Annotated in this window: 101 protein-coding genes and 1 tRNA gene (1 of these 102 running past the window's edge); 51 read left to right on the top strand and 51 right to left on the bottom strand. The window is 34.4% G+C overall.

Annotated features, from left to right (window positions below):
- Positions 1-346: the 3' portion of a nucleoside-diphosphate kinase gene (locus WHC90_RS00510; protein WP_188598953.1), read on the top strand. It extends 74 nt beyond the left edge of the window; 346 of the gene's 420 nt are visible here — the last part of the coding sequence; the start codon falls outside the window, past its left edge; its stop codon occupies positions 344-346.
- Between the two features lie 139 nt (positions 347-485).
- On the top strand, positions 486-1,787 hold the full coding sequence (locus WHC90_RS00505; RefSeq protein ID WP_188598954.1) for a hypothetical protein: 1,302 nt from the start codon (positions 486-488) through the stop codon (positions 1,785-1,787).
- A gap of 23 nt (positions 1,788-1,810) precedes the next feature.
- On the opposite strand, the gene WHC90_RS00500 is transcribed toward WHC90_RS00505, so the two are convergent.
- Both WHC90_RS00500 and recF read right to left on the bottom strand, forming a co-directional pair.
- Entirely contained in the window at positions 1,811-2,107 is a 297-nt protein-coding gene (locus tag WHC90_RS00500; protein ID WP_188598955.1) for a DUF721 domain-containing protein, read from the bottom strand.
- Positions 2,107-3,189: a DNA replication/repair protein RecF gene (recF, locus tag WHC90_RS00495; RefSeq protein WP_188598956.1), complete on the bottom strand. Its 1,083-nt coding sequence runs from the start codon at positions 3,187-3,189 to the stop codon at positions 2,107-2,109. The genes WHC90_RS00500 and recF overlap by 1 nt, the downstream gene beginning before the upstream one ends.
- 113 nt (positions 3,190-3,302) lie before the next feature.
- Between recF and WHC90_RS00490 the strand changes: the two genes are divergently transcribed.
- The 7 genes from WHC90_RS00490 (at position 3,303) to WHC90_RS00460 (ending at position 9,377) form a co-directional block, all read left to right on the top strand.
- A complete protein-coding gene (locus WHC90_RS00490; RefSeq protein ID WP_188598957.1) occupies positions 3,303-4,070 on the top strand; it encodes a tetratricopeptide repeat protein in 768 nt (255 codons plus the stop codon).
- A 4-nt stretch (positions 4,071-4,074) separates the two neighbouring features.
- Positions 4,075-4,554: a 6,7-dimethyl-8-ribityllumazine synthase gene (ribH, locus tag WHC90_RS00485; RefSeq protein ID WP_188598958.1), complete on the top strand. Its 480-nt coding sequence runs from the start codon at positions 4,075-4,077 to the stop codon at positions 4,552-4,554.
- A gap of 111 nt (positions 4,555-4,665) precedes the next feature.
- Complete coding sequence (locus WHC90_RS00480; protein ID WP_188598959.1) at positions 4,666-4,947, top strand: riboflavin synthase subunit beta; 282 nt, start codon at positions 4,666-4,668, stop codon at positions 4,945-4,947.
- 1 nt (position 4,948) lies between these two features.
- On the top strand, positions 4,949-6,763 hold the full coding sequence (gene mutL, locus WHC90_RS00475) for a DNA mismatch repair endonuclease MutL (protein ID WP_188598960.1): 1,815 nt from the start codon (positions 4,949-4,951) through the stop codon (positions 6,761-6,763).
- Positions 6,764-6,775: 12 nt separating this feature from the next.
- Complete coding sequence (locus WHC90_RS00470) at positions 6,776-7,504, top strand: rhomboid family intramembrane serine protease (RefSeq protein ID WP_188598961.1); 729 nt, start codon at positions 6,776-6,778, stop codon at positions 7,502-7,504.
- Positions 7,504-8,361: a rhomboid family intramembrane serine protease gene (locus tag WHC90_RS00465; protein ID WP_188598962.1), complete on the top strand. Its 858-nt coding sequence runs from the start codon at positions 7,504-7,506 to the stop codon at positions 8,359-8,361. Before WHC90_RS00470 ends, WHC90_RS00465 begins: the two co-directional genes overlap by 1 nt.
- Positions 8,361-9,377, top strand: coding sequence for an endonuclease/exonuclease/phosphatase family protein (locus WHC90_RS00460; protein WP_188598963.1), 1,017 nt, complete (start codon positions 8,361-8,363; stop codon positions 9,375-9,377). The genes WHC90_RS00465 and WHC90_RS00460 overlap by 1 nt, the downstream gene beginning before the upstream one ends.
- Here the strand turns inward: WHC90_RS00460 and WHC90_RS00455 are convergent.
- On the bottom strand, positions 9,374-9,691 hold the full coding sequence (locus WHC90_RS00455; protein ID WP_188598964.1) for an antibiotic biosynthesis monooxygenase family protein: 318 nt from the start codon (positions 9,689-9,691) through the stop codon (positions 9,374-9,376). The genes WHC90_RS00460 and WHC90_RS00455 overlap by 4 nt on opposite strands.
- An 82-nt stretch (positions 9,692-9,773) precedes the next feature.
- On the opposite strand from WHC90_RS00455, the gene mtaB reads away from it, so the two are divergent.
- Genes mtaB through WHC90_RS00440 form a run of 3 tightly spaced genes read left to right on the top strand, consistent with a single transcriptional unit; the run spans position 9,774 to position 12,713 of the window.
- Entirely contained in the window at positions 9,774-11,108 is a 1,335-nt protein-coding gene (gene mtaB / locus WHC90_RS00450) for a tRNA (N(6)-L-threonylcarbamoyladenosine(37)-C(2))-methylthiotransferase MtaB (protein ID WP_188598965.1), read from the top strand.
- Between the two features lies 1 nt (position 11,109).
- Positions 11,110-11,766, top strand: a complete 657-nt coding sequence (locus WHC90_RS00445) for an alpha/beta hydrolase (protein ID WP_188598966.1) — start codon at positions 11,110-11,112, stop codon at positions 11,764-11,766.
- 44 nt (positions 11,767-11,810) lie between these two features.
- Positions 11,811-12,713: a lytic transglycosylase domain-containing protein gene (locus WHC90_RS00440; RefSeq protein WP_188598967.1), complete on the top strand. Its 903-nt coding sequence runs from the start codon at positions 11,811-11,813 to the stop codon at positions 12,711-12,713.
- 86 nt (positions 12,714-12,799) lie between these two features.
- Here the strand turns inward: WHC90_RS00440 and WHC90_RS00435 are convergent, their stop codons facing one another.
- Genes WHC90_RS00435 through mnmA form a run of 4 tightly spaced genes read right to left on the bottom strand, consistent with a single transcriptional unit; the run spans position 12,800 to position 16,795 of the window.
- Complete coding sequence (locus WHC90_RS00435; protein WP_188598968.1) at positions 12,800-12,991, bottom strand: YwbE family protein; 192 nt, start codon at positions 12,989-12,991, stop codon at positions 12,800-12,802.
- Positions 12,969-13,922: an NAD(P)H-dependent flavin oxidoreductase gene (locus WHC90_RS00430; protein WP_188598969.1), complete on the bottom strand. Its 954-nt coding sequence runs from the start codon at positions 13,920-13,922 to the stop codon at positions 12,969-12,971. Before WHC90_RS00430 ends, WHC90_RS00435 begins: the two co-directional genes overlap by 23 nt.
- On the bottom strand, positions 13,922-15,553 hold the full coding sequence (locus WHC90_RS00425; protein WP_188598970.1) for a S8 family serine peptidase: 1,632 nt from the start codon (positions 15,551-15,553) through the stop codon (positions 13,922-13,924). Before WHC90_RS00425 ends, WHC90_RS00430 begins: the two co-directional genes overlap by 1 nt.
- A 54-nt stretch (positions 15,554-15,607) precedes the next feature.
- Positions 15,608-16,795: a tRNA 2-thiouridine(34) synthase MnmA gene (gene mnmA, locus WHC90_RS00420; protein ID WP_188598971.1), complete on the bottom strand. Its 1,188-nt coding sequence runs from the start codon at positions 16,793-16,795 to the stop codon at positions 15,608-15,610.
- A gap of 154 nt (positions 16,796-16,949) precedes the next feature.
- Here mnmA and WHC90_RS00415 point away from each other — a divergent pair, with 154 nt between their 5' ends.
- The 7 genes from WHC90_RS00415 (at position 16,950) to WHC90_RS00385 (ending at position 25,253) form a co-directional block, all read left to right on the top strand.
- Complete coding sequence (locus tag WHC90_RS00415) at positions 16,950-17,534, top strand: adenylosuccinate lyase (protein WP_188598972.1); 585 nt, start codon at positions 16,950-16,952, stop codon at positions 17,532-17,534.
- Between the two features lie 60 nt (positions 17,535-17,594).
- On the top strand, positions 17,595-18,938 hold the full coding sequence (gene purB, locus WHC90_RS00410) for an adenylosuccinate lyase (protein ID WP_188598973.1): 1,344 nt from the start codon (positions 17,595-17,597) through the stop codon (positions 18,936-18,938).
- Positions 18,939-19,361 (top strand): lipoprotein, encoded by a 423-nt coding sequence (locus tag WHC90_RS00405; RefSeq protein WP_188598974.1) that lies wholly within the window; start codon positions 18,939-18,941, stop codon positions 19,359-19,361.
- A 2-nt stretch (positions 19,362-19,363) separates the two neighbouring features.
- On the top strand, positions 19,364-20,143 hold the full coding sequence (locus WHC90_RS00400) for a TerC family protein (RefSeq protein ID WP_188598975.1): 780 nt from the start codon (positions 19,364-19,366) through the stop codon (positions 20,141-20,143).
- Positions 20,144-20,201: 58 nt separating this feature from the next.
- Positions 20,202-20,471: a hypothetical protein gene (locus tag WHC90_RS00395; RefSeq protein WP_188598976.1), complete on the top strand. Its 270-nt coding sequence runs from the start codon at positions 20,202-20,204 to the stop codon at positions 20,469-20,471.
- A gap of 40 nt (positions 20,472-20,511) precedes the next feature.
- On the top strand, positions 20,512-22,791 hold the full coding sequence (locus WHC90_RS00390) for a TonB-dependent receptor (protein WP_188598977.1): 2,280 nt from the start codon (positions 20,512-20,514) through the stop codon (positions 22,789-22,791).
- 146 nt (positions 22,792-22,937) lie between these two features.
- Positions 22,938-25,253, top strand: a complete 2,316-nt coding sequence (locus WHC90_RS00385; RefSeq protein ID WP_188598978.1) for a GH92 family glycosyl hydrolase — start codon at positions 22,938-22,940, stop codon at positions 25,251-25,253.
- A gap of 28 nt (positions 25,254-25,281) precedes the next feature.
- On the opposite strand, the gene bcp is transcribed toward WHC90_RS00385, so the two are convergent.
- On the bottom strand, positions 25,282-25,734 hold the full coding sequence (gene bcp / locus WHC90_RS00380) for a thioredoxin-dependent thiol peroxidase (protein WP_188598979.1): 453 nt from the start codon (positions 25,732-25,734) through the stop codon (positions 25,282-25,284).
- Between the two features lie 220 nt (positions 25,735-25,954).
- Here bcp and WHC90_RS00375 point away from each other — a divergent pair, with 220 nt between their 5' ends.
- Positions 25,955-26,602, top strand: coding sequence for an endonuclease III domain-containing protein (locus WHC90_RS00375; RefSeq protein WP_188598980.1), 648 nt, complete (start codon positions 25,955-25,957; stop codon positions 26,600-26,602).
- A gap of 242 nt (positions 26,603-26,844) precedes the next feature.
- Here WHC90_RS00375 and WHC90_RS00370 read toward each other — a convergent pair whose 3' ends face one another.
- The gene (locus tag WHC90_RS00370) at positions 26,845-27,432 is read right to left on the bottom strand and encodes an RNA polymerase sigma factor (RefSeq protein WP_188598981.1); all 588 of its coding nucleotides are present in this window, start codon (positions 27,430-27,432) and stop codon (positions 26,845-26,847) included.
- Between the two features lie 210 nt (positions 27,433-27,642).
- On the opposite strand from WHC90_RS00370, the gene uvrA reads away from it, so the two are divergent.
- The 4 genes from uvrA to WHC90_RS00350 all read left to right on the top strand — a co-directional run bounded on the left by uvrA (position 27,643) and on the right by WHC90_RS00350 (position 35,510).
- Positions 27,643-30,432, top strand: a complete 2,790-nt coding sequence (uvrA, locus tag WHC90_RS00365; RefSeq protein ID WP_188598982.1) for an excinuclease ABC subunit UvrA — start codon at positions 27,643-27,645, stop codon at positions 30,430-30,432.
- A 121-nt stretch (positions 30,433-30,553) separates the two neighbouring features.
- Positions 30,554-31,630, top strand: coding sequence for a hypothetical protein (locus WHC90_RS00360; RefSeq protein WP_188598983.1), 1,077 nt, complete (start codon positions 30,554-30,556; stop codon positions 31,628-31,630).
- 175 nt (positions 31,631-31,805) lie between these two features.
- On the top strand, positions 31,806-34,760 hold the full coding sequence (locus WHC90_RS00355) for a two-component regulator propeller domain-containing protein (protein ID WP_188598984.1): 2,955 nt from the start codon (positions 31,806-31,808) through the stop codon (positions 34,758-34,760).
- The gene (locus tag WHC90_RS00350; protein WP_188598985.1) at positions 34,761-35,510 is read left to right on the top strand and encodes a LytR/AlgR family response regulator transcription factor; all 750 of its coding nucleotides are present in this window, start codon (positions 34,761-34,763) and stop codon (positions 35,508-35,510) included.
- A 54-nt stretch (positions 35,511-35,564) separates the two neighbouring features.
- On the opposite strand, the gene WHC90_RS00345 is transcribed toward WHC90_RS00350, so the two are convergent.
- The 4 genes from WHC90_RS00345 to WHC90_RS00330 all read right to left on the bottom strand — a co-directional run bounded on the left by WHC90_RS00345 (position 35,565) and on the right by WHC90_RS00330 (position 39,098).
- Positions 35,565-35,640, bottom strand: a tRNA-His gene (locus WHC90_RS00345).
- Positions 35,641-35,694: 54 nt separating this feature from the next.
- Positions 35,695-36,411, bottom strand: coding sequence for a bacillithiol biosynthesis deacetylase BshB1 (bshB1, locus tag WHC90_RS00340; protein ID WP_188598986.1), 717 nt, complete (start codon positions 36,409-36,411; stop codon positions 35,695-35,697).
- A gap of 93 nt (positions 36,412-36,504) precedes the next feature.
- Entirely contained in the window at positions 36,505-37,650 is a 1,146-nt protein-coding gene (locus WHC90_RS00335) for a trans-sulfuration enzyme family protein (RefSeq protein ID WP_188598987.1), read from the bottom strand.
- 38 nt (positions 37,651-37,688) lie between these two features.
- Positions 37,689-39,098, bottom strand: coding sequence for an MATE family efflux transporter (locus WHC90_RS00330; RefSeq protein WP_188598988.1), 1,410 nt, complete (start codon positions 39,096-39,098; stop codon positions 37,689-37,691).
- A gap of 158 nt (positions 39,099-39,256) precedes the next feature.
- Between WHC90_RS00330 and WHC90_RS00325 the strand changes: the two genes are divergently transcribed.
- The 4 genes from WHC90_RS00325 to WHC90_RS00310 are packed head-to-tail and all read left to right on the top strand — an operon-like array spanning position 39,257 to position 41,239.
- A complete protein-coding gene (locus WHC90_RS00325; RefSeq protein ID WP_188598989.1) occupies positions 39,257-39,952 on the top strand; it encodes a Rossmann-like and DUF2520 domain-containing protein in 696 nt (231 codons plus the stop codon).
- Between the two features lie 2 nt (positions 39,953-39,954).
- On the top strand, positions 39,955-40,482 hold the full coding sequence (locus tag WHC90_RS00320) for a KdsC family phosphatase (RefSeq protein ID WP_188598990.1): 528 nt from the start codon (positions 39,955-39,957) through the stop codon (positions 40,480-40,482).
- 17 nt (positions 40,483-40,499) lie between these two features.
- Complete coding sequence (locus tag WHC90_RS00315; protein WP_188598991.1) at positions 40,500-40,931, top strand: DUF2147 domain-containing protein; 432 nt, start codon at positions 40,500-40,502, stop codon at positions 40,929-40,931.
- Between the two features lie 2 nt (positions 40,932-40,933).
- Positions 40,934-41,239 (top strand): hypothetical protein, encoded by a 306-nt coding sequence (locus WHC90_RS00310; protein ID WP_188598992.1) that lies wholly within the window; start codon positions 40,934-40,936, stop codon positions 41,237-41,239.
- A gap of 2 nt (positions 41,240-41,241) precedes the next feature.
- Here the strand turns inward: WHC90_RS00310 and WHC90_RS00305 are convergent, their stop codons facing one another.
- Positions 41,242-41,883 (bottom strand): protein-L-isoaspartate(D-aspartate) O-methyltransferase, encoded by a 642-nt coding sequence (locus tag WHC90_RS00305; protein ID WP_188598993.1) that lies wholly within the window; start codon positions 41,881-41,883, stop codon positions 41,242-41,244.
- Between the two features lie 198 nt (positions 41,884-42,081).
- Between WHC90_RS00305 and WHC90_RS00300 the strand changes: the two genes are divergently transcribed.
- Genes WHC90_RS00300 through WHC90_RS00290 form a run of 3 tightly spaced genes read left to right on the top strand, consistent with a single transcriptional unit; the run spans position 42,082 to position 44,597 of the window.
- Entirely contained in the window at positions 42,082-43,062 is a 981-nt protein-coding gene (locus tag WHC90_RS00300; RefSeq protein ID WP_188598994.1) for a Gfo/Idh/MocA family protein, read from the top strand.
- Between the two features lie 10 nt (positions 43,063-43,072).
- Positions 43,073-43,963, top strand: a complete 891-nt coding sequence (locus WHC90_RS00295; protein WP_188598995.1) for a 3-hydroxyacyl-CoA dehydrogenase family protein — start codon at positions 43,073-43,075, stop codon at positions 43,961-43,963.
- Between the two features lie 43 nt (positions 43,964-44,006).
- On the top strand, positions 44,007-44,597 hold the full coding sequence (locus WHC90_RS00290; protein ID WP_188598996.1) for an acyloxyacyl hydrolase: 591 nt from the start codon (positions 44,007-44,009) through the stop codon (positions 44,595-44,597).
- Between the two features lie 53 nt (positions 44,598-44,650).
- On the opposite strand, the gene WHC90_RS00285 is transcribed toward WHC90_RS00290, so the two are convergent.
- From WHC90_RS00285 to WHC90_RS00270, 4 genes are read right to left on the bottom strand one after another with little or no spacing between them, the layout of a single operon-like run.
- Positions 44,651-45,760, bottom strand: coding sequence for an efflux RND transporter periplasmic adaptor subunit (locus WHC90_RS00285; protein WP_188598997.1), 1,110 nt, complete (start codon positions 45,758-45,760; stop codon positions 44,651-44,653).
- A 17-nt stretch (positions 45,761-45,777) separates the two neighbouring features.
- Positions 45,778-47,022, bottom strand: a complete 1,245-nt coding sequence (locus WHC90_RS00280; RefSeq protein ID WP_188598998.1) for an ABC transporter permease — start codon at positions 47,020-47,022, stop codon at positions 45,778-45,780.
- 1 nt (position 47,023) lies between these two features.
- Positions 47,024-48,256, bottom strand: coding sequence for an ABC transporter permease (locus tag WHC90_RS00275; protein WP_188598999.1), 1,233 nt, complete (start codon positions 48,254-48,256; stop codon positions 47,024-47,026).
- A gap of 1 nt (position 48,257) precedes the next feature.
- Positions 48,258-48,950: an ABC transporter ATP-binding protein gene (locus WHC90_RS00270; protein WP_188599000.1), complete on the bottom strand. Its 693-nt coding sequence runs from the start codon at positions 48,948-48,950 to the stop codon at positions 48,258-48,260.
- Between the two features lie 301 nt (positions 48,951-49,251).
- On the opposite strand from WHC90_RS00270, the gene WHC90_RS00265 reads away from it, so the two are divergent.
- Positions 49,252-49,899: an HAD family hydrolase gene (locus tag WHC90_RS00265; protein WP_188599001.1), complete on the top strand. Its 648-nt coding sequence runs from the start codon at positions 49,252-49,254 to the stop codon at positions 49,897-49,899.
- Positions 49,900-49,920: 21 nt separating this feature from the next.
- Here WHC90_RS00265 and WHC90_RS00260 read toward each other — a convergent pair whose 3' ends face one another.
- Both WHC90_RS00260 and WHC90_RS00255 read right to left on the bottom strand, forming a co-directional pair.
- Entirely contained in the window at positions 49,921-50,763 is an 843-nt protein-coding gene (locus WHC90_RS00260) for a sulfurtransferase (protein ID WP_188599002.1), read from the bottom strand.
- 40 nt (positions 50,764-50,803) lie between these two features.
- Positions 50,804-52,111: a dicarboxylate/amino acid:cation symporter gene (locus tag WHC90_RS00255; protein ID WP_188599003.1), complete on the bottom strand. Its 1,308-nt coding sequence runs from the start codon at positions 52,109-52,111 to the stop codon at positions 50,804-50,806.
- Between the two features lie 150 nt (positions 52,112-52,261).
- Here WHC90_RS00255 and WHC90_RS00250 point away from each other — a divergent pair, with 150 nt between their 5' ends.
- From WHC90_RS00250 to WHC90_RS00240, 3 genes are all read left to right on the top strand, one after another.
- Positions 52,262-52,567, top strand: coding sequence for a DUF6787 family protein (locus tag WHC90_RS00250; RefSeq protein WP_188599004.1), 306 nt, complete (start codon positions 52,262-52,264; stop codon positions 52,565-52,567).
- A gap of 9 nt (positions 52,568-52,576) precedes the next feature.
- Entirely contained in the window at positions 52,577-53,203 is a 627-nt protein-coding gene (locus tag WHC90_RS00245) for an NUDIX hydrolase (RefSeq protein WP_188599005.1), read from the top strand.
- A 61-nt stretch (positions 53,204-53,264) separates the two neighbouring features.
- Positions 53,265-54,071 carry a lysophospholipid acyltransferase family protein gene (locus WHC90_RS00240; RefSeq protein ID WP_188599006.1) on the top strand — a complete coding sequence of 269 codons (807 nt, stop codon included), beginning with the start codon at positions 53,265-53,267 and terminating at the stop codon, positions 54,069-54,071.
- A gap of 64 nt (positions 54,072-54,135) precedes the next feature.
- Here the strand turns inward: WHC90_RS00240 and WHC90_RS00235 are convergent, their stop codons facing one another.
- A complete protein-coding gene (locus tag WHC90_RS00235) occupies positions 54,136-54,606 on the bottom strand; it encodes a Dps family protein (protein ID WP_188599007.1) in 471 nt (156 codons plus the stop codon).
- Between the two features lie 103 nt (positions 54,607-54,709).
- Between WHC90_RS00235 and WHC90_RS00230 the strand changes: the two genes are divergently transcribed.
- The gene (locus WHC90_RS00230; protein ID WP_188599008.1) at positions 54,710-55,657 is read left to right on the top strand and encodes a hydrogen peroxide-inducible genes activator; all 948 of its coding nucleotides are present in this window, start codon (positions 54,710-54,712) and stop codon (positions 55,655-55,657) included.
- A gap of 12 nt (positions 55,658-55,669) precedes the next feature.
- On the opposite strand, the gene WHC90_RS00225 is transcribed toward WHC90_RS00230, so the two are convergent.
- Positions 55,670-57,289, bottom strand: a complete 1,620-nt coding sequence (locus WHC90_RS00225; protein WP_188599009.1) for an ABC-F family ATP-binding cassette domain-containing protein — start codon at positions 57,287-57,289, stop codon at positions 55,670-55,672.
- A 228-nt stretch (positions 57,290-57,517) separates the two neighbouring features.
- Between WHC90_RS00225 and WHC90_RS00220 the strand changes: the two genes are divergently transcribed.
- A complete protein-coding gene (locus tag WHC90_RS00220) occupies positions 57,518-58,906 on the top strand; it encodes a hypothetical protein (protein WP_188599010.1) in 1,389 nt (462 codons plus the stop codon).
- A gap of 167 nt (positions 58,907-59,073) precedes the next feature.
- Entirely contained in the window at positions 59,074-60,903 is a 1,830-nt protein-coding gene (locus WHC90_RS00215; protein WP_188599011.1) for a DEAD/DEAH box helicase, read from the top strand.
- Positions 60,904-60,987: 84 nt separating this feature from the next.
- Here WHC90_RS00215 and WHC90_RS00210 read toward each other — a convergent pair whose 3' ends face one another.
- Genes WHC90_RS00210 through WHC90_RS00200 form a run of 3 tightly spaced genes read right to left on the bottom strand, consistent with a single transcriptional unit; the run spans position 60,988 to position 64,154 of the window.
- Complete coding sequence (locus WHC90_RS00210) at positions 60,988-61,608, bottom strand: HmuY family protein (protein WP_188599012.1); 621 nt, start codon at positions 61,606-61,608, stop codon at positions 60,988-60,990.
- 21 nt (positions 61,609-61,629) lie between these two features.
- On the bottom strand, positions 61,630-62,088 hold the full coding sequence (locus WHC90_RS00205) for a DoxX family membrane protein (protein WP_188599013.1): 459 nt from the start codon (positions 62,086-62,088) through the stop codon (positions 61,630-61,632).
- Between the two features lie 11 nt (positions 62,089-62,099).
- Entirely contained in the window at positions 62,100-64,154 is a 2,055-nt protein-coding gene (locus WHC90_RS00200; protein WP_188599014.1) for a TonB-dependent receptor plug domain-containing protein, read from the bottom strand.
- Between the two features lie 94 nt (positions 64,155-64,248).
- Between WHC90_RS00200 and WHC90_RS00195 the strand changes: the two genes are divergently transcribed.
- On the top strand, positions 64,249-65,154 hold the full coding sequence (locus tag WHC90_RS00195; protein WP_188599015.1) for a DUF6607 family protein: 906 nt from the start codon (positions 64,249-64,251) through the stop codon (positions 65,152-65,154).
- A gap of 39 nt (positions 65,155-65,193) precedes the next feature.
- Here the strand turns inward: WHC90_RS00195 and WHC90_RS00190 are convergent, their stop codons facing one another.
- The 3 genes from WHC90_RS00190 to rpmH form a co-directional block, all read right to left on the bottom strand.
- Positions 65,194-66,369, bottom strand: coding sequence for a GlmU family protein (locus tag WHC90_RS00190; protein WP_188599016.1), 1,176 nt, complete (start codon positions 66,367-66,369; stop codon positions 65,194-65,196).
- 91 nt (positions 66,370-66,460) lie between these two features.
- Positions 66,461-69,316, bottom strand: coding sequence for a carbamoyl-phosphate synthase large subunit (gene carB / locus WHC90_RS00185; protein WP_188599017.1), 2,856 nt, complete (start codon positions 69,314-69,316; stop codon positions 66,461-66,463).
- Between the two features lie 102 nt (positions 69,317-69,418).
- The gene (rpmH, locus tag WHC90_RS00180) at positions 69,419-69,580 is read right to left on the bottom strand and encodes a 50S ribosomal protein L34 (protein WP_188599018.1); all 162 of its coding nucleotides are present in this window, start codon (positions 69,578-69,580) and stop codon (positions 69,419-69,421) included.
- Positions 69,581-69,805: 225 nt separating this feature from the next.
- Here rpmH and WHC90_RS00175 point away from each other — a divergent pair, with 225 nt between their 5' ends.
- Together WHC90_RS00175 and yidC are read left to right on the top strand one after the other, a co-directional pair.
- Complete coding sequence (locus WHC90_RS00175) at positions 69,806-71,419, top strand: CTP synthase (protein ID WP_188599019.1); 1,614 nt, start codon at positions 69,806-69,808, stop codon at positions 71,417-71,419.
- Positions 71,420-71,602: 183 nt separating this feature from the next.
- Positions 71,603-73,489 carry a membrane protein insertase YidC gene (yidC, locus tag WHC90_RS00170; RefSeq protein WP_188599020.1) on the top strand — a complete coding sequence of 629 codons (1,887 nt, stop codon included), beginning with the start codon at positions 71,603-71,605 and terminating at the stop codon, positions 73,487-73,489.
- A 238-nt stretch (positions 73,490-73,727) separates the two neighbouring features.
- Here yidC and WHC90_RS00165 read toward each other — a convergent pair whose 3' ends face one another.
- Genes WHC90_RS00165 through WHC90_RS00145 form a run of 5 tightly spaced genes read right to left on the bottom strand, consistent with a single transcriptional unit; the run spans position 73,728 to position 82,020 of the window.
- Positions 73,728-74,396: a hypothetical protein gene (locus WHC90_RS00165; RefSeq protein ID WP_188599021.1), complete on the bottom strand. Its 669-nt coding sequence runs from the start codon at positions 74,394-74,396 to the stop codon at positions 73,728-73,730.
- Between the two features lie 29 nt (positions 74,397-74,425).
- A complete protein-coding gene (locus WHC90_RS00160; RefSeq protein WP_188599022.1) occupies positions 74,426-75,745 on the bottom strand; it encodes a sugar MFS transporter in 1,320 nt (439 codons plus the stop codon).
- Entirely contained in the window at positions 75,745-76,746 is a 1,002-nt protein-coding gene (locus WHC90_RS00155; RefSeq protein ID WP_188599023.1) for a N(4)-(beta-N-acetylglucosaminyl)-L-asparaginase, read from the bottom strand. Before WHC90_RS00155 ends, WHC90_RS00160 begins: the two co-directional genes overlap by 1 nt.
- A 10-nt stretch (positions 76,747-76,756) precedes the next feature.
- Positions 76,757-79,066 carry a GH92 family glycosyl hydrolase gene (locus WHC90_RS00150; protein WP_188599024.1) on the bottom strand — a complete coding sequence of 770 codons (2,310 nt, stop codon included), beginning with the start codon at positions 79,064-79,066 and terminating at the stop codon, positions 76,757-76,759.
- 23 nt (positions 79,067-79,089) lie between these two features.
- A complete protein-coding gene (locus tag WHC90_RS00145; protein ID WP_188599025.1) occupies positions 79,090-82,020 on the bottom strand; it encodes a GH92 family glycosyl hydrolase in 2,931 nt (976 codons plus the stop codon).
- 40 nt (positions 82,021-82,060) lie between these two features.
- Here WHC90_RS00145 and WHC90_RS00140 point away from each other — a divergent pair, with 40 nt between their 5' ends.
- Genes WHC90_RS00140 through WHC90_RS00130 form a run of 3 tightly spaced genes read left to right on the top strand, consistent with a single transcriptional unit; the run spans position 82,061 to position 87,596 of the window.
- The gene (locus WHC90_RS00140; protein WP_188599026.1) at positions 82,061-84,343 is read left to right on the top strand and encodes a family 20 glycosylhydrolase; all 2,283 of its coding nucleotides are present in this window, start codon (positions 82,061-82,063) and stop codon (positions 84,341-84,343) included.
- A 54-nt stretch (positions 84,344-84,397) separates the two neighbouring features.
- Positions 84,398-85,126, top strand: a complete 729-nt coding sequence (locus tag WHC90_RS00135) for a copper homeostasis protein CutC (protein ID WP_188599027.1) — start codon at positions 84,398-84,400, stop codon at positions 85,124-85,126.
- Positions 85,116-87,596 carry a beta-mannosidase gene (locus WHC90_RS00130; RefSeq protein ID WP_188599028.1) on the top strand — a complete coding sequence of 827 codons (2,481 nt, stop codon included), beginning with the start codon at positions 85,116-85,118 and terminating at the stop codon, positions 87,594-87,596. The genes WHC90_RS00135 and WHC90_RS00130 overlap by 11 nt, the downstream gene beginning before the upstream one ends.
- A gap of 48 nt (positions 87,597-87,644) precedes the next feature.
- Here the strand turns inward: WHC90_RS00130 and WHC90_RS00125 are convergent, their stop codons facing one another.
- The 9 genes from WHC90_RS00125 to WHC90_RS00085 form a co-directional block, all read right to left on the bottom strand.
- The gene (locus WHC90_RS00125; RefSeq protein ID WP_188599029.1) at positions 87,645-88,607 is read right to left on the bottom strand and encodes a glycosyltransferase; all 963 of its coding nucleotides are present in this window, start codon (positions 88,605-88,607) and stop codon (positions 87,645-87,647) included.
- Positions 88,608-88,708: 101 nt separating this feature from the next.
- On the bottom strand, positions 88,709-89,521 hold the full coding sequence (locus WHC90_RS00120; RefSeq protein WP_188599030.1) for an enoyl-ACP reductase FabI: 813 nt from the start codon (positions 89,519-89,521) through the stop codon (positions 88,709-88,711).
- Between the two features lie 87 nt (positions 89,522-89,608).
- On the bottom strand, positions 89,609-91,261 hold the full coding sequence (gene recN, locus WHC90_RS00115) for a DNA repair protein RecN (RefSeq protein ID WP_188599031.1): 1,653 nt from the start codon (positions 91,259-91,261) through the stop codon (positions 89,609-89,611).
- Between the two features lie 24 nt (positions 91,262-91,285).
- The gene (locus tag WHC90_RS00110) at positions 91,286-92,179 is read right to left on the bottom strand and encodes a DUF4835 family protein (protein ID WP_188599032.1); all 894 of its coding nucleotides are present in this window, start codon (positions 92,177-92,179) and stop codon (positions 91,286-91,288) included.
- Positions 92,172-93,383, bottom strand: a complete 1,212-nt coding sequence (coaBC, locus tag WHC90_RS00105) for a bifunctional phosphopantothenoylcysteine decarboxylase/phosphopantothenate--cysteine ligase CoaBC (RefSeq protein ID WP_188599033.1) — start codon at positions 93,381-93,383, stop codon at positions 92,172-92,174. The genes WHC90_RS00110 and coaBC overlap by 8 nt, the downstream gene beginning before the upstream one ends.
- Positions 93,383-93,703 (bottom strand): DNA-directed RNA polymerase subunit omega, encoded by a 321-nt coding sequence (locus WHC90_RS00100; RefSeq protein ID WP_188599034.1) that lies wholly within the window; start codon positions 93,701-93,703, stop codon positions 93,383-93,385. Before WHC90_RS00100 ends, coaBC begins: the two co-directional genes overlap by 1 nt.
- Before the next feature lie 2 nt (positions 93,704-93,705).
- Complete coding sequence (locus WHC90_RS00095; RefSeq protein WP_188599035.1) at positions 93,706-94,527, bottom strand: outer membrane protein assembly factor BamD; 822 nt, start codon at positions 94,525-94,527, stop codon at positions 93,706-93,708.
- Between the two features lie 195 nt (positions 94,528-94,722).
- Entirely contained in the window at positions 94,723-95,598 is an 876-nt protein-coding gene (dapA, locus tag WHC90_RS00090; RefSeq protein ID WP_188599036.1) for a 4-hydroxy-tetrahydrodipicolinate synthase, read from the bottom strand.
- 152 nt (positions 95,599-95,750) lie between these two features.
- Positions 95,751-96,269 (bottom strand): DUF6913 domain-containing protein, encoded by a 519-nt coding sequence (locus tag WHC90_RS00085; protein ID WP_188599037.1) that lies wholly within the window; start codon positions 96,267-96,269, stop codon positions 95,751-95,753.
- Between the two features lie 54 nt (positions 96,270-96,323).
- On the opposite strand from WHC90_RS00085, the gene WHC90_RS00080 reads away from it, so the two are divergent.
- The 3 genes from WHC90_RS00080 to WHC90_RS00070 are packed head-to-tail and all read left to right on the top strand — an operon-like array spanning position 96,324 to position 98,442.
- Positions 96,324-97,085: a 5'-nucleotidase C-terminal domain-containing protein gene (locus WHC90_RS00080; protein WP_229664935.1), complete on the top strand. Its 762-nt coding sequence runs from the start codon at positions 96,324-96,326 to the stop codon at positions 97,083-97,085.
- Between the two features lies 1 nt (position 97,086).
- Entirely contained in the window at positions 97,087-98,001 is a 915-nt protein-coding gene (locus tag WHC90_RS00075) for a bifunctional metallophosphatase/5'-nucleotidase (protein WP_188599038.1), read from the top strand.
- 42 nt (positions 98,002-98,043) lie between these two features.
- Complete coding sequence (locus tag WHC90_RS00070; protein ID WP_188599039.1) at positions 98,044-98,442, top strand: DoxX family protein; 399 nt, start codon at positions 98,044-98,046, stop codon at positions 98,440-98,442.
- Here WHC90_RS00070 and WHC90_RS00065 read toward each other — a convergent pair.
- Together WHC90_RS00065 and ligA are read right to left on the bottom strand one after the other, a co-directional pair.
- Complete coding sequence (locus WHC90_RS00065) at positions 98,439-99,098, bottom strand: lysoplasmalogenase (protein WP_188599040.1); 660 nt, start codon at positions 99,096-99,098, stop codon at positions 98,439-98,441. The genes WHC90_RS00070 and WHC90_RS00065 overlap by 4 nt on opposite strands.
- 311 nt (positions 99,099-99,409) lie before the next feature.
- Positions 99,410-101,407 carry an NAD-dependent DNA ligase LigA gene (ligA, locus tag WHC90_RS00060; protein ID WP_188599041.1) on the bottom strand — a complete coding sequence of 666 codons (1,998 nt, stop codon included), beginning with the start codon at positions 101,405-101,407 and terminating at the stop codon, positions 99,410-99,412.
- Between the two features lie 78 nt (positions 101,408-101,485).
- Between ligA and WHC90_RS00055 the strand changes: the two genes are divergently transcribed.
- The gene (locus WHC90_RS00055) at positions 101,486-102,151 is read left to right on the top strand and encodes a hypothetical protein (RefSeq protein ID WP_188599042.1); all 666 of its coding nucleotides are present in this window, start codon (positions 101,486-101,488) and stop codon (positions 102,149-102,151) included.
- Positions 102,152-102,162: 11 nt separating this feature from the next.
- Here the strand turns inward: WHC90_RS00055 and WHC90_RS00050 are convergent, their stop codons facing one another.
- The 4 genes from WHC90_RS00050 to WHC90_RS00035 form a co-directional block, all read right to left on the bottom strand.
- Complete coding sequence (locus tag WHC90_RS00050) at positions 102,163-102,735, bottom strand: hypothetical protein (protein ID WP_188599043.1); 573 nt, start codon at positions 102,733-102,735, stop codon at positions 102,163-102,165.
- 124 nt (positions 102,736-102,859) lie between these two features.
- On the bottom strand, positions 102,860-107,047 hold the full coding sequence (locus tag WHC90_RS00045) for an ELWxxDGT repeat protein (RefSeq protein ID WP_340819705.1): 4,188 nt from the start codon (positions 107,045-107,047) through the stop codon (positions 102,860-102,862).
- 270 nt (positions 107,048-107,317) lie between these two features.
- Complete coding sequence (locus tag WHC90_RS00040) at positions 107,318-108,760, bottom strand: glyceraldehyde-3-phosphate dehydrogenase (protein WP_188599046.1); 1,443 nt, start codon at positions 108,758-108,760, stop codon at positions 107,318-107,320.
- Between the two features lie 139 nt (positions 108,761-108,899).
- A complete protein-coding gene (locus WHC90_RS00035) occupies positions 108,900-110,270 on the bottom strand; it encodes a trypsin-like peptidase domain-containing protein (protein ID WP_188599047.1) in 1,371 nt (456 codons plus the stop codon).
- A gap of 134 nt (positions 110,271-110,404) precedes the next feature.
- Between WHC90_RS00035 and dapF the strand changes: the two genes are divergently transcribed.
- From dapF to mltG, 3 genes are read left to right on the top strand one after another with little or no spacing between them, the layout of a single operon-like run.
- On the top strand, positions 110,405-111,181 hold the full coding sequence (gene dapF, locus WHC90_RS00030; protein WP_188599048.1) for a diaminopimelate epimerase: 777 nt from the start codon (positions 110,405-110,407) through the stop codon (positions 111,179-111,181).
- On the top strand, positions 111,181-111,705 hold the full coding sequence (locus WHC90_RS00025) for a GNAT family N-acetyltransferase (protein WP_188599049.1): 525 nt from the start codon (positions 111,181-111,183) through the stop codon (positions 111,703-111,705). Before dapF ends, WHC90_RS00025 begins: the two co-directional genes overlap by 1 nt.
- Positions 111,706-112,740 carry an endolytic transglycosylase MltG gene (mltG, locus tag WHC90_RS00020; RefSeq protein WP_188599050.1) on the top strand — a complete coding sequence of 345 codons (1,035 nt, stop codon included), beginning with the start codon at positions 111,706-111,708 and terminating at the stop codon, positions 112,738-112,740.
- A gap of 3 nt (positions 112,741-112,743) precedes the next feature.
- Here the strand turns inward: mltG and WHC90_RS00015 are convergent, their stop codons facing one another.
- Genes WHC90_RS00015 through dnaA form a run of 3 tightly spaced genes read right to left on the bottom strand, consistent with a single transcriptional unit; the run spans position 112,744 to position 115,343 of the window.
- Positions 112,744-113,454: an SAM-dependent methyltransferase gene (locus WHC90_RS00015; protein ID WP_188599278.1), complete on the bottom strand. Its 711-nt coding sequence runs from the start codon at positions 113,452-113,454 to the stop codon at positions 112,744-112,746.
- On the bottom strand, positions 113,454-113,906 hold the full coding sequence (locus WHC90_RS00010) for a low molecular weight protein-tyrosine-phosphatase (RefSeq protein WP_188599051.1): 453 nt from the start codon (positions 113,904-113,906) through the stop codon (positions 113,454-113,456). Before WHC90_RS00010 ends, WHC90_RS00015 begins: the two co-directional genes overlap by 1 nt.
- A gap of 9 nt (positions 113,907-113,915) precedes the next feature.
- Entirely contained in the window at positions 113,916-115,343 is a 1,428-nt protein-coding gene (gene dnaA, locus WHC90_RS00005; protein ID WP_188599052.1) for a chromosomal replication initiator protein DnaA, read from the bottom strand.

Raw genomic sequence — 115,343 nt, 5'->3', positions numbered from 1 at the left:
AAAAATTAATGCTGCAGGATTTAGAATAGTAGCAATGAAATTAACCCAAATGACTAAAAGAGATGCAGAATCTTTTTACGGAGTTCACAGTGAGCGTCCATTCTTTGGTGAATTGGTAGAATTTATGACTCGTGGAGCAATTGTTGCTGCCGTTCTAGAAAAAGACAATGCTGTTGAAGACTTTAGAGCTTTGATTGGTGCAACCAATCCTGCTGAAGCTGCTGAAGGAACTATCAGAAAACTATATGCTACTTCTATTGGAGAAAATGCAGTACACGGTTCTGATTCTGATGAAAATGCTGCTATTGAAGCTGCTTTTCATTTTTCTGGAAGAGAATTGTTTTAAGGTTTATTGATCTAAACAAAAACACTTAACTATATAAAACTCGTTGCAAAAGCAACGAGTTTTTTTGTTTTATAAACTGTCACAAAAGAGCTTGAGAAATGTCTTTCTAGAAAGACCAACCAACTAAACTTTGTTTCTCATGAAAAAACTAACTTTTTTTATAGCAATTTTACTTTGTATCAACTGCCAAAAAAAGCCTGCAGTGAATCAGGTATTTGTAGATGAAGATATTACTAATTTTTGGATTGCTTTTGATCAAATAAACAAGACCAAAGACACTGTACTGCAATTAAAATATCTTAATGAGTCATTTTTAAGCAAAGCTTCAAAAGGTCAAAAAGGCATGATTGAAGCAAGAAACTACACGGCTAATGAATATATAGAGGCTATGAAATCATACCCTAAATTCTGGAAATCAATTCGGAAAAGCACCTTAAAAACAAAACTTTATAATGCTAAAATTAGAAAAGGACTTCAAGAGCTCAAAGAACTGTACCCTTCTTTAAAACCAGCTACCATTTACTATACCATGGGTGTGTTTAGATCTCCAGGCACAGGCTTTGATGATATGGCTTTGATAGGCTCAGAGTTTGCACTCGGGACAAATAACGTCGTTACTACCGAGTTTCCTGAAAACTTAAGTCATGTAAAAAAATACTTCACAATAAATCCAACCTCATATTTAGACTTTTTAAACATTCATGAGTATATACACACACAGCAAAATGAAAGTTTAAACAACATACTGTCTCAGAGTTTATTTGAAGGAATTGCTGATTTTATAGCAGCAAAAGTGACTCACAAAAATGCACCTTTTGATTATTATAATTTTGGCTTAGAAAACGAAGAAAGACTTAAAATTGCTTTTGAGAAAGAAGTCTTTAATATTCGAAAAATGGGTGATTGGATGTGGAATCAAAACAACCAGTTTAACACCAGAGATTTAATTTACTTTATGGGTTATAAAATTGCAGAATCTAACTACAACAAATCAGACAACAAGGCTTTATCAATCAAAAACATGATAGAATTGGATTATAGCAATGAAACTCAAATTGAAAACTTTGTCGACAATTCTGGTTATCTATCAAGCCCTATTGAGACTTTATATCAAAAATTTGAAACGAGTAGACCAAAGGTCATCGCAATCAAACAATTTAAAAATGGAAGTCAGAATGTACCTGCTAACACAACAGAAATCACACTATTGTTTTCAAAAAAAATGGACAATGCAATAAAATCTACTGGCTTTGGTGATTTGGGCAAAGAGCACTTCCCTAAATTAATTGCTATTGATTTTGCTGAAGATGGAGGTTCTGTTACCTACAAGATTAGACTAGAAGCCAATAAACGCTATCAAATCTTACTTGAAAATGGGTATCGAACAGAAGATGAGATCCCTTTAAAACCTTTTTTAGTTGACTTTAAAACCGGTAATTAAGCAGCTCTAAAATTGAAAAAAAACTAGACTAACATCAATTTAGAGACTACTTCTGCCCCCATCTCCTCATTGAGCATTTTGATGATCTTTTCTTTGCCATAACTCAATTCTTCTCTAAGCACAGAAGAAGATAATCCTACGATTAAGGTTTTTTGTTGCAGTTGAATTTTAGTTGTATAAGAAACAACGCCCGGCCCCATTAGCTTAGCCCATGCTTCTTCTACCTGAATTTTTTGCATTCCTTTTGACAGGTTATTTTCTTTGATAAAAGAGCCCATTAGGTCTTTTACAGATATTGAATCGTTTTCTCTCTTTGCCATTAGTTGAGTTTAAAAATTTCATAGGGTTGTTGTGTTTTTTTTACAACCTCTTCTGTTCTGTCTGCATGTGTATCAGTGATAAACAACTGACCAAACTCCTCGCCATTAACTAGATTGACAATCTGTGTCACTCGGTGCTCATCTAATTTATCAAAAATATCATCCAACAACAATATAGGGGTAATATTCCCTAATTTTTTAATAAACTCAAATTGAGCGAGTTTTAATGCAATTAAATAGGATTTCTGCTGTCCTTGTGAGCCAAATTTTTTAATTGGGTAGCCCGATATCTCAAAACTTAAGTCATCCTTATGAATCCCTACACTGGTGTATTGCAAGGCCCTGTCTTTGTCTGTGTTTTTTTGAAGTAAATTGGTAAATGTCTGCTCATGCAACTGACTGATATAATTTAGCTGCACCTGTTCTTTTTGCTGTGAAATTTGCTTGTATTTCTCATTAAAGATAGGTGTAAATTCTTCGAGAAATTCTGCTCTCTTCTTATAGATTTCTGTACCAAAAGCAATAAGTTGCTCATCATAAATCTTTAAATTTAACGCATCAAAAGTTCTGTTTGCTGCAAAATATTTTAACAAGGCATTTCGCTGGCTCAGCACCTTATTGTATTGGATTAAACTCTGTAAATAACTTTTATCTTGCTGAGAAAGCACTCCGTCTATAAATCGTCTTCTCGTTTCACTTCCTTCTACAATAAGATCTCTATCAGCAGGCGAGATAATTACCAGAGGTAACTGTCCAATATGCTCAGAAAACTTATCATAAGCTTTGTCATTTCTTTTCAGTATTTTTTTTTGACCTCTCTTCATGCTACATAAAATCTTTTCTTCGCGATCGTTTAAATCGTAGGTCCCTTCGATCATAAAAAAGTCTTCTCCATGACGAATATTCTGTAAAGCAATCGGATTGAAGTAACTTTTTGCAAATGACAGATAATAAATTGCATCCAAAATAGTAGTCTTACCAATTCCATTATCTCCTACAAAACAATTGATTTTAGACTGAAAATCAAACGATTGAGACTCAATATTTTTAAAATTAACCAAACTTAATTTCTGTAAATGCATGTATTATAATTATCCGTGAAAAGAAAATGCAAATTATTGAAAATTTAGCGAAATATCTGTTTTTAAAATCCAATTAAAAAAACTATTTTTGCGCTTACTAATTTTTTAGAGAAATGGCGACATACAAGAAGAAGGTATCAAAACCTAAAAAGGCACACGAAGAAGCAATCAATGACAATAGCACAACAGCTGAAGTATTTAATACTTTAGACGAAACTGCTTCCAGATCAGAAAAATGGATCGAAAAAAACAACAAAGTTTTATTCACAGGATTGGTCGTAATTGCAGGATTGATTTTAGGATATTTAGCCTACAACACTTATATAGTTGAGCCTACAGAAAAAGAAGCTTCTAATGAATTAGCTTTCCCAAGAAAACATTTTAACGAGGCAAACTTAGCTTCTGAAAATATTGATTCATTATTAACGCTTGGTTTAGAAGGTGCTGATGGTAAATATGGTTTTGTTGATATTTCTAGCACTTACGGTAGTACTCAGGCTGGTAATTTAGCTAACTATTATGCGGGTATTTCATATTTAAAACTAAAACAATACGATAAAGCTATTGAGTATTTAAGTAAATTTTCATCAGACGATGAATTATTAGGTCCTACAGCTTTAGGTGCTATCGGAGATGCTTTTGCTGACATCAACCAACAAGAAGATGCCTTAAAATACTACGAGCAAGCAGCTAATAAAAAAGACAATCAGTTTACCACTCCTTTATTCCTTTTCAAAGCTGGAATTACAGCAATGGATATTAAAGAATTTAGCAAGGCTGAAAAATATTTTAGCAAGATTAAATCAAACTACCCTGTATCTGCAGAAGGAGCTGATATTGACAAATACATTCAAAGTGCTAAATTTGCTTCAAAAAACTAAGTAAATGGCCACAACAAATTTATCTTATTACGATAAAGCTACAATCCCAAATGCGAAGTCTTTTCGATTTGGGATTGTTGTTTCTGAATGGAATCCAGACATTACTCAAAACCTTTTAAAAGGGGCTGTAGAGGCACTTAAAGATTGTGGAGTAACAGAAGACAATATTGTTGTCTGGGATGTTCCTGGAAGCTTTGAATTGATCTATGGCTGTAAAAAAATGGTTACAAGTCAAAAAGTGGATGCTGTTATTGCAATTGGCAATGTTATCCAAGGTGAAACCAAGCATTTTGATTTTGTTTGTGAAGGTGTTACTCAAGGAATCGTAGATTTAAACATCGCCCATGAGACTCCTGTTGTCTTTTGTGTTTTAACTGACAACACCAAACAACAATCTATTGATCGTTCTGGAGGAAAACTAGGAAACAAAGGTATTGAATGTGCTATTGCGGCAATAAAAATGGCTGCCTTAAGACAGTTTTAACAAGAGAGTTTCACTATTTTTCTTGACCACTACCCTTTTATTCTGTAAATTTGACCTACAAGAAAAAATGGTTTGATTTTTGCATTCCATATTTCAATTACTTTTTAAGTTATGGGATTTTTAAAGCGTACAAATAAAAAATTTGATTACAAACCTAGGTTTTACAAAGGAGAAGGTAACCCTTATGAAATTGGTCATAAATTTGACGAATTTAGAACAACCGTGGGTAAAAGTAAAGGCATCAAATCAACTTTTAAAAATGCCATCGAGGATTTAAAAAATCCAGAATTACAAGACAGAAATGTTACTTTAACAACAGCTGTTATTATTGGAGTTCTATTTTTAATTTTCTTATTTTTTATTGAATTTGACCTCTCAATATTTGTCGTCTAAAATGCCAAACACCATTCAGTTATTACCAGACCACGTTGCCAATCAGATTGCTGCTGGAGAAGTGGTTCAAAGACCTGCTTCTGTAGTTAAGGAGCTGATGGAGAATGCCATTGATGCAGGAGCAACAGATATTAAACTACTCATCAAGGACGCAGGAAAAAACTTAGTTCAGGTTATTGACAACGGAAAAGGCATGAATGCTTATGATGCAAAACTGTGCTTTGAACGACATGCTACATCCAAAATAAAAAATGCTCAAGATCTTTTTAACCTCCACACCAAAGGGTTTAGAGGCGAAGCTCTTGCCTCAATTGCTGCTATTGCACAAGTAGAGTTAAAAACAAAACTAGAGGATGAAGAAGTTGGAACTGCTATTAAAATTGAAGGAAGCTCTATTGGCTCTCAAGAGGTTATAGCCTGCCCTAAAGGAACTAGCATTGCTGTAAAAAACCTCTTCTTTAACATCCCTGCAAGACGTAAGTTTTTAAAATCAGACGCCATAGAAACCAGACATATTATTGATGAGTTTCAACGTGTGGCGTTAGCACATCCTCAGATTGCATTTTCTATGCACCACAACAACAATGAGGTATATCATTTAACAGTAAGCAACCTCAGAAAGCGCGTGGTTGCAATCTTCGGATCTAAAATGAATGAAAAATTAGTTCCAATTGATGAAAACACAGATATTTTATCGCTCCAAGGTTTTGTCGCCAAACCTAATTTTGCAAAAAAAAAGAGAGGCGAACAGTTCTTTTTTGTCAATGATCGATTTATCAAAAACTCGTATTTAAATCACGCAGTTAGCAGTGCTTTTGAAGGCTTGTTAGAACACGGAACTTATCCGTCATATTTTTTATACTTAACCGTCCCTTCAGATAGCATCGATATTAACATCCATCCGACAAAGACAGAAATAAAATTTGACAATGAAAAGGACCTATACGCTATTTTAAGGGCGACTGTAAAACACAGTCTAGGACAATACAATGTAGCTCCAGTTTTAGATTTTAATAGAGATGCCAGTTTAGACGTTCCTTATGAATACAAAGAGAAAAAATCCTATGGAGGAGCACCAGCAATAAAAATAGACCCAAATTTTAATCCATTTGCTTCAGAGCCTTTGCATCAAGAAATGGAATCGGCTTTTCAGAGAGAAGAAACCACTTGGGAAGCACATCAATCAACGATCACTCCCTACGAAAGTAATTTCCAAGAAGAATTATTTGACAATCAAAAAGAAACTGATACTAGTAAAACATTTCAGATTCAGAGAAAATACCTTTTGAGCTCCATTAAATCAGGAATGGTACTCATACATCAATCATTGGCGCATCAGCGTATTTTGTACGAAGATTTTTTAGAGAGCATTACTGTCAAAGACGCCGTTAGTCAGCAATTGCTGTTTCCGGTTAGTATCTCTTTTGCCAGAGATGAAATTGAAATGATCAAAGGAATCAAAAGCGACTTAGAGAGTGTGGGCTTTTTATTTGAGGAGTTTGAAAAAGAAACCCTTATTGTAAAAGGAATACCAACATCACTTTCAGAGAGTCAGATTACACCTGTCCTTGAGCAGTTATTAGATGATATCAAGCAAGAAGTTCCAGATGCTAGTTTTAGTCATTTTGACATCATGGCCAAATCATTTGCCAAATCCTTGGCTATAAAAACAGGTGCAACACTTAACAGTAAAGAGCAAGAAACTTTAGTTAATAACCTCTTTTCATGTAAAGAACCATCAGTATCTCCTTTTGGAAAAACGATATTTAAAACCTTAACTATTAAAGAAATTGATGCTGTTTTTAACAGTCATTAAAATATATATATTATGGGAAAACTTACAGATGCTATCAAACATTTAATCATAATTAATGTGATTTTATTTATAGTTCCTCAAATGATCAATTTAGATCTTGGGCAGTTTTTTGCATTGTATTTTCCACAAAATCCAAATTTTGGAATCTGGCAATACCTAACACACATGTTTATGCATGGAAGTTTTATGCATATTGCCTTTAATATGTATGCCTTATGGGCATTTGGGACGCCTTTAGAACAAACCTGGGGAAGAAATAAATTTTTGTTTTTTTATTTTTCGGCCGGTTTGGGTGCAGGAGCCATTTATACCTTAGTTAACTACTATCAATTTAATGGTTTTTATGAGCATTTAATTGGTGTAGGCTTCTCTCCTGAGCGTATTCAAGCTATTTTAGATACTGGAAGCTATAACCAAGCAGCCGTTCAGCTTAGCAGTCAAGAAATGAATCATTTTTACAGTCTGTACCACACTCCAGCAGTGGGTGCATCTGGAGCCGTTTATGGTGTTTTGGTTGCCTTTGGAATGATGTTCCCGAATGCAAAACTAGCCTTGATCTTCTTCCCGGTCCCGATTGCTGCCAAATACTTTATTCCAATTATGTTGTTTGGAGATTTGTTTTTTGGTGTCACCAAATATTCTATCGGAAATGTTGCGCATTTTGCACATATAGGAGGGGCTGTTATTGGTTTTATCATTGCTTGGTATTGGAAAAAAAATCAATTTAGAACACATTATTAATGAAGCTATTCAACCACTTACAATATCGATTTAAACAAGGCAGCATTGTAGAGAAATTCATCTACATCAACGTTGCTGTGTTTGTCTTGATTTTTGTTTTTAACACCTTTGGATATCTGTTTCAAATAAACAACAATCTTTTAGTACACTGGTTTACACTTCCGGCTACTTTTGATGGATTTATCAGCAAACCATGGACTATTCTAACCTATGGATTTGTTCATGTTAGTTTTATGCATATACTCAGCAATTTAATTGCCTTGTATTTTATTGGGAATTTATTTATAAGCTATTTTACAGAAAAACAATTTATTACCTTTTACCTACTGGGAACGCTATTTGGTGGGCTTGTGTTTTTAGTAAGCTATAATTATTTTCCTGTTTTTTCTACAGATGTATCTAATAGCTTGCTTCTAGGGGCATCTGCTGGTGTATCTGCCATATTTATCGGTCTAGCTGCCTATATGCCTCATTATCAGATTAAATTTCCTTTAATTGGTTTTGTAAAGCTTTGGTATTTAGCAGCAATATGGGTTGCTTTAGACATTATTCAAATACCAGCAGGTAACGCAGGTGGACATTTGGCTCACTTAGGAGGTGCTTTGTTTGGTTTTTTATATATTGGTCAGGCAAGCAACACCAAAATAGCACTATGGGAACAATTTGAAAATTTGTTTAAACGCAAAAAGAAACCCTTAAAAACAGTCTATAAAACAAAAAAAGCCACAGCAAAAAAAACAAATACATCAGAGCATCAACAAAAAATTAATCACATACTTGATAAAATTAGCAAATCGGGCTATGATACTTTAAGCAAAGAAGAAAAAGATTTTTTATTTAAACAAGGAGCTAAATAATGGCAAAAAACAGATCGTTTACCAGCATGCTTGTTTTTTCCATCAATTTGGTTGTTGCCATATTATTGCTGTTCTCTTACGTCCTACCCTACACCTCTCCTTTAAAAGTTCCTTTGTTTGCCGTACTCAGTTTAACAGTACCTTTTTTAACCTTGTGCAACGTTTTCTTTTTTGTCTATTGGTTACTCAAATTAAAAAAGCAGCTACTTCTCTCAGGTTCGGTGTTATTTCTTGGTTGGTTTTTCTCATCTCCTTTATTTCAGCTTGTTTCTAAAGAGGAAACTACAACTAGTGATTTAAAAATAATGAGCTACAATGTAAGAATGTTTAATTATTACCATTGGAGCACAGACAGCCATTTAGACGATAAGGCATTTGAGTTTATCAAGCGAGAATCTCCTGATGTTTTAAGTTTACAAGAGTTTTACCAATCACCAGATATCTCTTTTAAATATCCACATCAGTATATCAAAACAAAATCAAAAAGCAATAAATTTGGACAAGCTATTTATTCTAAATTCCCAATTATCAATAGCGGATCTCTCGATTTCAAAAACAGTGCAAACAATGTAATTTATGCAGACATTGTAAAAGACAAGGATACAATTAGAATCTATAATATTCATTTAGAATCTTTGAAAATCAACCCAAATAAAGAACATTTTGGAGAGCAAAGTTCTGAAAAGCTAATCGGAAGACTCAGTTCTGCATTTCAAAAGCAAGCGTCACAAGCCCAGGAGTTTATCGATCATGAAAAAGGTTGGAAAGGAAAAAAAATTATCTGTGGAGACTTTAATAACACAGCTTTTTCTTGGGTATACAAGCAAATTAAAGCTGGCAAAAAAGATGCTTTTATTGAGGCTGGAAGAGGCTTTGGAAAGACCTTTAACTATACATTTCCGTTGCGGATTGACTTTATCTTAGTCGATCCAGAGATGGACATTAATAGTTTTGAAACTTTTGACATCCGCTATTCTGATCATTTTCCAATCTTAGCCTACGTTCAGTTGCCTTAATTCTCAAACCCATAAGCACGCTCTACCTTAGAGATTCTGAGCACATATTTTTTATACCACTGAGTTCTTCCTTTTTCTCTAGCCTCTGTATGTTCTACATTATTTTTCCAAGCACTAATGGCGTCAAGGGTTTCCCAATACGAAACTGTGATTCCTACATCTGCTCTAGCAGATTCTATTCCTAAATATCCTGGTTGTTCTTGAGCAAGCTCTTCCATACGCTTAGCTGTTTCTGCATATCCTTCTAAATTATCGCTTAAAAGTGTGGTAAAAATCACTGCGTAATAAGGCGGTTGTGGTGTTTTAGCGATCATAATTTTTATGAAATTGATTTTAAATTTGCTGGGGGTTCATGAAAAAGAAAAATTGTAATTTTGCACTTTCAAATGTACAGGAATGAATGCAGATAAAAAAGTAGCTTTTTATACTTTGGGGTGTAAATTAAATTTTTCAGAAACATCAACCATCGCTAGAGATTTTACCGACGAAGGTTTTGAACGTGTTTCTTTTGAAGAACCAGCAGATGTTTATGTGATTAATACTTGTTCTGTTACAGACAATGCAGACAAGCGTTTTAAATCTATCGTAAAATCAGCCCTAAAACAAAACGATGAAGCCTTTGTAATTGGTGTTGGTTGTTATGCACAATTAAAACCAGAAGAACTCGCCGCTGTAGATGGTGTTGACTTGGTGCTTGGTGCTACAGAAAAATTTAATGTGATTAGCTATATCAATGATCTTACTAAAAATGATCGAGGCGAAGTGCATTCTTGCGAGATAGAAGAGGCTGATTTTTATGTAGGCTCCTACTCTATTGGAGACAGAACTCGAGCTTTTTTAAAAGTTCAAGACGGTTGTGATTATAAATGTACTTACTGTACCATCCCTTTAGCACGAGGAATCTCTAGAAGTGATACCTTAAGCAATGTGCTAAAAAATGCTCAAGAAATTTCAGAGAGAGGCATTAAAGAAATTGTCCTTACAGGTGTGAATATTGGAGACTATGGAAAAGGAGAATTTGGCAATAAAAAACACGAGCATACTTTTTTAGAATTAGTAAAAGAATTGGATACAGTTCCCGGAATTCATCGTCTGAGAATTTCGTCTATAGAACCCAATTTGCTAAAAGATGAAACCATTGATTTTGTAAGCCAATCAGATAGTTTTGTACCACATTTTCATATTCCATTGCAAAGCGGAAGTGATGATCTACTTAAAAAAATGAAACGTCGTTATTTAAAAGGCACCTATACCAATAGGGTTCAACAAATAAAGGCTAAAATGCCTGACGCCTGTATTGGTGTTGATGTCATTGTGGGTTTCCCAGGTGAAACTGATGAACATTTTTTAGAGACTTATAATTACTTAAATGATTTAAATATTTCATATTTACATGTCTTTACTTACTCTGAAAGACCTAATACAGAAGCGGTAAATATGGACGGCGTTGTTCCTAAAAAAGTTAGAAGCAAACGAAGTAAAATGCTTAGAGGACTTTCTGTTAAAAAGAGAAGAGCTTTTTACGAAAGTCAAATAGGCAGTTCTAGAACTGTGCTTTTTGAGAGTGAAAATAAAGAGGGATATATTCATGGGTTTACAGAAAATTACGTCAAGGTAAAAGCTCCTTGGAATCCAGAACTTGTCAATACTTTACACAATGTAACTTTGACAAAAATTGATGAAGATGGTTTGGTAAGATTTGATTTTGCCGAAGAGAAAATTACAGCCTAAGATGACAAAGACAGCTATTTATTTTGTACCCGGCATGGCTGCCAATAGCAAAATATTTGAACACCTCTCTTTAGACAAAGAGCGGTTTGATTGTCACTTTTTAGAATGGAAAATTCCAACAAGTAAAAATGAACCTCTAGCTGAATACGCTCAAAGAATGTGCGATGAGATTACTCATGAGAATCCTGTCCTTGTTGGTGTATCTTTTGGCGGGGTGCTGGTTCAAGAAATGAGCAAATTGATCACCACTAAAAAAATAATTATTATTTCTAGTATTAAAAGTAACAATGAGTTACCAAATCGATTAAAACTGATTGACAAAACAAAGGTTTATAAGTTGTTCCCTGCTAAGTTTATCGAAAATCTAGAAACCTATATTGACTTTTTTTTAGGGGACTACAAACAAAAAAAAGTAGCAGCTTACAAAAAATTCTTATCCGTTAGAGATGTCACCTATTTGCATTGGGCTATTGATGCTCTCTTACATTGGCAACAAAGAAAGCCCTTAACAAACACGGTTCATATACACGGCAGTAAAGATGAAGTTTTTCCAATAAAACACATTGTAGATTGCCATACTATAGAAAATGGTACTCATGCGATGGTTCTTACCAAGGCAAAAAAAATTACTTCTATTATTGAGCAGGCAATCACTTGATTTAATGCTATTGTTTTCATACTTTTATACAAACATTTATTACCATGAAGAAAGCTAACAGATATCTAACTATAGTTTGCACCGTACTTATCACTGTGTTTTTTATGAATGTCATCAGCACAAAAAACATAAAGCTACAAAAGAACACTAGTGATACCTATAAAATTAAAGCTTTAAAATTATCACCAGATTTAAATCTAGCTGGAGAAAAAGTGCCGTTAGACCGACACGACATACGCGAGCGTATGGACCGTGAGTTGTTGGTAAATACGTATTGGCAATCAAATGGTTTATTACTTCTTAAAAGAGCCAATAAGTACTTCCCAATCTTAGAACCACTATTAGAAAAATATGGTTTGCCAGATGATTTTAAATACTTAGCTGTTGCAGAAAGTGCATTGATAGATGAAACTTCTTCTGCTGGAGCAGCCGGAATGTGGCACTTTATGAAAGCAACCGGGAAAGAATACGGTTTAGAGATCAATAGCAATGTTGATGAGCGTTATAATATTGAAAAATCGACAAAAGTTGCAGCAGAGTATCTAAAAAAATCAAAAGAGCGTTTAGGAAGCTGGACGCTAGCAGCAGCAGCATACAATGCAGGAAATTACGGTGTTGCCAAGCGACTAGAAACACAACAAGTAACTAGTTATTACGATGCTTTATTGCCAGATGAAACTGAACGTTATGTGTTTAGAATCATCGCTTTAAAAGAAGTCTTATCCAACCCAAAAGCTTACGGCTTTATCTATGATGAAGACGATTTATATACCCTACCAAAAACAAAGACAGTTAAAGTTGATACGGTAATTACAAACATCGCAACTTTTGCTAAAAATTTCGGAACCACTTACAAAGATTTAAAGTTACACAATCCTTGGTTGCGAGAAAACAAACTGAATAATGCGTCTCGTAAAATGTACGAGATTAAGATTCCAGTTGAGTAAAACCTCAATTTAATACATTGGGATCGAACTAAAGAAAACTGTATCGAAAAGCTAACGAATAGCTGTTCTCGATACAGTTTTTTAGTTTATAAAATTTCTTTAACCCTACCCACAATACCAGAAGTTAACTGCACTTTAATTCCATGAGGATGGTTTGGAGCGTTTGTTAAAATTCTTTTTACAAGACCTTTGGTTAACTCTCCGCTGCGCTGATGATGCTTTTGCACCACTGCTACTTCTGCTCCTGCACTAATATTAGCTCTTTTGCTTCCGTCCATTAAAATTGTTTTTCACCGTTTCAAACTCTGCAATCATTTCATCAATAACCTCTTTTGCTGTTTTGATTTCGTGAATAAGACCTGCTACCTGACCAATTTCTAGCTCTCCATTGTCCAAATCACCTTCAAACATGCCTTTTTTAGCACGAGCTCTTCCTAATAATCCCTTAATATCTTCTAGGCTTGGGTTTTTCTTATAGAGTTCTTGAACTTGCAGATAAAAATTATTTTTTACTAGACGAACAGGCGCCAATTCTTTAAGCGTTAGCGCAGTGCCTCCATCTTGAACCTCAACAATAGTTTGTTTAAAATTATTATGTGCCGAAGACTCTTTGGTTGCGGCAAACCGGCTTCCTACCTGAACTCCATCAGCACCCAAAACCATCGCTGCCAACATACCTCTCCCAGAGCCAATTCCTCCTGCTGCTATGACAGGTATCTTTACCTGCTCTTTAACCATTGGAATTAAAGTAAATGTGGTGGTTTCTTCACGTCCATTATGTCCACCGGCTTCAAAGCCTTCACAAACCACAGCGTCAACGCCTGCAGCTTCTGCTTTGAGTGCGAACTTTACAGAACTAACTACATGGACAACGGTAATCCCTTTTTCTTTTAAAAAGGCAGTCCACGTCTTTGGATTACCTGCAGAAGTAAACACTATTTTTACACCTTCTTCTACTATGATATCCATGATTTTTTCTATATCTGGATACAACATAGGCACATTAACGCCAAAGGGTTTATCAGTTGCCTTTTTACATTTCTGAATATGCTCTCTTAGCACATCTGGGTACATAGATCCTGCACCAATTAAACCTAAACCACCTGCATTAGAAACTGCGGCTGCTAATTTATAACCAGAAACCCAAATCATTCCTCCTTGAACAATCGGGTATTTTATTTTAAATAATTCTGTAATATTTTTTTTCATTATTTCTTTATCAACTTAATCGTTTGTTGCTCTTTTCCTTTGGTGATTTTTAAAAGATAGACTCCTGGACTTAGTGCAGATACATCTATATTTTTTGTATTTACTCCAGACTTCTCTAGGACAATTTTCCCTAATATATTAAAAAATTGAATCTGAATATTTTCTAAATCTTCTGTTGGAGCTTGAATCGTCAAACTAGTGCTCATTGGATTTGGAAAAACTGTTATTCTATTAAAAATAAATTGATCCTCAACACTTAAAACAGTACCATATGCATCCTCAAAATTTGGAATTCCATACCCAGACTGCATTGTAGGATTGTTGTATTTATCTGCAGATTCACGTATGCGTTGCATAATTTGTAAATTTGATAGATTAGGAAACGCTTGCCAAAAACAGGCAACAACTCCAGCCATAATGGGTGAAGAAAACGAAGTTCCGTTTGATTGAACTGGCGTACCTGAACCATGACTAATTAGATATGCTCCTTGTCCTTGTGCCAACACATCTGGCTTTATTCTGTTATCTGATGTTGGTCCAAAAGAACTAAACGGTGCTATGTTTTTAGAAGCATCAACGGCTCCTACTGCAAAAACAGTAGCTACATCAGCAGGGGGATTTATATATTTCCAAGAAGCATTATTCCCTTCATTTCCAGCAGAATTTACAATAATCATCCCTCTAGATACACCAACAGATGCCCCTCTAGAAATAAATGCTGTTTTACCATCCATATCACTATATGAATAATTATACCTAGGCTCATCAAAAAAGGAAGAATAACCCAACGAACTATTAATAACATCAACCCCTAAACTATCCGCTTTTTCAGCTGCTTCTACCCACAAACTCTCTTCTAAAGGAACTTCGTTTATGGCATCTTCTGTTCTAAATAAATAAAAAGAAGCATCGGGTGCTGTCCCAACATATTGCCCATCTATATAGCCTCCAATAGTCGATAACACATTGGTCCCGTGACTATCACCTGAATAAAAATTGGTGCTTCTAGCAACAAAGTCATAGCCTCCTAAAATTTGATTGTGATCCCTGAGACGCTTAAAAGCTGCCAAACTATTTACATTTGGAAAGCCTGCATCAATTACAGCGATATACATTCCTTTTCCAGTAAAACCAAGCTCATGCAAAAAATCCCCTTTTAACATTTCAATTTGATTTTTACTGCTTCCGTAATTAAAATCGCTTATTGTTTCTAAGGATTTTTGTCGCTTTTGTATGCTTGTTGTTTTTGAGAGAATTTTACTGTTTGAAGCTAAAGATTTGTCTGCAAACTCAATGTTTTTTACAAAAGAAAAGCTTGTTTGTAGGCGTTTAATATTATTTTGAGTTCCTTGTACATGAACTGCATTTAGCCATTTTGATTTAGCTAAAACAAGGATACCTGCTGTGTTTTTAATCTGATTGTAATACGATGCCTCTAGGGGTGCATCTTTAGTATCTAAGTCGATATTTTGACGCAATCTCCTATCTAGCGCACGCTGAGAAAGCATGGTTAAGGGAGAAGCAATATAGGTTGAAGCACTTGGCTTATCCTTAAAAAAAACCCATGCATCTTCTTGAGCGAACCCCTGAAGACAGCATAAAAAAGCAACTAAAAAGCTTAGTTTTTTCATCAACTTAAATTTATAAGTCGAAAATACCACTTTTTTAAAAAGTATGAATACGATTTACGAAATAACTCCAGAGCCCAAGAGCTCTTCTTCATGGTACCAGGCAACAAATTGCCCTTCTTGAATGGCAGATTGCTCATTTTCAAAAGACACATAGAGCCCTTTATCTACTTTATATAACGAAGCTTTTTCTAGCGTTTGTCTGTATCTAATTCTTGCCTCCACAGCTAAGGATTCTCCTGTTTTTAGTGTTAAATCTTCTCGAATCCAGTGGATCTCTTCATTTTGAACAAACAGTACTTTTCTATACAAACCTTTGTGTTGTTTTCCTTCTCCGACATAAATAACATTCTCAACCACATCTGTCTCGATAACATATAAAGCCTCTTTGGTTCCTCCTACATTTAATCCTTTTCGTTGTCCTTTGGTAAAATAATGGGCTCCTTGGTGTTGCCCAACCGTTTTTCCATCGGTTACAGCATACTCAAATTTTGTCGCAAAAAACGCCAACTCTTCTTCTTTGTTTAAGAATTTTGAAACTTCTCTATTGTAAAGAGCTGAATCTTGTGGAATCGAAACAATCACCCCTTCTTTTGGTTGTAATTTTTGTTGTAAAAATTCTGGAAGTCTAACTTTACCAATAAAACACAGGCCTTGAGAATCTTTCTTATCTGCCGTTATTAAATCAGCTTCTTTTGCTATCGCTCTAACTTCTGGTTTGGTTAAATCACCGATAGGAAAAAGTGCTTTAGCCAATTGTGTTTGTGATAATTGACATAAGAAATACGATTGATCTTTGTTAAGATCCTTCCCTGCAAGTAATTTATAAACAGGTTGACCATTAACTTCTTCTTCACCCTTTCTGCAATAATGTCCAGTAGCGACATAATCAGCTCCCAAGTTCATAGCGATGTCCATAAAAACATCAAACTTAATTTCTCGATTACAAAGCACATCAGGATTGGGTGTTCTCCCTTTCTCATATTCAGCAAACATATAGTCTACAATTCGATCTTTGTATTGTTCGCTAAGATCCACTACTTGAAAAGGAATACCTAGTTTGTTCGCCACAATCATGGCGTCATTACTATCTTCTAGCCATGGACATTCATTAGAGATGGTCACAGAATCATCATGCCAGTTTTTCATAAACAAGCCAATAACCTCATAGCCTTGTTCTTTTAATAAATAAGCGGTTACACTACTATCAACTCCTCCCGAAAGACCAACTATTACTCTTTTCATTCTTCTAATTATAGTTTGCAAATATACGAATCAATAGGGAGATAACACATTGAATTAACTGATGTCTTGATAAGGAAAAGCTATTTTATTTTTTCTATTTTTGAGCTTCACCTATTTTGCCTTATTAGGCAACGCTGTCTATAGCCAAACGATTATGAATAAAGATTTTTTGATTTCTGCACTACAATCAATGGAGAATGCTAAGAGAGAAAACAGAGATAAGGTAGCAAACATTGTTTACAACAATAATGAATTGTTTCCGCACTTGGTTTCTTTAACTTTTTTAGTTGATGATAAAATTTCTATCAAAGCAACTTGGATTTTAGAGTGGATTTGTACGCACGGAAAGCTTCACCTACTCTATCCACATTTGGATGCATTTACCCAACAAATAGCCACAGTAAAGTTTGATAGCGCTATAAGACCCTGTTCAAAAATATGTGAGTTTTTAGCAAATGAGTATCAGACTAAAAATGATTCAACTATCCACAAGTATCTTACTGACAAACATATAAATGCAATTGTAGAAACTGGTTTCGATTGGCTAATTACCCCTCAAAAAATAGCCGTCAGAGCATACACCATGCAAAGCCTTTACTTATTTGGCCTAAAATTAGCGTGGATTCATCCAGAATTAGAGCACTTAATTTCAAGTAAAATCATACATGAAAGCAAAGGCTGTAAAGCAAGAGGAAAAAAGATCTTAGAGCTGATAAAAAAGAAGCAAAAAACTACTTGATTTCGCTTTAAAAATCTACTTAAAAAACGTATTTTTGTTGCTTACAACACAATCAAACACATGAAGCTTACAGAATTAAACGCCATCTCTCCTATTGACGGAAGATATAGAAACAAAATAGCCGTATTAGCCAATTATTTTTCTGAAGAATCCCTAATAAAATACAGAGTTAAGGTAGAGATTGAATACTTTATTGCTCTTTGTAAAATTCCACTACCTCAGTTAGTTGATTTTAACACTGATTTATTTTCAGAACTTAGAAAAATTTATTCTGATTTTTCTACAGAAGACGCTCAAAAAATAAAAGACATAGAAAAAGTAACCAACCACGATGTAAAAGCGGTTGAATACTTTATCAAAGAAAAATTTGACAGCCTAGGTTTGCAAAAGTTTAAAGAGTTCATCCATTTTGGATTGACTTCTCAAGACATTAATAATACCGCTATTCCTTTATCAATTAAAGAAGCAGTAGAGATTACTTATATCCCTAGTTTGCTTCAATTAATTGACAAACTAGATGAGTTAGCTACAGAATGGAGCGATGTCTCTATGTTGGCTAGAACTCACGGACAACCAGCTTCTCCAACCCGTTTAGGAAAGGAAATTTTGGTTTTTGTTACACGTTTAAAAGAACAGCTTCGTTTTTTACACAGCATCCCAAATGCTGCTAAATTTGGAGGAGCAACTGGTAATTACAATGCACACCATGTAGCCTATCCACAAATCGACTGGAAAAATTTCGGTACTGGTTTTGTAGAAAACACCTTGGGCTTACACCACTCGTTCCCGACTACACAAATTGAGCATTACGATCATATGGCCTCTTTATTTGATGCCTTAAAAAGAATAAATACCATCGTTTTAGATTTAGACAAAGATGTTTGGACCTATGTTGCTATGGATTATTTTAAACAAAAAATTAAAGCTGGAGAAATTGGCTCTTCTGCCATGCCACATAAGGTAAACCCTATTGATTTTGAAAACTCTGAAGGAAACTTGGGTATCGCAAATGCTTTATTTGAACACTTGGCTGCAAAACTACCTGTTTCTAGAATGCAGCGTGATCTTACAGACAGTACTGTTTTAAGAAATGTTGGTGTCCCTTTTGGTCATACGCTAATTGGATTTGGATCTACCTTAAAAGGATTGAATAAATTACTGATAAATAGAGCAAAATTTGAAGAAGATTTAGAAAACAACTGGGCTGTCGTTGCAGAAGCTATTCAAACCATACTTAGAAGAGAAGCTTATCCAAATCCTTACGAAGCTCTTAAAGGCTTAACCAGAACCAATGAAAAAATTACTAGAGAATCAATTGCTGATTTTATTGAAACTCTAGAAGTTACTAGCACTATCAAAGAAGAATTAAAACAAATTACGCCAGCAAATTTTACAGGAATCTAAATGAAAAAAATTATTAGCTTTTTTGTATTCATCATTGTGCTTACTTCTTGTAATGAAGTTGCCGTGATAGACAACAACAACCAATTTAAAAAAGGTGTTTTTGAAATTCCTGCAGGTGAAGGTTATAGCAAAACCATTATCACAAGAGTGGACAGTTTGCAAATAGAAGAATATACTAAATCCGTTTCTATTTCTACAGACAGTACTGTAAGCAACCGATTAGAAAAAAGAATTGATACCCTTTATATTAAGTGGAAAAACAATTTTTCTTATACCTTGCAGATGAAAAATCCTAAAACTGCTTTGGACAAAGATTTAATCTTTGTAACCATTACCAAGGTTACAGACAATTCATTTGATTTCATTGCTAGAATAGGCTATTCAGATTTTAAACAGAAAGGAACCGTTTATAAAGTAAAATAATCATGGAAATTTTTGCGCATTTTGACACTTGGGTTGCTCTTTTAACCTTAACATTTTTAGAGATAATTCTTGGGATTGATAATATTATTTTTATTTCAATTACCACAGGTAAATTACCAAAAGAAAAACAGCGAAAGGCAACCAATATTGGCTTGCTCTTGGCCATGTTGTTTAGAATTATGCTCTTGCTCGGAGTTTCATATATTATTAGTATGAAAAATGCAATCTTTACCATTGACACTTCTTGGCTAAGTACAGATGTTACAGGACAAAGCATCATACTAATTCTTGGAGGGATCTTCTTACTGTACAAAAGTACTAGCGAGATACATCATAAAGTTGAAGGGATTACAGAAGAAGAAAGTAGTGCAAAAAGAAAAGTAACCACAACTTTATCCAAGGTTATTATTCAAATCGTATTGATTGACATCGTTTTTTCTTTTGATTCTGTTTTAACCGCTGTTGGGATGACTAACGGAGTTCCTGGTGCTTTAACCATAATGATTTTGGCTGTTGTTATTTCTATGCTCATCATGATGATCTTTGCAAATCCAGTTGGGACTTTTGTAAACAATCATCCAACTATTCAGATGTTGGCTCTTTCATTTTTGATCCTAATTGGCTTTATGCTGATAACAGAAGGAGCTCATTTAGCAAATACTGTAATTTTTAACCAACACATAGGTGCTATTCCAAAAGGTTATTTGTACTTTGCGATCGCTTTTTCATTAGGAGTTGAAGCTTTAAACATGAGAATAAGAAAACCTAAGGCAAAAAATTAAAACGCTCAGAAAACATATAGCCCTTATAGCAGTACTTGTTGTATTGCTTCCTTCGGTGGTGCAATTAGCACATGCCCTAGACAATCACGAGCATGTTGTATGTACTTCTACAGACCAGCAACACATTCATGAGCGAGCACTTGACTGTGATCTATTACATCGACAATTTCAAAATCCTACTATAGAATTTCCAACCGACTTTGGGGTAATTCCGGAGAAGTATTATACGTTTCTGTATTTAGAAACTCCTCAGAAAAAGGAAATTCAATTTCACTCAAAAAAATCTACCAGAGGTCCACCATTTTTATTGTTTGCTAAGGCTGTGTAAAAGAAAACACCATTTTTTCAAATAACAATAAAAATAATTTATGAAACTATTTATACATATGTTCATAGCATTGGTATGCATGTCATCCTTTGCACAAACAACCGTTACTGGTACAATCACAGACATTGATAATAACCCTTTATTTGGAGTAGAAGTTTACGCTTCAGACCTTCATAGAGGAACCATTACTGACGAGCATGGTCGTTATGAATTAACAAACTTACCCAATGGCTCAGTTAAATTATCTTTTTCGTATTTAGGATTTCAAACCCTAACAAAAAAGTTAAACATTACAGGAAAACCATTGGTTGTAAACATTCTATTAAAAGAATCTATATATACCATTGATGAAGTAATTATCTCTACTCCTTTTAACAAATTACAGTCAGAAAATGTAATGAAGGTTGAACGCATGACAGCGGCAGCCTTAAAAAGAACAGGAGCACCTACATTAATAAATGGGTTAGCCTCTATTAGTGGAGTTTCTCAAATTTCTACTGGAGCCTCTATTGGAAAACCAGTAATTAGAGGATTGAGCGGTAACCGAGTATTGGTTTATGCTCAAGGAGTACGATTAGAAAACCAACAATTTGGCGATGAGCACGGTTTAGGCATTAGTGATGAAGGTATAGAAAGCATAGAGGTTATTAAAGGACCTGCTTCATTACTTTATGGATCTGATGCACTAGGGGGTGTTATTTATATCAATCCTGAAAAATTTGCAACTGCAAATCAATCAAGTTTCCTTTTTGGTCAGCGTTATTTTAGCAACACCCTAGGAAGCAATACTTCTTTGGGGTACAAAAAATCTACGGATCGTTGGAAGTTTTTAGCGAGAGCAACTGCTAATAATCATTCTGATTACAAAGTACCATCAGGAGAGAAAGTTACCAATACTCGTTTTAGAGAGCAAGATTTTAAATTGGGGCTAGGCTATAATAGCACAAACTATTCAAGTGAAATAAGATATAATTTTAATGGATCCTTATTAGGAATTACAGAAGGAATTGGAGCACAGTCAAATTACACAACTCCAATGGAGCCGTATCAACAAATTGACAATCATATCTTTAGCATGCACAATCATTTTTTCTTTGGAAACTCAAAGTTAGATGTTGATTTAGGCTACTTATATAATGACAGAAATGAATTTGAAGAAGAACACGGGCATGATGACCACGATGACCATGACGATGATGAAGATCATGATGAGCACGATGAAGATCATGAAGGACCAGCTTTGCGTATGAAGTTAAAAACCTTTAATTATAACATCAAATATCACCTTGCAAGATTTTCAAATGAAGTTGATGTTATTTTCGGACTTCAAGGTATGCATCAAACCAATAAAAACTTTGGTGAAGAGTTGTTGATTCCGGATGCAAAAATTAATGATGTAGGAATGTTTGGAACTGTTAACTACAGTTGGAACAGCTCTTCTATTCAGGCGGGTATTCGATTTGATAATAGAAGCTTAATGACTGAGTATCACGAAGTGGTTCACGAAACAGAAGTTCATGTTTTTGAAGCTTTAGACAAGGACTACAATAGCTTTACTGCCTCTTTGGGATATAAGTTTGCACCATTTAAAAACACAACTATTAGAATAAATGCCGCAACAGGTTTTAGAGCACCAAATTTAGCAGAACTTACGTCAAATGGTGTACATCATGGTACCAATAGGTTTGAGTTGGGAAATGCCAATTTAGAAACAGAAAAAAACATCCAGGCAGATTTGGCTATAGAATACCAAACAGAACACCTAGAATTGTTTGTAAATGCATTCCATAATACTTTAAATGACTATATCTACCTTTCTCCTACGGGTGCTGTAGAAGATGGAGCTCCAGTGTATAATTACACTCAAAATAATGCCAAATTATATGGAGGTGAAATAGGTTTTCACTTACATCCACACCCTGTAGATTGGCTGCATTTGCAATCGAGTTATGAAATGGTTATCGGTAAGCAATCTAACGGAGACTACCTTCCTTTAATCCCTGCAAATATCATAAAGAATACATTACGTACAGAGTTTGATATTAAAAATTGGCTTCAAAATGGATACGCTACATTAAGTTTAAACTCAACGTTTACTCAAAAAAATGTCAGTCAATTTGAAACAAATACAAGCAGCTATAACTTAGTCGATCTAGGATTTGGTGGAGCAATTAGTCTTGGTGAATTAAAGTTTAACGGTTCACTTTCAATAACAAATCTATTAGATACTAATTATATAAACCACTTATCGCGTTTAAAAAGTGACGGAATTTTAAACTCAGGTAGAAATATAGTACTTGGGGTAAATTTTAATATTTAAATAACAACCTAATTCTTTTAGAAAAACCGAGCTACTTGCTCGGTTTTTTTTATCAAAAAACAAAAGCCTTTCATCAAAATCTAAGAATAAATTATCAATTTAATTTGAGTTATTGTATTTTGGTAGTTCATTTAGAATAAAAAACAATGAAACCAATTAAGCTCTTCTTTTTTTTGACTCTTTTAGTAAGCCTTGCTTGCACAACTTCAGACAAGACTCCATTTGAAAACACAGAAAAAATAGCACTCGTTGATTATGTTAATCCATTAATGGGGACCGATTCAAAATTCAGCCTTTCTAATGGTAATACTTATCCGGCAATTGCAACCCCTTGGGGAATGAATTTCTGGACTCCCATGACTTCAAAAATGGGAGACGGTTGGACTTATAAGTACAATGAAAACAAAATTAGAGGGATTAAACAAACACATCAACCGAGTCCTTGGATCAATGATTATGCAGCCTTTTCACTAATGGCAGTAACTGGCGATTTAAAGTTTAAAGAGGATGAACGAGCTTCTTGGTTTTCACACAAAGCAGAAACAGTAAAACCCTATCATTATAAGGTCTACCTTGCAGACTATGATGTTATTGCAGAAGTAGCTCCTACCGAAAGGGCAGCTCATTTTAAATTTACGTTCCCAGAAGCCGACCAATCTTATATTATATTAGATGCTTTTTTCAAAGGCTCTATGGTTAAAATCATTCCTGAAGAGCGTAAAATTATTGGATATAGCAGAAACAACAGCGGAGGTGTTCCAGACAATTTTCATAATTATTTTATCATTCAATTTGACAAGGATTTTGAGCTAAAACACACTTGGAATGACAATTGGTCTCTACAAGAAAATAGCTTAGATAGTGAAGGCAAACACGTGGGAGCAATTGTTGGTTTTAAAACAGCAAAAGGAGAAATTATTCATGCTAAAGTAGCATCTTCATTTATCAGTCCAGAACAAGCTCAAATTAATCTTGACAGAGAAATTGGTTCTGATTCTTTTGAAAACACCAAAGAGAAAGCCAAGGAAGCTTGGGAAGTTGAGCTGTCAAAAATTAAAATAGAAGATCCAAATACCGATCATATAAAGACTTTTTATTCTAGCTTGTATCGAGTACTACTTTTTCCTAGAAAATTTTATGAGTACGATGCCAACAATCAGGTAATGCATTACAGTCCATACAACGGAAAAGTGCTGCCTGGCTATATGTTTACCGACAATGGCTTTTGGGATACTTTTAGAGCGGTATATCCATTTTTTAACATGATGTACCCAAGTCTCAACAAACAAATAATGGCAGGCCTTGCCAATACATATAAAGAATCAGGTTGGTTACCTGAATGGGCAAGTCCAGGGCATCGAGATTGTATGATAGGCTCTAATTCTGCCATCATTGTTGCCGACGCATTCTTAAAAGGAAATGTAGATCCAGAAGATACAGCAGTGCTTTTTGAAGCCATGCTTAAAAACGCGACGGTTGCTGACGGACGACCAGTAAGATCAGTAGGTAGAGCTGGTTTAACATATTACAATAGCCTAGGCTACGTACCTTACAATGTAGGTGTCAATGAAAATGTTGCACGTACCTTAGAATATGCTTTTGCAGATTTTTCCATTGGACAAATGGCTACAAAACTAAACAAGCCAGATGTTGCTAAAAAATATTACGACCAATCTTTACGTTATAAAAATGTATTTGATCCAAGCAGCAATTTAATGAGAGGAAAAAACAAAGACGGCAGCTTTCAATCTCCTTTTAATCCATTAAAATGGGGAGATGCTTTTACAGAAGGAAATAGCTTACACTATACTTGGTCTGTATTTCACGATGTCAATGGTTTAATCGATCTAATGGGTGGGAAGCAAAAGTTTATCAAGCAACTCGATACAGTTTTTGAAATGCCTCCTCTTTTTGATGCTTCATATTATGGAGGTATTATACATGAAATTAGAGAAATGCAAATTGTAAATATGGGTAATTACGCACATGGAAATCAACCTATACAGCATATGATTTATTTATACAATTATGCAAATGCGGGTTATAAAGCTCAAGAAAAAATTAGAGATGTGCTAACAACATTGTATTCGGCAACGCCAGATGGTTATTGTGGTGATGAAGACAATGGTCAAACATCTGCATGGTATGTCTTTAGCTCTTTAGGTTTTTATCCAGTAACACCAGGAACCAATCAATATGTAATTGGCAGTCCTTTGTTTAAAAGAGCTACATTAAATTTAGAAAATGGCAATAGTTTTACTATTGAAGCACCACAAAATTCAAACTCAAATTACTACATCCTAAACACTGCATTAAACAACAAAAGCTACGATAAAAGCTTCCTTACCTATGAAGCAATTCAAAAAGGAGGTACTTTTACTTTTGATATGACTAGCACGCCAAATAAAGATTGGGCAGGGAAACCAACTTCTGTACCATATTCAATGAGCAATCAAGAATAAAAAAAAGCCCCAATAGTTGGGGCTTTTTTTATTTTAATATTTGACTCGCGTGCTCTTTGGTTTTAACTTTAGCAATGATGTCTTCTATAACACCATTTTCATCAATAACAAAAGTGGTTCTGTGGATTCCATCGTATTCTCTACCCATAAATTTTTTAGGCCCCCAAACTCCAAAAGCAGTGATTACAGCTTTATCTTCATCTGCAAGCAAAGGAAAAGGCAACTCGTATTTAGAAATAAAATTTTGCTGTCTCTTTGCAGAATCAGCACTAGCTCCTAGGATTTCATACCCTTTAGCTAAAAAACTTTGATAATTATCTCTTAAATCACAAGCTTCAGCAGTACAGCCTGGCGTACTTGCTTTGGGATAAAAGAATAATACTAGTTTTTTTCCTGCATAATCAGCCAACTGCCTAAGCATTCCATCTTGGTCTTCTGCTTTAAAATTTGGTGCTTGATCTCCTATTTTTAATGTGGTCATATGTCTAAATTTTATACCCTAAAAATACAACGATTCTAAAGTTAAAACCAAAAAAATTTAAATTCTCTCAAATCATTTTTGTTTTATCTTATAAAAACTTAGAACCTCTGTATGTCATGAATCCGATAGGAAATCGGCAGGCAGGTTTGTAACTCTATAACTTTGTACCTTTGTACCTCTACCTGCGGCAGGCAGGTTTACAACTTTGTAACTATAAACCATGAACAAACAAGAAAAAGTAGCTTTTGTCATTCAAACATTACAAGACCTCTACCCAGAAATTCCAGTGCCTCTAGATCATAAAGATCCATATACCTTATTAATTGCAGTCTTATTGTCTGCACAATGTACAGATGTTAGAGTAAACCAAATCACACCCTTATTATTTGCCAAAGCAGACAATCCTTTTGACATGATTAAAATGTCTGTAGAAGAAATCAAAGAAATTATAAGACCTTGTGGACTGTCTCCAATGAAGAGTAAAGGAATTTATGGTCTTTCAAAAATATTGATCGAAAAACACGAAGGCAAAGTACCACAAAGTTTTGAAGCTCTTGAAGAACTACCTGCTGTTGGCCATAAGACTGCAAGCGTGGTCATGAGTCAAGCTTTCGGAGTTCCTGCTTTTCCTGTGGACACCCACATACATCGTTTAATGTATCGATGGAACCTAAGCAATGGAAAAAATGTAGTTCAAACAGAAAAAGATGCCAAAAGGTTATTTCCTAAAGAATTGTGGAACGATTTACACTTACAAATTATCTGGTACGGAAGAGAATATTCGCCTGCAAGAGGCTGGAGTTTAGATAAGGATATTATTACCAAGACTATTGGGCGTAAATCTGTTATAGACGCAGCTACTAAATAATAAAAAAAGCCTCAACTTAACGTTAAGGCTTTTCCCTCTTAATTCAAATTCAATTCAATAACAAGGTTTGATTTAGTTTTTATTTGGTGTAATGATTTTGAATAATTAACTAAAAATTGAATTGTTTCATTTGTGGGTTGCTCCCTATTATTAGGAGACTTTTTTGAGTAAAGTTGCTTCATACATTAACACTTTATACATTGATTATTAAGTGTATAACGAAGCAATTTTAATTTTCGTATTTAATGTGTTAAAATAATTTTATTTTTTTCAATTAGCTTTCTTAAATTGATCAATGCATAACGCATTCTACCCAAAGCTGTATTGATACTAACGCCTGTGTTTTCAGAAATCTCGTTAAAACTCATATCATTATATATTCGCATCAATAAAACTTCTTTTTGTTCTTGAGGAAGTTCATCAACAAGAGATCGTACATCTGCGTGAATCTGTTCATTAATCAACCGTTTTTCTGCGTTAAAAACACCATCACTTAGCACAGAAAAAATATCAAACTCATCTGTGTTTTTAAAACTAGGCATGCGATTTGACTTTCTAAAAAAATCAATAATTAAATTATGGGCTATACGCATTACCCAAGGCAAAAACTTCCCTTCTTCGTTATAACGTCCTTTTTTTAAAGTCCTAATAACTTTAATAAAAGTATCTTGAAAAATATCTTCTGTTACATCACGATCCTTTACTTTGCTGTAAATAAAGCTAAACAATCGTTGCTGGTGTCTTTTGATTAGTACTTCTAAAGCAAACTCACTGCCATTTATATACTTAGAAATCAACAGACTATCTGGTGTGGTGGTGTTACGTATCATAGTATTACTTTTAAGAAAGCGAAGAGCCTTCAGGAATTTATTATCTAAATGTTAAAAGTAATTTTATGCGATACGCGTTTTGTTTTGTAGTGAATACTATTTCAAATATGATACATTTTTATCAAAAACACAAATCTAATTGTATTTTATTCTAGATCTGCTTTAAATTCTCTTTTAAAAATGGTATTTTTATGGCTTATTTTTGACTCAATGAAATTAGATCTTACCACTGTAAATCCGAAAGAAAATATAATTATTAAAGGTGCTAAGCTTCACAATTTAAAGGATATTGATGTTGTCATTCCCAGAAATAAATTAGTGGTAATTACAGGGCTATCTGGCTCTGGTAAGTCATCCTTGGCGTTTGATACTTTGTACGCAGAAGGCCAACGTAGATATGTAGAAAGTCTATCATCTTATGCGCGTCAATTTTTAGGAAAATTACACAAACCAAAAGTAGATTATATAAAAGGAATTGCTCCTGCAATTGCTATTGAGCAAAAAGTAAACTCTACAAATCCAAGATCAACAGTTGGAACCAGTACTGAGATTTATGATTATATGAAATTACTTTTTGCTAGGATCGGAAAGACCTACTCTCCTATATCTAACCAACTAGTTGTTAAGGACACGGTAACAGATGTCATCAACCGCATTAAAACATTTGATATTGGAACAAAATTTATTTTATTAGCACCTGTTATTTTTGACGGAAATAAAACTTTAGAAAACTTATTACACGTCTTTTCACAGCAAGGTTATGCACGAATTCAACACCTTAACACAATTCATCGTATAGAGGAGTTTGATCAAACTTTATACAAAAACGAACCCCTCTCACTTGTAGTCGATCGAGTTGTAGTTAAAGACGATGAAGATTTTTACAATCGATTGGCCGATGCTGTTCAAACGGCATTTTTTGAAGGGAAAGGCAGTTGTAGTTTACAAAACCTAACAACGGGTGAAATTCTTGAATTTAGCAATAAATTTGAGTTGGATGGGATGAGCTTTTTAGAGCCAAACACACACTTGTTTAGTTTTAACAATCCTTACGGTGCTTGCCCTTCTTGTGAGGGTTATGGCAATATTATTGGTATCGATGCAGATTTGGTAATCCCAAACACGGGATTGTCTATCTATGAAGATGCAATCGTTCCATTTAAATCAGACACCTTTAGGATCTATAAAGACGAGCTTATCAACCACGCCTTTCAATACGATATTCCTATCCACAAACCGTGGTTTGAATTGACAGAGGATCAAATAAAACTGGTTTGGGAAGGCACCAAAGACTTTAAAGGCATTCATCATTTTTTTCAACAGTTAGAAGAAAAAAGTTATAAAATTCAGAACAGAGTGATGCTCTCTAGGTATCGCGGTAAAACAATTTGTAAGGAGTGTCATGGTAAACGCTTGCGAAAAGAAACCAATTATGTAAAAATTGCAACTAAGAATATTTCAGATTTGGTAAGCCTACCTATCGATGAACTCATCTTGTTTTTTAGCAGCTTACAACTAGAGCCAACCGATGAAAAAATAGCAAAGCGATTGCTCACCGAAATTAACAATCGATTGGGTTTTTTAGACAATGTTGGATTAAATTACCTAACACTAAACAGAACTTCAAACTCCCTATCAGGAGGTGAAAGTCAACGAATAAACTTAGCCACTTCTTTAGGTAGCTCACTGGTTGGATCGATGTATATTCTTGATGAGCCTAGCATTGGCTTGCATCCAAAAGATACCGAGCGATTGATTGGTGTCTTAAAAAACTTACGAGATCTTGGCAATACCGTCATTGTTGTAGAACACGATGAAGATATTATGAAAATTGCCGATTATATTATTGATATAGGTCCAGAAGCTGGTACTTTTGGAGGGCATGTTGTTGCTGAAGGAAGCTATCAAGACATTTTAAAATCAGATTCTTTAACAGCCAAATACCTGAACCAAGAATTGGTGATTCCTATCCCTAGAACAAGGCGGAGTTCTAAAAATTATATAGACATTATTGGGGCTCGTGAGCACAATTTAAAAAACATCAATGTTCGGTTTCCTTTAAATAACCTAACCGTCATTACTGGAGTTTCGGGGAGTGGTAAAAGCACACTGGTAAAAAAGATTTTATACCCAGCCTTGCAAAAAAAACTATTTGGATTTGGTGACAAAATAGGTCAATTTACAGCCATAGAAGGTTCGTTTGAAAATCTCAAGCATTTAGAGTTTATCGATCAAAACCCGATTGGAAGATCTTCAAGATCTAACCCAGTAACCTATATAAAAGCCTATGATGATATTAGAAATCTATTTGCCAATCAAAAGCTTGCTAAAATCAGAAACTACAAGCCAAAGCATTTTTCTTTTAATGTAGAAGGAGGTCGATGTGAAGTTTGCAAAGGAGAAGGAGAAGTTACGATAGAAATGCAATTTATGGCTGATGTGCATTTAGAATGTGATGCTTGTAATGGAAAACGCTTTAAAAAAGAGGTTCTTGAGATTAGAGTTGATGGAAAATCAATAGATGATATTCTTAATTTGACCATAGATGATGCTGTCGATTTTTTTACAAATACAGATCAATTAAAGATTGTTCAAAAACTAAAACCACTTCAAGATGTTGGTTTGGGCTACGTACAACTTGGACAATCTTCTTCTACCCTCTCTGGCGGAGAAGCTCAACGTATTAAACTGGCATCATTCTTAGTAAAAGGAAACACCAAAGACAAGGCGCTCTTTATTTTTGATGAACCAACAACAGGGCTACATTTTCACGATATTAAAAAACTAATCAACTCATTTGATGCGCTTATAGAAAAAGGACATTCTATCTTGGTTGTTGAGCATAATATTGAGCTCATAAAATGCGCTGATTATATAATTGATTTAGGCAAGGAAGGTGGTAAAAAAGGCGGTGAACTCTTATTTCAAGGAACACCAGAAGAACTAGTTTTATCAAATTCATCATATACAGCAAGCTATTTAAAAGAAAAATTACAATAAAAAGCATCTAAGTTTTACGAATTCTCAACCAAGTACGACGAATTCTCAAACACCAACATTAGAACAACTGTTTAGTACTAGATTTGGGTAACAAAGAAATAGTAACCTTAAATCTTGTATTATGAAAATAGCAATCAAAACTTCAATCTTAGCAGCATTTTTAGCAACACTAAGCCTAACATTTATTCGTTGTGAGAGCACAGCAAATAAAGCTAAAAAAACAACAACAGACCTAGCAATTACTAGCAGCCAATCGAATGAGGCTCCAATCTATAGAGAGCCTTTGGTTTTTATAGCCGGAACAGATGGATCTGATTATTATAAGAATGCAAAAAAATACTACGAAGACAAACAATTTGAAGTGGTTACTGAAGCATTTTCAATAACAGAAATTATTAACTGGCTAAATGCAAACTACGATGAGCGTTTATATACAGACATCTATATCGTAAGCAAAAACAATCCTTGGACTGGAATGGAATTAGAAACCAATGTTCATGGAAAAAAGACAACAGCTAACAATTTAAAAGAGGCTTTACTCAATGGTGAAATCCCAAAATTAAACCAAGGGATTACACAAGACACAAATATCATTTTTAACGCCTCAGCTCTTGGTGATGATGCCGATTTGGTTTTGCTGTTAAAATCGACCCTATCTACATCTGATGTAAGTCCAAAAATTATAGCGAGTTCTTATTATAATGTATTTGGTGAAAAATTTTCTCCTCACAATTTGGCTAAATCATATACTGTTTTTTACCCAACAGCCAACTCGCCAGGGAAAGTAGATTTATCAAAAGAAATTGCAAAGAAATATCCTAATGAAAAAGAGATTGATTGGTATGACGCATTGAACAATGAAACAGAGCGTTTTGTAGGAGATGCGTATACTATTCAATTTAATATTCCTTTATCTTGGGAGTTTATTTACGAAGGAGATGAAGAAGTTCCTTATTTTGAAAATCAAGAAGAAATTATCGACTGGGTTAAAAACAATGATGAAATCTCAGCAAAAATGGACAATTTAAACATTCCTTTAGAAAAATTTAGATGGAGTTCTAAAACCAAAAAAGACAAGTTGACTATAAAAGCAATCACTACGGTTTTATCAGTATTAAAACCCTTAATTCAACCTTATGGAGACTTGCAACATATAGAACCAGAAATTGACAATCTTCGCTTGTATAGCATCCATTAAGAACTCCAAAAGGCTCGTTTTTAACGAGCCTTTTTCTTTGTTGTTTTTTTTAATAATCCTATTAATTTAAAAAACAATTCTAAATATAAACAATTCTCCTTTCTATTCTTTATTTTTAAACTGTTAAGCTGCTTTGGATAGATTTTTGATGTTTCTTATCCGTATAAATTATCAAATGAAAAAAACTTTTTACCTCTTTTGTATTGCATGCCTTTTGGCTGTTTTTAACCTACAAGGGCAAAAAAAACAGTACATTCAATATTCTATAGAAGAAGGTTTGCCACAGTCACAAATTATAGACATTACAGAAGATGCTTTTGGATATTTGTATTTGGCGACTCAAGGAGGTGGTTTAGCTCGTTTTGACGGAAAGGAATTTAATGTATTCACTCAAAAAAATGGCCTAGAATCTAATTATATCAATGCTTTAGTTGCCCACAAAGACAGTCTTTTTATTGGCACCAACCAAGGCTTAACCATAAAAGTACGTGATTCATTTGTTAGCTATAAAAGTCCTAAGATTCTTAAAATTATAAAGGTTCAAAAGCATTGGTATTTTGCCACCAACCAAGGTGTATACCTGCTTAAAAATAATTATTTGCAGCCTTTAAAAGCAAATCAAAAAATTGATTTAGCTCCTGTAAATGATCTAGTATTCTACAAAGGATCTTTTTGGGCAGCCAATCACTTGGGTCTTTGGAAGATTGAGGATTTTGACAACAGCTCAAATGCAGCTCTTATACAACCTGGACATTTTACCGCAATTTACAAGCAGCAAAACAGCTTGATTGTAGGAAGCTTAAAGAGTGGGCTCTTTAGCATCCAAAACGGAACAAGCTCACAAGAGAACAAGTATATTTTAGATATTAATTCTATCGGAAGTTTTGATGATGAACAGTTATGGATAACTACAAATACCAATGGGATATACTTAATAAACAAACAAAAACTTAGCGTAGTAAAACACAGCGGCACAGACACCGGATTACCGACCAATGCTTTCACTAAAATCTACAAAGACCATCAAAAGAATATTTGGATAGCTACTAGCGGTGCTGGGCTTTTAAAACAAACTGTTCCAAAATTTAAACATTTTGATTCTAGAAACGGTTTTAATAACACAAGAGTCACTACTGTTTTAGCCACACAAGATGCTCTTTGGGTCTCAAATTCTAAGCAGCAATTAATTAAAAAAGACAGCCTCGGTTTTTACACCTTAGAAAATCCTTTTATTAAATCTAAAATAACGAGTATTGCTGCAGATTCAACCAATTCTATATGGTTAACCACAGCTAAAAATGGTTTGTTTATATACAAAAAAGAGAATGATTCTGCCAGAGGCGAAACTCCTTATAAACATTTAAACTCAAGAAATGGACTGCCTCATGATCAATTGTCGCAAGTAGTTCCTAACAAAGAAAAAATTTGGCTTGCAACAGTCAATAAAGGAATTGTACAATTGGATTATAATTTTGACAAGGGTTTTGTAAAATCAAGTACTCTTTTTAATGGAGTTAAAGGAATCAAAGATCTTAGCATTTCTACAATTGCCTTAGATAAAAGTCAAAAACTGTGGTATGCTACAAACAATGGTGCTCTAGGGTATATTTTTAATAATAAAGTGTATCACTATACAGAAATACTTAATCAAAGAGCAAAAATTAATGCCATTACTATACATAAGGGTGTTGTATTTATTGGAACTCAAGAAAAAGGTATTTGGTTTGCCAAGTCTAATCAGTTGAACAACTTTAAACTGCTAAAAGGTCAAAAAGAATTGACATTTACCACTTGTAACCAACTTCTTTTTGATGCTGAAGATCACCTCTGGGTAGGCACAGCAAATGGTGTCATCTCTGTTGAGCTTTCAGAAAACAATGAAATCTTAACAGCGCAGCATTATGATGCTACCGATGGCTTTGTGGGTGTTGAAACTAGTTTAAATGCAATCAGCTTAGACCCAAATGGTTCTATTTGGTTTGGTACTCAAAGGGGGCTTAGTCAGTATACAGCAATGCCGATTGAGCTTTCTAAAATTAAACCTAGACTATATTTTGAAGAACTAAAAATCAATTTTAACACTCTGGATAATATTGACATTAATAGCAATACAAAAACACTAAATCTTAAACCTCTAGAAAACAATGTGGCATTTCGATTTAAAACCGTAGATCTAAACAACCCTACACAAGTGGTATATCGCTGGAAGCTAAACAAAGGTAATTACAGTCCATGGACGACTCAAAATACTGTTGAGTTTGCAAATCTAAACTCAAGCATGTACACATTTACGGTACAGTCTAAAAACAAACAAGATCTGCTGAGTGAAGAAGAATCAATCCTGTTTTATATTGATAGCCCTTTTTATCAAAAACAATGGTTTCTTTTTAGTGTCATTGGTGCATCATTAGCAATACTCCTACTTGCAGTAGCCTACTATCTTAAAAGAGAAAAAACAAAAAATCTAGCCAAGTTAAAGCAATTAAAACTTGAGAATCATTTGTTAACACTTGAGCAAAAAGCGTTGCAATTGCAAATGAATCCACATTTTATATTCAATGTATTAAATGGGATTAAAGCATTAAATAACCGAGGTGAAAAAGTCTTGGTCAATAGCACTGTCAATCAATTTGCCTTGTTGCTCAGAGGGATTCTAGAAAATTCACGCGAAGAAGAAATAAGCTTAAAACAAGAGATAGAAACCCTTAAAAACTATGTGGCTTTAGAACAGCAAATGAGTGAAAAACAGGTTGAGTTAGTTGTTTATAGCGCTATTGAAAAAATAGACCTTGACGAGATTTTGATCCCCCCAATGTTACTGCAACCTTTTGTAGAAAACAGTATTAAACACGCATTTGACTCTAACAATACATCTGCTAAAATTGAGATAACTTTTAGTCTTGAAAAACAATTTTTATGCTGTAGTATTACAGACAATGGCAAAGGGTATATAGAGACACAATTAGGCAAAGAGAAAAGCAAGCACAAATCCAAAGCACTAAAAATTACCAAAGAGCGTATTGAGAGTTTGTCTACATTAGCAATTTTTAGGATGGAAGAACTAAAAGAAAATAAAAAAATTACAGGTACTAAAGTTTGGTTTAAGATACCTTTAAAAACAGATTATTAGATGCATAAAAGAACAGCCATTTTAGTTGATGACATGAACAGTGCTTTAGAAGTATTGTCTGCTGATTTAGCACAGTTTCATCCAGAAATAGAAATCATTGGAAAAGCAAAATCTGTAGTAGATGCAGCAAAATTATTGCGCAAACAAACACCTGATTTTCTTTTTTTAGATATCATGTTAGGTGATGGAACTGGCTTTGATCTTTTAGAAATATTTCCAGAACTAGGCTCTAAAATTATTTTTGTGACAGCTAGTGATGCATATGCAATTAGAGCTTTTAAGTTTGCAGCAATTGACTATATCTTAAAGCCCTATAGTCCATCAGAATTAGAACATGCCATACAGAAGGCTACAATACAGATAGAGTTAAAAAAAGAGCAATTAAATGTGCTTCAGCAAACCATACAACAGCAGCATATTCCGCCGACAAAGATTTCTTTGCACAGTTTAGAAAAAATAGTTGTTGTTGATATTCAAAATATTATTCGCTGTGAAGCACATAATAACTACACTCAATTTTTCTTTGAAAATGGATCTAAAGTTCTCGTTACTAAAACCTTAAAATATTTTGCAGACTTATTAAAGGAAAATCAGTTTATAAGAGTGCATCAAAGTCATTTGGTCAACCCCAATTTTATCAAAGAGTTTATCAAATCAGACGGTGGTTATTTAATTTTACAAAACAAAGAAAGCGTCCCAGTATCGGTTAGAAAAAGAGCGGCTGTTCTAGAAGCTATAAACAACTTATAATCAGTATTTAATACACAAAAAAAGCTCCTCTTAAAAAGAGAAGCTTGTTATTTTGGGTGGAAGACGGGATTCGAACCCGCGACCCTCGGTACCACAAACCGATACTCTAACCAACTGAGCTACAACCACCATATAATTGCGGATGCAAATATAAAATATTTTTTGTTTCTCGGCAAAAGAAAAATCAAATTAATTTATCTAAATTTTCTACTGCTACATAACGCTCTGATGTAAAACCTTCTGCGTGTTCCACTCCGATAAGTCTGCCTAAATCATTTGCCCGATAACTAATGCTGTCTGTAAAATTTTTACTGGTGATTGGTGTTTCTGGTTCTTTGCTCGTAGGATCGTAAAACTGAGAGCTATATGCCAACACAGACGCTACCTTTACATCAATAAATCCACTCACATCGACCACAAAATCTGGAGTGATGTTTTTCCATTGAATATAATGATACACGTTTTTTGGGCGCCATTTTTCTTGCGAAACTCCGTTTAACACTGTAGGTATTTTTATCAAACCACTTAAAAAACAAGCATCAGAAACTAACTGACTCCCTTTAGGGTGGTCAATATGTCGATCATCAACTGCATTACACAAGACGATTTCTGGTTGGTATTTACGAATCATTTTTATGATTTCTAACTGGTGTTCTTTATCATTGGTAAAAAAACCATCAGCAAAACCTAAATTTTCACGAACAGAAACCCCTAATATTTTTGCTGAATTTGCAGCTTCTTCATCTCTAAGTTCGGCAGAACCTCGAGTACCTAACTCACCACGGGTAAGATCTACGATTCCAACCTTTTTCCCATTCGAAATTTCTTTTGCTATGGTTGCACCACAACCCAATTCTACATCATCTGGATGTGCACCAAAAGCTAATATATCTAGTTTCATTATTTACGTATTTCGTCATACTTTGCTTGAGAACTCTAAAAGTAAGCTGCTTACATTAAAAGAGCATGCTCTTTTTCAGAATGACATTTTTATTTATTTTAATGCTTGCTCAATATCAGCAATTAAATCCTTTGTTTCTTCAATACCGACAGAGAACCGAATCAATCCATCTTTAATCCCTTGATTTTCTCTTTCTTCTGGAGACAATAATGCATGTGACGTTTGAGTTGGACTTAGCATGGTGCTCTCTACACCTGCTAAACTCATAGATGGCTTAATCAATTCTAATTTATTCATAAAAGCCATCGCATCAATTCCTTCTTTAAGCTCAAAAGACAACATTCCTCCAAAATTTTTCATTTGTTTTTTTGCAAGTGCATAGTTTGGGTGTGATTCTAAACCAGGATAATACACTCTAGAAACTAAAGGATTTTTATCTAAATACAGCGCCATGTTTAAAGCATTCTCGCTTTGGCATTTAACACGGAGATTCATTGTTTTTAAACTGCGCTCCAACATCCAAACAGTAAAATCACTAAGGCTGCCTCCTAAGTTTTTAGCGATGTTCCAAATGATATCAATATGCTCATTGGATGCCGCAACGGCTCCTGCTAAGATATCAGAATGACCTCCCATATATTTAGTTGCAGAATGCAGCATAATATCAATTCCAAAATCAATAGGAGTTTGATTTATAGGCGATGCAAAGGTATTGTCAATCATTGTAACAATTCCATTCTTCTTTGCTAAATTGGCAACTGCCTCCATGTCTGTAACAGTCAGTAAGGGGTTTGATGGAGTCTCTATATACAATACTTTAGTGTTCTCTTTAATTTCCTTTTGAAAAGATTCAATTGATAAATCTTTTGTAAAGGAATATTCGATTCCAAACTTATCAAACTCTTCTACCACAAAATTATAAGTACCACCATACAGTGTTTGTTGCAATACAATATGATCTCCTTTGTGTAAAAAAGCCAATAAAGTAGTACTTACAGCAGCCATTCCAGAACCAAAAATCAATGCATTTTCTGTTTTTTCTAAAGCGGCAATTTTTTTACACAGCATTTCTTGATTTGGCGTGTTAAAATACCGTGGATATCTTTTTACATCAACATTGTCAAACTCATAAGAGGTTGAAAGGTAAATAGGAGATATAGCTCCTTTAAATTGTTCATCTTTAACCTCACCAACATGGGTGCAAATGGTATTGATGCCAAGTTTATTATGTGACTTCATTTTTTTAAATTATTTGATAAGCTAAGGTAAGAAAACAATTAGACTTGCACTGTCTTCCATTTCCCTTTTTTAAAGAGCCAAATACCAATGATAGCAACCAAAATCTCTGTAATAGTTATCGCTAAAAACACCCCGATTGGACCCGCTTTAAAATAGACAGCTACCAAATACGCAAAGGGCAACTGAAACAACCAAAAGCAAACAAAATTGATGTAGGTTGGTGTTTTGGTATCACCTGCCCCATTAAAAGACTGAATAACAACCATTCCATAAGCATAGAATACATAACCTGCTGCTATAATTTGCAAACAGAGAGTTCCGTTTTTGACCACAATAGGATCTGTGCTAAACCAACCGAGAAAATTTTCTGCAAACACCAAATAAACCACAGAAACAAAACCCATAAAATAGGCAGCATACTTGCTTGTTTTCCAAACTGATTTCTCTGCACGATCTGGTTTGTTGGCCCCAAGGTTTTGTCCAACCAAAGTGGCTGCTGCATTACTCATACCCCATGCTGGCATTAAGGTAAACATCATGATTCTGATAGCAATAGTATATCCAGCTAGGGCTTCACTACCAAATTCTGACATAATTCGCATTAAAAACACCCAACTTGAAGTGCCTATTAAAAATTGCCCAATCCCGCCAAGCGAAACCTTTATCAAGTTCATCATTACTGCCATTTGAATTCGAATATTCTTAATGGCTATTTTAATTTTTCCAAACCCGTAAAACAAGGCTATTAACTGACAAACTACTGCCGTTCCTCTACCAATGGTTGTTGCAATCGCAGCACCTTCTACACCATAAGCTGGAATAGGGCCCAAACCAAAAATAAAAATTGGATCTAAAATAATGTTTAAGCCATTTGATAAAATTAAGGTCCACATTGCAATAGAGGCATTTCCTGCTCCTCTAAATATGGCATTGATTAAAAACAATAACATGATGGTGATGTTACCACCCAATAATATTTTTGTATAGCCATAGCCCTCTTCTATTAAATCAGGCTCTGCTCCCATCAATGCTAAAATTTCTTTGGGATACAGAATACCAATTACACTAATAATGATGGCTAAGAAAATTCCTACTAGAATAACCTGAACTGCTGCCTCATTAGCTCCTTTTGAGTCTTTTTCTCCAATCCTTCTAGCAACTACAGCGGTGGCAGCCATGCTTAACCCGATGGCCACAGCGTAGACCAACGTTATAACGGACTCTGTTAAACCAATGGTTGCCACGGCATTAACACTAACTCTAGAAACATAAATAATATCAACCAAAGCAAAGATGGATTCCATCAGCATTTCTAAAATCATGGGGATGGATAATAAAAAAACTGCTTTTCTAATACTTCCTGTAGTATAGTCTTGTTCTTTTCCGCGAACGGCGTCTTTAAATAATTGAAAAGTACTTTTTAGTATATTTTGATTGTCTTTTTGCATTGTATAAAAATTTGGAATACTTGAATACCGCTTTGAAAAGAATTTCAAAACGAAAATTTGGGTAGTTTAAGCAAACTACAAATCTGTGGGTGTAACTTAGACAATCATAAGACTACAAATATGCAAAAATAATTTTAAAATCAATATCTTCGCTTTCTATGATTCATGTACTGATAATCGGTAACGGAAATGTTGCTTCACACTTAGCAACAGCTTTTGAGAAAAACCCAAACATCGCACTTAAACAAATAAGTTCTAGAGCCTTGGACAGTGTTCCTATGAGCGATGTAGCCATAATTGCAGTTTCTGACGATGCCATTTCTGAGGTTGCTAACAAACTGGTCAATTACCAAGGTTTGCTGGTTCATACCTCTGGATCTGTAGATGTAAAACAAATTAAAGCTAAAAGAAATGGAGTCTTCTACCCTTTACAGTCATTTACAAAAGGAAAAAAAGTTGATTTTACTCAAGTTCCTTTTTGCCTCGAAGCAAGTGTTGATTCTGATCTTCTTCTTTTAGAAAAACTAGCTCAATCACTTGGTGCTAAAGCCTATAGAATTAACAGTTTACAGCGAAAAAAAATACACCTAGCGGCTGTGTTTGCAAATAACTTTACAAATCATATGTACAGCATTGCCAATGATATTTGCGATCAAGAAAAAATTCCTTTTGAAATTTTACATCCTTTAATTGCTGAGACTGCAAATAAAGTACAAGGCATTTCACCCAAAGAAGCCCAGACTGGTCCTGCTATCAGAAGAGATCAACAAACTATAGAAAAACATATTTCACAACTAACTAAAGAACAACAACGCTTGTATTTATTAATCACAAAATCTATCCAAAGCCACTAATTATGGTAAAAAGTTATAAAGAATATTTAGCCCAAATTGATACTTTAATTTTTGATGTAGACGGGGTTTTAACCAATGGAATCGTAACTGTTTTCCCTAACGGAGAACTAGTAAGACATATGAACATTAAAGATGGATATGCTCTGAAATCTGCAGTAGTTGCTGGCCTTAGGGTTTGTATAATTTCTGGAGGAACCAATGAAGGTGTTAGAACTCGCTTAGAAAAATTAGGAATTACTGACATTTATCTTGGAGCTCATAACAAAATTAAGCAGTATCAAGAATTGGTCACTAAATACAAATTAGATGCTGCCAATGTAATTTATATGGGAGATGACATCCCTGATGTCCCAGTGATGAAATTGGTGGGCTTACCTTGTTGCCCAAATGATGCTGCTCCAGAGGTTCAACAAATTTCTAAATATATCTCTGATAAAAAAGGTGGAGAAGGCTGTGCTAGAGATGTTATAGAGCAGGTGTTAAAAGTACAAGGAAAATGGGATGGTAATTTTGATTCTAAATACGATTAGCTAATTCGATAAATTTTATGAAGGCAAAAACACTTTATATTCTCCTTTTCTTTTATTGCTTTACAGCAAGCTCACAATCCATTATTGGAAAATGGGAATCCGTAAATGAAGAGACAAAAAAAGTAGAGTCTGTTATTGAGATTTATGAAAAATCTGGTAAATATTTTGGTAAGATTATAGAAATTAAAGATCCTAAAAAGAAAGATGCGCTTTGCAAACTATGTGATGGAGCTCTAAAAAACAAACCTATTTTAGGCCTCGTAATTATTAACGGTCTAGAAAAAAGAAAAAATGAGTGGACTGGCGGGACAGTATTAGATCCAAAGAACGGAAAGAAATACAAATGCACCATTAGCCTTGAAGATAAAGGCATCATGAAACTTCGTGGATATATTGGTTTTTCTCTTTTTGGAAGAACTGCTTATTGGAATAGAGTAAATACAAAGTAAGTTTGAAAGGTTCAAATAAAAAATCACTAAAGCTATTTTTAATCATAGAAGTACTTCTTGTACTTACAATTGTGTTTTTTATCATTAAAAAAAGATATAATGCTGTAAAATACCCAGAAAAAAAAGTCCTAATTGTTTCTAAGGAGTGTTTTCAAAATAAAAAAGAAGGGAATTATATTACTATCTTATATGAAAACAAAAAATATGATATTGCACTTTCTAATTTTGACCTGTGTAATAAATTTGTTGTAAAAGACTCTATTAAAGTTATCTATAGCAGAGATTTGGATGAGTTTAGCTTAAAATAAATTTAGTTTTTTTCTTCCAACATCGGCACAAAAGCAAAGTCTCCTAATTCGTGTTTTTCAAATTCTTTGGCAGATTTTCTTATAAACAAAGTCATAATTTGAGTTTTATCTCCAACCGGAATCAATAATCTACCACCAATTTTTAATTGCGCAAGCAAAGGATTTGGAACATAAGGTGCTCCAGCAGTCACGATGATTTTATCAAAAGGAGCAATTTCTTTTAATCCTTTATACCCATCTCCAAAGATTAATTTTTTAGGTCTATAGCCTAGTTTTGGCAAAAACAAAGAGGTTTTCTTAAACAGTTCATGTTGCCTTTCTATAGTATAAACTTCGGCTTTCATTTCTAATAAAACAGCTGTTTGATAGCCTGATCCTGTACCAATTTCTAACACCTTATCACCTTTTTGCACCTCCAGGGTTTGCGATTGAAAAGCAACCGTATAAGGTTGCGAAATGGTTTGCTCAGCAGCAATAGGAAAAGCCTTGTCTTGGTATGCATGCTCCTCAAAACTTGAATCAATAAACAAGTGTCGTGGAATTTTCTTGATGGCAGCCAATACGGCTTCGTCATGAATTCCTTTTGCCTTTAGCACGGTAGCCAATTGATTTCTAAGTCCTTGATGTTTATGAGAATCTTTCAAAAAATGTATAGTTTGGAGTTCTAAAAATAGGAATTTATCATTAAAAATAGGCATAAAAGTGTATCTTTGTAATCATTGTTTTTTCTGTATATTTTTTCAGAAAATTTACTGTCTTTCCGAGCGCAGTCGAAAATTTTATAAGACAATTATTTGACACCTTGAAACTGCGATTTCTCAAGGATAAAAAAAATACTATATATGTTAAAAGTAGGTGTTCTAGGAGCTGGTCATTTAGGAAAAATACATCTTCGCCTCTTACAGCAATCATCAAAATACAACTTGGTTGGTTTTTTTGATCCTTCTGAAGAAAATGCAAAAAAAGTTTCAGAAGAATTTGGTTACCATCGTTTTGATTCTGTTGAAGAATTAATCAATAATGTAGAAGTTGTGGATATCGTGACTCCTACCTTATCACATTTTGAATGTGCTAAATTAGCCATAGAAAAAGGTTGTCATATTTTTATAGAAAAACCAATAACCAATACAGTACTTGAAGCAGAAGCTATTAGAACTTTAGCAAGCCAGAAACACGTACGAGGTCAAGTTGGTCATGTAGAGCGATTTAACCCTGCTTTTACAGCTGTTAGAGACATGATCTCTTCTCCAATGTTTATAGAAACCCATCGATTGGCTGAGTTTAACCCAAGAGGTACAGACGTGCCTGTAGTTTTGGATTTAATGATTCATGATATTGACATTATCTTAAGCGTAGTAAACTCACCTGTAAAAAGTGTACATGCTAGCGGTGTTGCTGTTATTAGTGAAACTCCAGATATTGCTAATGCTCGTATCGAGTTTGAAAACGGCTGTGTAGCCAATTTAACGGCAAGTAGGATCTCTATGAAGAACATGAGAAAATCTCGTTTCTTTCAAAAAGACGCTTATATTTCTATTGATTTCTTAGAAAAAACATCCGAAGTAGTACGAATGAAAGATGTTCCTGAACAAGAAGATGAATTTGCGATGATTTTACAAAATGCAGAAGGAGAAAAAAAGCAAATCTATTTTGACAATCCAACAGTAAATAGCAACAATGCTATTTTGGATGAGTTAGAATCTTTTGCAGAAGCTATTGTTAATGAAGAAACTCCTATTGTTTCTTTAAAACAAGGAGCCAATGCTTTGCGTGTTGCTCAACAAATTATAGATTGCTTTAACAAGCAAAAAGAACTTATATAAAATAAAATACATGAAAAATATTGCCGTTATAGGATCCGGAACCATGGGGAATGGAATTGCCCATACTTTTGCACAATTTGGTTACAATGTTCAATTGATCGACATCTCTCAAGAAGCACTTGACAAAGGGCTTGCAACGATTACTCGCAACCTTGACAGAATGGTCGCTAAAGATAAAATTTCTGAAGCAGATAAAGCAAAAACATTAGGAAACATTACCACCTATACTACCATCAAAGAAGGCGTTAAATACGCTAGCTTAGTGGTAGAAGCTGCTACTGAAAATAGTGATTTAAAGCTTAAAATATTTAAAGAATTGGATGAAGTTTGCCCAGATGACACCATTTTAGCATCAAACACTTCATCAATTTCTATTACAAAGATTGCCGCAGCTACCAAACGTCCTGATAAAGTAATCGGAATGCATTTTATGAATCCAGTTCCTATCATGAAATTGGTAGAGATCATTAGAGGATACAATACTTCTGATGAAGTTATGCAATTTACTGTAGATCTTTCTAAAAAGATAAATAAGATTCCTGTAGAAGTTAATGATTATCCTGGTTTTGTTGCCAATAGAATCTTAATGCCGATGATCAATGAGTCTATAGAGACTTTATACAATGGAGTTGCTGGTGTTGAAGAAATTGACACTGTAATGAAACTTGGAATGGCACACCCTATGGGACCTCTTCAATTGGCTGATTTTATTGGATTGGACGTTTGCCTATCTATCTTAAATGTATTGTATGATGGATTTAAAAACCCTAAATATGCTCCTTGTCCACTTCTAGTAAACATGGTGATGGCAGGTAAATTAGGTGTTAAATCTGGAGAAGGTTTTTACGATTATTCTCAAGGTAAAAAAGCAGAAAAAGTTGCCTTGCAATTTGCTAAATAAAACTATCAAACTTTTAGTGTTATTTGCCTTTTCAACTGTTAGTTTGTCTGGGCAAATAACCACTAAAAACAAACTTATTCCTTCTGAAATTGGTTTTGCATTTGTCTTAGGAAACGAGCATAATTTCTTATTTGATGACCCTGATTACAACTACCAATCCAAAATAGTTAAACTTCGGTTACTTTATCCTTTACTCAGCAAGAGTAATGCCTTAGCGTTGATATTTGAACCGCAAGTAGTTCATTTAAATCATCAGCTGATCAATGAGCAATTTGTCACTCCTGATGAAGACAAGTATCTGGAAAAGAGAGCTCGTTACACAAGAAAAAAGCAAATGACTTTAGCAGTCATAGAAACAACACTGGCATTTAAAGTTAAAATCTATAAAAAATTAAACGGTGTCGTTACAGCTGGTTTAGGTTTAGGTTATATAGACACAGCAACTGAACGCCTGGCTAAAGGATTTACCTTTACAGAAAATGGTAGTATAGCCCTGGAACATCCTGTAAAGGAAAGAACTAACCTACACATAGCTGTTGGATTAGGTCATGTTTCTAATTTTAATTTTAACCTTCCTAATAGTGGCTACAATACACTAACAACATCAATTGGTTTTAGCTATGTTCTAAAATAACAAAAGGGTTTCTCGATTGAGAAACCCTTTTGTTAAATCACTAAATTTTTTGTTTAATTTATCTTCTCTTCGTCTTTAGAAGCCTTGTTCCAAATCTTAATTTGATCGTCTTTAGTAATACCAGAAAGCACTTCTACATTTACACCATCAGAAGTTCCAAGCTTAATTGTTCTTCTTTCAAAACCGTCACCAACTTTAACTTCTACATAAGGCTCTTCCGTTTTTTTATCAAAACGCAATAACGCTTCTTTTACCGCTAAAACATTGTCTTTACTCTCTAAGATGATATCAGCATTCGCACTGTATCCAGCTCTTATAAAGTACTTATTATCTAAAGTAACATTTGCTTTAATCTTAAATTGTACTGCCCCTCCTTCTTCGGTACCTTTTGGTGCAACAAAGTTTAAAGTTGCAGGGAACTTAACCCCTTCTATAGCTCCTAAAGAAACTTCAATTTTAGTCCCTTCTTTAAGTTTACTAACTTCTGATTCATCAACCTTACCTTCAAAAATCATTTTAGTCATATCTGCAATACTAGCAATGGTAGTACCAGCATTAAAATCATTCGTTTGGGTAACTTGGTATCCTTTCTTAACTGGAATCTCTAAAATCATACCAGAAGCAGTAGCTCTAATATTGGTATTAGCAGTTTGCCCTAAGCCCGAAGTTGATCCTTTTTTAATGATCTCTAGATCAGATTCTGCATTAGCTAAACTTAATTTTGCATTGTTATAACTTAATTCTGAAGACTCAAAATCTTGACGAGCAATAACACCTTTATCAAATAATTTTTTAGTTCTATCATAAGAAACTTTAGCGTTGTTGTAGGTTAATCTTGCTGATTTCACTCTACCAGTTGCACTGTTTAAAGAGGCAACATTTGGTACAACTCTAACAGTTGCTATTAAATCGCCATTTTTAACTACGGCTCCTTCTTCAACAAAAACTTCATCAATAATCCCTGTAATCTGAGGCTTAATCTCTACCTCTTCCATTGGAATCACTTTCCCAGTTGCTACTGTTTTTTTTTGGATACTAGTAGTGAAAGCTGTTTCGGTTTCATATTGAATAATATTCGTTTTGTTCTTCTTACCGAACCAAATAAGTGCAACGATAAAAAATATCGCTATTACTGCTAAAATAATTTTTGCTCTTTTACTCATAATTTGTGTGACTTAATTTATTCTTCTCTTAATGCTTCAATTGGTTTAACTATGGTTGCCATATAAGCGGGTATAAGACCTATTAAAGTTCCTAAAATTGCTAAAGTGACAAATGCTATTAATATGATTGGGATATTCACTGTTGGATTGATTAAAACTGCACTATCTCCTTGCCCTACTAAGGCATCCAATCCATATAAAACGAGTGCTCCAAATACAATTCCTAACATTCCTGCTACGGATGTTAAAAAGACTGATTCTAATACAATTTGTCTTCTAATACTTAAAGGTGTCGCTCCAAGTGCTCTTCTAATACCAATCTCTTTTGTACGTTCTTTTACAGTAATCAACAAGATATTACCAATGGCAAATACTCCTGCAATTAATGTCGCTATTCCAACAAACCAGGTTAAAAACTGCATTCCTGTTAAAAATCCGGTTACTTTGCCTATTTCAACACCAAGATTGATACTACCAAAAGCTCTTTTATCATCTGGATGTACTTTATGAAGGTTTTTTAAGGTCAATAAAATATCAACTTCCATCTGGGCAATATCTACTCCTTCATTAGCAGTAATCATCATCCAACCAATTCTATTTCCTCTATTATATACTTTTTGAAAAGTTGAAAATGGAATATATGCAGAATCTCCATCAAAACTAATTCCGTTTCCTCTTTTATAAACTCCAACAACTTTATAGTTAATGCTGTTAATTTTAATGAGCTCACCAATTGGAAATTCGTTCTTTTCAAATAATTGCTTGTACATCTCCTCTGAGATAACACATACTTTAGCATGGGTTATCATGTCTTTTTGATTTAAAAAACGACCATACATCAATTCTTTCTTCTGAATTTGATCCAGAACTGGATAATCCCCACTTATTTGAAAAGTACCAGTTTTTATACCTCTAACAATTAGATTAGATGTTTGACTTCTTGGAGCTAATAACTTAATTTCATCACTGTACTCACTTTTTAATATTTCTACATCCCTTTCAGTTAAGCTAAACGTACGGTTTTTCTGAAATCCTTTAAAAGGAATTTCAGTAGCTCGTGGAAAAATAAAAACACTGTTGGTTGCAAAACTTCCGAATATTTTATTAAAGTTATTTTCGATACCTCTTGCAGCACCTAATAAAACAACGAGTAAGAAAATTCCCCACAATACACCAATAATGGTAATTGCTGTACGCATTTTGTTTTTACGAATGCTTCCGTAAATTTCTTGCCAAGTATCTGAATCAAATAAAAACTTCATATTAATCTGCTCTTAGTGCTACAATTGGTTTAATTCGTGCTGCTTTTTTTGCCGGAACATATGCAGCAATTAACCCTGATAAGATTAAAACAATAGTTGCTCCTATTACTATCCCTGGGCTTACACTTGGGTCTTTTATAAAATAATCTTCTTCAAGACCATCGCCAATAAAGTTTAAAATATAAGTACCTAGAAGCAGTCCTAAATATCCCGCAATGGTAGTTATTAATACTGATTCTTGAACAACCATACCAACAATAGATGCAGGTGATGCTCCAAGCGCTTTTCTAATTCCAAATTCTTTGGTACGCTCTTTAATTATAAAAATCATGATATTACTAATTCCGATGATTCCAGCAATCAAGGTACCAGAACCTACAAAGATTACAATGAAATACAAGGCCAATAAAAACTGTCCAACTCCTTTATTTGCTTCAGCCATATTGCTAACAGACAAAGCACTTTGGTCATCTGGATGTATGTCTAATTTTTTTCGCAGATCACGCTCCATTTTATTACCAAAAGCAATGGCTTCATCCAAACTTAATTCTGGATTATACCCAAGAACTATCTGACTTAGCTTGTCATTATTTCCATAAATCATTTGCGCTGTTGTAACAGGCATAAAATTCATTCGTTCTTGATTATCGCCTCCTTCATCAGAAAACACACCAATAACTTGATATGAAATCCCACTGACATTTACACGTTTTCCAAGTGCAGGTTTTTCTCCAAATAAATCTTGCTTCACCAGACGCCCAATTACTATGACTTTGGCTCTCTCTTTTAAATCTCTATCATTAATAAAGCGCCCTTCTTCAATAATTGTTTTTTCTAAAAATTGATGATCTGGATGTACGGCTTGTATTGTATAATTATCTTGCTTGTTTTTATATGAAATATTTGCACTTCTATTTACTCTTGCTGTTAAAAGTTCTATCTTATCAGAATACTCATTTTTTACAAAATTAAAATCTTCATTTTTTAACTGTATGGTTCTACCTGTTTGCAAACCTTTATATGGCTTAGAAGTTCTCCACACTCTAACCGACATAAAGTTTGCCGCATCATCTGAAAATTGTTCTTTAAAAGTGTTACTCAAACCAGTAACAACACCAAATAGTAAGGTAAATAATAAAATAGCAAATGCTACTGTAAAACCAGACATCACTGAGCGAAGCTTGTTTTTATTTATGCTTTGAAAAATTTCTCTCCAACGATCTATATCAAACATATTAAACCGCTTTTGAGTTAGCTGTCAATTCATCACTAATGATTAATCCATCCTTTAAACGGACAATTCTTTTGGTTTGTTCTGCTACTTCTTCTTCGTGGGTAATTACAAAAACTGTCATCCCTTCATTATTAATATCTCTTAATAAATCCATAACGTTATCAGTAGTTGTAGAATCTAAGGCTCCTGTAGGTTCATCGGCTAAAACAACTTTAGGTTTGGTTACCAATGCTCTCGCAATTGCAACACGTTGTTTTTGTCCTCCAGATAACTCATTAGGCAAGTGGCTTGCCCAATCTTTTAGGCCAACCTTGTCTAGATAATCCATCGCAATTTTTAAACGCTCTTTACGTGGAATCCCTTTATAGTATAATGGGAGAGCCACATTTTCTAAGGCTGTTTTGTATGAAATTAAGTTAAACGACTGAAAAACAAATCCTAAAAATTTATTTCTTAAAACTGCTGCCTTTTTTTCATTCAAATTTTTAATCAACTGACCATTTAAATAATATTCCCCTTCATCGTGTTCATCTAGCAATCCAACGATATTAAGCAAGGTAGATTTACCAGAACCCGAAGACCCCATAATAGATACAAACTCTCCTTCTTTAATATGTAAATCGATTCCTTTTAAAACATGTAAAGATTCTTTTCCGATTGGATAAGACTTGTGAAGATTTTTAATTTCAATCATAGTTGATTATTTTTTTGCGAAAATAGCCGTTACATATGGTTAGGGCTATTAATATTATGTTAAAAGACTTCTGCAACAATTATGCCCAAGAAAATCTTTTTAGACATTCGAACTAAAAATAAGACGGCTAACTAAAAGAAATGTTACAGTATTTTTTAATAAATATTTATTTTTGTTCTTTTAGCTACTCTAGTTCTCTGTTTAATACATGATTATACACTATTAAACTATTCATAAGCTTTTTAATTCATAGGATTTCTGCTCTCAACTATTTATAGTATTTTTGCTAAAAAATAGACCAATGGCTACAATAAAATGTGTAATATTTGATATGGACGGAGTAATTATAGACTCTGAACTTCTACATAAAAAAGCGTATTATGAAACTTTTGAGTCTTTGGGCTTAGATGTTTCAGAAGCATTATATAAAACCCTAACCGGTTCTTCTACTATCAATGCTTTTCAAAAACTTGTCGCTCATTTTCAACTTCAAGAAGATCCTAATGATTTGGTTTTGCAAAAAAGAAAACGCTATGTCAATTTTTTTGAAAATGACCCAACCTTACATTTGGTTGATGGAATAGAAAATATCATTCAATATTTTCATAATAAGAATATGACTTTAATTTTAGCTTCTTCATCTGCGATGGTTAATATTGAACGTGTTTTTAATCGATTTGACCTGAATAAGTATTTTAAAGCAAAGATTAGTGGTGCCGATTTAAAAGAATCAAAACCCCATCCAGAAATTTTTGAAAAAGCAGCTATTTTAGGAGGTTTCCCAAAAGAAAACTGTATTGTCATTGAAGATTCTGACAATGGAGTAAAAGCAGCAAATGATGCTGGTATTTTTGTATATGGCTATAAAAATCCTTTAGCGGCAGATCAAACTCTAGAAAATGCAGATTATGTGATTAGTCATTTTTCAGAATTAAAAAGCCTGCTTTAACTTTTTAACCCATTAACTATTTTATTTTTCGGTTGGCAGGTCTGGCAAACTACCCCACTCTGTCCATGATCCATCATAGACTGAAGTTTTATCATATCCAGCAACTGTAGCCGCAAGTGCTAATATACAAGCTGTAATCCCAGTACCACAAGAAAATATAAGTGCTTTATCTTTAGAGACAAACTCTTTAAAAGTAGTTTGCAATTTAGATTTGGAAGCTAAATGCCCATCGGTAAGAACCTTTGTAAAGGGCAGGTTCTTTGAGTTGGGAATATGTCCATTTTTTACTTCAGGTCTTGGCTCTAATTCTTCAGCTGTAAATCTGGCAGAAGAACGCGCATCTATAACCAACTGCTGTTGGCTTTGAATATTTTCTAAAACTTGTTTGTAATCTTTAAATAAATGTGCTCTATACTTTGCTTTAAAATCTCCAAGAGTCTTCTGCGTTTGTTCTTTTAAGACTGTCGGAAACTCTGCTTTCTTCCAAGCAGGTAAACCACCATCTAAAACAGCGACATTATCAAAACCCATGGTCTTAAACAACCACCAAGCTCTCGGGGAAGAATAGATTCCGTGTTCATCATACACTACTATACACGATGTAGTATTGACTCCGAGTTTTTGAGCTTCAACTTCAAATTCTTTTGCCGGTAATACCGTATTCGGAAATTGAGCATTTACATCAGAAAAGGTCTTTTTTATATCAAAAAAAATAGCTTTTTTAATTTGATTTTCTTGCAAAGCAGCTTTATTATTGGCTGCTACTTTTGGTAAAGTAGCATTTAGAATCACTAAGTCTTTATCGGCTAAATTTCGATACAACCATTCAACAGAAACTAATGAACTCGGTACTTTTAAAGACATTTTTATGTGTTATTGATGGTTGATTAAAGCAATTTCGAAATTATTTTACTTTCCCGTAGTTATCATCCCATTCTTTTGGGTGAGGCTCACCTAATTTCCCTACTGATTTGGCCACCAACATAGATACTGCTGCATCACCTGTTACATTTACAACGGTTCTACACATATCAAGAGGTCTATCAACAGCAAAAATAAGCGCTAGACCAGCTTCTGGGATTCCAGCATAACCTAAAACACCTACTAGCATAACCATACCTGCACCCGGAACAGCAGCAGACCCAATAGAAGCTAATGTTGCAGTAGCAATAATCCCTAACTGAGTTCCAAAATCAAGATCCATTCCAAATGCTTGAGCAATAAAAACAGCGGCAACTGCTTGATATAAACTAGTTCCATCCATGTTAATTGTCGCTCCAATAGGCAACACAAAACTAGCTACTTCTTCTTCTACTCCCATGTGCTCGGTAACTCTTTCCATAGTAACTGGCAGAGTTGCTGCACTAGAACTGGTTGAAAAGGCTAATAATTGAGCTGGAGAAATTCCTTTAAGAAAAAAGGCAGGACGCTTTTTTGTAAAAACAAACACTAAGGTAACATAAATTGCAATCATAAGCGCCAAACCACAAACGACTGTTACTGCATACCATGCCAGCGCTTGAAAAAGATCTAAGCTAGGGGACTCTACAACCAAGGCAGCTAAAAGTGCAAAAACACCAAATGGCGCAGCAAGCATTATTAGATCAACCATTTTTAAGATGACCTCATTAAAGCCATCAAAAAACTTTTTTACGGTAGTACTTTGTTCTTCTGGGATCATAATCAAACCAATACCAAAGAAAATAGAAAAGAAAATTACTTGTAGCATATTTCTATTGCTTGTAGATGCTGCAAAAATATTTTCTGGCACCAAATCTACTAAAGCCTGTAAAGGCCCACTTTCTTTTTGTTTGGCGGCTTCATCTTTATACTTAGTCGTATCTGTGCTGTAACTGTCTACCAGTTCAGTTCTTGTAGTTTCAGAAATTTGCTTCCCTGGGTTTACAATATTAACAAGTACCAAACCTATGGTAACTGCTATTACAGTAGTAACAATATAAATTCCAATTGTTCTACCTCCCATTCTTGAAAGCTTTGAAATATCTTTTAAATCAGACACTCCTTTGATAAGTGCTGCAAGAATTAAAGGAATAGCGATGAGTTTTAAAGAATTTATGAAAATAGTTCCAAATGGTTTTATCCAATCTTTTATAAAATCTTTTCCAAAATCAAAATTGGTCATTATGAGTGCAAAAACAACCCCTAATAACATCCCCAATAAAATTCTCCAGTGTAACGCTAATTTCTTCATTTAGTTCTTTTGTTTTTATCAGCTTGAAAGGTAAAAAAAAAATCAAAAACAGCACGGAAAATACTAGAAGTTTATTTTTTTCGATTTCTTAGGCTCTAAACTTTTGATTGCACAGTTCATATTGTATTTTTGCAGTCATTTTGTTCGTATATGGAAAAACTAAAAAAAAGATGGGGCTTAAAATCAAACAAACAGGTATTAATTATACTGTTAGTTTTTTCTATTACCGGCTACAGCTCTTTAGTTATAGCTAAACCTATTTTAGAACTAGTTGGGCTCAACCAAGAATCTACAAACCCATGGATCTATAGACCTTTAAGAATCCTTCTAATTTTCCCTTTTTATCAGTTTTTAATCGTTGCTTATGGTTGGCTATTTGGTCAATTTGATTTTTTCTGGGCCTTTGAAAAAAAGATGCTAAAGAGAATTGGTTTTGCTAGATTTATCAAAGACTAAAAAACGTTTATGGATTTTTCAGAATTTTTAGAAAGAAAAAATCAGCTTCAGAAAGCAAATCTTGGAGGTCTAGAGGCACAATTTCTGCTCGCTCCAGAAATGCGATTAAAATACAATGCCGATAAAATTAAAGCCAGTAACCCAAAGAAAGCAGCAGTTTTAGCCTTATTCTATCCGAACACAAATAATGAAACTTGTTTTTTACTTACAGAAAGAGCCAAGTACAAAGGAACTCATTCTGCTCAAATTAGTTTTCCTGGCGGAAAAATTGACAAAAAGGATTTCAATCTTAAAGAGACTGCTCTAAGAGAAACTTTTGAAGAAGTTGGAGTCCCAAAAAACAAAATCACCATACTAAGAGAATTGACAGATGTTTTTATCCCTCCAAGTAATTTTCTTGCAACTCCTTTTTTAGGCTATACAGATGAAGCCCCAAAATTGATCACAAACTACGAAGTAGCCAGCGCTTTTAAAGTACCTGTAAAAGCTCTTTTAGACAACGCTAATTTGACGTCGATAAAAATGACAACATCATATGCTTCAAATATTGTAGTCCCTTGTTTCCAGTTTAATGGACATATAGTTTGGGGAGCAACTGCTATGATTTTAAGCGAAATTAAAGAGCTCTTAAAATAGCGACTATTCTCCTTTAGTTTTGTATTTTTGTTTTTCTATTAAAAAATAAAAATTACTACGAATGCCTTTATTTAAAAGAAACCCATTTGGTCATATTCTATTTTTAAAGAAATGGTTAATTCGAATATTTGGACTTATTTCTCACGGAAGATATAGACGCTTTAACAATTTACATATTGAGGGTTCAGAAATACTAAGAGATCTACCAGACAACAACGTCTTGTTTATCTCCAATCACCAAACGTATTTTGCCGATGTAGCGGCGATGTTCCATGTTTTTAACGCAGCTTTAAAAGGTCGTGTTGACAATATCAAAAACATTGGTTATATCTGGAACCCCAAATTAAATATTTATTTTGTCGCAGCTGGCGAGACGATGAGAGCCGGACTCCTACCTAAAATATTTGCATACGCAGGCTCTGTTTCTATTGATAGAACTTGGAGAAGCAAAGGAGAAAATGTCAATAGACAAGTAAAAATGTCTGATGTTTCTAATATTGGTAAAGCCTTAAATGATGGCTGGGTAATTACTTTCCCTCAAGGAACCACCACACCTTTTAAACCTATCAGAAGAGGAACTGCTCACATTATCAAAAAACACAAACCCATTGTTATTCCTATTGTTATTGATGGATTTAGACGCTCTTTCGATAAAAAAGGGCTGGTTATCAAAAAAAGAAACGTACTTCAATCAATGGTCATAAAACCACCATTAGAAATCGATTATGAAAACGAAGAGATTGCTGATATTGTTACAAAAATTGAATACGCCATAGAGCAACACCCATCTTTTCTAAAAGTAATAAGTGTTGATGAATACGCAAAACAAGAAGAAGAGTTAAATAAAAAAAGAGATTTCTGGAGTTAACGATATGTTACTTCAAAAAAAAAAGACTGCAACAAATGCAGTCTTTTTTTTTATGTATTTGATCTTAACCTAACCAAGCATTCAACATCCATAGCGTTTTTTCTTGCTCTGCTATAAAATCACTCATCATAGAGTTGGTCCCCTCATCATCTGCTTCTGAAGACAATTCTAAAATAGTACGCTCTATTGATAACAATACTGATAGTGAATTTACAACCAAGGCTACAGCCTCTTCATCTTTAGAAATATTCTTACCTACTGGAACTTTTGCCATTTTAGAATACTCATCAAAGGTATGGATTGGAGCTCCATGTAATGTTAATATACGTTCTGCAATTAAATCAACTTTAATTTGAGCATCTGTATACAACTCTTCAAATTTAAGGTGCAATTGAAAAAAGTTTTTCCCTTTAATGTTCCAATGTACCCCTCTAACATTTTGATAATAAACTTGAAAATTCGCCAATAAATCATTTAATGACACAACCAAGTTATCTGTTTTACTTTTGTCTAATCCTAATACTGTTTTGTTCATAATTATCTTAATTTATTGTTTATTCAAATTTCGGGAAAATTTTACAGCTTAAAGCATAAGTTTAATTGATAGTTTTAATATCTTTATCAAAATTTCTTATACCATGACAATTACTCAGTTAAAATATGTTTTATCAGTTGCGGAATATCAAAACTTCACTATTGCTGCAGAGCACAGTTTTGTAACTCAGCCAACCTTAAGCATGCAAATTCAAAAATTGGAAGAAGAATTAAGTGCTAAAATTTTTAATAGAGCTACAAAACCAATAGAATTGACTGAAGTTGGTAAAAAAATTGTAGAGCAAGCAAAAATTATTGTTGATGAAAGCAATCGAATTACAGATATCGTTCACCAACAAAAAGGCTATATCGGCGGTGAGTTTAAATTGGGGATAATTCCAACTGTTATGCCCACACTTTTACCAATGTTTTTAACCAATTTTACAAATAAATATCCAAAGGTTAAGTTAATTATTGAGGAGCTGACTACCGAAGACATCGTTAGAAAACTTACCGATGGTCATATAGATGCAGCGATTGCAGCCACCCCTTTAGAAAATGAAGCGATTAAAGAACGCCCTCTATACTATGAGCCTTTTGTTGGCTTAATTCCTAAAGGTCATCGCTTACACAATCAAAAACTTATCGAAGTTGATCAACTAGAGGTCGATGATATCTTGCTGCTAGAAGACGGACATTGTTTTAAAGACAGTGTTTTAAATTTATGCCGAACTTATAAGTCAGATTCATCCCTGCACTTTCAATTGCAAAGTGGAAGTTTTGACACCTTAATTAAACTATCTAAAGAAGGATTTGGTATGACCCTAATCCCTTATTTACAAACGCTAGACCTAAACGAAAAAGACAAGGAGTTTTTAAGAGAGTTTAAAGCACCACAACCCGCTAGAGAAATAAGCTTACTGTATCATAAATCGCAATTAAAAATGCAACTTATTGAAGCTCTAAAAGGCACAATTGATGGTGTAGTTAGAGGCGCCATCTCCTTTAGTGATGTAAAAATTATTAGTCCAATACAAAAAAAGGAGCTTTAAAGCTCCTTTTTTTTATTCGTACATTTTTTTACGTAGTTCTTTAATTTTTGGATCGCTCAAATATTCATCAAACGTCGAATAGCGATCAATCACTCCTTTAGGAGTAATTTCAATGATGCGATTGGCTACAGTGTTTGCAAACTCATGATCATGAGTGGTAAATAAAATTGTTCCTTTAAAGTTAATCAATGAGTTGTTCAATGCTTGGATTGACTCTAAATCTAAATGATTTGTCGGCTCATCCAACATCAAAATATTTGCACGAGTCATCATCATACGAGATAGCATACAGCGAACCTTTTCACCTCCAGACAATACATTACATTTTTTTAGAGCCTCTTCTCCGCTAAAAATCATTTTTCCTAAAAAGCCACGTAGGTGAACCTCTTCTCTTTCTTCTTCGGTTTTGGCGTACTGACGCAACCAATCAACCAGGTTTAAGTCTGGATTATTAAAGAAATGAGCATTTTCTAGAGGTAAATACGATTGGTTGGTTGTAACCCCCCATTGAAATGTTCCAGAATCAGCCTTTACATTATCATTAAGGATTTGATAAAATGCTGTAACCGCTCTAGAGTTTTTAGAAATTACTGCAACCTTATCACCTTTGCTTAAATTTAGGTGAATATCACTAAATAAAACCTCTCCTTCAAAATTTTTAGAAAGCCCTTCTACGTTTAAAATTTGATCTCCCGCCTCTCTTTCTCTTTCAAAAATAATGGCAGGATACCTTCTGCTTGATGGCTTAATATCATCAACATTTAGTTTTTCGATCATTTTTTTACGAGATGTCGCTTGTTTAGATTTAGCTACATTGGCAGAAAAACGTCTAATAAACTCTTCTAATTCTTTTTTCTTATCCTCAGCTTTTTTGTTTTGCTGAGCTCTTTGTTTAGCCGCTAACTGACTAGACTCATACCAAAAAGTATAATTACCAGAATAGTGGTTAATCTTTCCAAAATCAATATCAGAAATATGGGTACAAACCGAATCTAAAAAGTGACGGTCATGCGATACTACAATTACGGTATTGTCATAATTTGCTAAAAAGTTTTCTAACCAAGAAATCGTTTCAAAATCCAGATCATTGGTAGGCTCATCCATTATCAAAACATCAGGATTTCCAAATAAGGCCTGCGCTAATAAGACACGTACTTTTTGCTTCCCATCCAAGTCTTTCATCAAGGTATAATGATGCTCTTCAGAAATTCCTAGGTTTGACAAAAGTGTTGCAGCATCAGACTCTGCATTCCAACCATTCATTTCATCAAAAATCAACTGAAGCTCTCCAATCTTATCTGCATTTTCATCGGTGTAGTCTGCATACAAAGCATCCATTTCTTTTTTAATTGCAGCTAGTTCTTTATTCCCGGAGATCACCACTTCTAAGACAGGTATCTCATCAAAAGCAAAGTGATTTTGAGACAAAACAGACATTCTTTTTCCTTTTTCTAAGTGCACCTGACCCGAAGTTGGATCTTGCTCACCAGATAAGATTTTTAAAAATGTAGATTTCCCTGCACCATTTGCACCAATGATTCCATAACAATTACCTTGAACAAACTTGGTATTTACATCGTCAAACAAAACTCTTTTTCCAAATTGTACTGATAAATTAGAAACTGATAACATCCTATAGTATTTAAATTTTTTGCAAAAATAGAAAATTATATGGAGTTCTTATGACATTAACGCTTTTATTCTAAAGTATAGCAAACAAAACCTTCATCATTAATTTAGGGTTTTGTACTATTAAAATTTTATATATTTTAGCAAAATTCAATCCTTTTTTTTAACATGCAATTAACAAGTGTATCATCTTTGAATTCCTATTTTTGCTGTTAGAATTGATAGAAGTATATGACAAAGTATTTTAAATATTTATTTTTCTTTACAAGCCTTATCATCTTTGGTAGCTGCCAGTTATCAGAGCAAAAGACTACAACCTATTTTGGAGGTAAAATTATCAATCCCAAAAGCTCTTACGTCTTGTTGTTTAATCAAAAAAAACTAATAGACAGCTTACCATTAGATGCCAACAACACTTTTTTAGGGCGATATGAAAATATTGAAGAAGGCTTTTACACATTTTTTCATGGAAAAGAAAATCAATATGTCTATATTCAACCAAATGATAGCATCTCTATTCGCTTAAACACTTGGGACTATGATGAGTCTTTAGTTTTTGATGGAAAAGGTGGTGAAAAAAACAATTTACTTATTGACTTTTTTCTCGAAACAGAAAAAGACAGAAGAAGTTATTCATTTTCATCATTTTTCTCACTTCAACCATTAGAATTTAAAACTAAAATGGATTCTGTTCTAGCTAAAAAAACAGAAAAAATAACCCTCTTCAAAAAAAACAATCCAGAACTTCCAAAAGAATATTTAAACCTTTTAGAAGTATTCGCCAAATACCCAATCTATAATCGTGTAGAGTATTACCCAGAAGTACACCGAAGAAGAACTGGCACAACAGAATTCCCAAAAACTACAGCAGGTTTTTATAACTACAGAACAAACATCAACCTTAATGACTCTACCTTAATTAACTTAAGGACTTACAATGAATATGTAATGTCTAGAGTTTACAATACAGTTTATTCAAAAGGGGTAAGTAATGACAATCCAGATTTGTTTATTACTGAGCTATTAGCATCCATAAACAAGAATATTAATTTAGAAGAAATTAAAAACGATTTGTTGCGTCAAGTTTTGTTAAATTACTTTGTAGATAATTCTACTGGAGATATTAACAAAGAAGCCTTTTATGACTTCTTTAAGTTAAGCACAAATATTGAAGACAAGAAGCAAATTCAAAGATTGTTAAACGATATCAAAATTCTTCATGAAAATCAAAAATTACCAGATTTTCATGTTATTGATTACAACAAAGCTAAACAAAGCATCCGAAAGTTAACAAAAAACAAGAACTCGGTTATCTTTTTCTGGAACCCTAAATATTATAATAGCAGATCAATGGTTGCTAGAATGGATTTCTTAACAAAAAAACATCCAAACATCTATTTTATCTCTGTAAAGACCACCTTAATTAATGGTCATCACACCAAAGGCTTCGATATTAAGAATCAATTTTACTTGGATGAAGAAACTGCTGCAAACGATTTTCTAACTAGTAAATTCCCGAGAACATTATTGGTTAATAAGAAGGGAATCATTTTTAATAGTTTTGCCTCTTTTCACAAATCAATTATCAGCAAACAGATAGAAGAATTAGAAAATAACTAATTTATACCTAAATCTATTTTATTTGTTATACCTTTGCACACTTCAAACAGAAAACAGGTTTGGAGACTTAGATTACTAATACCCAGTTCATAAGTATTAAAATCTAGCGAAACATATAAATCGAGTTTGCAGATACTGGCGTCTGTGAGTTCACAATAATTCACAGAATGTCAACATTTAAAGAGTTGGGGCTTCAGGTAGAAATTACCAAAGCCTTGACAGATTTGGGCTATGAAAACCCAACAGTAATTCAAGAAAAAGCAATTCCACAAGTAATTGCATCCACACAAGATTTAAAAGCATTTGCTCAAACAGGTACTGGTAAAACAGCTGCTTTTAGTTTGCCAATTTTACAACAAATTGATGCAAATAGCAAAAACACTCAAGCAATTATCTTATCTCCAACACGTGAACTTGCCGTTCAGATTGGAAATAATATTCAAGAGTTTTCTAAATACTTAAAAGGAGTAAAAGTAACCACTGTTTATGGTGGTGCAAACATTGATGAGCAAATTCGTTCATTAAAGAAAGGCTCACAAATTGTTGTGGGAACTCCTGGAAGAACCGTAGACCTTATCAAAAGAAGAGCTTTAAAACTAGATTCAATCCAATGGGTTGTTTTGGATGAGGCTGATGAAATGCTAAATATGGGCTTTAAAGATGAGCTTGATAGAATATTAGAAGCAACTCCACAAAGCAAACAAACCTTATTGTTTTCTGCAACCTTTCCAAAAGAAGTAGAATCGATTGCCAGAAACTACATGGACAATCCTGTAGAAATTACTTCTGGTCAAAAAAACGAAGGTTCAAGTGATGTAAGTCATGAGTACTATTTGATCAACGAAAGAACGCGGTATCCTGCTCTAAAAAGAATTGCAGATGTCAATACAGATATCTATGCAATTGTATTTTGTAGAACTCGTAGAGAAACACAAGAAGTAGCAAACAACTTAATAAAAGACGGATATAGCGCAGATGCTTTGCACGGTGATTTATCACAAGCTCAGCGTGATGGCGTAATGGATAAATTTAGAAAGAAAAGCATTCAGATTTTGGTAGCTACAGATGTAGCAGCACGTGGATTGGATGTTACAGAACTTACCCATGTTATCAACCATAAATTACCAGATCAAATAGAAAACTATACCCACAGAAGTGGTCGTACAGGAAGAGCTGGTAAAAAAGGAATTTCTATTGTTTTAGTAAACAATAAAGAAAAAGGAAAATTACGTCCAATAGAACGTATCATCAATAAGAAGTTTGTACAAGCAGATGTTCCTTCTGGAAAAGAGATTTGTCAAAACCAATTGATGCACTTAATAGACAAGGTGCAAAATACCGAGGTAAATGAAGATCAGATTCAAGAGTTTTTACCAAACATCTATGATAAATTAAAAGATTTAGACAGAGAGACTTTAGTCAAGAAATTTGTGTCTCTAGAATTTAATTCATTTTTATCATATTATGAAAATGCATCAGATTTAAACGATCTTTCTTCAAGTAGAGATAGCTCATCAAGATCTTCAAGAGGTACTGATGAAAACATGGCTCGTTTCTTTATTAATTTAGGAAGAAAAGACAACTTAAACCCAGCGAGATTAATCGGTATTATCAATGATCAAAAAATCACTGATAATATAGAGATAGGAGCTATTGATATTTTAGATACGTTTTCATTTTTTGAAATTGACAAGAATTTTGAAACTGCTGCATTAGAGGCTTTTGAAACTAATGATCCTGAGTTTAACGGAAGAAATGTCAATATTGAAGTAACTAAAAAAGATCGTTCTGGCGGAGGTAGCCGCGGAGGTAAAAAACGTGGAAGAAGACCATCTGGAGATAGTGAAGGCGGATTCGGGAGAAGACGTAGTGCTGAAGGAAGCTCAAGAAGAACAGGAAAAGATGTAGGAAAAAGACGTAGCGGAGGAGATAGACCTGATAGAGCCTCAGCTGATAAAAAGTCTGGAGGATTTGGAAGAAGACGTAAAGAGCGTTAGACCCAACAAACATCCATAAATAAACAAAACCTCAAGCAATAAAGCTTGAGGTTTTTTTATGATAAAATTTGAAATACGAAAAAACTACAATTCAAGATTTTTATCATTGGCATTTGGGTTGTACACATAATTGAATGAATAATAACCAGAATCTAAACTGGTATCAGCATCCTTATAATAACTAATGATCTCTACTTTTGCATAATGACCATCGTGTGTCTTAATCACAATGATTTTTCCTGCTATAGGGCTAATCAAATGATTGGTTGGATTGTAACTGTACCAACCATTACCACTTCCTTTAGGCAAAGCATACGTACCAGACGCATCTTGAGCAAAACTCGCTTCATCTGGAGCTGTGGTTAAGGCGTCAAAAGTACTAGTCACCATAGTCAAGGCTCCAACACCTGTACGGTTTGGTTCATCAGCTAGGCCGATTAATGTACCTCCATTGACTAAAATAGAAGTTCCTCTAAAAGCGATATCCCAATTATCACCAGAAACAACTGCTCCAGTTGCTAAGCTAAATTTGGCAAATTCACCAGCCTCTGTTGGAGGATTTACAGTGTAATCGGTGGTTACCGGGGCATGAATATTAGTAGCCGAACTCGCTACAACCGGAGCTACATCTTCTTCATTTTTGGTACAAGAAACAAGGGTAATTGTTATTAGAATTAACGAAAAAATTGATTTTAAAATACGCATAGTTAAAAAATTGAATTGAATTTATATTAGGGTTAATTTTTCTGGTTGATAAATAATGGGTTTTAACTGTTTTCTAGCAGCAATTATCAGCCAACAATTAATGGCTAGTAGTCCTGCTACTTTTAGCAGTTCTAGAGGTTCATCGAACTCTAGAAACAGGTGAAAAAAGAAAATATTTATAACGATTGGAAAGGCCATGATAGCTCCAAAGAGTGTAAAAACTTGGCTAATGATAAGCAAGCCACATACAATTTGCATCACACCTAGAAACTGCCAAAAATAATTGGTTTGCTGTAGACCGTTGATGTATAGTATTTTTTGCAAGGTAGAATGCTGCTCTATATCTTGAAATTTCTGAGCTTTTACAACAACCTCTGTAGGTGCTGGCATTTGTTTAGAGAATTTATCAAAGCCTCCATAGATTAGCATCCCTCCTAAAATTAGGCTGAATATTAAATTGATTATTTTTAATGGTTTCATATATAGTATAGTTAAAAATTAAATTGAATTCGAGTATAATAGGTTCTTCCAAGCCTTAAAACAGCATCATTATTTGGGAAATCTGCTGCATTTTCTAGACCATCGGCATTAAAAAGATTATCCACACCTAACTGAAGGCTAAACTTTTCAGAAAAAGTTTTAGAGATTGCAGTATTGATAATGGCATTCCCTTTAACAAAAGCATCAGAATTGTCTATAATTTCTTGGCTGTTGTTGGTATCATATAAAGCGTATTTACTTCTGTAAATTGCTCGGATATTAGCATCAAAATTGTGGCGGTAATTGCGGTAATACAACTTGGCATTTGCCATATGCTTTGAGCGATTTGCCAAACCAAAATAATCTGAGATCTTTAATTGTTGAGATGGTGAACTTGGCGTTTTTCTATAATACACCTCTCCTGCTTTTATACGTCTCTCCTGCTCCTTGTCTTTGGCTTCAACATATTGATAACCCGCAATCAATTTTAAATTATCTGAAAAAGTATATTGAAAATCAAATTCAATTCCTCGGGTATAGACCTGATCTCTATTTTCATAGTAAAAAACTCGTGTGTTTGGATTAACTCCAGGAAGGCTTCCGTTAAAAACAGCCGTGTTTATTAGGTCTTTAATGTCATTTCTAAAAATATTAACTCCTATTTTTAAATGATTGCTAGGTGTCAACTGAAATCCTAAATTATAACCGATTGAATTCTCAGGGTTTAGTTCTTTTGCTACCTGCTGCTGCACTTCTGGAATGCTCCCAAACAAATCATGCATAGTCTGAACACCATATACCACATAGCCTGCAGCTGAATTACTAAAATTAAAAAACAACTGTCTAAAATCAGGTGCTTTAAAACCAAACCCTACAGAAGATTTTACCGCCAACCAATCAGAAATCTTATATCGAGCAGACACTTTTGGACTAAAGGCTGATTTGTATTTATTGTGATGATCAAAACGAGCACCTACAATAACATTTAGTTTGTTTAGGGGATTAAAATCATATTGTCCGTAGGCATATTGAGTGGTATACGTCTCTTTTTTTTCAAAATAAGTACGATCTAAAGCATCATAGCCAAACCCTACTCCCGCAACAAGTTCATTAGAACCAAATTGTATTTTTGCCCTTACTTCTGGGCGTATCAATTGTTGATTGTACAATGACTCCTCTCCATTAAAAATACTTTTTGTTTTATAATGTGTAGCATACACTGTATAATCAAGTATAGCATTAGTTACCAATCGATGCTTTAGAACCGTATTAATATTAAATTCTGTCAATCTATTGGTTTGATCTCCATTATGTTGATTTTGCTGATAGAATCGGGTATGAACATCCAAGTCTAAAGCCTTATTAAATACATAACTAACGCCAAAATCAGCAGTAAGATTTTGCTGAGCTTCTGAGGTTTTAGCTACACTTAAAGGACTTAAATCAAAAGCGGCAACACTATTTGCATTAATAGCACTACGAAAACCCAAAGCATTTTTTTTGTACAAATAATTAAATGTAAAATCCAATTCTTCCTTTGCACCTGCTTTGGCATACAAATTTATACTACTTTTTTGGAGGTCATATTTAGGTTTATCTGTTATAATATTGATCACTCCTCCTATGGCTTCAGATCCATAAAGACTAGAAGAAGGACCTTTAACGATTTCTATTTGCTTGATATTACTAATTGAGATTCTCTCCAGATCAAGGGTTCCGGCACTTCGACCAATAAGTGGAACTCCATCAATTAAAATAAGTGTGTAAGCAGATTCTATACCCTGTAACTGAACACCGCTAAACCCACTTGCGTCAGTCACAAACACGATTCCTGTTTGCTCTTCTAGAATACTTTTTAAACGTGTTACTCCAGTTGCTTCAATCTGTTTTTTTGAGACCAATGTCACTGCCAATGGAACAGAAGATAACTGTCTTATAGATCTAGTTGCTGTGACAACAACCTCATCAAGCACTCTTGAATCTAAACTATCTTTTTGTTGGTTTTGCGAAAAAATTACTGATGAAGTCAGTAAAAACAATGCACAGTATTTCTTATTTAAAATCATTCTTAATAAATTTTCTGCAAATATATCTATTATTTTTATTCAATCTAAATAAAAGTTATATTTTTGTCAAAAATTTTAAACCAAAATATTTACCATGAAAAAAATTCTATTCAGTACCGTTGCTTTGTTAATTTTTCAACTGAGTTTTGCTCAACAAAACAAAAAACAACAAGATATCAATGCCATAAAAGCAATGAGCGGTTGCTATGAAGTAAGCTTTAATTTTATAGAAACTTTTAACTACAGTAGCGACAGTACATATACACCATCAAAAGAAAAACACGATAAAGCATTAGAATGGGTAACTGTGATTTCGGATAAAAAAAATGAGATACAATTACAGCATTTATTAATTACAGGAAGCAAAAACAGAGAACATATTGTAAAACATTGGCGTCAAGATTGGCTGTATGAAAACAGAGACTTATATATCTACAACGGTAATAATCACTGGAAATACACCAAACTACCAAAAAATGAGGTCAAGGGACAATGGACACAAAAAGTATATCAAGTAGATGACAGTCCTCGTTATGAAGGTTCAGCAACTTGGGTGCATGTAGACGGAAGAAGCTACTGGGAAAATACTACTAACGCACCACTTCCAAGAAGAGAAAATACAACTAGAAGCGATTATAATATTACCGTAAGAAAAAATCATCAAGAGATTGTTTCTAACGGTTGGATACACGATCAAGACAACCTTAAGATTGTTCGTGCTGCGGGGAAATCTGATCGAACTTTAGCAGAAGAAAAAGGATACAACACTTATGTAAAAGTTGCCGAAAATAAATGTGTCGCTGCACAAGACTGGTGGAAAGAAAACAAAGATCTATGGAGTAAAATTCGTAGAAAATGGGATAAGGAATTTAAAAAAGACCAGGACATACTTTTAAAAGAAAAAGTGAATGGAAAAGCGCTATTTAGTCATATTTTTAGGCTAAAAAACACTGCCAGCAAAACAGATATTAGCAATACAATTGATCAATTCATCAAATAATAACCAAAAAAAAACCTCAAGAAAACTTGAGGTTTTTTTTTAATCTTTTCGATACTTTCGGGTCATTTCAAAAACCGCTTCAAGTATGTTTTTATCCTGCTCATCTAAATCCAAGGCTCTTCTTTTATAAACCATTTCTGCTACTTCAAAAACTTTTGGCAATTGGTAGGTTGTAAAGCCAGAAGCCCCCCCCCAACTAAAAGAAGGTATAAAGTTTCTTGGAAAACCGCTACCAAAGATATTGGCACTTACTCCAACAACTGTTCCTGTATTAAACATGGTATTGATTCCACATTTAGAGTGATCTCCCATAATTAAACCGCAAAACTGCAAACCAGTTTTTGCAAAACGCTCAGTTTCATAACTCCAAATTTTAACTTCTGCATAGTTGTTTTTTAAATTTGAATTGTTAGAATCAGCTCCAATATTACACCACTCTCCTAAGACTGAGTTCCCTAAAAAACCTTCATGTCCTTTATTTGAGTAACCAAAAATCACCGAATTGTTAATTTCACCAGCAACTTTAGAGTGCGGTCCTATGGTTGTTGCACCATACATTTTTGCGCCCATTTTTACAGTAGAATGCTCACACAATGCAAAAGGCCCTCTAATGACAGAGCCTTCCATTACTTCTGAATCTTTACCTATATAGATAGGACCAGAACTGGCGTTTAATGAAGCGTAGGTTACCTGTGCTCCTTCTTCTATAAAAATTTGATCCTTAGCTACCGCATGAACACCTTCTGGAATCGGTAGAGAAGTTTTATCTGCTGTTAAAAAATCAAAATCTTGTCTTAGTGCAATATCATTTAAAGAAAAAATATCCCAGGTATTCTTAACCTGGAGCAACTCTTCTTCAAATTCTAACTGCGTATAACTGCTAAAATCAACTTCTTCTTGAGTATTGCTGGTATAAAAAGCAATGACATCCTCACCTTTAAAAATAGCTTCATTTTCTGAAAGCTTCATCACCATTTCTGCCAAAGCATCGGTTGGCACAAAAGAAGCATTGATCATTATATTATGATCCATTTCTACCATTGGGTATTTGGCCTCTAAATACTCTTCTGTTAAGGTAGTTGTCGTATACCCCAAGCGCTGCTCCCACTTTTCTCGTATGGTTAAAATACCAATACGGATATCAGCAACGGGTCTTGTATAGGTAAAAGGCAACAGCGCATTGCGCACATCACCATCAAACAAAATATAATTCATTTTAACTAGATTTTAAACAAAGATACATTTTAAGCTGGGCAAAAAAAAAGACCGAAGTCAAACTTCGGCCTTTTTATTATTTATAGTATACTTATTTGCTCAAATACATCTTTCTTCTTGCATATAAATTATAAAAGTCATCGTCTTTTAAACTGTCAATAAACAAAATACTCTCTCCTGTACTCTTCATCTCAGGACCCAAGTTTTTATTTACATTCGGAAATTTATTAAAAGAAAATACTGGTTGTTTAATCGCATATCCCTCTAATTGTGGATTAAAAGTAAAATCAGTGACCTTTTTCTCACCTAGCATTACTTTTGTAGCGTAATTTACATACGGCTCTTTGTATGCTTTGGCAATAAAAGGAACCGTTCTAGAGGCTCTTGGATTTGCTTCAATAATATAAACAACATCCTCTTTAATGGCAAACTGCACATTGATCAATCCTACCGTTTTTAACTCTCTAGCGATTGTATGGGTATGATCTTTAATTTGTTGCAGTACCAAATCTCCTAAATTAAAAGCTGGCAAGGTTGCATTTGAATCTCCAGAGTGTACTCCACAAGGTTCTATATGCTCCATGATTCCAATGATATAGACATTTCCGTCAGCATCACAAATTGCATCTGCTTCGGCTTCAATGGCTCCATCTAAATAATGATCTAGCAACAATTTGTTTCCTGGCATTCCTTTTAGCAAATCAACAACATGTTCTACCAACTCTTCTTTGTTGATGACAATTTTCATTCCTTGACCACCTAAAACATACGAAGGTCTCACTAAGATTGGGAAATCTAATTTTTCTGCTAAAGCCAAAGCTTCATCAGCCGATTCTGCTATTCCAAATTCTGGATAAGGAATATTATTTCTTTTTAATAATTCAGAAAAACTACCTCTGTCTTCTGCTAAATCTAAAGCTTCAAAACTAGTACCTATAATTTTAATTCCGTATTTGGTTAATTTCTCTGCCAACTTTAAAGCTGTTTGACCACCTAACTGAACGATAACTCCTTCTGGTTTTTCATGTTTGATGATGTCATAAATATGTTCCCAAAAAACAGGCTCAAAATACAACTTATCTGCAGTGTCAAAATCTGTAGAAACCGTTTCTGGATTACAGTTAATCATAATGGTTTCATAACCACATTCTGCTGCAGCTAAAACTCCATGTACACAACAATAATCAAATTCAATTCCCTGCCCAATTCTATTTGGACCAGAACCCAAAACAATTATTTTTTTCTTATCAGAAACGACACTTTCATTATCTGCGTATTGTTTTCCATCAGCAGTAAGAACATCATTTTCAAAAGTAGAATAATAATATGGCGTCATTGCTTTAAACTCTGCCGCACAGGTATCAACCAATTTAAAAACTCTGTTGATATTTAATTCTTCTCTTTTAGCGTAAACTTCACTTTCTAGACAGTTAAGCATATGGGCAATTTGTCTATCACCATATCCTTTTTGTTTAGCCTCAAGTAGTAAATCACGTTGAATAGTGTCTATCTTATAGGTAGATATCTCTTTTTCTAATAAAAATAATTCTTCGTATTGCTTTAAGTACCACATGTCAATCTTTGTAATCTCGTAGATTTGACTTAGTGGTATTCCCATTGCGATGGCATCATAGATAGCAAAAACACGATCCCAACTTGCATTGGTTAATTTATCTATAATTTGATTGTAATCTGTATACCCTTTTCCATCAGCTCCTAAACCGTTGCGTTTAATTTCTAAAGATTGGGTTGCTTTGTGCAATGCTTCTTGGAACGAACGTCCGATACCCATTACCTCTCCAACAGATTTCATTTGCAAGCCTAAAGTTCTATCAGAACCTTCAAACTTATCAAAGTTCCAACGTGGAATTTTGACGATTACATAATCTAAGGTTGGCTCAAATAAAGCCGAAGTAGATTTAGTAATTTGATTGTCTAACTCATCTAAGGTGTATCCAATGGCTAACTTCGTTGCAACTTTTGCAATAGGATATCCTGTTGCTTTACTTGCTAAAGCCGATGAACGCGACACACGTGGATTGATTTCTATGGCAATAATATCTTCTTTTTCATCAGGAGAAACGGCAAACTGAACATTACATCCACCTTCAAAATCTCCAATAGAACGCATCATTTTGATGGCCATATCACGCATTTTCTGAAAAGTTTTATCAGAAAGTGTCATTGCAGGTGCTACGGTAATTGAATCTCCGGTATGAATTCCCATCGGATCCATATTCTCAATAGAACAGATAATTACTACGTTGTCATTGTTATCGCGCAACAATTCTAATTCATATTCTTTCCATCCCATCATGGCTTTGTCAATCATCACCTCATGAATCGGTGATGCTTCTAAACCTCTACTTAATAATTCATCAAAATCTTTTGGATCATATACGATAGAAGCTCCTGCTCCACCTAAGGTATATGAAGATCTAATTACTAAAGGAAACCCAAATTCTTGTGCAATTTCTTTTCCTTTTAAAAATGATGTAGCTGTTGCTTGCGGTGCCATTGGCACATCAATCTTTAACATCAATTCTCTAAAAAGTTCTCTGTCTTCAGTAATATTGATAGCATCAATATCAACCCCAATTAATTGAACGTCAAAATCTTTCCAAATTCCTTTATCGTCGGCTTCAATACATAAATTCAATGCAGTCTGACCTCCCATTGTTGGTAAAACAGCATCAATCTGTGGATGCTCTTTTAAAATTTGTATAATTGATTTTGTCGTTAAGGGCAACAAATACACATGATCAGCCATACTTGGGTCTGTCATGATGGTTGCTGGGTTAGAATTAATCAGAATGGTTTCTATACCATCCTCTCTTAATGAGCGTAAAGCTTGGGTTCCAGAATAGTCAAACTCACAAGCTTGTCCTATCACTATCGGACCCGAACCGATAATTAGAATTGATTTAAGGTCTTGTTTTTTAGGCATTATTTTAAGTTATGTTCTGTGGGTAAATTTAAAAAATCATTGGGTATAAAAAAAGGTGTTACTAAAATAGAAACACCTTTATTATTAACATCTTGTTAATCATTATTTTTTATGTCTTGTTTCAGATGAAACAGACAATTTTTTTCTTCCTTTTGCTCTTCTTCTAGCTAAAACCTTACGACCATTAGCAGAAGCCATTCTATCTCTGAAACCGTGTTTGTTTCTTCTCTTTCTATTCGATGGTTGGTACGTTCTTTTTGGCATTACTTATATTTTTAAATATCGTCTTTATTAATTTTGCTTTAGTGAAATTACGTCTGCTAAAAGCGTGCGCAAATATACAACTACTTTTGTTTTTGGCAAATACTATTTGAAAAAAAAACAAATATTTTTATTCTTTAAAATTCTAGGCTGTTTATTCCTCTTTTTTAGATGTTTTTTGTTTGTAAAAACTTTTAGAGTTAGTACTTTTGCCCAAACCTAATCACCATGAAAAATACTAAATACGTTTTTGTCACAGGAGGCGTAACATCATCACTAGGAAAAGGAATTATTGCTGCCTCACTTGCCAAACTACTTCAAGAAAGAGGCTACTCCGTTACCATACAAAAATTAGACCCATACATTAATATTGATCCAGGAACATTAAATCCATACGAGCATGGAGAATGTTATGTAACTGACGACGGTGCAGAAACTGATTTGGATTTAGGTCACTACGAGCGATTTTTAAACATCCCAACTTCACAAGCCAACAACGTTACTACAGGTAGAATTTATCAATCTGTCATTAATAAAGAGCGAAAAGGTGAATTTTTAGGAAAAACCGTTCAGGTGATTCCTCATATTACTGATGAAATTAAACATCGCATACAAATCTTAGGTGAAACAGGTGATTTTGATATCGTTATTACAGAAATTGGTGGTACAGTAGGTGATATAGAATCTTTACCATACGTAGAGTCTGTACGTCAATTGTTATGGGAAAAGGGAGAAGAAAACGCTATTGTTATTCACTTAACCTTAGTTCCTTATTTGGCTGCAGCGGGTGAGTTAAAAACAAAACCGACACAGCACTCTGTAAAAATGCTCATGCAAAGTGGTGTAAGTCCAGACATTCTTGTTTGTAGAACCGAACATGAGATTTCTGACGACATTAAGCGAAAGCTAGCCCTGTTTTGCAATGTTAAAAAAGAAGATGTAATTCAATCTATCGATGCAGAGACCATTTATGATGTTCCTAATTTGATGTTTGAAGAAGGTTTAGATCAAGTAGTCTTAAACAAATTAAAACTTTCCTCAGAAAAGCTTCCTAAACTTATTGAGTGGAACAACTTTGTAAGAAAACACAAAAACCCAACCTCTGAAATTGAAATTGGATTAATTGGTAAATATGTAGAATTACACGATTCTTACAAATCTATTACAGAAGCGTTTATACATGCAGGATCTTCTAACGAGACCAAAGTAAAGGTTCGTTGGATACATTCGGAGAGTTTAACTCCTAAAAATGTAGAGAAAAAATTAAAAGGTCTTCACGGTATTTTAGTGGCTCCAGGTTTTGGTGACAGAGGTATTGAAGGAAAAATAAAAGCAGTACGTTATGCACGTGAAAACAACATTCCTTTTTTCGGAATTTGTTTAGGAATGCAAATGGCCGTGATTGAATTTGCAAGAAACGTACTAGATTTAGAAAATGCAAGTTCTACAGAAATGAACAAAAGCACCAAATACCCTGTTATCGACTTGATGGAAGATCAACAAGATGTTACTCAAAAAGGAGGAACAATGCGTTTGGGAGCTTGGGATTGTACCTTGCAAAAAGACTCTAAAGCCTACGAAGCTTACGGAACAGAATTTATTAGCGAAAGACATAGACATCGCTATGAGTTTAACAATACATTTTTAGCGCAAATAGAAGCTGCAGGCATGAAAGCAACTGGAACCAACCCTAAGACAGGTTTGGTTGAGATTGTTGAAATCCCTTCGCATCCTTGGTTTGTCGGTGTGCAATACCACCCAGAATATAAAAGTACTGTATTAAACCCACACCCTTTATTTGTGAGTTTTATCAAAGCTGCTTTGACATACGCTAAACACTAAAATTTAATTTAAAAATGTTACGAATACTAGTTTAGTGTAAATTGGAATACTGTTTGCACACTATAGCTATCTGTAATTAACCCAAGCAAAACAAAGGACATATAAACAAGTTTTGCTACATTTGTCGGGCTTTTCTTTAAAAATCGAAAGGCTTATGACAAGTTGACATTTTAAGAACATTCAATGGAAAAAAAGAAATTTGACGCAAATTCGTTTATCGGTTTATTATTATTAGGAGCGATTATGCTTTGGTTTATGTATTCAAGCCAAGATGAAGTAACTCCTATAGAATCCTCTGTAGAAACTGTTACTGATACAACAAAAAACAATACAGTAGAACCTAATGCAACTACCATTGCAGTAAGCAATGACTCATTAAGTAATCTTGCTTTGCAAAACCAACTCGGTGCTTTTGCTTACGGAGCACAAACCGCAAAAAAAGGAACTACAGTTTTAGAAAATAGCGTTCTAAAATTAGTTATAGACAACCAAGGGGGGCAAATTATTGAGGCTGAAGTTAAAAACTTTAAAACCTATGACTCTTTACCTCTTTATTTAATTAAAGATAAAAATGCATCCTTTAATTTAAATTTTGGAACTACAGATAATCGCATTTTAAACACCAAAGATCTTTTATTTATCCCTAGCTTAACTAAAAATGGAGATAATCAAGTACTTTCTTTAAAATTAAAAGTAAGTGACTCTCAGTTTTTAGAATACCGTTATGAGATGAAACCAGGAGATTATATGGTAGGTTTTACGGTTCGTTCTCAAGGATTAAGTACTGTAATTAACGGTTCTAATACTGTAAAACTAGATTGGGACTTAGACGGGTATCGTCATGAAAAGAGCATGAAGACTGAGAACATGTACAGCACGCTCTATTTTGAAAACGAAGACGAAGTAGACTACTACCAAAGAGATGCTACAGAACTAGAAGAAACCATAAAATGGACCGCTTTTAAGCAGCATTTTTTCTCTTCTATCTTATTGACCGACACACCTTTCTCATCAGCGCAAGTATCTACTAAAGATTTGGTTAGTGCCGATGAAAACAACAAAACCTTTACCAAACAATTTGGCCTTTCTACACCTTTAGCCCTACAAGGTGGTGAACTAAATTACAATATGAGTTGGTATTATGGACCAACAGACTATACAATCTTAAAAGGTTACAAAGACACTAATATTAGTGAAATTGTTGATTTAGGATGGGGTATTTTTGGTTTTATCAACAGAACTGTATTTATTCCAATTTTTGATTTGCTAAGTGGTTGGATGACCAATTATGGTTTGATTATTATATTAATGACCATTGTCGTTCGTATTTTAATGTCTCCATTGGTATATAAATCTTATGTCTCTAGTGCTAAGATGAAAGTAATTCGCCCAGAACTACAAGCTATCAATGAAAGATTGCCTGGAAAAGAAAATGCAATGAAACGTCAGCAAGAAACGATGGCTGTTCAACGAAAAGCCGGTGTAAGCATGATGTCTGGTTGTATCCCAGCACTTTTGCAAATGCCAATTTTCTTTGCCTTATTTAGATTTTTCCCGTCGAATATAGAATTGAGACAAAAAGGCTTCTTATGGGCTGATGATTTATCTTCTTTTGATTCAATTTTTACTTGGGACATGCACATTCCAATTGTATCGTCATTCTATGGAAACCATATTAGTTTATTCCCAATTTTAGCTTCTGTCGCTATTTTCTTTTATATGAAAATGAATCAAAGCCAACAAGCAAATATGCAAGCGCCTCAACAAGAAGGAATGCCTGACATGCAGAAAATGATGAAATTGATGATATACTTATCACCAATCATGATGTTGTTTTTCTTTAACAACTATGCAAGTAGTTTGAGTTTGTACTATTTTATTTCTAACTTATTGACCATCGTAATTATGCTAGTTATTAAATACTACGTAATTGATGAAAAGAAAATTCACGCTCAAATTGAAGAAAACAAAAAACGTCCTGAAAAGAAAAAAGGAAAGTTTAGACAACGTTTAGACGATGCTATGAAACAAGCGCAAGAGCAACAAGCACAACAAAAGAAAAGAAAATAAACGCAAAGGGTTATTCTGAACACGTTTTAGAATCTTATTATAAAAAACCCCGAAGCAATGCTTCGGGGTTTTTTATATTTGCAGTTGTCATTATTCTTCACATGATGCCAAAACTTATAAATGGAAGTTCTATGTGTTAATAAGATCTATCGTCGCTGATGCTTCGCTTTGTATTAATGATATAAAAACACTAGGCTTAGCTGGCTCTAAACTATTCTTGAGTAAAAACCTATAAAAATTAAAGCGTCTTCTCCCAAAGTACTTTGTACCCATTTGAGCTCATAGTTATATAATACGAATCTTTTACTTCTACAAGTGGATAATTTATTTTTCTATCAAAAAATGGAACACCACTTTTTTTATTCAAAAAAACTTCAACTTTGTAATTATAGTAATTTTTTATATTAAATTCTTGACCATCATATCCTTTTAAACCTATTTTAATTGTTGATTCTTTGGTTGAATTTTTAATTTTAAATATAGCTTTACCTTCTTTTATTGATATAACTTTAGAACTGTCCATCGAGTTCATTAGGGTACTCTCTTTCACAAACGAGTTGTCCATGTTTCTAACTTGTACTTCCACAGAAACAGAATCTCCTTTTTGCCTCCAAAACTGAATTTTACTATATCCTAGTCTCTTAGGGGCTATCTTTTTAAACTCTACAATTAATTCTGAATCTTTTACTTGGTAGGTTCCTTTACCTATTGTGTATTCTTCATCTCCCATACCACTTTTATAATCAAAGGTTCCGTTCTTATAAAAAGTATAACAATTATAATTAAGGTTTAAGTTTCCACTTTCAACACAGTAAGTTCCTTCTTTTATCTCTTGAGAAAAAACGCCTAAGGAAGTAAAAAATACAATTACAAATGAGGTAAAATTCAAACTCCTTTTCTTTTTCATATCAATTTTATTATTTAATAAATTATAAACTAAACCCTCTTGGTCTTAAACCGTCCATAAAACAAGATATAACCATAACAAACGATGGTTAAAATAAAAGCTGTTTTAAAGCCAAAACCATCAATTAAATTCCCAAAGAAAAAGGGTATTACGGCTCCACCAACAATGGCCATACACAACAAACCAGAGGCCTGTGCTTTTAAATCACCTAAGCCTTCTAAACTGAGCGTAAAAATGGTTGGAAACATTATAGAATTAAACAAACCAACTGCTAAAATAGACCACATAGAAAGTAAACCTGTACTATTAATAGAAATGATGATCATGCTTATTGCTAGCATAGCAAAAATACTCAACACTTTACCAGCGGGCATAATTTTGGTTAAATAGGCACCTACAAAACGACCAATCATTGCTCCTCCCCAATAAAAAATGACAAAAATCCCCAATAAAGATTTTGGGTCTTTGCCAGAAAATGATTGATTAAAGGTATTGGCAATCGTGTTTGCTATGCTCATCATAGTCTCATTTTCTGCAACTATTGGAGCCAAGCCTGAATCGTAAAAATAATTGACTAAAAAACTACCAATAGCAACTTCTGCACCAACGTACACAAAGATTCCCAAAGCACCCATTAGCATAATTTTGTTTTTCAACAATGTAAAATAACCGCCTTTTGGGCTTTCTTCTATCAATGTTGGTAATTTGGTAAAGAGAAATACGACTGCTAACAATAAAATAAATCCAGCAATTACTAAAAATGGTGTTTGTACGGTTGCTGCTTCAGAAAGATAATATTCACTTTTTTGAGCTTCGTTTAACAGGCCTATTTCATCTGATGATTTTACTGAATCACTCAATAAAAACAAGGCTCCTACAACTGGCGCAATAGTAGTTCCTAAAGAATTAAAAGCTTGGGATAAATTTAATCGACTACTGGCTCCTTCTTCACTTCCTAACAAGGCAACAAAAGGATTTGCTGCAACTTGTAAGATGGTTATCCCACCAGCCAAGGTAAAATAACCCACTAAAAAAACAGAAAAGAGTCTGTGTTCTGCCGCTGGATAAAATAACAAACAGCCAACAGCCATGGTTACCAAACCAAGTACGATCCCTTTTTTATAACCAATCTTTGATAAAATGAATCCCGCAGGTAGTGAAAACACAAAAAAGGCCACAAAAAATGCGAATTGCACCAAGACTGTTTTTGCATAAGACATTTCAAAAACATCTTTTAATCTGGGGATTAATGAATCTACCAAAACGGTAATAAATCCCCATAAAAAAAACAAGGTGGTTAAAAAGATAAACGCACTTTTATAGGATTTGTTTGTTGCAGTTGTGTTCATTAAGCTTCTTTTTTAGTATAAAAATCTGATTCTATATAATCTTGTTTTCCTTCTTGATATTTACTGATTCCAAAGCCTCCATGGATACAATAACAACCGTATTCTCCTTGCTTGTTTAAAGCAACGTAACCTACCTGAAAGTTTTTGTAATTTGGATTGAGTTTAACAATTCTTTTGACACCTTCTTCACAGGCTTCTTGTGGACTTTTTCCTTGGCGCATTAATTCTACAATTAAAAAACTCCCAACTGTTTTAAGTACTTCTTCTCCCATTCCGGTTGCGGTTGCACCTCCAATGGTATTATCGATAAACAAGCCCGACCCAATAATGGCTGAATCTCCTACTCTACCTGCCATTTTATAAGCCATTCCACTAGTAGTACAACCACCAGAAATATCGCCATTTGCATCAATCGCCAACATCCCTATGGTATCGTGGTTCTCAATATTTATGATGGGTTTATATTCTGATTTTTCTTTCCACTTTAACCAGGCTTTTTTAGAATTCTCGGTAAGTAAGTTCTCTCTTTTAAAGCCTTGCTCAACAGCAAATTGTTCTGCGCTTTTTCCTGCCAATAAAACATGCGGCGTTTCTTCCATTACTTTTCTAGCTACAGAAATTGGATGTGCTATGTTTTCCATACACACTACAGCGCCATAACCACCGTCTTTATTCATTATACAGGCATCAAGCGTAACATTACCATCTCTATCTGGCGCACCACCATTCCCGACTGTTGTGTTCTTTAAATCTGCTTCTTCTACGCGACAACCAGCTACTATTGCATCTATAGACTCTCCTCCTTTTTCTAATACTTCCCAAGCTGCTTTTGTTGCATTGTGAAAACGCCAAGTAGCCACTACAACAGGAAGTACTGGTTTTTTATTACTAATGGCTGTTGTTCCTTTCTCATCAGTAACACAAGATGTTGTTAAACTGGGAGCAACTACCAAACCAAGACTTGATATGGAAGCTCTTTTTATAAAATTTCTTCTTTTCATTTTAAAAGATTTAAAGTTTAGGTGTAGCGCTCATTTCAAAAATAAACTCTCCTCCGTTCATAATTTCATTGTGTAAAATATAATTTCTATCAATCTGTTTACCGTTAATAGTCAGTGATTTAACATAGATATTATTTTTACTTTGATTTAACGTTTTTATTGTTAATCTATTGCCGTTTTCTAAATTTAGAATTGCATTTTTAACTAGAGGACTTCCTAGGGCATAGTGGTCGGATCCTGGAATAACTGGGTAAAAACCAAGACTACTAAACACATACCAAGCACTCATTTGTCCAGCATCATCATTTCCGCAAAGTCCCTCTACACCAGGCCCGTACATGGTATCCATAATCATACGAACTCGAGCTTGCGTTTTATAGGCCTTTCCTGTCCAATTATATAGGTATGGAATATGGTGACCTGGCTCATTACCGTGTACATAGTTACCTATTATTCCATCCCTGGTAATGTCTTCATGTTGATCGATAAACTTATCTTCGAGTTCCATAGTAAATAAAGAATCTAAGTGTTGAGAAAAGCGTTCTTTACCCCCCATTAGTGCAACCATTTTATCCAATTGATGCGGCACATACAAACCGTAATTCCAAGCATTTCCTTCAATAAAACCTTGACCATGCGTATCCAAAGGGTCAAAGTTCTTACGAAAACTTCCATCAGACATACGAGGACTCATATAACCATTTTTTGGATTAAAAACATTGTTATAATATTCTGAACGTTCTAAAAATATCTTTTCAGTTTCAGTATCACCAACACTTTTAGCTATTTGTGCAATGGTCCAGTCATCATAAGCGTATTCTAAGGTTTTAGAAACCGATGAATGGCTTTTATCATCCGGAACATATTGATAATCTAAATAGTCTCCGATACCATCAAAATAACGAACATTTGCGGTCGTCACTGAAGCCTTTAGTGCTTGTTTTTTATCAAAATTCCCAACTCCTTTTGCAATTGCATCTGCAATAACAGAGGTCGCATGATATCCAATCATACACCAATTTTCATTGGCGTAGTGGCTCCAAATTGGCAACATATTGTGTACACTCTCTTTTTGATGCGCCAACATTGATTTGATCATATCATTGTTGCGCTCTTGTTGAATGACATTAAATAAAGGGTGAAGCGCTCTGTAAGTATCCCACAAAGAAAAAATTGTATAGTTTGTAAATCCATTGGATTCGTGAATATTTTGATCTAGACCTCTGTATTTACCATCCACGTCTTCATACAAAATTGGGCTTAACATGGTGTGATACAGAGCAGTATAAAAAGTTTCCTTTTGAGCTGGGTCAATTGTTTCTATCTCTATTTTAGAAAGCTCTTGATTCCATTTTGCTTGGGTTTCGTTTTTGGTTTTTTCAAAGTCCCAGCCCGAAATCTCTTCCTTTAAATTATTTAAAGCACCTTGGGTACTTACGGGTGAAAGTGCAAATTTTACTTGAATTTTCTCATTAGCTTTGGTGTCAAAATTAAAATAAGCTCGGATGTTTTTACCTGCCATTTCTGGAAAGTTTTTTGTTTCATTAAAGCGACCATAAAATCCATTATATAGAATCTTGTCGTATTTTTTGTGTCCGTAACTTTTAAAAGGTTTTGAAAACTGCATCGCAAAAAACACTTTTTTTGTTCTTGCCCATCCTTTTGTTTGTCGATACCCGGTAATTAAACTATCGTTTTCTACTCGAATAAAAGTCCAAACGTTTTTATTATCATGCTGATACACATTATACACTAAATCTAGAATAATGTGTGCATCGGAAGATTCTGGAAAACTATACTGGTGAAAACCAACACGTTCTGTTGCTGTTAATTCGGCTTTAATTTTGTAATCCTCTAAATCAACCGTATAGTATCCTGCTTCAGCATGCTCCTTTTCATGAGAAAACCTTGAGTAAAAGCCCTTTCCTCCATCTTTGGTTACTATAGGATCTAATACAAGCTTCCCTGTTGTTGGCATCACTAAAAAATCTCCTAAATCAGCATGTCCTGTACCGCTAAAGTTAGTGTGAGCAAAGCCTAAAATAGTTGAATCTCTATATTGATACCCTGCACAATATTCATACGTTTTTGGATTGTACTTTCCATCAATATGCATCACCTCAAAATTGGTTTGTGGACTCAACTGTACCATTCCAAAAGGAGCGGTTGCACCCGGAAAAGTATGTCCCATTTTACTGGTCCCTATCATTGGGTTTACATAGGTAACAAAGTTATTGTCGAGATTCTTTTTATTGTCGATTGAGGTATTACATGCTGCCAAAAAGGATAGTCCTGCAACAAAAAGTACTTTTTTAAACATTTTACTCAATTTAATTTAGATTCTTATTCTATTACAATTTCATCTGCAAATAACCAAGAGCGGCCGTTGTGTTTGTAACCCAAATGCCAACTTGGTAATTCACCAAGCGTTTTTGCTACAATTCGAACATAACGAACATTTTTTCCTTTTAAATCAAATTTAATTTTTTTCATGGAAGCTACATCTGCTGCTTTTTCTGCTGCAATTTTTTTAGATCCAATTTTTATAAAATTCTGATTATCCACACTAATATAACAAGTAACTTCGGTAGGAAGAAAAATCCAACTTTTTTGATCTTCTAAAAAGCCTACAGTTGTAGTTTTTAAATTTTTACTCTTACCTAAATCAACAGTGGCAACAAGATCTACATTAGAAAAACCTTGCCAGGTTCCAGTTCTAAAATCTTTAGCACCAAAAATACCGTCGATTAATCCATTTGCTCCTCCACCATTATACTGATTGGCATATTGATGCTTTAACTGTATGGTAACATTTGGATCAATTTTAAAGAAATTAGTGATAATCTCAGCACTTTTTTCTGTTCCGTTTTGTGCGTAAATTTTTAAACTGCTTGGTTCAGAAATTTTAATTGGACTTTTATAAACAGTAAAATCTCCATCGTTTAAGGCATAATAAATAATACTTTTTGCATCCACAGAATTTAAGACAACCTCTGTACTTCCTTTAAAGGCAATCTCCCCTTTTTCTATATAAGGTGCAGGCACAATAAGGTGCTCTTCAATTGTAGTTTTAGGTACATGGGCATCTTGAGTTCCCCAATCAGTTGGTTGATCTGACATTTCAAAAACCAAGCTACCACCGTCTATAATATCTTGATGCTTTATATAAGAATAGGGATACTTTTTTCCGTTAAGCGCTACAGATTTTACATATTTATGCGCTGCAGATGCTTGATTGGCTAGAATGGTAAAGTTTTTTCCATTTTCTAAATGTATGGTCGCTTTTTCAAACAACGGAGCCCCAATAATATATTCATTAGACCCTGGTGTTACAGGGTAAAACCCTAGAGAACTCAACACATACCAAGCACTCATCTGACCACAGTCTTCGTTACCAGATATACCGTCTGGGGTGTTCATATACAGTTCAGTTAAAATTTGTCGAACGCGTTCTTGAGTTTTATGAGGCTTATTTACAAAGTTGTATAAATACGCCATATGATGACTTGGCTCATTACCGTGAGCGTATTGACCTATCAAACCAGTGATATCGGCTTGATCTCTACCCGAGGTCGTATGATTAGCGGTAAACAACTCATCTAACTGAGCTTCTAAAGCCTGCTTTCCTCCCATCAATTTGATAAAACCAGTAACATCCTGGGGTACATAAAAGCTATATTGCCATGAATTGGCTTCGGTATAATTAAAGTTTACTTCATAAGGATCAAAAGGAGCAAACCAAGTATTTCTAAAACGACCTCGCATAAATTTTGTGCTGGGATCAAAAATATTTTTATAATTCTGTGCTCTTTCTGTATAGGTTTTAAAATCATCTTGCTTTCCTAAAGATTTGGCCATCTGTGCAATGGTCCAATCATCGTATGCATATTCTAGCGTTTTAGATACCGACTCTGATTCTAATTCTACTGGTATAAAACCAAGTTTTTTATAACTATCTAAACCTAACTTATCACGGGTTGCAGAGTGTTTCATGGCTTTAAAGGCTTTAGAAACATCATAATCTCTAATACCTTTTAAATAGGCATCTGCTATAACAGGAACTGCATGATACCCTATCATACACCCAGTATAACAGGCAGATAAATCCCATATTGGCATGATTCCACCTTCATCGTATTTGGCTAAAAAAGTATTGATAAAATCGTTGGTTTTTTTGGTTTCTATTAAAGTATACAATGGGTGTGCTGCGCGATAGGTATCCCACAAAGAAAAGACCGTATAATAATCAAAATCAGTATTTTGATAAATATTTAAATCCATTCCTCGATACCTTCCATCTATATCTTGATATAAATTTGGCGCGATCATGGTATGGTATAAAGAGGTGTAAAAATTTGTTTTATAATCTGCATCATTAGATTCTACAACCATTTTTTCTAATTGTAGCTCCCATGCTTGTTGTGCTTCTTCTTTTACAGTTTCAAAAGTTTTATCACCGATCTCTAACTGCCAATTGTGTATGGCTCCATTTTCATCTACAGGAGAGATTCCAACTGTTACTTCTAAAATACTGCCCTCACTAGGGTCAAACTCAAAGGCTGCAAGTACTTTTTTACCTTCTTTTTTATTATCTAATAAAGTTACTTTGGTAAATGGTCGTGAAAACAACATATCAAAATACAAGCGTTGATCTGTAGCCCAAGCATTTGAAAAACGATATCCAGAAATTTCAGTATTCGAGTTGATGTTTAGTTTTGAATCCAACACCTGGTCTCTGTGTTCTAAATCTAGGATAACAATTTGTTTAGATCCTTCGGCAAAAGCATAACGGTGTTTCCCGCTGCGTTTAGATACAGTGAGCTCTACATCAATTTTAGTATCTTCTAAAAAGACCTTATAAAAACCTGGTTCGGCAATTTCAGTATCGTGTGAAAAGTGAGAACGATACCCGTCTTTACCATCTGCTCCATTGTTAAAAACAATTTTATTGGTAGGCATTAATAAAATATCTCCGTAATCAGAGACACCTGTTCCGCTGAGATGCGTATGAGAAAATCCGTAAATTTTATCGTCTGAATAATGGTATCCAGAGCAACCGTCCCATCCATCCAAACGCGTATCTGGGCTAAGTTGCATCATCCCAAAAGGCATGGTTGCTCCAGGAAAAGTATGGCCATGACCACCGGTTCCAATAAAGGGATTGACATAAGAAATTAGTTCTTGGTCTTTTTTTGCGAGTTCTATAGGTTGCTCTTCTTTACAGCCTAGTAATAAGAAAAAAACAATAAAAATTGAAAGAGGTGTAAGTTTCATGTAAAAAGATTAGTAAATTTAAGACTTCTAATATACTAAAATGGACATCAAGAAAATCATCATTAGCTTACTTTTTATACTAACACTTATTCAGTGTACTCAAAAACCAACAAAAGCTGTTGTGCCCAACATTATCCCAATCCCTAATGAATTGGCGATCTCTGAGGGTGAATTTATACTCAGTTCAGATACTCAACTCATTTACGACAATGAATTTGAATCTGTAGCGCTCTTTTTTAAAGACTATATCACCCAAGGAAGCAGCATCGCTTTGCAAACTGAAACAGCCAAAAATAGCATCTCATTTATCAAAGATACCAGCATCAACAATGATGAAGGTTATAGCCTTCTGATTCGCCAAGAAAAAATTGAAATTATAGCCGCTACGGCCAAAGGTGCTTTTTACGGTTTCCAATCTTTGCGTCAACTTCTGCCTATCTCTTTAGAATCAAACAAGGATCAGCCATCTGCTATCGCTGTGCAAAACTTACAAATTAAGGATGCTCCACAGTTTGTGTATAGAGGAATGCATTTGGATGTGGGAAGACATTTTTTTCCTGTAGATTTTATTAAAAAGTACATCGATTTAATGAGCATGCTTAAAATGAACACTTTTCATTGGCATTTAACCGAAGATCAGGGTTGGAGAATCGAAATAAAAAAGTATCCAAAGCTTCAAGAAGTTGCAGCCTACAGAGATGAAACCTTAATCGGGCATTACAGCGATCAACCCCACAAGTTTGATGGTAAAAAATACGGTGGTTTTTACACCCAAGAAGAAGTAAAAGAAATTGTAGCTTATGCAACGGCTAGACAAATTACGGTCATTCCAGAAATTGAAATGCCGGGTCATGCTCAAGCAGCTCTTTCTGCATACCCAGAATTAAGTTGTACGGGTAAACCTATTGGTGCAGCAACCAAATGGGGCGTCTTTGATGACATCTATTGTGCCAAAGAAAGCACTTTTAAGTTTTTAGAAGATGTCATTGATGAAATTATCCCATTATTTCCAGGGAAATACATTCATATCGGTGGAGATGAAGCTCCTAAAACACGTTGGAAAACTTGTGAGAGTTGCCAAGCACTTATCAAAAAAGAAGGCCTAAAGGATGAACATGGTCTGCAGAGTTATTTTATTACTCGAATGGAAAAATATATCAATTCTAAAGGAAAACAAATTATCGGTTGGGATGAGATCTTAGAAGGTGGACTTGCCCCCAATGCAACGGTGATGTCTTGGAGAGGTGTAAATGGTGCTGTAGAAGCGGCCAAACAACATCACGATGTTATTTTAACTCCCGGATCACATTGTTACTTTGATCATTACCAATCAACAAATGACAATGAACCTCTAGCCATTGGAGGTTTCTTGCCTTTAGAAAAAGTATACAGCTTTAACCCGATTCCAGAAGAATTAACAGAAGAAGAGGCAAAATATGTGTTAGGAGCTCAAGGAAATGTATGGACAGAGTATATTACGAGTCCAGAAAAAGTTGAATACATGGCCTACCCTAGAGCTATCGCGTTGAGTGAGGTAGTTTGGTCTGACCCAAAGAATAAATCGTATGAAAATTTTAAAAAACGATTGATCAACTATCAAAAACGATTGGATGTGCTCCAAGTAAATTACGCCAATCATCTATATGAATTGACTGGAAATTTTATCACCAAAGATCAGCAAATGACATATGAACTGAAAGCTTCATCTGATGATCAGTATATCCGATACACAACAGATGGTACTGAACCTACCTTAACATCACAATTATATACAGGTCCAATCACAATCACAAAAAACACCACTATCAAAGCTGCTAGTTTTAGCGATACTAAAAAAATTAGTACTGTATTTACAGAAAGTATCTTGCTTCATAAAGCCGTAGGTAAAAGCATTTCTATGAGTGTACCTCCCAGCCCAAGCTACAATGCTGGTGGAACCAAAGCTTTAATTAATGGTATTGTGGGTAGTGACCAACGTTACGGAGACAAAGAGTGGTTAGGCTTTTCTGGTAAAGATGTACAAATAACCATTGATTTAGGAGCACTAACAGAGATCAATAGCATTAGTACTCGTTTTCACAACGGAAAAGGTCAATGGATTTACGCTCCAACGCGGGTAGAAATAAGTTTTCCCGGTCAAGAAAAAAGCCTCACAAAGGTACTTCCAAAAACCGATGATTTGTTGGTTAATTTTAAGGTTGATGCAAAAATAACAACGCGCTATATACAATTAACACTGATTAATTACGGTGTAATTCCTGATGGAAGACAAGGAGCTGGTCACAAAGCATGGACCTTTATCGATGAAATTATCGTAAAGTAACCAAATTTTAATCGCTGCAGTTTAGGTTTCTGTCTAATCAGAAACACCTTAAAAATGAAACTAGAAATTTGTGCCAATTCATATCAATCAGCCATCAATGCAGAAGTTGCAGGAGCTCATAGAATAGAACTTTGTTCTGAGTTAGCTTTAGGGGGTATTACTCCTTCATACGGACTGCTCTCTAAAGTGTTGTCAAATTTAAACATCCCTGTTTTTGTTTTGATAAGACCAAGAGCTGGTGATTTTTGTTATTCTGATGATGAAATGGAAATTATGAAAGAAGACATCAGAATCTGTAAACAATTGGGTGCAGCCGGAATCGTCTCTGGAGTTTTAAAACAGGATTTGAGTATTGATTTGGAAAGAACCAAATCGCTTATAGACATTGCAGGAACACTCTCCTTTACTTTTCACAGAGCTTTTGACTGGGTTCCAAACCCTGTAGAAGAACTCTTTAATCTAGAAAACCTGGGTGTAGATAGAGTATTGACTTCTGGACAAAAACCAAATGTTGTCCTTGGTTTAGAAAACCTTAAAACGTTTCAAAAGGCAAGTAAAGGCATCGGCATTTTACCAGGTGGTGGTGTTAATGAAAGCAATGTTCAGTTGTTTCAAAAACACCAGTTTACAGAACTGCATTTAAGTGCCAGCAGTTTGCGAAAAACCATTGAGCATATTCCGATACCTATGAACAGTGACAAGCATTTTGATGAATATCAACAGGCTACTTCTGATATTAAAAAAATAAAAACCTGTCTTCAACTTTTAACTAATGAATCGTAAACTTTTACTTTTAAGTTTTTTAGCGCTAAGTGTTTTTTCTTGTAAAAAGCTACAGCAAGAGCTCCCTACAAACATTTCATTGTCAGAAAACTGGGTCTTTAAAGCCACTGATGAAACAAGTTGGAAACCAGCAGAAGTTCCTGGCAATGTTTTTACAGATCTGCTAAAGCAAAATCTCATTCCAGATCCTTTTATCAAGACCAATGAAGACAGTGTACAGTGGGTTTCATCAAAAAAATGGGAGTATAAAAAACTTTTTGAAGTCCCTAAAAACATCTTAGACAAAGCTCAAATAGAACTCAGTTTTGAAGGTTTGGATACCTATGCTACGGTCTATTTAAACGATGTAAAGATCTTAACCAGCAACAATGCTTTTAGAACCTACACCGTTAATGTAAAATCGAATTTAAAAAACAGCAATCAATTGCGGGTTGTTTTTGACAATAGCCAAGAACAACTAAAAGAAAAGCAGAACCCTTATCAGTTGCCAGAAGGCAGCAGAATCTACACCAGAAAAGCGCAGTTTCAATCGGGTTGGGATTGGGGGCCAAAATTAAACACAGCGGGTATCTGGAAAGACGTAAAACTAAAGGCTTGGAATACCGTTAGGTTTGAGGATGTATTTATTAAACAAGATCAGCTCTCTAAAAGCCTGGCGCGTCTAACTGCAGAAATTAGCATCCATAGTACAGAAGACAAAAACGTGAGTATTTTTAGTTTGATAGACAAGCAAGAAACAAGTCATGAACTTCAGATTAAAAAAGGAACTCACACTTACAAGATACCCTTAGAGATTAACAATCCTGAACTTTGGTGGACGCATAATTTAGGAGCACAAAAATTATATCAATTTCAATTTCAACTAATAGCCGATGGTACTCTTAGCGATGTCAAAAATTTAAAAAAAGGACTAAGAACCATTGAATTGGTACGAAAAAAAGATGCAATTGGCGAATCTTTTGCATTTCATTTAAACGGAGTACCTGTTTTTATGAAAGGTGCTAATTATATTCCACAAAATAGTTTTCAGAATAAGGTAAGAGATCAGCACTATAAAAAACTACTTTCTAATGCTGTTGATGCCAATATGAATATGCTGCGTGTTTGGGGTGGTGGAATCTATGAAAATGACATCTTTTATGAGTTATGTGATGAAAAAGGTCTTTTAATTTGGCAAGATTTTATGTTTGCTTGTGCTATGTATCCTGGGGATGAGGACTTTTTAGACAATGTACAACAAGAAGCTATCGATCAGGTAAAGCGCTTGCGAAACCACAGTTCAATTGCACTTTGGTGTGGTAATAATGAAAATGCAGAAGGTTGGAATCGTTGGGGCTGGCAAACGGGTAGGTCTGAGCAAGAAAAAGAGGAAATCTGGAAGGACTATCAAAAGGTTTTTAATGACATCTTACCCACTACTGTTTCTCAGTTAACCGATGCAACTTCTTATTGGGAGAGTTCTCCTAAATACGGTAGAGGGAACCCTAAGCATCAATTTGAAGGAGATGCTCACGATTGGTGGGTATGGCATGATGCCTACCCTTTTGAACATTTTACAGAAAATGTACCACGGTTTATGAGTGAATTTGGTTTTCAATCTTTACCTAGCTACCAAACCATCAACCACATCAATCAAACAGAAAATGTACAATTAGATACTGAGGCTATGAAGAGTCATCAGAAGCATGTTAGAGGCACGCAATTAATCCAAGAATATTTACTGAGGGATTATCAAATGCCCAAAACGGATAAAGATTATGTGTATATAAGCCAATTACTGCAAGCAAAAGGCATCGTTATGGCTATCGAAGCCCAACGAAGAGCCATGCCCAATACCATGGGAAGTCTTTTTTGGCAGCTAAACGATTGCTGGCCAGCAATTTCTTGGTCTAGCATTGATTATTTCGGCAATTGGAAAGCGCTTCAACACAAGGCAAAGAAAGCCTTTAAAGATCTGTTAATCTCAAACAAGCTAACCGAAACAAACCTTGATACCTATCTGATTAATGATCATTTAGAAGCTTTTTCTGGAACCCTAAAACTTAGATTGTTAGGCTTTGACGGGGCAGAAATATGGTCAGATGAACAGCTAGTCTCTATTGCAGAAAACACGAGTAAAATAGTCTATAAAAAAGCACTCAATACATTAGATTTTGACAAAAAATCAACTGTATTGCTAAGCAGCTTTGAAGGTGAAAGCAGTATTTTTTATTTTGAAAAACCCAAAAATTTAGCACTTCAAAACAAGCCCATCAGTAAAGAAATTATCAGAAAAACAGCCACTGGATTTTCTATCGTATTAAAGAGCACAACTTTACAAAAAGATGTATTTCTGTGGTCGTCTAATCAAGGGCATTTTTCTGATAACTTCTTTGATTTACTCCCTAATGAACCGGTTACTATAGTATTTAAAACTGATGCTACCGCACTAGAGGATTTAGAGATTAAAAGTTTAAACAGCATCTATTAAGCTGCATTTAAATTAATCAGAAGTTTATGTAATCAGAAGAAAAATTGATTATTCTTCTACTTTAGGAAAAAATTGAGATTCTAAAAAACCCAAACCATAACCCATAAACTGGGTCATTGACGTGACTATGCTCAAAAGAGCGACTCGTAAGTTTTTGGTCTGAAATAAAGCATCTACAAACAAGAATCCTAGATATATCACATACAAGGCTATACCTTGCCAATAACCAAAAAGTAATGCAATTAAAGAAATATCTAGACCAAGTATAAACAAAGATGGAAACCAATAAGTGATTTTAGCCGTTTCTGGATAGCGTTTGTTTAATTGTGGTCTTGCCGTACCAAAAGCAAAAGTCTGTTTAAAAAACTGCTGAATACTACTTCTACGTTTGTGATATACAAAAGCTTCTGCTATCAATTGAGTTTCAAAACCATTTTCCCATAGGCGAAATGTCAAATCAATATCTTCTCCAGCTTTTAAAGCGGCAAAACCTTTGGTTTTTTCAAATGCTTTTTTGGACAGGCCGAGATTAAAACTTCTCGGTTGAAATTTACCAACAGCTTTTTTCTTACCCCGAATTCCTCCGGTAGTCAATACAGAAGTCATAGAGTAATTAATAGCTTTTTGCAAAGGAGTAAAACTGCTATGAGCGGCATCTGGACCACCATAGACATCGGTAAAGTTGCTTTCTAAGGCTTGCTTTACAACCTTCAAGTACTGCTTTGGAACCAGTACATCAGAATCTAAGATAATAAAATAGTTTCCAGTTGCATTTTCCATTCCAAAGTTTCGGCTTAACCCAGCTCCACTATTGGCTTTAAAGAAATATTTTATATTGAGTTTTGATTGGTATTTTTCTACTTCAACAGCACAGGTATGTTTAGAACCATCTTCTATAATTAGCAGCTCAAAATCATCCGAAAAATCTTGCTGACAAAGACTCTCCAACAACTCTTCAATTTCTTGAGGGCGATTGTAAACGGGTACGATTATAGAAAAACTTAAATTCAAGATAAGGGCCTAAAATTAAAAGGTAAATGTAAAAAATAAAAAGTTGAAAGCTTGTGTTTACAGAACTTTCAACTTTTAACTATAATTTTTAAAGCAAGTAACTACTTGGCTGTAAAAGTGTCCATAACTCCATCACTGACTCCCATATTAGAGAAACCTCCATCGTGAAACAAATTCTGTAAAGTTACTTTTTTAGTAAGATCAGAAAAGAGTGAAATGGTATAATCAGCACAGTCTGCTGCTGTTGCGTTCCCTAGTGGAGACATACTATCTGCATAAGCAATAAAGCCATCAAATCCTTTAACACCACTACCTGCTGTGGTAGGAGTTGGTGATTGAGAAATCGTATTGACACGTACTTTTTGATCACGTCCAAAGAAATAGCCAAAACTACGGGCAATACTCTCTAAATAAGCCTTATTATCAGCCATGTCATTATAATCAGGAAAAACACGTTGTGCAGCCATATAGGTTAAAGCAACAATGCTTCCCCACTCATTCATGGCTTTCTTATTGTACAAAACATTCATTACTTTATGAAAAGAGACCGCAGAAACATCCCAGCCTTTTTCTGTAAAATCATAATTAGAATCGGTATAGTGCTTTCCTTTACGAACGTTGACAGACATACCAATAGAATGCAATACAAAATCAATTTTACCTCCTAAGATTTCCATTGATTTCTCTACCAAATTTGTTAAATCTTCCATAGACGTTGCATCTGCAGGGATAATCTGAGAACCCGTTTTTTCTGCAAGAGTATTTAACTCTCCCATTCGCATGGCAATAGGTGCATTGGTCAACACAAAGGTTGCGCCTTCTTCATGTGCTCGTTCTGCTACTTTCCAAGCGATTGAGTGCTCGTTTAAAGCTCCAAAAATGATTCCTTTTTTTCCTTTTAGTAAATTATACATACTCGTTGTTTTATTCTTTTATTTGATAATGATGCTCCAAAAATTAATAAAATTATTAGGAGCTATTTTTTTAGTGACTACCCAGCTTTAATTGAGCAACTCTTTAGCGTGAATGATTGCTGAATCTGAGAGTTGTTTGCCTCCTAGCATTTCTGCAATTTCAGAGATTCTTTCTTCTTTAGAGAGGCGTTTTAAATTGGTGGTGGTTTGTCCGTCTATATCTTCTTTGTATACTTTGTAATGCTGATTGCCTTTGGCAGCTATTTGAGGTAAATGCGTAATGGTAATTACCTGCATGTGTTTTGCCATCATCTGCATAATATGAGCAATTTTGTTAGAAACCTCACCAGAAACCCCCGTATCAATTTCATCAAAAATAATGGTGGGCAGCTGTGAGTTTTCTGAGAGAATTTTTTTAACAGAAAGCATCACTCGAGACAGTTCTCCTCCAGAAGCTACTTTTTTTAATTCTCCAAAATGACCGCCTTTGTTTGCTGAAAAAAGAAAATCTAACTGGTCTTTACCATTTGAAAAATAATTGTTTGTCTTTTTGGTTTGAATAGAAAAACGAGCATTCTCCATGCCTAAATCAGCCAACAACACTTCTAACTGATCAGTTAAAGTAGGTAATACCAGTTTTCTAGCCTTTGAAATTTCATCGGCCAGAGTATCTAGAATTTTTTCTTCAGCTTTTATGGCAGCAGTCTTCTTTTCTAGCTCTTCATCTGCATTTACAACCAAATCTACTTTTTCTGAAAGTTCTTGCTGGATTGCCAACAAGGCAGTATTGGTAGATACATAATGCTTTTTTTGCAAATTATAAAGTAACTGCAATCGATCGTTGAGCTCTTCTATTTGGTTGGGATTAAAGTCTACATTTTCATTGGCGTCTTCTAACTCCGAAACAATATCATCAAATTCTATTTTTACGCTTGTGATTCGCGCATGCAACTCTTCGTAGCTTTTAGCATAAGTAGCAATTTTTTGCAATTTACCATCTAAACTGTGAAGCAAACTTTGCAAGCCAATATCATCACTGGTTGACATGGCTAAAGACTCTGATAAACTAAGCTTAATTTCTTCTATATTATTTAGCTTGTCTAGCTTTTCTTCTAGGTGCTCTTGCTCATCTTCTGTTAATTTGGCTGCCACAAGCTCTTCATACAAATGCAGATTATAATCGTGCTGCTGCCTTGCCTCTCTTTGAGTTGCCAAAAGCAAGTCATGCTCTTTTTGCAATTGTTGGTAGCTCTTTAATTTCTTTTGATACTTGGCTATATTAGTAGCATTTTTTGCTAGGGCATCAACTATAGAAAATTGAAAATGCGTGTCTGATAATTGCTGAGTTTGATGCTGTGAGTGCACAGCTATCAACTGGGTTTTTAACGCGTTTAAAACGTTTAGGGTTACTGGCGTGTCATTGACAAAAGCTCTCGATTTTCCAGAGGGTAAAATTTCTCTTCGAATAATCGTTTGAGGTTCATAGTCTAAGTCTTCTTCTTCAAAAAAAGCTTCTAATTGATAATTTTGAATGGCCAATTGTGCCTCGACTATACACTTACTTTCTCTATCTTTTAATGCAGAAGTATCGGCTCTATTTCCTAGAACCAAACCAAGCGCCCCTAATAAAATAGATTTCCCAGCTCCGGTTTCTCCAGTAATAATTGAGAGACCATCAGAAAAATCAATGGTTAACTCATTGATTAAAGCGTAGTTTTGTATGGATAGTTTTGTTAGCAAATACTTAAATTTTAGAGACTAAAATTACTTAATTTTTTGCCACTTTGTTGTATTTGTTGGAGAAATTTTTTGCAAGACCTCTTTCATCTGATTTACTTTTGATGAACGCTGTCCATCAGAAAAAAGGTTGACGATTTCATCTGATTTTGCATCAAAAAACAATCGCAGTATACTATTACCAAAGGATAAATTGTCTAAGGGTTCTAATTGAAGTATGGTGCTTTCTATGGTGCTTTTGGCCTTGTTTTTATCTTGATGAAAAATATCCATCCCTAATCTATGGTAGCTATAAAGGATGTTTTTAAAAGCTGACAACTTAGCGTTGGTTAAATTGTCGATTAAAAGAAACCTGTTTTGCAAACCTGTCTCGTCTAACCAACCTGGACCCCCATTTTGTTGCGCCAACATAGCCACATCTTTGGCTTTTTTAAAATACTCTTCACCTCCATTAAGTGCAAAAGTATCTGCATCCATTCCTAAAATAACGTAGATATAAAAGACAATGGTTGAGCGTAAATTTGACTCAAAAGAAACAGTATTATAATTAAATGCCTCAAACTCTGTATAGTTAAAATTAAAGTCATTATCATTAATATTCAATACCGGGCTACTGTATGAACTTCCGTAGACGGGCCTTGCAGATTGTACTTGAATACTGGCTTCAAATCTATTGGTAGACGGCTGTGCGTTGATGGTGATGGTAAATGCACAGTTAATTTTTTCTTGACTCTTTACATTGAGTCCTGTCCACTGCGTTTGATTGACAAACTCATTTAAAGATTGCTGTAATGTGGTAAATACTTGCTTGTTTGATCCAGAAATTTTATCAGCATTTACAGTAATTAAACAGTTCAATTCTTGTGCACTAAAAGTTTGCACAAACAAAAACAGTATAAAAGCTAGAAAAAATTTAGGCATTTAATTGATTTAAAATTTCATTGATGATGTCTATAGCCACATCGGCTTTTGACTTTAATTGAAACGGAATTTTATTCAGATTCTTATCTATCAACGTAATTTTATTTGTAGCACCAGCAAAACCTGCACCCTTGTCTTGTAATGAATTCAATACAATCAAGTCTAAGTTTTTTCGCTGTAGCTTACCGATAGCATTGGCTATCTCATCATTGGTTTCTAAAGCAAAACCAACCAAGAACTGTTGTTCTTTAATCTTTCCTAAAGAAGCTAAAATATCACGAGTAGGCTCAAGCTCAATTTGCAGAACACTCTCTTTCTTTTTTATCTTTTGGTTAGCAACTTGCTTAGGCCTGTAATCGGCAACAGCTGCTGCTAAAATTGCAATATCAACCTTTTTAAAATACTCGTGACAAGCCGTGTACATTTCTTCGGCTGTGGTTACATCAATACGATGTATAAAAGAATTTGACACCTGCTCATTAGAAGGACCTGCAACTAAAAAAATTTCTGCCCCTAAATTGGCAAATGCTTTTGCCAACTCAAAGCCCATTTTTCCAGAAGAGTGGTTTCCTATAAAACGAACTGGATCAATTGCCTCATAGGTAGGACCTGCCGTAAGCAAAACTTTTTTACCACGTAATGGCAATTTTGACAATACATCCTTTTCTATAAAATTAACAATATCTTCAGGCTCAGCCATACGACCTTCTCCAACAAGACCACTTGCTAGTTCTCCACTAGTAGCCGGTATTAGTTTATTGCCATAAGCCTTTAAGCTAGCCAGACTGTTTTTAGTAGAAGGGTGCTGATACATATCTAAATCCATTGCAGGAGCAAAATACACGGGACATTTGGCAGACAAATAGGTGGCCAACAATAAATTGTCACTGGTCCCTTGCACCATTTTAGAAAGTGTATTAGCCGTAGCTGGAGCGATGAGCATAAGATCTGCCCATAAGCCTAAATCAACATGGTTGTTCCACAATTCATTTTCATCTTCTTTGTTAAAAAAAGTGGAATGAACTGGATTTTTAGAAAGGGTTGATAAGGTAAGAGGGGTAATAAAATCTTTAGACGCAGGAGTCATTATAACCTGAACTTCTGCGCCTTTTTTTATAAATAAACGAACCAAACTGGCCGTTTTATAAGCGGCGATACCGGCAGTGATGCCTATTAAAACTTTTTTACCGCTTAAAACAGACATTACTCTGCTTCTGGAGTTCTGTAATATACTTTACCAGCTAACCACTCTTCTATTGCAATAGCAGTTGCTTTTGGTAATTTTTCGTAAAATTTTGAAACTTCAATTTGCTCTTTGTTTTCAAAAACTTCTTCCAAGCTATCGTTGTAAGTTGCAAATTCATCCAACTTATCAAGTAATTCTTTTTTTAAATCTCCATTAATTTGATTGGCTCTTCTTGCAATAATAGAAATTGCCTCATAAATATTGTTCGTAGGAGCTTCAATAGCCTCTTTATCATAAGTAATCGTACTTACTGGAGCTTTGGTTTCTTTATAATCCATAATTAACTTTTTTCTAATGTTTGTTGTTCCTTTTGAAGATCTGCTAACAATTTAGCTGATTCTTCTAAGTATTTAGTTTCTGGGAAGTTTCTCTTTAGCTTGTCATATGCTAAAATAGCCTCTTTAATTCTATCTAATTTTTTTCTTTGCACACTTTTTAAAGCTAAATCATGTGCTGCTTTTAATCGGTAAAACAATGCATCCTCTTTAAATTCTGACCCTAAATACTCTGTCAATAAATTATCAAAAGCAATAATTGCCGCTTTGTAATTACCTGGGTCTGATGGTGCTGTTGTATAATATCCTTTTGCAATCTCAAAAGCTTTTTTCTCTAATTTATATCGGAGTTCTTTATAGTATTTATTTGCCTCATCCAATCGATTAGAATTAGGAAAAGCATCTATAAAACTCTGAAAAGAATTTAAGGCTCTTCTGGTCTCTGTTTGATCTAAATTATAACGAGGCGCCGCTAACATATAGCTATACGCTGATAAAAAAGCAGCTTCTTCTCTTTTAGAACTCTTAGGATAACCTTCTGCAAAACGTTCAAAATAATAACCAGCCAAATCATAATCCTTGATATTAAAATTGGACTGAGCAATCATAAACTCAATGCGTTCCATTTGTGGTTTTGATCGATACGTTGGTGTCACTTTTACAAATAAGTCAAGCGCTTTACTATACTTTTTTGCATTGTAAAGTTCTTCAGCCATCTTGTATTGCTCTTCAACCGTTCCTTTGTTCAATACTTTTTGATAGTGTGAACATGACGAGAAGACCAAACCAATGGTTGCGATATAGAGTAAATTTTTCAGTTTAAACATTTGGCAAAATTAGTGATAAATTATGGATTATTAAAACGATTTTTTCTAGTAAAAATTGCTGATTGCAAGTAAAGATAAAATCAAGTACCAAACCAGTGATAGATTATTAAAAGTTTGTTAATCTTGAAACCTAAGCACACCAATAAATAAACTTAAAACAATTGCCTAAACAAAGGTTTAATAAAAAAGACATTTTTAGTACTTTTCTAAAAAAGTATTAATCTGTGTTTGCAAGGTATTTGAAGCTTTAACCAATGGCAATCTCACCTCCTCTAAACAAATATTAATACTGTTTAAAAGTGATTTTATACCTGCTGGGTTTCCTTCTGCAAAAATCAAATCGATACTCTCTGCAAGCTCATAATGCAAAGCAAAAGCCTCTTTTGTCTTTCCTTCTAGCCCTAACTGAATCATTTTTGAAAAGTTTTTAGGCAAACCTTGACCAATAACGCTAATCACACCTGATCCGCCCGCAAGTGTCATCGGCAGCGCAATCATATCATCTCCAGAAATCACTAAAAAGTCTTTAGGTTTGTCTTGGATAATTCTCATGGCTTGAACCAAATCACCAGCAGCTTCTTTTACAGCAATTACATTGTCAAAATCATTGGCCAATCGAACGATGGTTTCTGGTAACATGTTTGATGCAGTTCTACCTGGAACATTGTATAAAATTATTGGCAAACTACTTGCCGTCGCAACCGCTTTAAAATGCTGATATATCCCTTCTTGTGTAGGTTTGTTGTAATATGGAGATACAGATAAGATAGCATCAAAAGCAGAAAGATCTGTACTTGAAACCTCTTCAACAACTGCAGCAGTATTATTACCTCCTATCCCAAGAACCAAAGGCAAACGTCCTTTATTGGTTTCAATAATTTTAGCTTTTACTGCCTCTTTTTCAGAAAGTGTTAGTGTTGCAGGCTCTCCAGTAGTCCCTAAAACTACTAAATAATTGATCCCTTGTGCAATTTGATATTCAACCAAACGCTCTAAGCCATCAAAGTCAACTGTTTTATCTGCTTTAAATGGTGTAACTAAAGCCACTCCTGTTCCTGTAAATTTCTGCATGCTTTTAATTATTTATATTAGGATTTTTGTTTTCTAAACTCAATACAAAGTTATCTTTTTTTTGAACTAAAATCATAGGCTAAACATATAAATTTAGTGTTTCAAATAAAAACAACAAATTACTTGTGACTGTTTAAAATTAAACGAAAAATCTAGATTTTTTTTAATAAAGTAAGGTACTTGACAATCTCAGAAATAAAACTTTCTGTTTTTAATGGGTTCTCAGAAATAACCAAATCAAATAATTGATCATTTACACCTGCAAAACCAATTTTAAACATCGCTTTAGACTGAAGCGTGGCCATTTCTAAATACAAATTACTGTGATTGTAAAAGCCTATTAAAATATCAAAAGGCGTTTCTAAAAACTGTTGGATGCTTGGATCTGTAAACTCACCTCTTCTGTTAATATCTTTTTCTGAAAAGTGCTTATAGCTTTTGGGTGCATTTTTATCATACGGACGATAACTAAAGAGATGAAAGTGCTTCGCATTTTCTAGACCTTCTTCTAAAAGCCTGGTGATATCGATAACACTTGAGAGTTCATCAAAAGCCAAAATACCAACCTTCTGAACTTGCTTAGCACTCGTTGTATGGTTTTGAAGAGCAGTTTGTAGCTGCTTTTCAAATTTTTTGCGAATACTTTGTTCTTTAAATTTTAAAAACCCCATTTAAAAATTGCGCTAAAACTGTATCTTAGCCTTGGACAAATTTAATTAAAAAAAATGCAGTTTACAATCAAAAAAACTATTCTCTTGGTTTTTAGCTTTTTACTACTCTATGCTTGCAGTGAAAAAAAATTCCAAGTAACCAAAATAACCGCTAAAACAATTTTGGTTGACAGCACTACTTCTTCTAAAAAAATTATCGAAGAAACCATTGCTCCCTACCAAGAAAAAATGTTAGAAGAGATTAACACTGTACTTAGCTACACCCCTAAAGATTTAGTCAGAACTGATGGAGGTCTTGAAAGTAGTTTGGGCAATCTACTAGCCGACCTTTCTTACAAAAGAGCCAATCCTTTATTCTTTAAACAAACTCAAAAAAACATCGATTTTGCGCTTTTTAATTACGGTGGAATTAGAGCAGGAATTACAGCAGGAAACGTAACAAATAAAAATGCTTTTGAGTTGATGCCTTTTGAAAATAGTTATGTTGTTGTAGAGTTAACCGCAGAAAAAGTCAAAGAACTAGTCGCATATTTAATTGCAAATAAGACAGCTCACCCTGTTTCAAAACAATTTAGATTACACCTTAATAAAAAAGGCTATACACTAACAATTAACAAAAAATCTTTGAATTCTAATCAAACCTATTTTGTGTTAACCACAGATTATTTACAAAGTGGTGGGGATCAGATGAACTTCTTTAAAGATCCTGTTAACCTATACATTCTTGATTACAAAATGAGACATGCCATCATGGATGAGTTTAAAAGTCAAGACACTTTAAAAAGCATGTTGGATGGTCGATTTAAAAACAAATAGTATGGACAGAAGAAAATTTATAAAGCAAACCTCAGCGGCGGCGTCTATAGTAGGACTTGGCGGATTAACTCTACCTTCTTTTACGCCTAAAAAGAAAAAGCACATCACTATTTTACACACCAATGACACACATAGTCATATAGAACCTTTTGAGGCAGATCATTACAGATTTGCAAATAAGGGTGGTGTAGCTAGGAGAGCAACACTAGTTAACAATATTAGATTAGAAAATCCAAATACCTTATTGCTAGATGCTGGGGATATCTTTCAAGGAACCCCTTATTTTAATTACTTTGGAGGAGAGTTAGAGTTTAAATTAATGAGCATGCTCAAATATGATTTAGCAACCCTTGGAAATCATGATTTTGACAATTCAATTGATGGTTTTTACAAACAGCTACCCAAAGCGAATTTTAATTTTGTTTCGGCCAATTATGACTTTAGTAACACCATACTAGACGAGCATGTTAAACCTTACCAAACCTTTATAAAAGACGGTATTAAAATAGGTGTCTTTGGCTTAGGTATTAAATTACAGGGCTTGGTTGATCCTAAAATGTATAAAGAAACCCGTTATCTAGATCCTCTTGAGATTTCTCAGGACATGAGTCGGATTTTAAAAGAAGACGAGCAATGTGATTTAATTATCTGTCTTTCACATTTGGGCTATTATTACAAAAACAATCCCCAGAAAGTATCAGATCTTGTGATTGCAAAAGCAAGTAAAAACATTGATCTAATTATCGGAGGGCACACCCATACTTTTTTACCTAAGCCAACCCTAGTAAAAAATAGTGAAGACCAACAAGTTTTGGTAAATCAGGTGGGTTGTTTTGGTATTAATGTAGGTCGTGTCGATTTTTATTTCGATGAAGACAATGGGAAAATTAGCCAAGGAAAAACCATACTTGTGTAAGCAATTTAAACAATCAGCGTCTACTTCTGTAAAACTCTCTTTATGAATAAGTTTACAGTCTTCGCATTAAAAATTGTTATTGCAATTATACTCTTGCAAACTTTATTTTTTAAATTTACTGGAGCACAAGAAAGCATAGATTTATTTACAAAAATTGCAGGGAATAATGAGGTATTCATGAGAATCGGCACTGGTGTTTTAGAACTTATTGCTTCTTTCTTATTGTTTGCACCCAAAAAAGCATTGCTTGGAGGACTCCTAACCGTTGGCTTAATGACTGGTGCTATTTTAAGTCATCTAGCCATTATAGGAATCGTTCATAATAATGATCATGGAGCCTTATTTATATCGGCTTTAATTGCTCTAAGTGCTGCTAGTCTACTAGTTTATAACAAACGCAAAGAACTGTCTTCTCTCTTAAAAAAACAAGATCGTATTTAATTGCTTTTTGCAATCATAGCCTTAGAGATTAAAAATTGAGCAAGGATATAAGTCACCATAATCAAAAGACTATAATAGTCTCGTGGCTCATAAAATTTATCAAGCGCAATTAAACCATCCGAAACAATAAAAAACACTGCCCCTATAAACAACCATTGGTTTGATCTTGATTTTTCTGTTCTATAAAGCAAAAATGCTACAGACCCAAAAGTAGAAATGGTAAGCCCATACAGTAGCACAGGGAACAAAAGTCCTTCTAAGGAACTGCCTATCAAGTACAACAAAGCACAAAGAAAGAGTACAAATGGCAAGGCAGAACTTATCATTTTAGACGTTAGATGCATATCCAAATAAGAAGCTGTTATTTTGATATAAATAATATGAGCAATCAAAAAAGAAGCCAGTCCAAGCATAAAAAACTCTTGTCCAGATCCTAGTAAAAAGACATCACCTAAAAATGAAAAGAACAGTCCTAAAACATAGATTCCATTAGGTTTTTGTACCGAAAACAAATAGATCAAAGCCAAAAAAGTCATTAACATAGGCTTTGAAAAAAATCGAATTTGCTCATTATTTGAAACAATTGCAAAAACATCAGCTACAGCTGCTAAAAAAAATAATAGGTATGCAATTGTAAGTTTAGGTGATTGTTTCATGATTCACTTTTATTAAAAAATAGTTTGATTAATTACGATATAAAAAACGATAAACAGCAATAAAAAAAGACTCCCAATACTTACAAACAAACTAAAGGTTTTCTCTTTACTACCAGGCTCTTTCCTAGCTTTGTATAAATTAAACAGAACAAGACAGGCAAAAATTAGCGCTAGAATTAACAAAAAACCTACTGGAAGAAAAATAAAAAAGACTGAAAAAAAATACACAAGCAAAAGTGCCAATACCATAAAAATCAAAAGCATGATTGTATTTGATACTGATTTACGTGTATATGGATTCTCTAGTTTCATTAACCAATCATGTTTAAAAAATCTTGTTCAGAGATTATAGTAACTCCCAAATCTTGAGCTTTGACCAGCTTACTCGGCCCCATATTATCTCCAGCAACTACAAAATTGGTTTTTTTAGAGATAGAACTGCTAATCTTTCCGCCGTTATCTTCAATCGCTTTTTTTAATTCATTTCTTGACAACTGATGAAAAACACCCGATACTACAAAAATATTCCCAGCCAAAGTATCTGTTTGATTGGCCATGCTCTCTGCAGACATGGCTAATTGTACTCCATAGGCTTTTAATCGATTGATGAGTTGAATAGTTGTTGGATCCGAAGAGAAATCAAGGATACTCTGTGCTATTCGATCACCAATCTCATCAACAGCAATAAGACTTTCGAAGTCTGCAGCCAATAATGCATCGATACTTTTAAAATGCTTTGCCAATTTTTTTGCAACCGTTTCACCTACAAAACGGATTCCCAAAGCAAACAATACTTTTTCAAACGGAATCTCTTTTGATTTTTCAATTCCCTCAACCATATTTTGAGCAGACTTTTCCGCCATTCTCTCTAATGGAGTTAATTGTTCAACTTTTAAATCATATAAATCTGCATAATTAGAGATCAAGCCTTCTTTGCGCAATAAATCTACAGTCTCTCCTCCTAAACCATCAATATCCATGGCTTTTCGACTGATAAAATGCTTAATTCGTCCCGTAATCTGAGGTGCGCAACCAAATTCATTAGGACAATAATGTTTTGCATCTCCTTGGGTTCTCACCAAAGCGGTATGACATTCTGGGCAGTGGGTTGCATACACCGTAGGCACTGAATCTGCTGGGCGTTTAGAAAAATCAACGCCAATAATTTTTGGAATGATTTCTCCTCCTTTTTCAACAAAAACAGTATCGTTAATTCGTATATCTAACTTGGCAATTTGATCTGCATTATGAAGCGAAGCTCTTTTTACGATAGTTCCAGCCAACTGAACAGGCTCAAGATTAGCAACGGGTGTAATAGCACCGGTTCTACCAACTTGGTAAGTAATTTCTTTTAAAACGGTTGTTACCTGTTCTGCTTTAAATTTATAAGCAATTGCCCAACGTGGTGACTTAGCCGTATACCCTAACTCTTCTTGCTGTTGTAAATTATTCACCTTTACAACCACACCATCTGTTTCATATGGTAAGTGATGACGTTTGGTGTCCCAGCTTGTCACAAAATCAATAACGGCAGCCATATTAGTTACCTCAACCATGGTTTCAGGTACTTTAAAACCAGCTTTCTTTGCTGCATTTAACAATTGAAAATGACTAGGGTACTTACGGTCTTCTGTTACAACCTGATAAAGCAGACAATCTAGAGGTCTTTTGGCAACCTCAGAGCTATCTTGGAGTTTTAAGCTCCCACTCGCTGTATTTCTTGGGTTGCTATACACATCTTCTCCTTGTGCAAGTCGCTCTTCATTCATCTGCTCAAATCCTGCCAAAGGCAAAATGATTTCTCCTCTTATTTCAAAGTTTTGTAAAAAATCTTTTTTGATGACTAATGGAATTGATTTTATAGTTCTAATGTTGGTTGTCACATCATCCCCTTGATAACCATCACCTCTGGTTACGGCCTTAACAAAACGACCATTTTCATAGGTTAAATTGATAGAAGCACCATCGTATTTTAACTCACAGGTATAAGTTATAAACTCTGTTCCTAATACTTTTTGCAGACGCTTTTCCCAATCTAACAAATCTTCTTTAGAATATGAATTATCTAAAGAGTACATGCGATTTTGATGCTTTACTGTATCAAAACTTTTGGTTACAGTACCACCAACCCGTTGGGTAGGAGAATTGGCATCAAAATACTTTGGGTTTTCTTGTTCAAGCGCTTCAAGTTCTTTTAATTTCATATCAAATTCAAAATCTGATATGGATGGAGCATCCAATACATAATAATTGTGCGTATGTAAGTTGAGCTCCTCTCTAAGTGCTTGAATTTTTTCTTGTACTGTCATGTGCTATTAAATGGATTATCTGCTGTGTATTCCATTAAAATTGCTTATATTAAATAGATATCAAAACACCTACAAAACATGAAATACGCTATAAAAATACATAAAATTTTAACAGTTGACACACTTCCGGATGCTTGGAGCGAGAAAGATTTTAAAGAACTATTAGATCGCTTTGATTTTCCGAATGCAGAAAGCACAGACCTAAATGAATTAAAAGAATTATTGTTTATGGCTATCAGTGATTTTGAACCCGATGAGGCAGCTAGAATTGTACTAGATTACAAACTATCAAGTGATTTAACCCCAGGTCAAATTGATCAACTTTCTCATGAAATGTTATTGGATAAGATTTCTGAGGAATATCCTGAGATTCATTTGCACCAAGCACTCTACAATGTAAATCAATTACTTTTTAAAGCATATAATGGAAAGTTTCCTAACACCAAAGCAACCATCGTTGATTTTGAAATTAAGCCCCTAGCCAATGCGCCAGCAACCATCACTAAAGAAATAACAGTTAAATGCTTTGCTAAAAATTTAGTTAAGAATAACGTAGCATTGCGTCTCTTTGGTCATCAATTAAATGCAGAAGAGGAATTTGAAGAAGCCAATGACATTCTTTGGGAACTGTGTCAGACAGAAAATGGACATCGCTTTATCACCTCTGAATATTGGATGGAAAAAGATGAGTTTTTAGCAGAAACTTTTGAAGCAACTATCCAATTTTATCAAGAAGAAAGCTAACAACCAGAATCTTATTGTCTAACAGTACTCGTAAAATGGTTTACATTCGGATTGATTGGGTTGCCAGTAGAGCGTCTAAAAGAAGCCAGTTGCCCACAATGCCATATTGCATCTGCAATTGGCCCGTTGATCAAGTTCCAAAAAGGAACTGTTACTTTCCCATTTTGACTAACATTAAACTCTTGTAAATCTTTACTAGCTCTAAAACGTTTGCTCAAGGCTTCTAAATTTAACAAGGCTTGAACTCTGATTTCTTCAAAAGTCATATCTGCTTTTGCTTTGCTTTGTTTAAACTCTGTTTTGGTCAAACTCAAAAGGGTCTTGGTAAGGTCGTAGATATGAGTAACTGTTTGCCCAGTAGTCCGTACTTCTTTGCTTGGCTGAAAGGCTAAATCTTTTTCTGTCAAACCTTCAGAAGCCCAATAAAATCGAAAACCTAAACCATCTACCATCCTACTTAAAACAGCTCCAGCACTAGCCTCATTTGATGCTTTTGGAATTTCATAATAAGGAGCGGTTGTGGTCTGAGCACTTAGTTGTACGCTTACAAAAAGTACTAATAAAAAGATTCTTAGAGATTTCATTGTGTTTGTTATTTGATTCTTGCTAAATTAATTAAATCCTAAACATAAAAAAGAAAAAGCCGAAACAAGTTTGTTTCGGCTTTTTGTTGTTCATTCATAGCTCTCAATAAAAAGTGACTATTTTTTACTGTTTGATAAACTTTTTTAAACTACGTTTATTGTTTTTGGTAATTTCTAATAAATAAATACCTTTTTTGAATTTAGAAATACTAATGGATTCTTTTGAATTATATTTTTTTTGACTTAAAATTAGCTTTCCATTGATATCAAAAATTCTTATGTCCACATTTTTTAAATTTTGCAAATCAATTTTTAGGAAATTAGTTACTGGGTTGGGATACACATTTATCTGCCCCTTTAAAGCAGCAGCATCTAAACCTAAAACTTGTATTATTAAAGGTTGAACTACATTTGTTGCTGCTAAATAATTAGAGTTCCCTGATTGTGAAGCGGTAATATTTACAGTACCTGTAGAAACTACGGTAACTGTTTTTCCATTAATTGTTACTATTGCTAAATCCGAAGATGAATATTCAACTTCTAATCCAGAACTCGAAGTAGCAATTAAATCAAAAACATCATTTGTAGAATGTGTTAATGCTCCAAAAGTTAATACTTGAGTAGCTTTGGTAATACTAAAATCTTTGGGTACAAAACTAATGCTATAGTTTGCATCTTCCGCTGCGGATGGCGTTATTGCATAGTCTCCTACGTTTTCTCCAACTGTTCTTGCAATGCTGACTCCTGTATCTAAACTTGCTGCAGTATCACCATTGACAAATCCTGTAATAACATAGGTCAGTGTTGGATCGGTTGCGCCATAAACTTTGGTTAGCCCTGTGTTTGCTGTTATAGTTAATGCTGCTTTGCTAATACTAAAATCTTTGGGTACAAAACTAATGCTATAGTTTGCATCTTCCGCTGCGGATGGCGTTATTGCATAGTCTCCTACATTTTCTCCTACTGTTCTTGCAATGCTGACTCCTGTATCTAAACTTGCTGCAGTATCACCATTGACAAATCCTGTAATAACATAGGTCAGTGTTGGATCGGTTGCGCCATAAACTTTGGTTAGCCCTGTGTCTGCTGTTATAGTTAATGCTGCTTTGCTAATACTAAAATCTTTGGGTACAAAACTAATGCTATAGTTTGCATCTTCCGCTGCGGATGGCGTTATTGCATAGTCTCCTACATTTTCTCCTACTGTTCTTGCAATGCTGACTCCTGTATCTAAACTTGCTGCAGTATCACCATTGACAAATCCTGTAATAACATAGGTCAGTGTTGGATCGGTTGCGCCATAAACTTTGGTTAGCCCTGTGTCTGCTGTTATAGTTAATGCTGCTTTGTTTATGCTAACAGTGATTTCTTTTTCTGTTTGCAAATAGTTTGCATCTATTACTTGTGTTGCTTTTACTTTTACAGTACCTGCATTACCCAAAGTAAAAGTAGCATTATTAGTACCTGATAAAGTCGCGGTTCCTGTTCCCCCTGCGACAATACTATAACTAATAGTACCTGAACCGTTTGATGTTGCGGCTAATGTAACAGTTGCACCCCCATATGTTTTATTAAAATCTGCAAAATTTATGGTTGAAGCTACTTTTAATTCAGTAGCAAAATTATAGGTAATTTTATCTGTAATTCCAGCAAAATTATTATCTGAATTATCTTTTATTGCTGTTGCTGCTATTTGAATATAATAGCTTTTACTTTTTTCTAAATCCGTTGCTGGGTTAATCGTAACAACTTTATCAGAAACACTAACCTTAGCAGTAGTAACATCAATCGTTTCTACCACGCTATCATCTGCAGCATTGTAGATAACAATATTCCCTATTCCTTTTGCTACATCTTCATTAAACGCAATAACAAAATTACTTGAAATCCCCACGCCCGTAGCATTATCTTCAGGACTTTTGGTTGTTATTGTAGGTGGTAAATCTTCATAAGAAAATAGCTCAGTTCCATATGATAAATTATTTGATTGAAAATAGAGTTTGTCATTATACGTAATTAAAGAGCTCGGATATGACCCCTGAGATCCTGTAATAAGATCCTTCACCAACTTGGTTCCTGCAGCTGTACCATCAGACTCCCACAACTCTACACCATGTGTACCATCATTTGCCTGAAAGTACAACTTATTATTAAAAACATTGAAGTTTAGAGGATTTGAGCTGATACTGCCCGATCTAATATCCTTCACTAATTTGGTTCCTGCATCAGAACCATCAGATTCCCATAATTCTTGTCCATTTGTACCACCATTTGCCTGAAAATAAAGTTTGTTATTATAAACCGTTAAATATTGAGGAGTTGACCCACCACTACCTGACAGAATATTCTTCACTATTTTGGTTCCTGCAGCTGTACCATCAGATTCCCACAGTTCATTTCCATTTGTACCATCAGTTGCCCTAAAATAAAGTTTGTTATTATAAACCTTAAAATTTTGAGGATATGAACTTCCTCCTGTGTTAATATCCTTCACCATTTTGGTTCCTGCATTAGTCCCATCAGATTCCCATAATTCTCTTCCTGCTGTACCATTATCTGCATCAAAATAGAGTTTATTATTATAAACATCCATATTAGTAATAGATGAACTACTATTTCCTGCTTTAATATCTTTCACTAACTTGGTTCCAGATTCAGTACCATCAGACTCCCATAATTCATAACCATTTGTACCATTGTTGGCCGTAAAATACAGTTTACCATTGGTCACTTTTAAAAATCGAGGAAATGAGCTACTGCTACCAGAATAAATATCCTTTACTAATTTAGTTCCTGCTTCGGTTCCATCAGAGACCCATAATTCAGCCCCATTTCCTGGACTTGATGCATTAAAATAAAGTTTGTTATTATAAACCGCTAAGTGTTGAGGAGATGAATTCGCTCCAGGATAAATATCCTTTACTATTTTGGTTCCTGCCTCAGTCCCATCAGATTCCCATAACTCAGCACCATATACAGGTTCATTGGCAGAAAAATAGAGCTTATTATTATAAAATGTTAAATGACTAGGAGCTGAAGAATTAGTTGCCGTGTATAAATCATTCACAAGTTTGGTTCCTGCCTCAGTCCCATCAGATTCCCACAATTCAGCACCATGTACACCATCATTCGCCTGAAAATATAGTTTATTATTATAAACAGTCAGATAGGATGGACTTCCATTATGACCAACCCTTATATCCTTTACTATTTTGGTTCCAGCACCTGTACCATCAGACTCAAATAATTCTATACCGTTTGTACCATCATTTGCAGAAAAATAGAGTTTGTTATTATAAATAGTTAATACACTAGGATTTGAACTACCAGCCCCAGATTGAATATCCTTTACTAATTGGGTTCCAACTACTGTACCATTAGACTCCCAAAGTTCAGCTCCATTTGCTGCATCTGTTGCCTGAAAATAAAGTTTGCTGTTGTAAACTATCAAATTTTGAGGAGTAGAACTACTGCTACCAGCTTCAATATCAATAAGTAATTTGGTTCCTGCCACAGTTCCATCAGATTCCCATAATTCTTGTCCATTTGTACCATCAGTTGCTGTAAAATAGAGTTTATTATTAAAAACTTCAAAATTTTGAGGATCTGAGCTACTACTACCTGTATAAATATTTTTCACTAATACGGTTCCTGCTAGGGTACCATTAGATTCCCATAATTCGACGCCATTGACACCATCGGTTGCCGAAAAATAGAGCTTGTTATTATAGATCGTTAATTTACTAGAAGAGGAGCTAGAACTAGCTGTTCCGGGATTAATATCCTTTACGATTTTGGTTCCTTCATCAGTACCATCAGACTCCCATAACTCAGTACCATTTATAGCTTCGGTTGCAGTAAAATAGAGTTTATTATTATAAACCACCAAATTACCAGGTTCTGAACCATTGGACCCTGTCCTAATATCTTTCACTATTTTAGTTCCCGCATCAGTACCATCAGACTCCCATAATTCAATACCATTAATACCATCATTTGCCTGAAAATAAAGCTTATTATTATATACCACAAAATTTTTTGGTTGTCCCCCTCCTAATCCGGTATAAATATCTTTTACTAATTTGGTCCCTGCTATCGTTCCATCAGATACCCATAATTCAACTCCGTTTATTGCATCAGTTCCAGAAAAATAGAGTTTGTTATTGTAAATAGTTAATTGAAGAGGAGTTAAACCTAAATTTGGATTTAGAATGGTATTAATATCTTTAACCAATTTAACTTCTTGAGCATAGCAAGTAAATGAAAGAAATGTAATAATGATTAGCAGCAAACTAAAATTTGTTTTTCTCATTCTGTTCTTTTTTTTTGAAAGATGATAATAATTTTGAAATAGCCTGTTAAAGGGCATAGTTTCATTCCTGTATCTAACAAGTAAAAAAACAATAATTGTTATTTAATTTGAGCTAAATATTTTACGAATGTAATGCTATTAAATTTAAAGACCTACATATTAATACTGGGTTTCAAAGCAATAATCAACCTTTAAATTCAATAAAAAAAGCCTGAAACATTTAATGTTTCAGGCTTTAAATATATACTTTCCTTTAGGAAATCACTTTTACTAATAATAGGTAAAACGTCTTACTTTTGCAATGTGCTTTGCCAAACGCATTACTTGGTGAGAATACCCGTACTCGTTGTCATACCACACATAAATAACCAAGCTGTTTCCGTCTGTAATGGTAGCCTTACTATCATAAATAGATGGAGCAGAACAACCAATAATATCAGAAGAAACCAATTCATTATCTATAGAGTATTTGATTTGCTCAACCAAATCTCCTTCTAATGCGTATTTTTTCATGATTGCATTTACAGAATCAACAGTAACTTCACTGTGCAATTGCAAGCTTAAAATAGCCAAAGATCCATTAGGAACCGGTACTCTAATTGCATTTGAAGTTAATTTACCAGCCAAAGCAGGTAACGCTTTTGCTACTGCAGCGCCGGCTCCTGTTTCTGTTATTACCATATTTAAAGCAGCAGCTCTACCTCTACGGTATTTGCTGTGCATATTGTCTACCAAGTTTTGATCATTGGTATAGGCATGTATGGTTTCTAAATGTCCTTTGTTAATTCCAAAATTATCTTCCAATACTTTCAATACTGGTGTAATAGCGTTGGTTGTACAAGAAGCTGCAGAAAAAATATCAATCTCATCCGGGTTATTCTCTTCGTGATTTACTCCGTGTACAATATTTGGCACTCCTTTTCCTGGCGCAGTAAGTAAAACTTTACTAGCTCCTTTAGAAGTTAAATGTCTACTCAATGCTTCGTAATCTCTAAATGCTCCTGTATTGTCTATTACCAATGCATTGTTGATTCCGTATGCTGTATAATCGATGTCTTCTGGTTGTGCAGCAGAAATCATATACACTGTAGTTCCATTAATAATTAAAGCTTTGTTTTCTACATCAACCTGTACAGTTCCTAAAAAATCACCGTGAACAGAATCTACACTTAACAAAGAAGCTCTTTTTTCTAAAACAGTTTGATCAATTTTTCCACGAGTTACTACAGCTCTTAGACGCAACTGAGAACCTTTACCCATTTTATTCATCAACTCTCTTGCCAACAAACGACCAATTCTTCCAAAACCATAAAGAACAACGTCTTTAGGCTCTATGGTAGAAACATCTGCCGCTCCTTTTAATTGTCTTTTTACAAAAGCAACCTTATCAGAACAATCATTTTCATTTAAATGACATTCATAGGCCAACTTTCCAATATCCAATTTAGAAGAAGGCAATTCTATTTGTTGAATTGCTTTTGCGATGTCTAAGGCATCAAAAATAGAGATTGGCTTTGCTACAAACTCTTTTGCATACTCAATTAAATTTAAAATCTCACTAGCTCTTTTATCAACCAATTGGTTTCTAAATAAAACTAATTCAATAGATTTATCATACCATAAATCGTTTACGATATTAATAAATTCTACGGTAGCTCTTCTAACTTGTGCTTGTGAAGATACTTGGTTTTCGTAATTTGTTACTGTTGACATAGTTGTGTTATATCTTTTGGTTTGAAATTCGGTGCAAAAGTACTTATTTCAATCGATTTCGTAACTATTATTTTATAAAAAAAATCCCGAATAAATTCGGGATTCTATTACTCGTAAAAAACAGAATGTAGATCCGCCCTTATCGTATATAGTATTTCTCTATTTTTCCATCTAGATTGATCATATCAACAGTCATTGGATTGGTATTTGAATCTAAAAACTTTTGTGTACTAGACGCATCAATCACTTTTTTTCCATTAATTTTAGCTATGATATACCCTTTTATACTTCCTTCTCTTCTAGAAGAAAGATCATTGGTTATTTTAACTCCATAAGAAATCCCTAACTTTTTCTTTTCTTTAGCTGTCAAATCGCGAAGTTCTAAATTGTAATTCACTGATTGGAAACGATCTTTTTTTGACAATTGAACCTTTTTAGTTAACTCTTTACCGTTTCTATCAATCACAACTTCTACATAATCACCTGGGCGTTTTGCACGCAGTTGTCCTGTTAAATCAGCAAATTTTGCGATACTAATATTGTTAACACTTTTAATAATATCACCCTCTTTTAAGCCACTTTTTTTAGCACTACTTTCATCGGTTAAACTCCCAATTTTAACACCCTCATCTTTAAAGTTAAGATCTACACCAATACCAATAACAGCTTCTTGAACTCGACCAAATTCAATCAAATCTTCAACCACTTTTTTTGCTATATTAGAAGGAACAGCAAATGAATATCCTATAAAAGAACCTGTTCTAGAAGAAATGGCTGTATTAATTCCGATAAGCTCTCCTCTAGTATTTACTAGAGCTCCTCCACTGTTTCCTGGGTTTACAGCAGCATCTGTCTGTATAAAAGAATCTACATTTGAGTTACCTTGTAAATCTCTTCCTTTTGCACTCACGATTCCTGCAGTAACTGTAGATGTTAAATTGTATGGGTTTCCAACCGCCAAGACCCACTCTCCGACTTTAATAGCATCTGAGTTGGCAAAAGGAATATAAGGCAGCTTAATATCTGCGTCAATTTTTAACAAAGCGATATCATTGTCTGCATCTGTTCCGATTAACTTGGCTTTGTATTTTTTTTGATTGTTTAAAGTTACTTCCAAGTCAGAAGCTCCATCAATCACGTGGTTGTTTGTCACGATATAACCATCCATGGTAATAATGACACCACTTCCTGTACCAACTTGTTCGTATTTTCTGATACCGTTGCCACTACCAAACATAAACTCAGCCCATGGATTTTGCTGGGTCCGTATGGATGTATTCTTAACATGGACTACAGCATGAACTGTTCTATCTGCAGCAGCTGTAAAATCAATTGAACTAGATGCTTCTGCCCTGTTGGTTGGATTAAAACTTGCCTGGATGGTTGGCAAAACTGTTTGTGCAGCTTTTTCTATAACTATGGGTGATTTCTCAAATAAATATTTGTAGCCCCCAAGGGTAATCATCCCTCCCAAAACTGCAATTCCTAATAAACTAGCTGTTTTTTTCATAATTATATTGATTATTTTTTATCAAAGATAAATATTTAAACATTTTTCTCAAATCAGTTTAACGGCTTTTAACGAACTTTAACCGCTTTTTAACAAGCCATTTTCAGAAGATTAATTCTTATCTTTGCCTTACAATGGATCAGACATTTTACAAATACCAAGGAGCCGGAAATGACTTTGTCATTATAGATAATAGAAACTTACAATTTTCTAAAGACAATGTAGCGCTCATAAAACATCTCTGCGATCGACATTTTGGCATCGGTGCAGATGGATTAATTCTGTTAGAAGAAGATGAAGAAACTGATTTTAAGATGGTCTATTTTAATGCCGATGGAAATGAAAGTACCATGTGTGGTAATGGAGGTCGTTGTATCGTAGCTTTTGCTCACAAACTTGGCTTATTTTCTGTAAATACCACATTTATAGCAGTAGATGGCCTACATCATGCTAGCATTAGCAAAGGAGAAGTCTCTTTGCAGATGGTTGATGTTTCTGAAATTCAATTATATGAAGGCTATGCATTTGCCAATACCGGATCACCTCATCATGTTGTGTTGGTAGAAAACCTGGATGAGTATCCTGTTTTTAATGAAGGCAAGAGAATTAGAAATGAATTGTATGGAACTGCTGGCAGTAATGTTAATTTTACTGAACAACTTAACCAAAACACCTTTAAAGTAAGAACTTACGAACGTGGTGTAGAAGATGAAACACTTGCCTGTGGAACCGGGGTGACTGCGGTAGCCATTGCTATGCACAAAGCTCAAAAAACAACAAGCAACAGCGTTTGCTTACCAGTTAAAGGTGGTATTTTAGAAGTCAGCTTTGAACCTAGCGCAAATGGATATCAAAATATTTTCTTAAAAGGACCTGCAATATTTGTTTTTAAAGGAAGCATCGCTATCTAATGACAAAACTAGATGGACATACCGTTAGCCTTAGAGCATTAGAACCTGAAGATCTTGAATTCTTATTCGAAGCAGAGAACAATACTTCTTTTTGGAAAATGAGCGACACCCAAACTCCATTTTCAAAATATGTTTTAAAACAATATTTAGAAAATGCGCATTTGGATATTTACCAAGCCAAACAGTTTCGGTTTATCATAGAAGAAAAACTCAACCAAAAAGCGGTTGGCATGATTGATTTATTCGATTTTAACCCACAGCATCAAAGAGTTGGAGTTGGAATCTTAATCCATCAATTGTATCAAAATAATGGTTTTGCTTCTGAAGCCCTTGCACTCCTTATTGAGTATTGTTTTGAGATTTTACTAATACACCAGTTGTATGCAAATATCAGTGTAGACAATCACAAGAGCATTGCACTGTTTAAAAAACACGCCTTTCAGGAGGTTGGAATAAAAAAAGAATGGATTAAATCTCCTGATGGATTTAAAGACGAAATACTATACCAATTGATTAAGAAGTAGATGACTAAAAAGAAGGGACTCATTTATTTAGTAAGCCTATGTATTTTAATTGCTTGCTACTATGCTTTTAATAGCTATCAAAAAATATACAGCCCAAGCACACAGAAAGACGGTTATATTTTTATAGCAACGAACAGTGGTTTTGATGATGTAGTAAAACAACTAGAACCTTACGTACTAGATACAGATGCTTTTGTTTGGGTATCAAACAAAAAAAAGTACAACACAAACATCAAAGCGGGCAGGTATCAAATTAAAAAAGGTCTTTCTAACAACGACTTGATCAACTTGCTTAGAAATGGTTTGCAAAGCCCTGTTAAAGTAACATTTAACAATCAAGATAACTTAGAGAAATTAGCAGGTAGAATAGCAGCCCAAATTGAACCAGACTCTCTTGAAATCTTAACAGCCATCACAGACCCAGCTTTTTTAAACAAGCAGCAGTTTTCTATTGATGAAGCTTTAGGCATGTATATCCCTAACAGTTACGAATTGTACTGGAATACTACTGCAGAAAATTTCAGAAATCGCATGTTACAAGAATACCAACGCTTTTGGACAGAGAACAGACTTTTTAAGGCTAAAGAGCTAAAAATGAGCCCAAAAGAGGTCATTACTTTAGCATCTATCGTTCAAAAAGAAACTGCAAAAGCTTCTGAAAGACCTATTGTAGCTGGACTCTACCTTAACAGACTTAAAAGAGGATGGCCGCTACAAGCAGACCCAACTATTATTTTTGCCTTAAAAAAGAAACACGGGGATGATTTTGTTGTAAAACGAGTATTGACCAAAGATCTGTCTATAAAATCTCCTTACAATACCTACACAAAAAATGGACTCCCTCCAAGCTTAATCGCTATGCCAGATATTTCTTCTATCGATGCCGTTTTAAACGCAGCTAAACACAATTATTTATATATGTGTGCCAGTGTCGATAAGATTGGCTACCATGAATTTGCATCCACTTTAAGAGCACACAACAACAATGCAAAAAAATACCAACGCTGGATTAGCTCACAAGGAATACAACGCTAAAAATTAATATTCTTTGTGTATGATAAAGATAGCTGGACGCTTGTGCAGATCTGGTTGTTCTTGTTTCCAATCTTTTGCGTGCTTGGTTTTTATATACTCTGTAGATAAAGTAATATCTGCAGCTATACACAACAAGGTTGATGGTGTTAAGGTCGATTTTAAATCCGTAAAAAGCTTTTCGTTTCTATAAGGAGTCTCAATAAAAATCTGAGATTGATTTTTCTCTTTTGACAAACGCTCTAAATCTTTAATTGTTTTTTTTCTCTTAGCAGCATCAATAGGCAAATAGCCATTAAAAGCAAAACTTTGGCCGTTCATTCCAGAACTCATCATGGCCATTAAAATGGATGAAGGCCCCACCAAAGGAACAACTTGAATTCCTTTTTCATGCGCCAACCGAACGATGGTTGCACCTGGATCCGCAACCGCTGGAACACCTGCCTCAGATAACAATCCAACTGAGATTCCCTCTGCACAGATATCTAAATATGAACGAGTTTCAATTTCCTCGGCATACTTATCTAACATCATAATTTGCAAAGAATCTTGCGCTTTCTTGGGATGTATTTTTTTTATAAAACGACGTGCCGTTTTTTCATTTTCAACCACATAATAATCAATCTGCTCAACAACTTTCTTTACAGAGATTGGCATTACTTCTAAAGGTTCGTTATCTCCTAAGGTTGTGGGTATTAAATATAATTTTCCTAGCATCATTCAATTTTTTTTTGGATTACAGTACAAGCTTCATCTAAAAGCTGATATACTTGTTCAAAGCCATCTACACCACCGTAATAAGGGTCAGGCACCTCTCTTTGCTCATTGGGATAAGACTCATTTAAAATCAAATGCAACTTATCTTTATCTTGTTGATTACGTGCCAAGCTCAATAAATCTTGATAATTACTTTGATCCATGGCGTATATGATGTCAAAGATATCAAAATCTTTGATACTAAATTTTCTTGCGCGTTGTTGGGTAAGATCTATTCCGTATTTTTTAGCTGTAGCAATAGATCGCTTGTCTGGCAATTCTCCCACATGGTAAGCAGCTGTCCCAGCAGAATCTACTGAAATTTTAGAAGGATCAACCTTAGATTGCAATATACCCTCGGCCAGTGGAGAACGACAAATATTCCCCAAACAGACCATCAAAATCTGCTGCATGTAGTAAAATTAAAAAGTTAATTTCTTGGTTAAATCGTCAACGTATTTACGAAATAATTTATCGGTTTCTGTAAGATTGTCAACAGTCTTGCAAGCATGTAAAACTGTTGCGTGATCCCTGTGACCTATTTGAGAACCAATACTCGCTAGGGATGATTTGGTCATTCGCTTTGCAAAATACATAGCTAATTGACGAGCTTGAACAATGTGTCTTTTTCTGGTTTTAGATTGTAATGTTGCTACATCCATATCAAAATATTTAGACACTACTTTTTGGATGTAATCTATAGAAACTTCTTTCTTGGTATTCTTAACAAACTTATCTACAATTTGTCTAGCAAGCTCTAGAGTATATTCTCTTCGGTTAAATGAAGACTGAGCAATCATAGAGATTAACACGCCTTCTAGTTCACGAACATTGGATTTGATATTTTTTGCAATATAATCAACAATTTCTTCGGGCATTTCTACCCCATCTCTAAATAACTTATTCTGTAGAATCGATATTCTAGTTTCATAATCAGGAGCCTGAAGCTCTGCAGACAATCCCCATTTAAAACGAGACAGCAAACGCTGTTCTATATCTTGCATATCAACTGGTGCCTTATCCGAAGTAAGAATTACCTGTTTGCCATTTTGATGCAAGTGGTTAAAAATATGAAAGAACACATCTTGAGTTCCGGTTTTTCCGGACAAGAACTGAACATCGTCAATAATCAATACATCAATCATCTGATAAAAATGAATAAAATCATTTCTTGTATTTGATTTGACTGAATCTATAAATTGTTGGGTAAATTTTTCAGATGAAATATACAAAACTGTTTTGTCTGGATATTTATCTTTAATTTCTACACCGATTGCATGTGCTATATGTGTTTTACCAAGACCTACTCCCCCATAAATTAATAAAGGATTGAACGAAGTTCCACCAGGTTTGTTGGCCACTGCCATACCTGCTGATCTTGCCAAACGATTTGAATCGCCCTCTACAAAATTATTAAAGTTGTAATTTGGATTTAATTGAGATTCAATTTTTACCTTTTGCAAACCTGGAATCACAAATGGGTTTCTCAACTCTCTGTTTTTGGTTTCTAACGGAACCGTAACATTCTGTGATTTTAAAGGATTTCTGTTTGAACTTGGTATTTTAACTGTCTGAGGTCGATTGCTACTGTAGGTGTTTTCCATACGCACATCGTAAATTAACTTTGCATCATTCCCTAACTGTTTCATTAAGGCAACACGAAGCAATTTAATATAATGCTCTTCTAACCATTCGTAAAAGAATTTACTGGGCACCTGAATCGTCAAAGCCTCACCTGCGATTTTTATTGGTTTGATAGGTTCAAACCAAGTTTTATACGCTTGTGGTTTTATATTGTCTTTAATAAATGAAAGGCACTCATTCCAAACTGAGTCAGCAGTTTTAGTCAT

Origin of the sequence: Polaribacter pacificus (assembly GCF_038024035.1) — a bacterium.
GTDB lineage: Bacteria > Bacteroidota > Bacteroidia > Flavobacteriales > Flavobacteriaceae > Polaribacter > Polaribacter pacificus.
This window is presented reverse-complemented; position numbering and strand designations above follow the sequence as displayed.

Excerpts from the sequence above, each read along its gene's own strand:
- WHC90_RS00505 (WP_188598954.1), top strand. The coding sequence starts at position 486 with ATGAAAAAACTAACTTTTTTTATAGCAATTTTACTTTGTATCAACTGC.
- WHC90_RS00500 (WP_188598955.1), bottom strand. The coding sequence starts at position 2,107 with ATGGCAAAGAGAGAAAACGATTCAATATCTGTAAAAGACCTAATGGGC.
- recF (WP_188598956.1), bottom strand. The coding sequence starts at position 3,189 with ATGCATTTACAGAAATTAAGTTTGGTTAATTTTAAAAATATTGAGTCT.
- WHC90_RS00490 (WP_188598957.1), top strand. The coding sequence starts at position 3,303 with ATGGCGACATACAAGAAGAAGGTATCAAAACCTAAAAAGGCACACGAA.
- ribH (WP_188598958.1), top strand. The coding sequence starts at position 4,075 with ATGGCCACAACAAATTTATCTTATTACGATAAAGCTACAATCCCAAAT.
- WHC90_RS00480 (WP_188598959.1), top strand. The coding sequence starts at position 4,666 with ATGGGATTTTTAAAGCGTACAAATAAAAAATTTGATTACAAACCTAGG.
- mutL (WP_188598960.1), top strand. The coding sequence starts at position 4,949 with ATGCCAAACACCATTCAGTTATTACCAGACCACGTTGCCAATCAGATT.
- WHC90_RS00470 (WP_188598961.1), top strand. The coding sequence starts at position 6,776 with ATGGGAAAACTTACAGATGCTATCAAACATTTAATCATAATTAATGTG.
- WHC90_RS00465 (WP_188598962.1), top strand. The coding sequence starts at position 7,504 with ATGAAGCTATTCAACCACTTACAATATCGATTTAAACAAGGCAGCATT.
- WHC90_RS00460 (WP_188598963.1), top strand. The coding sequence starts at position 8,361 with ATGGCAAAAAACAGATCGTTTACCAGCATGCTTGTTTTTTCCATCAAT.
- WHC90_RS00455 (WP_188598964.1), bottom strand. The coding sequence starts at position 9,691 with ATGATCGCTAAAACACCACAACCGCCTTATTACGCAGTGATTTTTACC.
- mtaB (WP_188598965.1), top strand. The coding sequence starts at position 9,774 with ATGAATGCAGATAAAAAAGTAGCTTTTTATACTTTGGGGTGTAAATTA.
- WHC90_RS00445 (WP_188598966.1), top strand. The coding sequence starts at position 11,110 with ATGACAAAGACAGCTATTTATTTTGTACCCGGCATGGCTGCCAATAGC.
- WHC90_RS00440 (WP_188598967.1), top strand. The coding sequence starts at position 11,811 with ATGAAGAAAGCTAACAGATATCTAACTATAGTTTGCACCGTACTTATC.
- WHC90_RS00435 (WP_188598968.1), bottom strand. The coding sequence starts at position 12,991 with ATGGACGGAAGCAAAAGAGCTAATATTAGTGCAGGAGCAGAAGTAGCA.
- WHC90_RS00430 (WP_188598969.1), bottom strand. The coding sequence starts at position 13,922 with ATGAAAAAAAATATTACAGAATTATTTAAAATAAAATACCCGATTGTT.
- WHC90_RS00425 (WP_188598970.1), bottom strand. The coding sequence starts at position 15,553 with ATGAAAAAACTAAGCTTTTTAGTTGCTTTTTTATGCTGTCTTCAGGGG.
- mnmA (WP_188598971.1), bottom strand. The coding sequence starts at position 16,795 with ATGAAAAGAGTAATAGTTGGTCTTTCGGGAGGAGTTGATAGTAGTGTA.
- WHC90_RS00415 (WP_188598972.1), top strand. The coding sequence starts at position 16,950 with ATGAATAAAGATTTTTTGATTTCTGCACTACAATCAATGGAGAATGCT.
- purB (WP_188598973.1), top strand. The coding sequence starts at position 17,595 with ATGAAGCTTACAGAATTAAACGCCATCTCTCCTATTGACGGAAGATAT.
- WHC90_RS00405 (WP_188598974.1), top strand. The coding sequence starts at position 18,939 with ATGAAAAAAATTATTAGCTTTTTTGTATTCATCATTGTGCTTACTTCT.
- WHC90_RS00400 (WP_188598975.1), top strand. The coding sequence starts at position 19,364 with ATGGAAATTTTTGCGCATTTTGACACTTGGGTTGCTCTTTTAACCTTA.
- WHC90_RS00390 (WP_188598977.1), top strand. The coding sequence starts at position 20,512 with ATGAAACTATTTATACATATGTTCATAGCATTGGTATGCATGTCATCC.
- WHC90_RS00385 (WP_188598978.1), top strand. The coding sequence starts at position 22,938 with ATGAAACCAATTAAGCTCTTCTTTTTTTTGACTCTTTTAGTAAGCCTT.
- bcp (WP_188598979.1), bottom strand. The coding sequence starts at position 25,734 with ATGACCACATTAAAAATAGGAGATCAAGCACCAAATTTTAAAGCAGAA.
- WHC90_RS00375 (WP_188598980.1), top strand. The coding sequence starts at position 25,955 with ATGAACAAACAAGAAAAAGTAGCTTTTGTCATTCAAACATTACAAGAC.
- WHC90_RS00370 (WP_188598981.1), bottom strand. The coding sequence starts at position 27,432 with ATGATACGTAACACCACCACACCAGATAGTCTGTTGATTTCTAAGTAT.
- uvrA (WP_188598982.1), top strand. The coding sequence starts at position 27,643 with ATGAAATTAGATCTTACCACTGTAAATCCGAAAGAAAATATAATTATT.
- WHC90_RS00360 (WP_188598983.1), top strand. The coding sequence starts at position 30,554 with ATGAAAATAGCAATCAAAACTTCAATCTTAGCAGCATTTTTAGCAACA.
- WHC90_RS00355 (WP_188598984.1), top strand. The coding sequence starts at position 31,806 with ATGAAAAAAACTTTTTACCTCTTTTGTATTGCATGCCTTTTGGCTGTT.
- WHC90_RS00350 (WP_188598985.1), top strand. The coding sequence starts at position 34,761 with ATGCATAAAAGAACAGCCATTTTAGTTGATGACATGAACAGTGCTTTA.
- bshB1 (WP_188598986.1), bottom strand. The coding sequence starts at position 36,411 with ATGAAACTAGATATATTAGCTTTTGGTGCACATCCAGATGATGTAGAA.
- WHC90_RS00335 (WP_188598987.1), bottom strand. The coding sequence starts at position 37,650 with ATGAAGTCACATAATAAACTTGGCATCAATACCATTTGCACCCATGTT.
- WHC90_RS00330 (WP_188598988.1), bottom strand. The coding sequence starts at position 39,098 with ATGCAAAAAGACAATCAAAATATACTAAAAAGTACTTTTCAATTATTT.
- WHC90_RS00325 (WP_188598989.1), top strand. The coding sequence starts at position 39,257 with ATGATTCATGTACTGATAATCGGTAACGGAAATGTTGCTTCACACTTA.
- WHC90_RS00320 (WP_188598990.1), top strand. The coding sequence starts at position 39,955 with ATGGTAAAAAGTTATAAAGAATATTTAGCCCAAATTGATACTTTAATT.
- WHC90_RS00315 (WP_188598991.1), top strand. The coding sequence starts at position 40,500 with ATGAAGGCAAAAACACTTTATATTCTCCTTTTCTTTTATTGCTTTACA.
- WHC90_RS00300 (WP_188598994.1), top strand. The coding sequence starts at position 42,082 with ATGTTAAAAGTAGGTGTTCTAGGAGCTGGTCATTTAGGAAAAATACAT.
- WHC90_RS00295 (WP_188598995.1), top strand. The coding sequence starts at position 43,073 with ATGAAAAATATTGCCGTTATAGGATCCGGAACCATGGGGAATGGAATT.
- WHC90_RS00285 (WP_188598997.1), bottom strand. The coding sequence starts at position 45,760 with ATGAGTAAAAGAGCAAAAATTATTTTAGCAGTAATAGCGATATTTTTT.
- WHC90_RS00280 (WP_188598998.1), bottom strand. The coding sequence starts at position 47,022 with ATGAAGTTTTTATTTGATTCAGATACTTGGCAAGAAATTTACGGAAGC.
- WHC90_RS00275 (WP_188598999.1), bottom strand. The coding sequence starts at position 48,256 with ATGTTTGATATAGATCGTTGGAGAGAAATTTTTCAAAGCATAAATAAA.
- WHC90_RS00270 (WP_188599000.1), bottom strand. The coding sequence starts at position 48,950 with ATGATTGAAATTAAAAATCTTCACAAGTCTTATCCAATCGGAAAAGAA.
- WHC90_RS00265 (WP_188599001.1), top strand. The coding sequence starts at position 49,252 with ATGGCTACAATAAAATGTGTAATATTTGATATGGACGGAGTAATTATA.
- WHC90_RS00260 (WP_188599002.1), bottom strand. The coding sequence starts at position 50,763 with ATGTCTTTAAAAGTACCGAGTTCATTAGTTTCTGTTGAATGGTTGTAT.
- WHC90_RS00255 (WP_188599003.1), bottom strand. The coding sequence starts at position 52,111 with ATGAAGAAATTAGCGTTACACTGGAGAATTTTATTGGGGATGTTATTA.
- WHC90_RS00250 (WP_188599004.1), top strand. The coding sequence starts at position 52,262 with ATGGAAAAACTAAAAAAAAGATGGGGCTTAAAATCAAACAAACAGGTA.
- WHC90_RS00245 (WP_188599005.1), top strand. The coding sequence starts at position 52,577 with ATGGATTTTTCAGAATTTTTAGAAAGAAAAAATCAGCTTCAGAAAGCA.
- WHC90_RS00240 (WP_188599006.1), top strand. The coding sequence starts at position 53,265 with ATGCCTTTATTTAAAAGAAACCCATTTGGTCATATTCTATTTTTAAAG.
- WHC90_RS00235 (WP_188599007.1), bottom strand. The coding sequence starts at position 54,606 with ATGAACAAAACAGTATTAGGATTAGACAAAAGTAAAACAGATAACTTG.
- WHC90_RS00230 (WP_188599008.1), top strand. The coding sequence starts at position 54,710 with ATGACAATTACTCAGTTAAAATATGTTTTATCAGTTGCGGAATATCAA.
- WHC90_RS00225 (WP_188599009.1), bottom strand. The coding sequence starts at position 57,289 with ATGTTATCAGTTTCTAATTTATCAGTACAATTTGGAAAAAGAGTTTTG.
- WHC90_RS00220 (WP_188599010.1), top strand. The coding sequence starts at position 57,518 with ATGACAAAGTATTTTAAATATTTATTTTTCTTTACAAGCCTTATCATC.
- WHC90_RS00215 (WP_188599011.1), top strand. The coding sequence starts at position 59,074 with ATGTCAACATTTAAAGAGTTGGGGCTTCAGGTAGAAATTACCAAAGCC.
- WHC90_RS00210 (WP_188599012.1), bottom strand. The coding sequence starts at position 61,608 with ATGCGTATTTTAAAATCAATTTTTTCGTTAATTCTAATAACAATTACC.
- WHC90_RS00205 (WP_188599013.1), bottom strand. The coding sequence starts at position 62,088 with ATGAAACCATTAAAAATAATCAATTTAATATTCAGCCTAATTTTAGGA.
- WHC90_RS00200 (WP_188599014.1), bottom strand. The coding sequence starts at position 64,154 with ATGATTTTAAATAAGAAATACTGTGCATTGTTTTTACTGACTTCATCA.
- WHC90_RS00195 (WP_188599015.1), top strand. The coding sequence starts at position 64,249 with ATGAAAAAAATTCTATTCAGTACCGTTGCTTTGTTAATTTTTCAACTG.
- WHC90_RS00190 (WP_188599016.1), bottom strand. The coding sequence starts at position 66,369 with ATGAATTATATTTTGTTTGATGGTGATGTGCGCAATGCGCTGTTGCCT.
- carB (WP_188599017.1), bottom strand. The coding sequence starts at position 69,316 with ATGCCTAAAAAACAAGACCTTAAATCAATTCTAATTATCGGTTCGGGT.
- rpmH (WP_188599018.1), bottom strand. The coding sequence starts at position 69,580 with ATGCCAAAAAGAACGTACCAACCATCGAATAGAAAGAGAAGAAACAAA.
- WHC90_RS00175 (WP_188599019.1), top strand. The coding sequence starts at position 69,806 with ATGAAAAATACTAAATACGTTTTTGTCACAGGAGGCGTAACATCATCA.
- yidC (WP_188599020.1), top strand. The coding sequence starts at position 71,603 with ATGGAAAAAAAGAAATTTGACGCAAATTCGTTTATCGGTTTATTATTA.
- WHC90_RS00165 (WP_188599021.1), bottom strand. The coding sequence starts at position 74,396 with ATGAAAAAGAAAAGGAGTTTGAATTTTACCTCATTTGTAATTGTATTT.
- WHC90_RS00160 (WP_188599022.1), bottom strand. The coding sequence starts at position 75,745 with ATGAACACAACTGCAACAAACAAATCCTATAAAAGTGCGTTTATCTTT.
- WHC90_RS00155 (WP_188599023.1), bottom strand. The coding sequence starts at position 76,746 with ATGAAAAGAAGAAATTTTATAAAAAGAGCTTCCATATCAAGTCTTGGT.
- WHC90_RS00150 (WP_188599024.1), bottom strand. The coding sequence starts at position 79,066 with ATGTTTAAAAAAGTACTTTTTGTTGCAGGACTATCCTTTTTGGCAGCA.
- WHC90_RS00145 (WP_188599025.1), bottom strand. The coding sequence starts at position 82,020 with ATGAAACTTACACCTCTTTCAATTTTTATTGTTTTTTTCTTATTACTA.
- WHC90_RS00140 (WP_188599026.1), top strand. The coding sequence starts at position 82,061 with ATGGACATCAAGAAAATCATCATTAGCTTACTTTTTATACTAACACTT.
- WHC90_RS00135 (WP_188599027.1), top strand. The coding sequence starts at position 84,398 with ATGAAACTAGAAATTTGTGCCAATTCATATCAATCAGCCATCAATGCA.
- WHC90_RS00130 (WP_188599028.1), top strand. The coding sequence starts at position 85,116 with ATGAATCGTAAACTTTTACTTTTAAGTTTTTTAGCGCTAAGTGTTTTT.
- WHC90_RS00120 (WP_188599030.1), bottom strand. The coding sequence starts at position 89,521 with ATGTATAATTTACTAAAAGGAAAAAAAGGAATCATTTTTGGAGCTTTA.
- WHC90_RS00110 (WP_188599032.1), bottom strand. The coding sequence starts at position 92,179 with ATGCCTAAATTTTTTCTAGCTTTTATACTGTTTTTGTTTGTGCAAACT.
- coaBC (WP_188599033.1), bottom strand. The coding sequence starts at position 93,383 with ATGTCTGTTTTAAGCGGTAAAAAAGTTTTAATAGGCATCACTGCCGGT.
- WHC90_RS00100 (WP_188599034.1), bottom strand. The coding sequence starts at position 93,703 with ATGGATTATAAAGAAACCAAAGCTCCAGTAAGTACGATTACTTATGAT.
- WHC90_RS00095 (WP_188599035.1), bottom strand. The coding sequence starts at position 94,527 with ATGTTTAAACTGAAAAATTTACTCTATATCGCAACCATTGGTTTGGTC.
- dapA (WP_188599036.1), bottom strand. The coding sequence starts at position 95,598 with ATGCAGAAATTTACAGGAACAGGAGTGGCTTTAGTTACACCATTTAAA.
- WHC90_RS00085 (WP_188599037.1), bottom strand. The coding sequence starts at position 96,269 with ATGGGGTTTTTAAAATTTAAAGAACAAAGTATTCGCAAAAAATTTGAA.
- WHC90_RS00080 (WP_229664935.1), top strand. The coding sequence starts at position 96,324 with ATGCAGTTTACAATCAAAAAAACTATTCTCTTGGTTTTTAGCTTTTTA.
- WHC90_RS00075 (WP_188599038.1), top strand. The coding sequence starts at position 97,087 with ATGGACAGAAGAAAATTTATAAAGCAAACCTCAGCGGCGGCGTCTATA.
- WHC90_RS00070 (WP_188599039.1), top strand. The coding sequence starts at position 98,044 with ATGAATAAGTTTACAGTCTTCGCATTAAAAATTGTTATTGCAATTATA.
- WHC90_RS00065 (WP_188599040.1), bottom strand. The coding sequence starts at position 99,098 with ATGAAACAATCACCTAAACTTACAATTGCATACCTATTATTTTTTTTA.
- ligA (WP_188599041.1), bottom strand. The coding sequence starts at position 101,407 with ATGACAGTACAAGAAAAAATTCAAGCACTTAGAGAGGAGCTCAACTTA.
- WHC90_RS00055 (WP_188599042.1), top strand. The coding sequence starts at position 101,486 with ATGAAATACGCTATAAAAATACATAAAATTTTAACAGTTGACACACTT.
- WHC90_RS00050 (WP_188599043.1), bottom strand. The coding sequence starts at position 102,735 with ATGAAATCTCTAAGAATCTTTTTATTAGTACTTTTTGTAAGCGTACAA.
- WHC90_RS00045 (WP_340819705.1), bottom strand. The coding sequence starts at position 107,047 with ATGAGAAAAACAAATTTTAGTTTGCTGCTAATCATTATTACATTTCTT.
- WHC90_RS00040 (WP_188599046.1), bottom strand. The coding sequence starts at position 108,760 with ATGTCAACAGTAACAAATTACGAAAACCAAGTATCTTCACAAGCACAA.
- WHC90_RS00035 (WP_188599047.1), bottom strand. The coding sequence starts at position 110,270 with ATGAAAAAAACAGCTAGTTTATTAGGAATTGCAGTTTTGGGAGGGATG.
- dapF (WP_188599048.1), top strand. The coding sequence starts at position 110,405 with ATGGATCAGACATTTTACAAATACCAAGGAGCCGGAAATGACTTTGTC.
- WHC90_RS00025 (WP_188599049.1), top strand. The coding sequence starts at position 111,181 with ATGACAAAACTAGATGGACATACCGTTAGCCTTAGAGCATTAGAACCT.
- mltG (WP_188599050.1), top strand. The coding sequence starts at position 111,706 with ATGACTAAAAAGAAGGGACTCATTTATTTAGTAAGCCTATGTATTTTA.
- WHC90_RS00015 (WP_188599278.1), bottom strand. The coding sequence starts at position 113,454 with ATGCTAGGAAAATTATATTTAATACCCACAACCTTAGGAGATAACGAA.
- WHC90_RS00010 (WP_188599051.1), bottom strand. The coding sequence starts at position 113,906 with ATGCAGCAGATTTTGATGGTCTGTTTGGGGAATATTTGTCGTTCTCCA.
- dnaA (WP_188599052.1), bottom strand. The coding sequence starts at position 115,343 with ATGACTAAAACTGCTGACTCAGTTTGGAATGAGTGCCTTTCATTTATT.